We start from the raw sequence: 110597 nt of genomic DNA, 5'->3' as shown, positions 1-110597 counted from the left end.
AAGGTTTGGCAGGTGTTCCCCCGGGCGGCGCAACTGGCGGCCCAAACCGGGGCAATCCCCTACTACCCGCGGGGGGCCATGGCCGTGCTCGAGCGGGGCGACAGCCTGCTGGTGTTCCCCGGCGGCGGCCAAGACGCCTTCCGGCCGCATCGTCTGCGTCAGAGCATCCAGTTCAGGGGGCGCACGGGCTTCATCCGGCTGGCGCTCCGGCACAACGTGCCGATCGTGCCGCTGATCTCCTGGGGCAGCCACGACACCCTGATCGTTCTCGAAGACTGCTACGAACCGATGCAGCGCTGGCATGAGCGCGGCCTCCCCTGGCTGTTCGGCATCGACCCCGAGGTGTTTCCCCTCTACCTCGGCCTGCCCTGGGGCCTGGCCGTGGGTCCCCTGCCCAACCTGCCCCTGCCGGCGAAGATTCACACCCGCGTCTGCCGGCCGATCCAGTTCGAGCGCAGCGGCCATGCCGCCAGCCGCGATCGGTCCTATGTGCAGTCCTGCTACACGCGGGTGGTGGCAGAGATGCAGGAGCAGCTCGACGAGCTGGCGGGCACCAGCAGGAGCGGCATCAGCGGGCGGCCGGTTCGCCCTTGTAGGCCAGCCCGAGAGCCTGAACCAGGGGCTTGAGGGGCTTGAGGTAGCGGCTCTCGTGGGGTTGACCCTTGAGCATCCGGTTCCAGTAGATCCAGGGCAGGCCCTTGGTCTTCATCAGCCACATGCTCCAGCGCTCGCGGGTGGGGTCGATCTGGAAAGAGCTGACGGGCTGAAGGTCGTAGTCGAACTCGGCCATCACCACCTTGTTGTAGCCGGTGATCAGCGGGCAGACGCTGTAGCCGTCGTAGCGGGCCTGCAGGGGCTTGCCGTCGAGCTGGGCCAACAGATTGGCCACCAGAACCGGAGCCTCGCCCCGCACCGCACCGGCGGTCTTGGAGGTGGGCAGCGACGACGCATCCCCTAGCGAGAAGACGTTGGGGTAGCGGACGTGCTGGGTGCTGAACTTGTCGACCTCCACCCAGCCACCGGGAGCGCTGGTGGCCAGGGGGCTCTGGGCAATGACATCGGGGGCCGACATCGGCGGCACCGCATGGATCATCGAGAACGGGATCTCCTTGCTGGAGAGATGCCCCTCCGCGTCGCTGACCTCGAAGACCGCCAGCTGCTCATCAGCTCTGATCTCCTTGAGGTTGTGGCGCAGCAGCACCTGGATCCCCCGTTCCTCTACAACCTTCTTGAGCACCCGGGCATAGACGGGGACACCGAAGAGGCCGGGCCCGGCGGTGGCGAACACCACCTTGGTGTTCACCCCCACCCCGCTGGTGGCTTTGAAGACGTCGTCGGCCATGTACATGATCTTCTGGGGAGCCCCGGCGCACTTGATCGGGGTGTCCGGGAAGGTGAAGATCGCGGTGCCGCCTGGGAAGTTGCTGATGGTCTCCCAGGTGTAGGGAAGATGCTCCCGGGAGTAGTTGCTGGTGACCCCCTGGCGACCGAGTGCCCCTTCCAACCCCTTGATCCGTTCCCAGCGCAGTTGCAGGCCGGTGGCCACCACCAGGGCGTCGTAGCTGATGGCGTCACCGGCGGTGGTGATCACCCGGTTGGCCTCCGGCTCGAAGCTGGCGGCGGCGGCGCGGATCCAGCTGCAACCAGCGGGAATCAGATCGGCCTCATCGCGCCGGGTCTGTTCCTGGGTCATCACCCCACCGCCTACCAGGGTCCAGCCGGGTTGGTAGTAGTGATCCTTGCTGGGCTCAAGAATGGCCACATCGAGGCCTCTCCTGGCCAGAAGCAACTGGCTGGCCACCGTGATTCCAGCCGCTCCGCCGCCGACGATCAGGATCTGGTGGTGCTGCGACGGGCTGGATGGGCTCATGACATCTGATCTCACCTCTCCTGTCTAGGGCCCGCCGGGGTCCCTCGACAACGGCTGTGGGCGTCCTCCCACGGTCTCTGAACACCACCTCTGCTGATCGTGATGAGAACGGAGTGGGACGAAAAAGAGGGATCAGCTGATCGTGGAAACACCGAAATGTCGCTGATTGCGTCGCATCACTTCACGCAGCAGCGCAACCTCCCAATGGTGCGGATCCAGCGACTTCGCCATCGACTCGGCGTGGCGGCCGATGGCGCTGGCCTGCAGCCGAAGACGCAGCAGATCGTGCTCCAGCCGGGTCCGCAGCTGCGGGTTGGAGCAACTCCTCAGAGCCTGGAGGGCCTGGCGGCTACGCACCCCAAAGCACCAGCACTGGCGGGTCAGGGAGGCAAGATCCGTTGGCATGCTGACAGGGGCGCGGCAGTCCTCAGACATGCGATCGAACAGGATCACGGCCTGATGCCCTTGAGCCTACGGGGTCTGGATGCCGGCGCTGGAGGCGGGTGAGCGGCCGCTGGCGCCCTTGGCGGAAAACTCTTGTGCCTTTGTAGGCTGAGGCCAAAGAGATTCGACCCATGGTGATCAGCAATCCGGCCAGCGCCACCAGCCTGAATGCTGTACCGCTTCTGCCTCGGCGGCCAGTGGCCCAGGAGATGGAAGCTGAGTTACACCAAGGTCTCTGCAACCATCTGCAGATGGAGTTGATGGCCAGCTACACCTATTTCTCACTCGCCGTGTGGTTCACCCAGCGGGAACTGAATGGGTTTGCCGCCTTTGCCAGGGCTGAATCCGATGGCGAGCGGGCCCATGCCGGCCTCTTCGTCGATTACCTGGTGGCACGGTCTCAGCCGGTGGAGCTCTCCGCCCTTTCCCAGCCGAGGCAGACGTGGACGAATGTCGAAGACGTGCTGGTGTCTGTCTTCGAGATGGAGGCTGAAGTCACCACGTCGTTGCAACAGCTTTACAGCCTGGCGGAGCGCTGCGGCGACTACCGCAGTTCCATCTTTCTTGACCCGTTGATCAAGAGCCAGGTGGATGCCGAGAGTGAAGTGGCCCATTTGCTGGCTCAGGTGCGGCACTGCGGCACCGACTTCGGCGCTCTTTTGATCCTGGATCAATCCCTGAATGCCGCTGCGACTCCCGCAGCCGCCTGAGGCCCTAGCAGAAACGTCCCCAGCCGATCAGCAAGGGACACGACGGAGAAGGATCAGTCGCGGCCGCAGCGGCAGCGGCCCCCTTTCCAGTTGGAGCACTTCTTGGCTTTACAGCCCTTTCCTTTCGACTTGGCCATGGTCATCACCGGGCAGGCCACCCGCACGAGGCAGGGATCGATCCAGGGGCAACTCTCGTTCACAGGATTACGGGGGGAGAGAAAAATCCTGAGACCATCCAAGCGTCACCGGCCATGTCCCTGTGTGCAGGGGTGACCAGATCGTGTGATTAATGTTACTCAGGCCTTCTGCGTGACTCAGGCCTCCTTACGGCGGGTTTTCCGGTCCCAGCCCAGGGGGGGTGCCGCGCTGAGGGAACCTGCCGGATTGAGGGCCTCCCCCACAAGTCCAAGACGTCCTTTGCTGACAGCAAGCCCGGTGGCTGGATCCAGGGGTAGATCCAGGCAGTAGCCAGTGCCGTAGATCGTTTTGATGAAGGTCGGCCTGTGGCGGTCGATTTCCAGCTTCCCGCGCAGATGACGGATATGGGTGCGGATGCATTCCACGTTGTTGTCGGGCCCGTAGCCCCAGATCTCACGCAGGAGCACCGCCCAGGGCACCACCTGGCCGTGGCGTTGCAGCAGGCAATGGAGAAGTTCGAATTCCGTGCGGGTGAGGCGCACCGGCAGCTCATGCCAGAGAGCTTCATAGCGTTCCGGTACCAGCGTGAGGGGGCCATAACTGAGCACTTCCGCAGCACGCACCAGCTGGGGTGTGGTGGCACGCCCGCGCAGCAGAGTTTTGACCCGGGCCAGCAATTCCTCAGGGGCGTAAGGCTTGGTCAGGTAGTCGTCGGCGCCGGACGTAAAGCCCCGCACCTTGTCATCGAGGCTGCTCAGGCCCGTCAGCACCAGGATGGGTGTCCGGCTGGTTCGCTGATCGCGCCGCAATCGCTGCAGAACGGTGAGGCCATCGATCCCCGGCAGCAACAGATCCATCACGATCAGCTGGGGACTGACCTGTAGGGCCATGGCCTGGCCCCGGTGACCATCCTCGGCTTCCGCAACCAGGAAGCCTGCCTCCAGCAGCTGTGTGGCCAGGCGATCACGGCCGATCCGTTCATGGTCGATGAGCAGAACGAGAGCGGGCATCACAACGGAGTGTGCGTGATCTGGACAGCTCCCAGAACGTAGTCAATTTTGCCGCTGTCTCCATCCGCTGACAGCGTCTAGCCCTTGCCCATCTGGTCGTGGCCACCTCGGCTCATTCACTGGGGCATCGTCACGAACTCCTCCGCCACGGTGGGATGGAGGGCCATGGTGCGATCGAAGTCGGCCTTGGTGGCCCCCATGCCGATCGCGATCGCCGCCATCTGAATGATCTCGGCGGCGTGTTCGCCCACCATGTGGCAGCCCAGCACCCGGCCTGAGGCCACCTCCACCACCAGCTTCAGCAGGCAGCGGGGGCCTCGCTTGGGCAGGGCCTGGGCCATGGAGCGAAAGCGGGCCCGGTAGAGGCGTACCCCATCGGGACCGAAGCGGGCCAGGGCCTGCTCCTCGCTCAGTCCCACCGAGGCCAGCTCTGGTTGGCTGAACACGGCACTGGCCACCAGGTCGTGGTTCACCTGGCGGGCTTGTCCGCCGTAGACGCTGTCGGCGAAAGCACGGCCTTCATCCACCGCCACCGGGGTGAGGTTGATGCGGTCGGTGACATCCCCCACCGCGAAAATGTGGGGCACGTTGGTGCGTTGATCGGCATCCACCGTGATGCTGCCGCCATCCACACCCACGCCTGCCGCTGCCAGATCGAGACCGGCCAGGTAGGGCTGGCGCCCCGTGGCCAGAAGCACGCCGCCACAGCGCTCCTGGCGGCCCTGGCAGGTGGTGGCGATCAGCTCGCCGGGCTCTCCGGCGATGGCGCTCAGGGTCTGGGCCATGTGGATGGTGATGCCATCGGCTTCCATGCCCTCATGCACCGCCGCACTCAGTTCCCGGTCGAAGCCCCGCAGCAGGTGATCCCCGCGCACGAACTGATCCACCTCCACGCCCAGACCGCGCAGGATGCAGGCGAATTCGCAGGCAATGAAGCCGCCCCCCACGATCAGCACCCGCTGGGGCAGACGCTCGAGCAGAAACATGTCATCACTCACCCAGCCCAGCTCCGCCCCTGGAAACGAGGGGCGGTGCGGGCGACCGCCCACGGCGATCAGCACGCGCTCGCCGCGCAGAAGGCGCCGGCTGCGATCTGAGCTGCCCTTGCCCTCGGCAACACCCACTTCAATGTGATGAGCATCGAGAAAACGGCCCCAGCCCTTCACCAGCTCCACCCCGGCGCTCTCGAGGAAACCGATGTGCAGCCCATTGAGGCGATCCACCTCGGCGCGCACCGCCGCCAGCAGCTGGGAGGTATCGCAGTGGGTCTGCCCCACGCTCCAGCCGTAGCTGGCCGCATCGGCCAGCAGATGCCGGTAGGCCGATCCATAAACCAGCAGTTTTTTGGGTACGCAACCCCGGATCACACAGGTGCCCCCGACCCGGTGCCCCTCGATCACGGCGACCCTGGCCCCATGGCTGGCGGCGCGCTTGGCGGCAGCCAGGCCCCCGGATCCGGCCCCGATCACCACCAGGTCGAAGCGGTCGTGATCAGCGACAGAAATGGCTTCAGGGCTGGTTGCTGGATCAGCGATGGTGGTCACGGTCAGAGCTGGTGCACTGCTGACAGGATGATCGATCGGTCGCCACGCAGTCCTCCCAGCCGCTCAGATGGTGGCAAACTTGGGGCGAAGATACAGGCGGGACGTCCGTCACCATTCGCGATGTTCAACGCCACACGGTTGATGATCGCCGACGTGCAGCAACGTCTGATCGCCACCTACCGATCCTCCTACGGCACGCTGAAGCGTGACTACGAGGAGATCATCTCCTGGGCGGCTTCAATGGCCCTGGAGAACATCGCCACAGGTGATGCCCTCTACCACGATGTCGAGCACACGATCCTGGTCACCTTGGTGGGCCAGAACATTCTCTACGGCAAGCACCTGCGCGAGGGCGGTATCACTCCGGATGACTGGCTGCATTTCACGATTTCACACCTCTGCCACGACATCGGCTACATCAAGGGAGTCTGCCGTGACGACAAAGATGGCCACTATGCCACTGGTGTCAACGGTGAATCAGTGAGGCTCAAGGAAGGCGCGACCTGTGCCGCCCTGACGCCACACCATATTGATCGCGGCAAGCTGTTCATCGAAGAGCGCTTCGGGGGTCATGGGCTGATCGATGCCGACACGATCAAACGCAACATCGAACTCACCCGCTTCCCGGTGCCCGCTTCAACCGATCACCAGTGCACCACCCACATGCCAGGCTTGGTGAGGGCCTCCGATCTGATCGGCCAGCTGAGCGATCCCCGCTACCTCAACAAGATTCCGGCCCTGTTCTGGGAGTTCGAGGAAACGGGAGTGAACAAGGCCCTGGGTTGTGAAAACCCCGGCCAGCTGCTCAAAGCCTATCCCACCTTCTACTGGGGCCAGGTTTTCCCCTATATCAAAAATGCCATTCCCTACCTGGAGCTGACCCAGGCCGGCAAGGATATTCTTGCCAATCTCTATGGCAACATCTTCATGGTGGAGCACGACCTGCTGGAGAGTCCATGAGCGGCCCTCGGAGCCAGCCAACTGGAGCCACAACGCCTCAGGCCGCCATCAGGTCGTAGCTCACCCCCGGCACCGGATCAATCAGGCGAGAGCCGCCCGTCACCACCCTGGCCGCCTCATCCAGGCTCCCCTTCTGCCAGAGGATGCGGGTCAGGGCTCCCTCGTAGCGCACCTCGCCACCGCTGGTGCTGGCCAGCACGACCCTGGGCTGAAAGCGTTCCAGCAGCTCGGGCAGCACCTGCATCCCCCTGACGAAGGCCCCAACCAGGGGCAGGCCCAGATCAAGCACCGGAGTGATCACCGCATCAACCGGCTGGGACGGGAGGTCAGCCGAGAGGAAACCGTGGGGTTCCACGTAGAGACTGCCCGCGGGATGCTGCAGCAGGTAACCGTTCTCCACCTGGGGCACAGGAGCGCCCGCGCTGGCCGTGATCGTCAGTTCTCCGTGATGCAACCGTTCGCCTGGAGAGAGGCTGTTCACCGCCTGAAAGCCCAGTTGGCGGACCTTGGTGGCAGCAGCTGCCGAGCCCACCACCGCCAGGCTGGGATCCAGCAGCGCCAGGGTCGCTGGATGGCAGTGGTCAGGAAGCCCCTGGGTGAGCAGGAGCAGATCCAGCCCTTCGGGCACCGGCCAGGGCTGTTGGAGCTCGGCCCGGAAAAACCAGGGTCCGGGAGGAAACTCCAGGGGACCCGTCAGCCAGGGATCAAGCAGGACGCGGTAGCCATCGAAATCAAGCAACCAGCCGTTGGCGCCGAAATAGGTGACCTGCAATGCCATGACGCCAGTGCTCAGAGTCGGCTGTTGAGCACGACCTTAGGCAGCGTTGAGGAGCAGTCGTGGTGGGCTTTCGCGGGTGCAGAGTCGCCAGAGCAGCACCCCCATGGCGCCGCCCCGGACCAGGCTGACAATGGCCAGGCCAACGCAGAGCGGGCAGTGGGCAAGACCCATGGAAGACGGTCTCTCAGACAACGGATTCGTCACCCCAGCCTGACAGCCCTGAGGCGCCTGTGGGGGCTGGCTGCTGGAATACAAGGCCAAGCGACACTCCCACCCGGGACCAGGCAGGCATTGTGCTTCGGCTGAGCGAACTCAAGCTCCCCCTTGACCACACCGACGACGAGCTGCGCCAGGCGGTGCTGAAGCGACTTGGGCTCACGGCCCGCAGTCTGCTGGGCCTCAAGCTGGTCAGGCGCAGCGTCGATGCCCGCAACAAGGACGCCATCCGTTTCAGCTATAGCCTCGATCTGGAGGTGGCCGATCCCAAGGCTCTGCTGCAGCGCTGGCGCAAGGACCCCCATCTGCGGCCGGCCCCCGACACCACCTATCGGTTCGTGGCTCAGCTGGAGCCTGGGGCGGCACAACGGCCTGAACGCCCGATCGTGATCGGGGCCGGGCCCTGTGGCTATTTCGCCGCGCTCGTGCTCGCCCAGATGGGGCTGCGGCCCCTGCTTCTGGAGCGGGGCAAGCCCATCAAGGAGCGCACGGCCGACACCTTCGGCTTCTGGCGGGGCCAGAGGTCCTTCGATCCCGATTCCAACGTGCAATTCGGCGAGGGTGGGGCCGGCACCTTCTCCGACGGCAAGCTCTACAGCCAGGTGCGGGACCCCCGCCACCTGGGGCGAAAAGTGCTGGAGGAGCTGGTGGCCTGCGGGGCCAACCCCGAGATCCTCACGCTGCACCACCCCCACATCGGCACCTTCAAGCTGGCCACGGTGGTACGGGGACTACGCAGCCGTATCGAAGCCCTCGGAGGGGAGATCCGCTTCCGCAGCGAGGTCGTGCGCCTCGAGATCGAAGCGGCCCCTGAGGGGCAACGGGTCTGTGGCGTTGAGCTCGCCGATGGCTCCTGCCTCACGGCCCGCCATGTGGTGCTGGCGGTGGGCCATAGCGCCCGCGACACCTTCGCAAGCCTCCACCGCGACGGGGTGCTTCTGGAGCCCAAGCCCTTCTCGATCGGGGTACGCCTCGAGCATCCCCAGGCGTTAATCGATGCGGCCCGCTGGGGGCCCTGTGCCGGCCACCCACGGCTGGGGGCAGCGGAGTACAAGCTCGTGCATCACCTGGGCGATGGCCGCAGCGTCTACAGCTTCTGCATGTGCCCCGGCGGGCTGGTGGTGGCGGCCGCCTCCGAGCCCGGCCACCTGGTCACCAACGGCATGAGCCAGCACTCACGCAACGAGCGCAATGCCAACAGCGGCATCGTGGTGGGTCTGGAGCTGGAGGATCTGCTCCCCTACGGCAGGGGCCATGGCGACCCCCTCGCCGGAGTGGCCTTCCAACGCCACTGGGAAGCGAAGGCCTTCGCGCTCGGCGGCGGCACCTACCGGGCCCCCATCCAGCGGCTCGATGATTTCCTGGCGGGCCGAGGGGGGAGCCGGCCACCGGGCTCGATTCAGCCCTCCTACGCCCCCGGAACCACCCCCGCCGATCTGAGCGCCTGTCTGCCGGAGTTCGCGGTAGCCGCCCTGCGGGAAGCGATCCCGGCCTTCGAGCGCAGCATTCCCGGCTACGCCATGGGCGAAGCCCTGCTCACCGGGGTGGAAACACGCACCTCCTCGCCCGTTCGGATTCCTAGGGGGCCTGACCTTCAGAGCCTGAACACCCGCGGCCTCTACCCAGCCGGTGAGGGCGCCGGCTATGCCGGTGGGATCCTCTCCGCCGGCATCGATGGCATCCGGGTGGCGGAGGCGGTGGCCTCCAGCCTGCTCAGGCCTGGGCAACAATGCCGCTCCACTGCACCGCCTTGACCTGGTCGCGGCGCCAGGAGTGAAACAGGAGCGGCTCCGCCACTGTGCACAGGGGGCAGAGGCTCAGCTGCTCAGTCTCCAGACCGGCGTTGAGCAGCTGGGAACGGGCGGCCAGGCGGATGTCAAGGCGGTAGCGATCCCCCGGGGAGCCGGGCGAAGCATCGGGCTCCAGGGCTCCGGCCGCAGCCAGGCTGCCCACGGGGTCGTCACCAGGTGTGCAACAGGCATTACCCACCTGCAGGGCCACATCCAGCTCCACCTGATAGGCCTCACCACGCACGGCAGGGCCCAGGGCCACCAGCAGATCGGTGCGCTGGCTGCCTGAGCGCTCCAACACTTCGATCGCCGCCGGCAGGATGCCGGTGGCGACCCCGCGCCAGCCGGCATGGCACGCGGCCACAGAACCCCGTGCCCGATCGGCGATCAGCACCGGGGTGCAGTCGGCGCCGCAGACCCACAGCGACTGGCCACCGCCATCGCTGACCAGACCATCGCCCTCCGGCCAGGGATCAGCGGCCGCCCCGCTGGCGGCCAGCACCCGGGAACTGTGGATCTGGCGGGTGCGATGCACAGACACTCCGGCACTGATGGCGGCTGCCAGCTCCTGAGGACCGCGCCCACTCCACTGGCGGGTGAAGAACCCGTGCTCGAACTCCCCCAGCAGGTCGCACTGGAGGACATAGCCGCCATAGGTGCCCACCCAGGTCCAGCCGTCCAGGGCATTGAAGCCCCCATCAGGGCGATCGAAGGGCGGATCGACGGCTTCTGCCACGGGACTGGGGCCTCAGCAATCGGGCATGTCGCGCAGAAGCCAGAAGCCATCGAAGCGCTCGGATTGCGCCTCGCTCTGAACAGCAATGAACTGCAGACCAGCGGCGGCCTCGCGCGCGGCCGCAAAGGCTTCAGCAACCTCACTCGCCTCTTGCTCGGCCAGCGTCGCCAGCCGCCAGCGGTCTTCCAGGCCCGCTTCGAGCACCAGGCTGGTGCCCTCCATCTCCAGACGGGCAGGCTCGAGGCCGGCGATCCAGCCGGCGATCGCCAGAGAGCGGGTGCGGCTGAACAGGCGCAGGCCTGGCACCATCAGGTCGTCGGGAAGATCCGCAGGAAGGGGAAACAGGCCTTCGAACCCGATCTCCCACTCGGAGGCTTCGCGCAGAGCGCCGAGGGGCAACGAGACCCAGTCCCAGGAATCGCCCCGTGCCGCCTCCGGCAGGGGCAGGGGGAGGGAGCGCATCGGCTGAGGCGGCGGTGCCAGGGGACCGGCCATGTACCCCTCTTCGGCGGGGTAGACATCGCGTTCCCGTTCGCTCAGCCATTCGGCCAGGGCGTAACAGCGCCGGCTGGGGATGACCTCAAGGCCGATGGCCTCGGCGGCCCGCTGAACCATGGTGCGCATCGTGGCCCGCCAGCAGCGCAGCCGCCGCGGAGCTCCCAGGCCCTGATCCGCCGCCGCAGACAGGGCTTCGTTGAGGGCGCCCTGGAGCCAAACCGAGTTGACCGTGCTGGCGGGACAGTTCTTCACCCAGCGAAAGCGGGGCTGGCTTCCCTCACTGACGGGGGTGGCGGTGATCAGCAGATCCCAGCGCTTCTTACCGCCGGGATCGAGCACCGGACGGGAAAAGAAATCCAGTTCCCAGTCGAGGGAGAGCTGGGCGCCGGGGGCTGCTGGGGCGGCCTGACTCATCCCGCCTCCTGCTCCTGTTGACGCAGCAGCAGGCGGGCCCGGTTGGCCCGGTCCTCAGCCTCGGCCATCACCGTGTCCTTGGCCGTGAGCAGCTCGCCGGGCTGGGTCTCGAGCAGGGCGGTGTTGAGGGCGATCCGTCCCCGCGAGGGATCGATCTGGGTGACCAGGGCCTTGAGCCGCTCCCCCTGGCTGAAGGCTTCACGGATGTCGCGCAGGTGAACGCCCGTGATCGACGACTGGTGCAGCAGACCGCTCACCCCGCCGAGATCCACAAAGAAGCCATAGGGCTTGACCGACACCACCTGACCATCGACCAGCTGGCCGACCTCCAGCTCCGCCAGCAGGGAAGCACTGGCGGCCCGCTTCTCAGAGAGCACCAGCTTGCGGGTGTCGGCATTGACCTCCAGGAAAGCCACAGCAAAGGAGGTGCCCACCAGCTGCTCGTGGTTCTCGCCGTTCTGGAGCTGGGAGCGGGGAATGAATCCCCTCAGGCCCTCCAGGTCGCAGGTGACGCCGCCGCGGTTGAAACCGCTCACCTTCACCTGCACCACCTTGCCGGCGGCCTCGAGCTGCTTCACCTTCTCCCAGCTCTGGCGCAGGGCCAAGGCCCGGGCACTGATCGTGACCATGCCATCGGCGTTCTGCTCGCGGGTGACCAGCACCTCCACGGGCTGGCCCTTGGGGAAGCGTTCCTTGAGGTTGCCGATCACACCGAGGCCAGCTTCGGCCTTGGGCATGAAACCCGGCGCCTTGCCGCCGATGTCGATGTAAACCCCATCGCTCTCTGAGCTGATCACCGTGCCGGTGACCACATCGCCGGTGGCGCCCACAGGCTCGTTTTCATCGAGCGCGGCGAGGAAGGCGTCCTCATCGAAGTCGAAGTCGTCGACGGTGCGGGCTGGCCGGGAGGGGGTCGTCCCTGATGGGGCGCCGCCGGCGGAGCGGCTGGAGCGGCCCTGGCGGGAGGCGCCATCGGCGGCCCCCATCAGGTCGGCCATGGTCATGCCTTCAAGGCTGGCCGTCTCGAAGCGCTCGTCATCACTGGTGCCAGATCCTCTGGCCTGGGGAGGAGAGGCTGGCCGCGGTGCTGCAGGTGAAGTGGCACCCTCGGGCGCACTGACTCCGGCCTGATCAGTGGTGGGGGCCGGCTGATCCTGGTCCTCCTCCTCCTTTCGGCTCAGATACATCAGTTGGGGGGGCTTGCGCAACGGTGGCTCCGCCCGGGTCGGAGCCGCCGGCTTGGAGCGGGGGCCTGCAGGAGGAACGGGACGCTGCGATCCAGCCATGGCCCAGGGTGATCTGACAGCAGCACACTGTAAGGATCAACCCGTGGAGCGGATGGGAGCACCTGCCAAGCACGCCCTCGAAGGGCTCAGCTGGATCGCGGCCCAGGAGGCCGCGTCCCGGCCGGGCAGCACGGTCATCTGGCCGTTCGGGGCCGTGGAGCAGCACGGTCCGCACCTGCCCCTGGGCACCGATGCAATTTTTGCCGAACGGGTGCTGCAGGCTGTGCTGGAGCGGTTGCCCGCGGAGCTGCCGATCTGGCGGCTGCCCTTGTTCCAGCTGGGTTTTTCTCCCGAGCACGGCGCTTTCCCCGGCACCCTCAGCCTGCCGGCGGAGGTTCTGCTCCAGGTGGTGATGGCCGTGGGGGCCGACCTGGCCCGGGCCGGGTTCCAGCGCCTGGTGCTCTTCAACGCCCACGGCGGCCAGATCGCCCTGCTGCAGGTGGCGGCACGGCAGTTGCGGGCTGCCCATCCCCGCCTGGCGGTGATGCCCTGCTTCCTCTGGAGCGGTCCTCCAGGGGTGGCGGCGCTGTTGCCCGAGCCGGAACGCAGCGAGGGACTGCATGCGGCCCTGGCCGAAACGAGCCTGATGCTGCATCTGGCTCCGGAACTGGTGGGGCCGCAGCGGCCCCGGGAGGGTCAACCTGATCCGGCGCCCCCAGCGGGCTGGAGCCTGGAGGGGGCCGTCCCCACCGCCTGGCTGACCGCCGATCTCTCCGCCAGCGGGGTGGTCGGTGATGCCCGTGGCGCCGACGCAGCTCTGGGGAAAGCTCTCTGTACAGCCCTGGTGGACGGTTGGGTCACGCTTCTGGGGGATCTGCTCTCCAGTCCCTGGCCGCCGCGCCCCTGAACCAATTCCGGCAGGCCTGGTTACAGTCGCCAGCACTGATCACTTCGCCGGCAACGCCATGCCCAGCCTTGAGACCACCATCGCCGCAAGCGAAACCGCCTCTGCCTCCGCCAGCATGGCTGTTGGCGGCAGCGTTGAGCAGGATCTTGGATTGCCTGATTTCAGCAGCAGCACCTACAAAGACGCTTACAGCCGGATCAACGCGATCGTCATCGAGGGCGAGCAGGAAGCTCACGACAACTACATCTCCCTCGGCCACCTGATTCCCGATCAGGCAGAAGAACTGGAGAGACTGGCCCGCATGGAGCTCAAGCACAAGAAGGGATTCACAGCCTGCGCAAAAAATCTGTCGGTGATTGCCGACATGGACTTTGCCAAGGAGTTCTTCTCACCCTTGCATGGCAACTTTCAGGCGGCCCTGGCCGAAGGGAAAGTGGTGACCTGTCTACTGATTCAAGCCATCCTGATCGAAGCCTTCGCCATCTCGGCTTACCACATCTACATTCCTGTTGCTGATCCCTTTGCCCGCAAAATCACTGAGGGTGTGGTCAAGGATGAATACACCCATCTCAATTACGGCCAGGAATGGTTGAAGGCCAACCTGGAGTCCTCCCGTGGGGAACTGGAGCAAGCCAATCGGGTCAACCTGCCGCTGGTGCGCAAGATGCTGGAGCAGGTGGCTGGAGATGCCGCCGTGTTGCACATGGACCAGGAAGACCTGATGGCTGACTTCATGACCTCGTACCAGGAGGCCCTTACTGACATTGGCTTCACTACACGAGAGATCGCCAAGATGGCCACCGCTGCGCTGCTGGGCTGAGCTCTGCAGGCATGGCAGGATGTGTCGTCGGCCACAGCCGTCTCCATTCCGCCCCGCCACAGCTGCATGTTCGGTCTGATTGGTCACTCAACCAGCCTCGAGCAGGCTCGGAGCAAGGCCCTTGAGCTGGGCTTTCCCGAATACGCCGACGGTGACCTCGACCTCTGGTGCGTGGCTCCACCTCAGCTGGTGGAAAATGTCAGCATCACCAGCCCGACGGGCAAAACCATCGAGGGTGCCTACATCGATTCGGTGTTCGTGCCTGAAATGCTCAGCCGATTCAAGACAGCCCGGCGTAAAGTGCTCAACGCCATGGAGCTGGCCCAGAAGAGCGGGATCGACATCACCGCCCTGGGAGGGTTCACTTCGATCATCTTCGAAAATTTCAATCTGCTCAAGAATCAGCAGATCCGCAGCACCGCTCTGGAGTGGGAGCGGTTCACCACCGGCAACACCCACACCGCCTGGGTGATCGCCCAGCAGGTGGAAACCAATGCTCCGGCCCTCGGCATCGACCTGAGCCGGGCCAAGGTGGCCGTGGTTGGGGCCACCGGCGACATTGGCAGTGCCGTCTGCCGCTGGCTCAGCCAGAACACCGGGGTTGGTGAGCTGCTGCTGGTGGCCCGCCAGCCCCAGCCCCTGCTCGATCTGCAGGCCGAACTGGGTAGCGGCCGCATTCTCAGCCTTGAGGAGGCGCTGCCTGAAGCCGACGTGGTGGTCTGGGTGGCCAGCCTGCCCCAGGGCCTCAGCATCGATCCGGCCAGCCTCAAGTCACCCTGCCTGATGATCGATGGCGGCTACCCCAAGAATCTCGACAGCAAGGTGACTGGTGCCGGCGTCCACGTGATCAAGGGAGGCATCGTCGAGTTCTGGCAGGACATCGGCTGGCAGATGATGCAGGTGGCTGAGATGGAGAATCCCAGGCGCCAGCTCTTCGCCTGTTTCGCTGAAGCCATGCTGCTGGAGTTCGAGGGCCTGCACACCAACTTCAGCTGGGGCCGCAACAACATCACCCTGGCCAACATGGAGCTGATCGGGGCTGCCTCCCTGCGTCACGGCTTCCGCTCAATCGGCCTCAACCAGGTTCCGCGGCCTCAGCTGGCGGCCGTCTGATCGATCATCCCAGCATCCCGCGACAATCTCCACGACTCCAGCACTGATCCCACCCAGAGCCATCCCGCTCCCACACCATGGCCCGCCGCCCATTGCTCGATTTCGAAAAACCCCTGGTGGAACTGGAGGATCAGATCGATCAGATCCGCCAGCTGGCCAGAGATTCGGAGGTCGATGTCAGTCAGCAGCTGCTGCAACTGGAAACCCTGGCGGCCCGCCGGAGAGAAGAGATTTTTCAGTCTCTGAGCCCCGCTCAGAAGATCCAGGTGGCCCGCCACCCCCAAAGGCCGAGCACCCTGGATTACATCCAGGTGATCACCGATGAATGGTTCGAGCTGCACGGAGATCGCCGCGGCTCCGATGACCAGGCCCTGGTGGGCGGTGTCGGCCGTATCGGTGACCAGGGGGTCGTCCTGATCGGCCACCAGAAAGGCCGCGACACCAAGGAAAACGTGGCCCGGAATTTTGGAATGGCCTCCCCGGGTGGTTACCGCAAGGCTCTGCGCCTGATGGAGCATGCCGATCGCTTCCGTCTGCCGATCCTCAGCTTCATCGACACGCCTGGCGCCTATGCCGGCGTGCTCGCCGAAGAGCAGGGGCAAGGTGAAGCGATCGCCGTGAACCTGCGCGAGATGTTCCGCCTCCGGGTACCGGTGATCGCCACGGTGATCGGTGAAGGGGGCTCCGGCGGTGCCCTCGGAATCGGTGTCGCCGACCGCCTGCTGATGTTCGAGCACAGCGTCTACACCGTGGCCAGTCCAGAGGCCTGCGCCTCAATCCTCTGGCGGGATGCGGCCAAGGCCCCGGCTGCCGCCGCCGCCTTGCGCATCACTGCCAATGATCTGCTGCAGCTGGGGGTGATCGACACGGTGCTGAGTGAACCCTCCGGTGGGAACCATTGGGCCCCGCTCCAGGCGGCCGAGACCCTGCGCTCCGCCCTGGTGCAGCAGCTTCAGGACCTGGGCCAGCTCAGCGAGGCCGACCTGCTGGAGCAGCGTTATGCCAAGTTCCGGCGGATGGGGCGGATCCTGGATCCAGAGGCCACAGAATCTGTTGCAAACCCTTAACATTCGCATCGAGACGCGATCCTCTTGACTTCTGTATTGATCACCGGTGCCTCCAGGGGCATTGGAGCCGCCGCTGCCAGCCGTTTCGCGGCTGCTGGCTGGGATCTTCTTCTCTTGGCGCGCTCCGGCAGTGATCTCGAGACTGTCGCTTCTCCCCTGCGGACCACCGGAAGGCGAGTTGAATGGGTGGTCGCGGATCTCACAGATCCCCAGAGCCTTCCAGGCCACCTGAGCGATCTGCTGGGCCGCGGACTTCAGCCCACGGTGGTGATCAACAATGCCGGGGCCGCTTACACCGGCGAGCTCGCTACCATGGAACTGAGCTCATGGCAATGGTTGCTTCAACTCAACCTCACCAGTGTTTTCCAGGTCTGTCAGGCGGTCCTGCCTGGATTACGCCAACAGGCATCAAGCCTGATCATCAACGTGAGCAGCCATGCCGCCAGGAATGCATTCCCGGAATGGGGTGCTTACTGCACCACCAAAGCGGCGCTGGAGTCTTTCAGCCGCTGTCTTGCAGCCGAGGAACGCAGCCATGGCATTCGCGTCTCCACCCTCACCCTCGGCGCGGTCGACACCCCCCTTTGGGTGACGGAAACCGTCCACAGCTCCTTCGATCGCCGTGCCATGCTTGATGTCGATCAAGCCGCGGAAGCCTTGCTGTTCCTTGCCCAGCAGCCTCCGTCCCAGGTGGTGGAGGACCTGACCCTCATGCCCGCCTCTGGCGCTTTCTGAGTCTTTCATGACATCCACCATCCCCTCCACCCCTCGCTCCAGGTCGATCACACCCGACGCGGCCCCAGGTCCTGTCAGTGCGCGCATTCGCGAGCGCCTGATGCAGGCTGGTGTCCCCTACTTTGCCAACGACAACGTTGCTGATCACCTGCTCGAGGGAGAACTCGACCAGCTGGAGATCGAGGTGGCAGGGAAAGTGCGAGAGATGCTGCGCAGCCTCGTCATCGACATCGACAACGATCACAACACAGAGGAAACCGCCGAGCGCGTAGCTCGGATGTATCTTCACGAGGTATTTAAGGGTCGTTACCATAAACAACCCAAGATCGCCAGCTTCCCCAACGTCAAGCAGCTCGATGAGATCTACACGGTGGGACCGATCAGTATCCGTTCGGCCTGTTCCCATCACCTGGTGCCAATCCTGGGCAACTGCTGGATCGGGATCAAGCCCGGTGATCGGGTGATTGGGCTCTCCAAGTTCGCAAGAGTGGCGGATTGGGTCTTCTCACGCCCGCACATCCAGGAGGAAGCTGTGATGATCCTCGCTGATGAGATCGAGCGTTTGTGCAAGCCGCAGGGCCTGGCGATCCTGGTCAAAGCGCAGCACTACTGCATGAAGTGGCGTGGGGTCAAAGAACCTCAGACCAGCATGGTGAATTCAGTGGTGCGGGGCGATTTCCGCCACGACCCCAGCCTCAAGCATGAATTCTTCGAACTGGTGAAGCAGCAGCAGGCGCTGCTCAGCACCTGATCTCAGTGAATTCAGTTCGCTGCTGCGGCTGATCCCTTCACCACGTCCACCAGAGCGCGCACCAGATCGAGGTTTTTCTCGCCTGGTGCGCGCTCCACCGCACTGGACACATCGAGTCCATCGGGGTGAAAGGCCTCCACCAGCTCAGCGGCGTTGGCTGGTCCTACGCCACCGGCAAGCCACCAAGGCAGACCAGGCTTGAACCCCTCCAACCAAGCGGGAGGGATGCGCTGACCGCTGCCTCCTAGCTGATCTGGAACCCACGCATCCAGCAATACGGCCTCCACCACGCCGCCATAATCGTTGACTCGCTCGAGATCTTCGGGGCGGCCAATCCTCAGGGCTTTCCAGATCGTGCAGCCTGTCCTTTCGGCCAGCTCCCGGCAGCGGGCGGGGGATTCCCTCCCATGCAGCTGCAGCACCTGGTGGCCATGGGCTGGATCCAGTTGCGCGTCCAGCTCGTCGCCGGGATCCGCCAGCACCAGCACTCCCCGGCAGCCAGGGCGGCCGGCGGTCATCGCCTCAAACAGTTCCAGCCGCCGATCGGGGGCCAGCCAACGTGGGGAGGAGGGCACCGCAATCACCCCCACGGCATCCACCCCAAGCTCAGCAACCGCCTGGGCCTGGGCCGGCTGACGCAGACCACAGATCTTCAACAGGGTGGAGAGCACCACAGAAGGGTCATGACCACCCTTTCTAGGATCGGAGCAAGACCGCCCGGGATCTGCCTGGGCATCGGCAGGACAGGACCGCGTGGGTGAAGGTTGGCAGCTCCTCAAGATCAGCGGCATCCCGCTGCGCATCCACCCCAGTTGGTTCGTGATCCTGCTGCTCGCCACCCTGGGCTTCGAGCAGCAATACGGCATTCAGCTGGCGGGGCAGGCCTCCAGCGCCAGCCTCTGGCTGCTGGCGCTGGGAACGGCGCTGCTGCTGTTCGTTTCGGTGCTGCTGCATGAGCTGGGCCACTCACTGGTGGCCATCGCCCATGGGGTGAAGGTGCGGAGCATCACCCTGTTCCTGTTGGGCGGGGTGGCCAGTGTCGAAAAGGAATGCACCACAGCCATGGCGGCCCTGCAGGTGGCCGCCGCTGGCCCCCTGGTCAGCCTGCTGCTGGCCGCTCTGTTCCTGGGCAGCAGCCATTCGGTCGCCCATCTCTCACCGTTGCTGGGTGAAATGGTCAGCCAGTTGGGAGTCCTGAACCTGGTGTTGGCCCTGTTCAACCTTCTCCCCGGCCTGCCACTGGATGGAGGCCTGATCGTCAAGGCGCTGGTGTGGCAGTGGACCGGCAGTCAGCGGCGAGGCGTCCAGGTGGCCACCGCCATGGGCCGCTTCCTCTCGCTGATGGCCGTGGGCATGGGCACCCTGCTGCTGCTGCGGGGCGGTGGGCTGGGGGCCTTCTGGCTGATCATGCTGGGGTGGTTCGGGCTGGGGGCCTCCAGAAACCAGAACCAGCTCCTGGCGCTGCAGAAGGCCCTCAAGGACCTCAAGGTCAGTGAGGCCACCCGCCGCCGGTTCCGGGTGCTGGAGGGCGATGCGCCCTTGCGCGAGCTCTCTCGGATGCGCCGTGACGACAGCGACGGCAGTCCCGACTGGGTTCTCGTCTGCGAGCGGGGTCGCTGGAAAGGGGTGATCGGCGACGACCCCCTGCAGACCCTGCCGGTTCAGCGCTGGGATCAGGAACGGGTTCTCGACCACATCGAGCCCCTGAGCACCCTTCCCAGCATCCAGCACGATGCGCCGCTCTGGCAGGCCGCCCTGCAACTGGATGAGCCGGGCGTCGATCGCCTGCTGGTGCTGGGTTCCGCGGGCCTGCCGAGTGGCACCCTGGAGCGCCCGGAACTCTCGGAAGTGGTGCTGGCCCGCCTGGGACTGCGCCTGCCTCCACCATTGCTGGAGGCCGCCCGGCGCCAGGGAACCTACCCCCTCGGGCTGGCCCTGGCCCAGGTGGCCCGGGGAATCGCCGAGAGTGGTGAGGGCTGATCCACCCCATCTCCCGGCCGTCTCTCAGGACAGTCGAAACCGGTGGCGGCGGCGATCAATCGCCTCCCACTCCTGAGGCCTAAGTGGCTCAACCAGCAACGGGCCTCCCCCCAGGGAACTGATCACCGTGCGGTTGAGGTGGTGCTCCAGCGCAGCCACAGAGAGCCCTTGAGCCGAGGGAGGAGCCGCTGGGGTCGATCCAAACAGCTCCTGCCACAGAGCGGATGGTGGGTCGATCAGCACGCTGCCGTGCTGCAGGAGCTGGCGCCTGCGCCAGAGCTGGGCGCTGCCCACCCGCTTCTGGCGATCGCTGCCCACCAGATCAGCGGCGGTGCTGCAGGCGAAGCAGTTGGCGGACGGGGGCGTGGCCTCCTCCTGGCCAGGGCTCAGGGCCAGGCCCAGGGGGGCCAAGGACTGCGCCAGCCAGGTGCCTACCAGGCTGTAGGCCAGCTGGCGCTGGCGGGGAGGATCGGGCCAGAGCAGGGCATAGGTGAGGCTGCCGGCATGGAGCACGGCGCCACCGCCGCTGGGCCGGCGCACCAGGGCCACACGGCCCTGCCGGGCCGCGCTTCGCCAGGCCGAAGGGATGGCGCGCTGGTGGTAGCCGAGCGAGAGGGTCGGCGTGCTCCAGGTATAGAGGCGCACAACTCCCTGACCTGGCTTGAGCAACAGCTGATCCAGCAGCCAGTCGTCGATGGCCATCTGCCAGTCGCCGCGCAGGCATAGGGGGGGAATCCAGCGCCAGCTCGACGGAAAAGGGGGATCAGCAGGGGATGCTGGTGCCACCGTGCGACCGCCGTTCAACCCGATCATGCTGGGCGATCTGCTGGTGCTGGTGCCCCTCGGTGTGGTGGCCGGGCTGCTCTCGGGGCTGCTGGGCATCGGCGGCGGTCTGGTGTTCTCACCGATGCTGCTGCTGGTGGGCCTTCCCCCCCATCAGGCCCTGGCCACCAGCACCCTGGCGATCGTGCCCACCACCCTGGGGGGAACCTGGGTGCATCTGCGCCAGGGTCGGGTGCTGCCGGCGGCTGGCCTGGCCATCGGTCTCAGTGCAGCCCTGAGCGGGCTGCTGTTCAGCCGGCTGGGGGGACTGCTCAGCGGCTGGCAGCTGCTGGGACTGCAGGCCCTGATGTACGTGACCCTGACCCTGACGATCTCGTCTCGCCGCGACAAGGAGCCGGCACCGTCGCCAGGGCCTGCTCCGTTGCCGGCCCTGGCCCTGGTGGGCAGCCTGGCCGGCCTGGCCGGAGGTCTGTTGGGGGTGGGTGGGGGCCTGTTGATGGTCCCCCTGATGCTGGGAAGCCTGCGGCTGCCGGTGCGCGAAGCCATCCGCCTCAGCACCCTGGCGGTGCTCTGCTCTTCGTCTGCAGCGTCGGTGACCTTCCTGATCGGGGCAAAGGCCCAGGGGACCATCGCCCTCACCCTTGGGGGAACGGCCTCAGTGGCGGCCCACTGGTCGGCCGCACGGCTGGAGCGGGTTCCGGAGACCCTGCTGGTGCAACTGCTGCGCGGGCTCACCGGCCTGTTGGCCCTCGACAGCGGCCGGCGGGCCCTCAGCCTGCTGCTGGGCTGATCGGATCCCAGAAGCTGGGATCGAGCTCGAAACCCAGCACCGCGGCCATCTGAGCAAGCCCCTGGCGGCAGTTCAGACCCCGCTCCTGGCTCCAGTGATCCAGCAGGAAAAAGCGATGGGTGATCCAGAGCTCGAGGCTCTCCGGCGCGAAGCGGATCCCCTCGTGGCGGCTGAAACCATGGGGTAGAAGCATCGCCACGTGACGGCAGAGCTGGCCACTGCTGCGGTCGAGCACCAGGGGCAGCCAGGGGTGAAGCGCATCGGCCCGCAGACTCCAGAGGCGTAGTTCAGGCAGTTCGGAGAGCTCGCGGGGATCGTCTGACTGACGGGGCCAGTCGAAATCGAGGCCCAGGGCTCCGGCGGCGGCAAGCAGGTCAGCCGGAGCGCAGGCGCTCCAGGGTTGCAGCGGCGAGAGATCAAGAGTGCGGATACTCTCGGCGGATACAGAGAGGCTGGAGGGAGGTTGAGCCATCAAGAGCTGTGACAGCCCGATGCCATCACCTGGCTTCGGGCGGAACGGAGCCGAACAATGGTGGCGACATCTGTTTCCCATCGTTGGCCATGGTCACAACACTCAGCCAGGCAGAGGTTCTGATTGCCCTGGTGGTCGCCGCCCACGCCGGCATTCTGGCGATTCGCCTCTGCGTCAGCCTCTACCGGGCCTGAATCGAAGGCTCGCCCTTGGCAGGTCGCGCCTGAACTGCTAGAAGCGGGCCATCACTTCTCTTTCTCCCCCTTGTCCGCCGCGCAGCAGCTCAGGCCCGTAACCGCACCAAGGCGTTCGGCGGCATCCAGGCGACGGCCAGCCTCGCGCTCAGCCGCCGCACCACCCGTGAGTGCAGCGGCAGCGGTGGCCATCCACCAGGGATCGACCGACCGGCAGGAGTTGCTCTGCAGCGTGATTGGCCTCAGCGTCAAGCTGGGCATGACCCTGCTGGCGGGCCTCAGCCTGGTTCATCTGGCTGGTGCCTATCAGCAACGGCTGAACCAGCACGACGAACTTAGTGCCATTCTTCAGATCGAACAAGCCAAACTGCAGAAGGCACAGAAGCGCTTCGATCAACTCTTCGTCACCACCGGTGAGCAGCGGCTGATTCGCGAACAGGATCAGTGGATCGCCCCCAACCGTCTGCGGGTGGTGTGGAACGAACCCACCGAACCCAAGCCCGCCCCTGCCCCAGCCGGCAGGCCCTTGATCAGCACCCAACCGCTCCCGGCCCAGGTTCAGCGCTGACATCCTGCGGGGTTTTCCCTCCTGGTTGAGTTTCTGACCACACAGAACCGGTCAACCAGCACCTGTTCACGCTCCAGGTCGTTGACCGATGCCACAAGGATGACGTCGGTCGCCGCTGTTCAACGTGACCTTGTGTTGAACTTCGCTCCGCAGTCGGCACTGGTTGCTGGCCTTGTCCTTAGGTTGAGGCCCCCCGAACCGCCGCGCCCCGATGGCGTCTGCTTCCAGCGCTCCCACCCCGTCAAGCCCCTCCAGTCCCGGCATGGGCAGCGCTGGGCAGATTGGGACTGTGATGATCACCGGAGCTTCCTCCGGCGTTGGCCTGTACGCCGCCAAAGCCCTGGCCCAGCGCGGCTGGCATGTGGTGATGGCCTGCCGCGATCTGGCCAAGGCCAAGGCAGCAGCCAGTTCTCTGGCGATCCCTGAGAGCTCCCTCACCCACCTGCAGGTGGACCTGGGCGATCTCGAGAGTGTTCGCCGGCTGGTGAACGCCTTCCATGCCACCGGCCGCAGCCTTGACGCCCTGGTCTGCAATGCCGCCGTCTACAAACCGCGGCTCAAGCAACCGGAACGCTCGCCCCAGGGCTACGAGATCTCGATGGCCACCAACCATCTGGGGCATTTCCTGCTGATCCAGGCCCTGCTCGACGACATGAAGAAGTCGAGCCATCCCTCGCGCAGACTGGTGATCCTTGGAACGGTCACGGCCAACTCAAAGGAGCTGGGCGGCAAGATTCCGATCCCCGCCCCCGCAGACCTGGGAGACCTCTCGGGCTTCGAGGCCGGTTTCAAGGCGCCGATCAGCATGGCCAACAGCAAGGCCTTCAAGCCCGGCAAGGCCTACAAGGACAGCAAGCTCTGCAACATGATCACCACCCAGGAGCTGCACCGCCGGCTGCACGACTCCACGGGGATCATCTTCAGCTCGCTCTATCCCGGCTGCGTGGCCGACACGCCCTTGTTCCGCAACACCCCGAGGGCCTTTCAGACCATCTTCCCCTGGTTCCAGAAGAACATCACCGGCGGTTATGTGAGCCAGGAGCTGGCCGGTGAGCGGGTGGCCCAGGTTGTGGCCGACCCGGCCTTCGCCGTGTCGGGCGCGCACTGGAGCTGGGGCAACCGCCAGAAGGCCAATGGTCAACAGTTCATCCAGGAACTTTCAGACAAGGCCAGCGATCCCGAAACCGCTGCCAAGACCTGGGACCTGTCCATGAAACTCGTCGGACTCGCCTGAGGACACTGTGATGGTGATGCCCCGTCCGCTTCGCTGGTTTGTCGCTCTTGTGCTGGCCGCTGGCTTACTGGTGGGCGGAGTGCTTCTGCTCCCCTTCGCCGACTGGTTGCCCGGAGGAACGGTCGCCGATGTGCCGTTGCAGCAGGTGGTGAACGGCACCAGCTTCAACCGGCTGTTCCCACCCTCGGATCCAGAATTCCGGGTGACGATGTCGCAGGAGAAGCGGGGGTTCAGCGAGGCGCGCCTGAAAAAGGGCGATCAGGTGATTGCCCTGCTGGCCATCTCCGACACGATCACCGCACCGGAAGCCCGAGCCAAGTTCGAGCAGGCTCAGGAGCGCCTCGAGGGCTGGCCGTTGGTGGAGCAGGGGCCCCATGCGAGTGCGCTGCTGGTGGCCGATCGCTTCCAGGTGAAGGTGATCGAGCAGGGCAGTGCCCTTGACGCCGATCATCGCCACAGCGTTCTTGAACACTTTAATCTCCAGGGACTCGCCGCCCTCGGAACCCCATCCCTCCCCCGCGCCTGAGGCCATGGGCACACCTGTTCTCACCCGTCTGGAGCGCCTGCCGCGGCGGGGACTCACCGTGCTCTCACTCCAGGGGCTGAGCCTGCTGGTCCCGGGTGGCTGGAGCAACATCACCAGCGCCGAAGCCTTAATCGAATCGGTGATCGGCAGCAACGATGCGGCCCTCATCGCTCAGGTGCGGGCCCGGGCCGATCAACTCAGTCGGGCACGCCATGAGGGTTATGGCAGGGCCCTGAGCGTCTACGACGCCGTCAACCGCTCGCAGCACGCCACGGCTGGCCTGCGGGTGTTGGCTGGGTTGAGCGCCGGAGTGCCCCTGCTCAAACGCATCGCCGATCTCACGCCACCTGGCGACACGCTGCAGGCCGTGGATCTGGGCCTGAAGGTGTCGGCCGAGCTGCTGGCCTTCACCCAGGTCAATGGTCTACCCGGCGACAGCTTCGCTGACTTCGCCGCCGCCCTGGCCGACTATGGCTCGGAAGCACGGCTGCGCATGGCCGCCCTGGTCACCTTCGATGGTCTGCTGCCGCTGGGAGATCAGGCCCTGCAGCGACTGGATGGACTGCTCGGGCAGGCGAGCGCGACCCAGTTGCGTCAGCTCCCCGCCTACCGGCGCATGGCCGGCTTGATGCCGGGCCGCAATGATCAGGCTCACCTTGGATTCCTACGCCGGGGAGTGGAGCTATGGGTGGGCTGGGCCGATGGACTCGTCTCCCAGCTGGGGCTCAGTGGCCAGCGGGCCGTCCAGGCCCTGGAAACCACCCTGGGCCCCTGGCAAGGACGCATGGATCAGCTGGCGGTGTTCCTGGATGCCTTCACCGACACCTATTCCCACACGGGGGTCCAGGCCGTGGCCCGCCGCCTGGTGGAGCGGGCCGCCGCCGAGATCTGAATCAGAACCTGAGACTCCCTGGTGAGGATCAGTCGAAACCGAGCAGGTCAAAGATCTCACGATCCTTGAGTGATTCGGCCTCGAGGGGCTCCACATCACTGAGCATCTTCTGCGCAAGGCTCAGATACTCCTGCTGAACGGCTTCCACCTCGGGGCTTGGCTCCATCTCGAAGATGGTGCACTTCTTGAGGCGGGAGCGGCGGATTGCATCCACCGTTTTGAAATGCGCCATGGTACGCAGACCGGTGCGCTCATTGAAGCGGTCGATCTGATCGGTCTCCTCTGAGCGATTGGCAATCACTCCGCCCAGGCGCACCTTGTAGTTCTTGGCCTTGGCGTTGATGGCCTGCATGATCCGATTCATCGCAAAGATCGAATCAAAATCATTGGCGGTGACGATGAGGCAGTAATTGGCATGCTGCAGTGGCGCCGCGAAACCACCACAGACCACGTCACCGAGCACATCGAAGATCACGACATCCGTATCTTCAAGCAGATGGTGCTCTTTCAGCAACTTCACCGTCTGGCCGGTGACATAGCCACCACATCCGGTACCAGCCGGTGGACCACCGGATTCCACGCACATCACGCCATTGAAGCCCTCGAACACGAAGTCTTCGGGACGAAGTTCCTCGGTATGGAAGTCAACGGTTTCGAGGATATCGATCACCGTGGGCACCATCTTCTTGGTGAGGGTGAAGGTGCTGTCGTGCTTCGGATCGCAACCGATCTGAAGCACCCGTTTTCCCAGCTTTGAGAACGCTGCGGAAAGGTTGGAGGAGGTGGTGGACTTGCCGATCCCCCCCTTGCCATAGACGGCAATCACCAAGGCACCTTCCTCGATGTTCATCGAGGCATCCTGGTGGACCTGGAGGCTGCCCTCACCGTCCTCATGGCCGCTGGTGCCAGCCTTGGCGGGAGCTGTTGTCTGCTTGGGTGGCAGAGTTGTGGTCATAACACGTCCTTGGCCGAGTCGACATCGGCAGTGCCTACATCAAAGTGCAGCCGAGCAGGCAGATGCTGGGTCTGGCTCAAACCGAAACATCACGACAATCGGAATCTTGAAATGCTCACCCAAGCCGAGCGATTGCTGATGAGCAGAGCCTTGACAATCACTCTCATGGCTCAGGGGCCCGCCTCCCGATCTAAGTAGAAATGCCTAACACCTTGACAGATGGAGAGGCCGCCTGGTTCAGGGAGTGACTGCGCTGGCTTGTGCGATCCGGGAATGATCGAGCTGGCCTGGGCCTGGCCAGCTGTGCAACGTCACGCAGCCCCGCGGCTCAACGGCTGAAGTGGGCCTTGGCTTCGTAGAGCGTTTCCTCGGTGATCTCCGCTACGCCACGTTCGTTGGCATACGCTTCGGTGTTGCGCCGGACTTTGCCCCGAACGAAGAAAGGAATTCGGGAAAGTTCAGCTTCACCGGAAGGGGTCCAGCGCAAGGCTCCCCCTTCAGGAGTGGCCGAAAGTGGTGTCACGTCCGGCGCCCCGCTGGCAGGGCCAGCGACCGGCTGGGCCGCCGGGGCGGAAGCACCCTCGAGATGGCTGAGGTGACCGTCCACGAATTCGAAATCATGGCGGAACATGCCGATCAGGTGTTCCTCCAGACCCATCATCAGGGGGTGCACCCAGGAATCGAAGATCACATTGGCCCCCTCCCAACCCATCTGGGGGGCATAACGGGCGGGTACATCCTGCACATGCAGCGGGGCGCTGATCACAGCGCAGGGAATCCCCAGCCGCTTGGCGCTGTGGCGCTCCATCTGGGTGCCGAGCACAAGCTCTGGAGCCGCCTGGGCCATGGCCTGCTCCACCTCCAGATAATCGTCGGAGATCAGGGCCTCGAGGCCCAGCTCCTTGGCGGCGGCACGCACCTCACGGGCCTGCTCGCGGCTGTAGCTGCCCAGCCCCACCACCGTGAAACCGAGCTCCCGCGAGGCGATCCGGGCCGCCGCGATCGCATGGGTGGCGTCGGCGAAAATGAACACCCGCTTGCCGGTGAGGTAAGTGGAATCCACCGATTTCGAGTACCAGGGCAATCTGGAGCGCTGGTCGGCCTCACGCAGTTCCGGCGGCTCCAGGCCCAGCAGGGCGCAGAGCTCACGCAGGAACTGGGCCGTGGCTCCGATTCCGATCGGTACGGTGCGCACCACAGGGGTGCCGAAATTGCGCTCCAGCCAGCTGCAGAGAGGGCCGGCCACCTCCGGATAGAGGCAGAGGTTGGCATCGGCCTGGGGGAGACGCATCAGGTCGGCCGGCCTGGCTCCCAGGGGTGCCACCACATTCACGTCGATGCCGTGGTCGGCCAGGAGGCCGCGCAATTCGCGCACGTCATCTCGGCAGCGGAAGCCCAGCAGGCTCGGGCCCAGCAGGTTCACGCGCGGTCGCCGCCCCTCGGAGCGCCAGCGCTCGGGCCCAGGCTTGGCCGCTCCGGGGGCAGGCATCTGGTTCCTGAGCAGCCCGCGGCAGAGTTGGTAGAAGGTTTCCGCCGCCCCCCAGTTTTCCTTTTTGGAGTAAGCAGGCAAGTCCAGGCTCACCACCGGAACACCCAGGCCCATGCCGCCGGCGAGGGATCCCGGTTGATCCTGGATCAGCTCGGCTGTGCAGCTCTCGCCCACCAGCAGGGCCTCCGGCTGGAAGCGATCCACCGCCTGCTGGATCGAGCGCTTCACCAGCTCAGCGGTGTCGCCGCCCAGATCGCGGGCCTGAAAGGTGGTGTAGGTGACAGGGGGCCGGCGGTCACGCCGCTCAATCATCGTGAACAGCAGATCGGCATAGGTGTCGCCCTGTGGGGCATGCAGCACGTAGTGAACTCCCTCCATCGAGGCGGCGATGCGCATGGCTCCCACATGGGGAGGGCCTTCGTAGGTCCAGAGGGTCAGTTCCATTGCAGTAACTCCCGGCGGTTGAGGGGACGGGCGAACAGTTCAGCCAGGTCAGCGGCCTGATCACAACCATGGATCGGGCTGAAGACGAGCTCGATCGACCACTTGGTGGCGAAGCCTTCCGCTTCGAGCGGGTTGGCCAGACCCATGCCGCAGACGACCAGATCGGGGCGGCTGGCACGAACACGCTCCAGCTGCTTCTCCACATCCTGCCCTTCGCTGAGCTGGGTGCCCTCCGGCAGCAGGGGCAGTTCCTCGGCCATCAGCTGGCGGTCGAGGTAGGGGGTGCCCACCTCCACCAGTTCCATGCCGCATTCGCGGTGCAGAAAACGGGCCAGGGGAATTTCCAGCTGGGAATCGGGTAACAGAAACAGGCGCTTGCCTTCGAGTCTGCGGCGCAGGGGTTCCAGGGCGCGCCTGCCCCGCTCCGCCAGAGGGTCGAGCACCTCGGCCACGCGTTTGGGGTCAATGCCGAAGGCCGCCGCCGCCGCCGTCATCCAGGCGCAACTGCCCTCCACCCCGAGCGGGTAGGGGGCGGAGATGCGCTGGGCGCCTCGGCGCTCCAGGGCCCGCACGGTATCGGCCACGAAGGGCTGGGCCAGCAGCAGGCGGGTGCCGGGGCCGACCGGCGGCAGGTCGGTCGACTGGCGGGGCGGCAGAGTGCGCACCGTCTCGAGGCCCATGCGCGCGAACAGGGAGAGGAAACGCTCCTCCACCCCATCGGCCAGGGTGCCCACGATCAGCAGCTGGGGTTCAGGACTGCTGGGCAACAGGGGAACCAGGGAGGTCAGGGCACCGTCCTCCCCCTGGGTGAAGGTGGTTTCAATGCCACTGCCGGAGTAATTCACAACCCTCACCCGCCCCTGCATGCGGGTGTTGATGCGCTCGGCGGCCTTGGCCAGATCGAGCTTGATGACCTCCGAAGGGCAGGAGCCCACCAGGAACAGGGTGCGGATCTCGGGCCGCCGCGCCAACAGATCGCCCACCACCCGATCTAGTTCCTCGTTGGCATCCGCCAGGCCCGCCAGGTCGCGCTCGCCCAGGATGGCTGTGCCGAAGCGGGGTTCGGCAAAGATCATCACACCGGCCGCCGACTGGATCAGGTGGGCGCAGGTGCGGGAGCCCACCACCAGAAAAAAGGCATCGGGCATCCGGCGATGCAGCCAGACGATCGAGGTGAGGCCGCAAAACACCTCCCGCTGTCCGCTTTCACGCAGCACGGGCGGCAGGGTGGACGTCAGGGCCATGGGCGGGAACCGGTGATCCATTACGGGTTAGCCAACTAGGCGGCGGAAACCAGTGGCTGTTGACAAGTCTTCGGGATCAGGGTCGATAGGGGGTGGAACGGGATACAGGAACCAAGTCGTTACGCCGATTAACACATTTCGGAACCGATGAGCAGGGCTTATGGGGGTCCCTGCACACCGTGATCGATCAAACCACCCAAATCGCTTGACGGGGGGGTATGCCGCCGAGCATGGTCCTTAACGAACCTCCCCAACCTTTTCCGGAGCAGGCAATGGCGAATGAAACCATGGGCATCGCCCTCGGCATGATCGAGACGCGCGGCCTCGTGCCGGCCATCGAAGCAGCCGACGCCATGACCAAGGCCGCCGAAGTGCGTCTGATCGGCCGTGAGTTCGTGGGGGGCGGCTACGTGACCGTCCTGGTGCGCGGCGAAACCGGTGCTGTGAACGCCGCAGTGCGTGCCGGCGCTGATGCCTGTGAGCGCGTGGGCGACGGCCTCGTGGCCGCCCACATCATCGCCCGCCCCCACCGTGAAGTGGAGCCGGCCCTCAACAGCAGCTTCGGTCTGGGTTCCAAGGACTGATGTCTGACGCGCCCCCGAGGGAGCGCAGCACCTTCATCTTTCCCACCCGACCAACAAGGAGATTTTCCCCATGAGCAAGAAGTACGACGCTGGGGTCAAGGAGTACAGGGACACGTACTGGACTCCCGACTACGTTCCCCTGGACACCGACCTGCTGGCCTGCTTCAAGGTCACCGGTCAGGAAGGCGTTCCCAAGGAAGAAGTGGCCGCTGCCGTGGCTGCCGAATCCTCGACCGGCACCTGGTCCACCGTCTGGTCCGAGCTCCTCACCGACCTCGACTTCTACAAAGGCCGCTGCTACCGGATCGAAGACGTTCCCGGTGACAAGGAGTCGTTCTACGCCTTCATCGCCTACCCGCTCGATCTGTTCGAGGAAGGTTCGATCACCAACGTGCTCACCTCCCTGGTGGGCAACGTGTTCGGCTTCAAGGCCCTGCGCCACCTCCGTCTGGAAGACATCCGCTTCCCGATGGCCTTCATCAAGACCTGCCCAGGCCCGCCGAACGGCATCTGCGTCGAGCGCGACCGGATGGACAAGTATGGCCGTCCGCTGCTGGGCTGCACGATCAAGCCGAAGCTGGGCCTCTCCGGCAAGAACTACGGCCGGGTGGTTTATGAGTGCCTGCGCGGCGGTCTCGACTTCACTAAAGACGACGAGAACATCAACTCCCAGCCCTTCCAGCGCTGGCAGAATCGCTTCGAGTTCGTCGCCGAAGCTGTTCAGCTGGCGCAAGAGGAAACCGGCGAGAAGAAGGGGCACTACCTCAACTGCACCGCCGCCACTCCCGAAGACATGTACGAGCGGGCCGAGTTCGCCAAAGAACTCGGGCAGCCGATCATCATGCACGACTACATCACCGGCGGCTTCACGGCCAACACCGGTCTGTCGAAGTGGTGCCGCAAGAACGGCATGCTGCTGCACATTCACCGCGCCATGCACGCGGTGATCGACCGTCACCCCAAGCACGGCATCCACTTCCGCGTTCTCGCCAAGTGCCTGCGCCTCTCCGGTGGTGACCAGCTGCACACCGGCACCGTGGTGGGCAAGCTCGAAGGCGATCGTCAGACCACCCTCGGCTTCATCGACCAGCTGCGCGAATCCTTCGTCCCCGAAGACCGCAGCCGCGGCAATTTCTTCGATCAGGACTGGGGTTCGATGCCCGGCGTCTTCGCTGTGGCCTCCGGCGGCATCCACGTGTGGCACATGCCTGCACTGGTGGCGATCTTCGGCGACGATTCCGTGCTGCAGTTCGGTGGTGGCACCCACGGCCATCCCTGGGGCTCCGCCGCCGGTGCCGCCGCCAACCGGGTGGCCCTCGAAGCCTGCGTCAAGGCCCGCAACGCCGGTCGCGAGATCGAGAAGGAAAGCCGCGACATCCTCATGGAAGCCGCGAAGCACAGCCCCGAGCTCGCCATCGCGCTCGAGACCTGGAAGGAGATCAAGTTCGAGTTCGACACCGTCGACAAACTCGACGTCAACTGATCGGGGCTGATGACCAGTGGGAAAGGGTTTTCTCTTTCCCCCGGTCACATCCGGTTTGCCTGCATTCACCTGATTCCCCACAAGGATCCCCATGCCCTTCAAGAGCACCGTGGGTGACTACCAAACAGTCGCCACCCTGGAGACCTTCGGCTTCCTCCCGCCGATGACCCAGGACGAGATTTACGACCAGATTGCCTACATCATTGCCCAGGGGTGGAGCCCGCTGGTCGAGCACGTCCACCCCAGCCGTTCGATGGCGACCTACTGGTCGTACTGGAAACTGCCCTTCTTCGGTGAGAAGGATCTGGGCGTGATCGTCAGTGAACTCGAGGCCTGCCACCGCGCCTACCCCGACCATCACGTTCGTCTGGTCGGCTACGACGCCTACACCCAGAGCCAGGGTTCCTGCTTCGTGGTTTTCGAAGCACGCTGATCACCTCAGCAGGTTCCGGCCCAGTCCGGGACCTGCTGTCGTCCATCTTCAATTCTTCCGACGGCGCGTGGAGGATTCGTGAATCGGCAGGCTGAGGGCCTTCCCATCACCAGTTCTCTCCAGCCGTCTCCTTCAAGGTTGTTTCTTCATAGGGCGGACATGGCATCTCAATCCAGTCGCGAAGCGGCCCTTGCGCGCCGGATGGCGCTCTCCACGGCCGGGAAAACGGCGGAGAAGAGGTATGCCAACAGTGCCAACCGCACCCGCAGCGCCGCTGAGGCCCGTCCCACCCGCTCGGTCGTGCCGGTAGCCCCTGCTGTCAGCCGCGAAGCTGATGCTCCGGCCCGACCGCTGTTCAGCAGCAGCAACGGGCCCACCAGCGCACCCCGTCAGCTCAACCGTGCCGCCATCAGCAACCCCAGCCGGGATCTGGTTCTGGCCCGACGTGAAGCCCTGAGCAAGCGCGGCAAGCGGGCTGACACCAGCAAGGACCGCAGCCGTGATGGCAGCTCCCTGCGTACCGTCGCCACCCCAACCCCCGCGGCCGTGAGCCCTGAGCCGCCCGCTGCCAGCCGGCCAACCCTCTCCCTGAGCGCCCCCCCGTCCACTTCCCTCAGCGATCGCCGCAGCAACGGCAACCGGCCCACAGCCAAGCGCTCCGCCCAGTTCAACCCCAGCCGCGCCATCGTCATGGCCCGCCGCGAAGCCCTCTCCAAACGCGGCAAGTCGGCCTCCACCAACAGCTCCGGCGGCACCGCCGCCGTGGTGCGTCAATCGAACCCCGACATCAGCAGCCGGGAACTGGCCCACCGCATCCGTGATCTCAAGAGCAAGAACGGCGCCGGAGCCGTCAGCCGCGGCAACGGTGTCACCCGACCCACGGGTCCGAGGCGCGGCCCCAACAAGGTGGCCGGCGCCCAGGACGCCAGCTGGAAGGTGGGCGCCAGTGAAACGGTGCGCGGTCAGGTGGTGACCGGCACCCAGGCCAACCGCTCCGAGAAGACGACCGGCAACGAGGCCAGCACCTGCCGCCCGATCACCGGCACCGAATACATGGGAGCGGACATTTTCCGCACGTTCTGCCAGAGCGAGCCCGAACCGCTTCAGCCCGCCAAGGTCCGCGTCACGGCCACCAGCCACGGCAACCGCGTCACCGGCAACGAAGTGGGCCGCTCGGAGAAGGTCACCGGCGATGAACCCGGCACCTGCAAGTCCATCACCGGCACCGAGTACATCTCGGCGAACCAGGCGGCGGCCTACTGCGGCACCACGTCCGTCAGCCCCCGCAAGGTGGGCCACAGCCAGACCCTGGCCGGCAGACCGGTGTCGGGTGTGATGGTGGGCCGCTCCGAGCGGGTCACCGGTGACGAGCACGGCGCCGGCATCCAGCCCACAGGCACTCAGTACGTGGGCTCCGATTCGATCAGCACGCCTGGTCAGGCCCCCCCCAAGGTGGCCAGCGTCCAGACCCTGAGGGGCACCGGCATCACTGGCACCCTGGTGGGCCGCAGCGACAAGGTCACCGGCGATGAGCCCGGCTCCTGCCGCCGGGTCACCGGCGATGAGTACATCGGCAGCCAGCAGTACCAGAACTTCTGCGGCGGACGCCCTGAGCCCGAAGCAGCGAAGGTCGGCTTCAGCCTTACCAATCGGCAGCTGATCGTCTCAGGCACCAACACCGGCCGTTCCTCCAAGGTCACCGGTGATGAGCCCGGCACCTGCAAAGCCGTCACTGGAACGCCCTACGCCGGCCTTGAGCAGGCCAGCGCCTGGTGCGACAGCGATTCGGTACGCAACATCCGCCAGCGGACTCCCGCCCGCGCCAGTACCCCAGGGCCGCGCATGAGCGGTCTGCAACCCGGCATCGGCGGGGTGATGACCGGCGCCTCCAAGGGGGCCTGTGAGCCGATCTCAGGCACCCCCTACGTGGGCGTCGATCAGTACAACGAAGCCTGCAGCGCAGCACAGGGCCACGAAGCCGATTTCCCCCAGCCGCTGGAAACCCAGCCCTGGCAGGAATTCAGCGTGCAATCCCCTGCTCGGGCTGCCCATCAGCAGCGCGAGCGCAGCTCCGCCGTCACCGGCACCCGCTACGAAACCAGCGCCAGGATCACCGGCCCTTTTGATCTGGCCGGTGGCAAGGTCACCGGCACCGAGCATGCACGCTTCGACCATCGCGGCCCGGAGCCCCAGCCGCTCCCCCCGGTCCGGCGTCAGACCTCCGTCCTGCCCCCCCGGCCCCAGGCCGTGGCACCCATGCCCAGTGCTCCAGTCAGCGTCGATGAAGATGCGCGGCCCACCAGCCGCGTCACCGGTGAAGGCATCTCCGCCGGCCTGAACATCACCGGCGACGACTGGGACCGGGGCAAGCGCGTCACCGGCACGGAGGGTGCCTCGGCCCGACGCCGCAATCCCACCCGCACGGGACCGATGTCGGCGATGGCGACCATCCCCCTCAAGCGCAATGAAGAGGTGATGCAACCGGTCAGCCGCGTGACCGGCTCCAGCGGCAACACCGACAAGGGCTCACTGATCACCGTCTCCGGCGGTGCCCGAGGCTGATTTTCTCCACCCGTCCCGCCCTGTCGCAGCACTGAACCTTGCCCCGCCCCCGCCGCTACGGCTCCGCCGAGAGGCCCCTGGCTCCCACGGCCCCAGCACGCCGTCCTGCTTCCAGCTCCCCTCTGTCCAGCTCATCGCTGGGGAGAACCTGCCGCTTCACGACGGTCCTGGAGCAGCACCCGCTCAGCGATGCAGCGGCCAACGAACGCCTGCAGACCTACGACAGCCAGGTGAAGCGGTCGTTCGATCGAATCGTGCCGGTGCTCAAGCGGCTCTCGGCCCTGCAGCACGACGACGACTTCGTGGAGCAGGCCCAGCGCCATGCCCTCAGGGAGCTCGGCCATGGGTTGCCCCCCATGATCCTGGAGTCGGCCTGGGTCAGCCAGCTCGACATGCGCAGCCTGTTCGCCTGGTGCCTGTTCGAGGCCTATGAGCAGGTCAGCGCCAGCTTCTTCCGTGACGACCCGCTCCAGGGTCAGGAGGGAAGCGAGAGCGCTGAGGCCTTCAATGCCTTCCTGCTCTCCTGTGGCTTTCATCTGCTGGATGTGAGCCCCTGCGCGGATGGCCGTCTTGCCCATGCCATTGCCTTCGCTCTGCGCCTCCCATTCGGATCCGTGCGCCGGAGGCCCCACGCTGGCGCGATGTTTGATGTGGAGAACACCGTCGACCGCTGGGTGCGCACCGAGCATCTGCGCTACAGAGAGGCCCGGCCCAACAGCGCCCATGAGCCCACCCGCTACCTGAAGGTGGTGGTGTATCACTTCAGTTCCCGGGATCCTGGGCACGAGGGCTGTGCCGCCCATGGCTCCAACGATGCCGCTGCCGCTGCCGGGGGACTGCTCCGCCTTCAGGAGTTCCGGCAGGCGGTGGAGAACAGTTTCTGCTGCGGGGCCTCGGTCGACCTGTTGCTGATCGGGCTTGACACCGACACCGACGCCATTCGGGTGCACGTTCCTGATGTCAATGGCCACACCGATCTTGAGCGCTGGCTCGATGCCTTGGACGTGTACACCGCCACTCAGGATCTGACAGCAGAAGCCGCCCGGGACCGGGTGCTGGCCCTGGTGCTGGCCGCCCGCTCAGGCAACGGGGACACGGTCGCCGACGGGGCCGTCGATCCTGGGATGGCGCGGCTGATCGCCCGCCTGATCGAGCACAACATGTCCCAGATCGATTTTGTGCGCGCGTATCACGATGGCGCCTATGCCGATGCGGGCCATGCCGAGCGCTTCATCGGTGTCGGCATCGGTTTCAAGGAGATTCATCTGCGCAATCTCACGTACTTCGCCCACATGGACACGGTCGAAGAAGGGGCCGCCGATCTCGATGTGGGTGTCAAGATCTTCAAGGGTCTGAACGTCTCTCGCGGACTTCCAATCCCTGTGGTGATCCGTTTCGATTATCACGGCAGTGTGCCGGGGGCGCGGGAACGGGCCGTGCTCTATTGCCAGAGGACAGATGACGCCATCCGCAACCGTTATCCCGATCTGGTGGGCAGCGGCCTGTTGCACACGTTGCTGAGCGTTCGTGATCGTGACCGGCACGTTCCCGCCGAAACGGTCGGTTCGTCGATCAAGCTGGAATCAGACGGAGGCCATTGAGATGCTGATCTGCAAAGTTCTCAAGCCCCTGGTGTCCACGAACCGGATCCCCGAATTCGAGCACAAGCATCTGCAGGTGGTGCTGGATGGCAGTTCCCAGAAAGTGGCTGTCGACGCCGTGGGTTGCATCCCCGGCGACTGGGTGATCTGTGTGGGCAGCTCCGCTGCCCGCGAAGCCGCCGGCAGCAAGTCGTACCCCAGCGACCTCACGATCGTGGGGATCATCGACCACTGGGATCCTGATGCCGGCAAACCCAATCCGCCGCCAAATGCTGGTGCAGCCTGATGGAAATCATGCAAGTCACCGGCTCTCTGGTCTGCAGCCAACGGGTGGAAGGACTGCTCCACTGGCAGCTGCGCATCCTGCGCTCCACCAAAGGCAAGTTGATGGTGGCTGTCGACCCGGTGGGCGCCTCACCCGGTAATTGGGTGTTCACCGCCAGCGGCTCCGCCGCCCGCTTTGCCACCGGCATTCCCGACACCCAGACCGACCTGACGATTGCTGGGATCATTGATCTCTGGGATCCAGACGGTTGATCTCCTCTCCCTCACCCTCCTCTCCCCCGTCCGCCCAGCTCGATCCATGGCCACACCCTCCTCCCGCCAACCTTCCTCGCGGCGCAGCAGCGCCAGCAGTGGTGTGAGCCGAGCTGCTGCCGCCAAGGCACTCCCAGCTTCGAGCGCCACCCCAACCCCCTCCCCTGCGGACAAACCCGTGGACCCGCCTCCAGCCCCAGGTCCATCCGCATCCAGCGGCAGCACCCACAGCAGCTCTGCCGCCACCACCGCCCCGGCGGCCGCAAGCCCTCCGGCCAAGGCCAGCAGCACCACCTCAGCAGCAGCCACCCGTGGCCGCTCCGGTGGGCTCACCCCTCCCTCCAAATCCTCCTCCTCCTCCAAAGCCATGGCTTCGACCCCGCACGGCATTGCTCTCGGCATGATCGAAACCCGCGGCCTCGTCCCCGCCATTGAGGCGGCTGACGCCATGACCAAGGCCGCTGAAGTCACGATGATCTCCCGTGAATTCGTGGGCGGCGGCTACGTGACCGTGATGGTCCGCGGCGAAACCGGTGCCGTCAACGCCGCGGTGCGCGCCGGGGCCGATGCCTGCGAGCGCGTCGGCGACGGACTGGTGGCTGCCCACATCATTGCCCGCCCCCACAGCGAGCTGGAACCGATCCTCGCGTTCAGTGGCGCTGAGCGCAGGAGCTGATGACCATGGAGACCGTTCACCCTCGGGTGCTGGGCTACCTGGGACGGGCACTGAGCCTGGAACTCTCCGCGGTTCAGCAGTACATGACCCAGGCCTCCCTGCTCGCCCTCTGGGGCGATGACGGCTCCGCCGACCGGTTCCGCCAGGAAACGGTCGAGGAGATGCAACATGCCGAGCGCCTGGTGCAGCAGATGCTCCGCCTCGGCGTGGCTCCAGCCGCGTCCCAGCTGAAGCCGGTGAGCACCGCCCGCGATCTGATCGGGTTGCTGCGCCTGAATATCCACCTGGAGGACGAACTGATCCGGCTCTACGCCGAGGCCAACCGCTTCTGCCTGCTGGTGAGTGACCAGGCCAATGCCCACTTCTTCCACGCCCTGTGGCAGGAGGAAGCCCGGCACGGAGAGGATCTGGAGGCCTGGGTGCAGGATCTGACCGGACTGGAGCGGTCTCTGGCCTCCCAGCGCGTCACCTTCTGAGCGTGATCGGAACCCCGGCATTCCGGCGGTCAGTCAGGCCTGGCTGGGTCCTGCCTGGGTGATCTGCACGACGAAGCGTGCCGGAGTTGGATTCCGCCCGCGTCCTGACTTTGAATTGACCGCCACCTGAGCCCTGCTTTCCTTGCCCACGGCCCTTCCCCTGCCGATCCAGCTGGTCTGGCTGATCCCGCTCTATGGGTTCAGCGGCATGGTGCTGTCGCTGCCATGGGCAGCGGGCTGGATCAAACGCAACGGGCCACGACCGGCGGCTTACCTGAACCTGCTCGTCACCTTGGCAGCCGTGGCTCACGGCAGCTGGATCCTTCAGCAGGTGTGGCAGCTCGGCCCCCAGCATCTGGACTTCGCCTGGTTTCGCGCCGCTGATCTGAACCTGCGCATCGGCTTCGACCTCTCGCTCACCAACCTGGCGGCGCTCGAACTGGTCACCGGCCTGAGCCTGCTCGGTCAGGTGTATGCGCTTGGGTACCTCGACAAGGAATGGTCGCTGGCACGCTTCTACGCCTTGGTGGGCTTCTTCGAAGGGGCCCTGGCGGGGGTGGTGCTCAGCAGCAGCCTGTTCATGAGCTATTTCCTGCTGGAGATGCTCACCCTCTCCACCTACCTGCTGGTGGGCTTCTGGTATGCCCAGCCCCTGGTGGTCACCGCCGCCCGCGATGCCTTCCTCACCAAGCGGGTGGGCGACGTGCTGCTGCTGATGGGCATGGTGGCCCTTTCGGCCTGGGCGGGCTCGATGGAGTTCGACGACCTGTACGCCTGGGCCGCCGAAGCCCACGCCGGTGGTGCCCTTTCGCCCCTGGCCGGCACCCTGCTGGGGCTTGGGCTGATCGCCGGACCGATGGGCAAGTGCGCCCAGTTCCCGATGCACCTCTGGCTCGATGAGGCAATGGAGGGGCCGAACCCTGCCTCGATTCTGCGCAACTCGGTGGTGGTCACCGCCGGCGCCCTGGTGCTGCTGAAGGTGATGCCGCTGCTGCGCTTCTCGCCCCTGGCGGTGACCGTGCTGCTGGTGGTGGGCACGATCAGCGCCGTGGCCGGAGCCCTGGTAGCCATCGCCCAGGTGGACATCAAACGGGCCTTCTCTTACTCCACGACCTCCTACCTGGGTCTGGTGTTCATTGCCATCGCCCTTCAGCAGCCGGCGATCGCCCTGCTGCTGCTGTTCGCCCACGGCCTGGCCAAGGCGCTCCTGTTCATGAGCGTGGGCAGCATCATCGCCACCACCAACTGCCAGGACCTCACCGAACTGGGCGGCCTCGGCTCACGCATGCCTGCCACCACCACCGCCTACCTGGTGGCCGGTGCCGGGCTGGTGGGTCTGCTGCCCCTGGGCTGCTTCTGGTGCTTCGGGCTGATGGTCGACACCTTCGCCCGTGAGCAACCCTTTTTCGCTGCCGTCTGCCTGTTCACCAACGTCCTGACGGCTTTCAACCTCACCCGCGTGTACCGCCAGGTGTTCCTCGGCCCGCCGAAGCCGAAAACGAAGCGTGCCCCCGAAGTGAACTGGCTGATGGCCCTGCCGATGGTGAGCCTCACGGTACTGGTGGCCTTGATGCCTGCATTGATGGCACGGATTGACACCGTGCCCGGCCTGGCGTCCTTCTCCCTGCCCACCGCAATCGCCGTTGGCGCAAGCGGCCTGGGGGGGGTGACCGCCGGCGCCCTTGTGGGCCTGAACACCTTCAGGTCGCGATCGATGATCCAGCCGTTAAGGGCTCTGCAGGACCTGCTCGCCTTCGACTTCTACACCGAGCGGATCTACCGGGTGACGATCGTGGCAGCGGTGGCGGGCCTCGCTCGCCTCACCGACTGGATGGACCGCACCGTGGTCAACGGCCTGGTGAACGGCATTGGCCGGCTCTCCCTCGACAGTGCAGAAGGCCTGAAACTGGGGGTTTCCGGCCAGCTTCAGGCCTACGTCCTCACAGTGATGGTGGCCATCGTGCTGCTGCTCACCTCGCTGCTGTGGCTGCACGGATGAGAACCCCACAATGCTGAGCCTGCTGCTGCTGATCCCCTTCATGGGCGCCCTGGTGCTCGTGCTCTGGCCGGGCCAGCCCACTCCCGGGCGACTGAGGACGATCGCCCTGGTGGTGCTGGCTCTGCAGCTTGGCTGGAGCCTGGTGGTGCTCAGCCGCTTCGATCCCAGCAACAGCGCCATGCAGCTGCAGGAGGCGCACCAGTGGGTGGGAAACATCGGGCTTGATTACAAACTCGGTGTCGATGGCCTTTCCCTGCCGTTGGTCCTGATCAATGGCGCGTTGACCCTGGTGTCGGCGATCTGCACACGCGACATCAGCCAGCGGCCGCGCATCTATTTCGCCCTGCTGTTGGTGATCAGCGGAGCCGTGAACGGGGCCTTCCTGGCCGAAAACCTGTTGCTCTTCTTCCTCTTCTATGAGCTCGAGCTGATCCCGCTCTGGTTGCTGATCAGCATCTGGGGCGGTGCCAACCGGGCCTACGCGGCCACCAAGTTCCTGATCTTCACAGCGGTGTCAGGCATGCTGATCCTGGGCGCCTTCCTCGGTCTGGCCCTGTTCACCGGCAGCGTCGATTTCAGCCTCACGCCGATCACCAGCGAACGGCTGGCGCTCGGAAGCCAGTTGCTGCTGCTCGGGTCGCTGCTGGTGGGTTTCGGGATCAAAGTGCCCCTGTTCCCCTTCCACAACTGGTTGCCCGATGCCCACACCCAGGCCTCCACGCCGGTGTCGGTGCTGCTGGCCGGGGTGCTGCTCAAGCTGGGAACCTACGGCATCTTGCGCTTCTGTCTGGGGCTATTTCCAGAAGCCTGGGCCGTACTGGCGCCGGGGCTGGCGATCTGGGCGGCGGTGTCGGTGCTGTTCGGCTCGCTGGCGGCGATCGCCCAGCAGGACATGAAACGGATGGTGGCCTACAGCTCGGTGGGCCACATGGGCTACATCCTGCTGGCGGCGGCGGCGGCCACGCCGGTGGCGATCCTGGGGGCCACGTTCCAGATGGTGAGCCACGGCCTGATCTCGGCGCTGCTGTTCCTGCTCGTGGGGACCGTCTACCGCAAGACCGGAACCCGCGATCTGACGGTGCTGCACGGCCTGCTCAATCCGGAGCGGGGCCTGCCTTTCACCGGCACTCTGATGATCCTGGGGGTGATGGCCAGCGCCGGCATGCCCGGGATGTCAGGCTTCATTTCCGAATTCCTGGTGTTCCGCGGAAGCATCGTCGCCTACCCACTGGCCACTCTGCTGGGAATCGTGGGCTCGGGCCTGACGGCGGTGTACTTCCTGCTGCTGGTGAACCGTGCCTTCTTCGGAAGGCTGGCGATCACGCCGGCCGCCGATCCGGTGGCCGATCAGCGCCTGGATGTGCGCCTGGCGGAGGTGGCGCCACGGGAAACCATCCCGGCCACGGCCCTGGCCATCGCGGTGGTGATGATCGGTCTGCTGCCCGCAGGCCTCGGCCGGCTGAGTGAGAGCACCAGCACGGCGATTGCCCAGCTGCCGGCCCTGGTGTCGGCCCTGCAGGCAGGGGGGCTGGGCTGATGCCGATCATTCCAGCCGAGCTGGTTTACAGCGGTGGCATGCCCAGCGCCGCTGAACTGGACGCGAAACTTCTTGCCGGCGAGACCCTTCTGGCGAACACGCCCGACCACCTGATCGAGGTGGTGGATGTGCTCAAGAGCTACGGCGAGGTGCTCGATGCCTACAGCACCAACCTGATCTATCAGGCCGAGAAGCAGTTCCTGCTGCCCTTCCCGCTGTTCAAGTACCTCGATGGCCACAACAGCCCGGCCAGAATCTGGCGCCACCTGAACCACGATCGGATCAACTTCGAGTACGCCGAGTACTGCATGAAGACGATGCTCTGGCATGGCACCGGCGGCCTCGATGCCTACCTGGATTCGGAGGCCTTTGCCGAGAACTGCGCCGCGATCATCCGCCGCAAGACCCGCCGCGATCCACTGCTGGCGGTGCTCCATCCCCTGTTTCCGGGTTTCCTGATCGAGCTGATCCGCACGGCGGCCACCACCCACGCCCTCGGTCAGTTCTGGCGGGTGATGAGCGATCTGTTCCTCGATCTGGCACGTGCCGAAGCCGATGGACGCGTGGACTCGATCGATGCCGTGGTGGAGTTCATCAAGGATGGCCTGGTGGCCGCCGCCGCCAACCCGATCACCTACGGGGTGGAGGTGATTGGCGAGCACCTCTGGGTGCTTCCACCGAAGGCGGGTCTCACCTTCCTGATGGATGTGGCCGTGCCCTACGTGGAAGCGGTGTTCCTGCGGGGCACGCCGTTCCTGGGCACGGTGAGCTTCAACGCCCAGGCCCACCAGATCTCGCCTGATCAGGCCCAGTTCGCCTACGGCGCCCTCTACGCCGACCCGCTGCCGAGCATGGGGGCGGGCATTCCGCCCAGCCTGCTCATGCAGGACATGTACCGCCACCTGCCGGAGCGGCTGCACAGCTGGTACCACCAGCGCACCCGGGGTGAGGGCGATGTGCGCGTGAAGATCTGCATGAGCTTCCAGAAGTCGATGTTCTGTGTGACCAATGCCGCCATTCGTGGCACCTTCCCCCATCCGCTCAGCAGCACCGATCCGGCCGAGCAGGCGGCCAACCGGGCCTACGCCGCCGCCTGGTCCGGCCGGCTGGCGGTGGCCCGCACCGATTGCCTGGATCCCAGCAGCTGAGCCAGGGGCCGTACCCATCGTCTGACCTAGCCTCAACACCATGGACCAGCCCTGGACGCCGCGCCCCAAACCCGAGCAGGCCGACCGGCTCGAGCGGCGCATCGAGTTCGAGGATTACGCCAGCAACCGCGCGTTCCTCGATCGCCTCAATGACTTCTGTGAACAGCAGGGGCGCTTCCCCGATCTGAGCTTCGGGAGCACCTACGTGAACATCACTGTTCGGCCCGTCGACGACGACACCCCGATCGCCGCCGCCGATCACGACTTCGCCGCGGGCATCGATGACCTCCTCGCCTGATCCCATCGCCACCGCGGCGGAAGCCGAAGGCTCCGTAACGGAGAACCTCGATGCCCCAGTGAACTTAGAGGCCGCCTATGAAGCCGCCAATGTTCAGGAGGTGCTCAACCAGCTTGATACCGAGTTGATCGGCCTGCGCCCGGTGAAGACCAGAATCCGTGAGATCGCCGCGCTGCTGGTGGTGGAGCGGGCCCGCAAGCAGGTGGGCCTCACCACGGCAGCCCCGAGCCTGCACATGTCGTTCACGGGCCGGCCGGGCACCGGCAAGACCACCGTGGCCGAACGCATGTCCGAGATCCTGCACCGGCTGGGATACGTGCGCAAGGGCCATCTCGTGACCGCCACCCGGGATGATCTTGTGGGTCAGTACATCGGCCACACCGCTCCCAAAACCCGCGAAATGCTCAAGAAGGCGATGGGCGGCGTGCTGTTCATCGATGAGGCCTACTATCTCTACCGGCCCGAGAATGAACGCGATTACGGATCTGAAGCCATCGAGATTCTACTGCAGGTTATGGAGAATAACCGCGACGATCTGGTGGTGATCTTTGCTGGCTACAAGGATAAAATGGATATTTTCTACCAATCGAATCCTGGTCTCTCCTCACGGGTGGCCAATCACATCGATTTTCCTGATTATACCGCCGTCGAACTGCTGGCCATCGCCCAGCTGATCCTGGCCACCGAGAGCTACCGTTTCGGCGAGGACGCCAAGGCCGCCTTCTACGAATACATCCAGCGGCGCATGCAGCTGCCCTTCTTCGCCAATGCCCGCTCGATCCGCAATGCCATCGACCGGGCGCGCATGCGTCAGGCCAATCGGCTCTTCAACCACATGGGGCGTGGCCTGACCAAGCTGGATCTGATCACGATCCAGGCCGAGGACATCACCGCCAGCCGGGTGTTCAAGGGGGAAGTGGAAGGGCTCGACCCCAGCCTGCCGCTCACCTGAAGGTCAGCGCCGGCGGCGGCTGTCGATCTGGAGCAGATCCCGCACCTGCTGCAACTGGCGGGCCAGAGAGGGATCAATCGCCAGCTTTTTCTCAATCTGCTCCACCGCATACATCACGGTGCTGTGGTCCTTGCCGCCGAAGACATCACCGATGCGGGGGAGGCTCAGGTCGGTGCTCTGGCGCAGCAGGTACATCCCCACCTGGCGGGCCTGGCTGACCGCCCGTTTGCGGCTGCTGCTGCGCATCTCCTCTCCGCTCACCCCGAACACCTCCGCCACCTTCTCGACCACCTGCTGTGGGGTGACCTGCACCTCGTTGCCCACCGGATCGAGCATCGGCGCCACCGATTCCACCGTCATCGGCAGACCGGTGATCGAGGCAAAGGCCACTGCCCGCGTCAGGGCGCCCTCCAGTTCTCGGATATTTGAAGTGAAGCGGCCGGCCAGGTACTGGATCAGATCACGGGGCAGGGCCATGCGCTCCTGCTCCGCTTTCTTGTGCAGGATCGCCATGCGCGTTTCCAGATCAGGCGCCTGGATGTCGGCGATCAGGCCCATGGAGAAGCGGGAGATCAGCCGCTCCTGCAGCCGCGGGATCTGGCTGGGGGGCCGGTCGCTGGCGATCACAATCTGGCGGCCGGCCTCATGCAGGGCATTGAAGGTGTGGAAGAACTCTTCCTGGGTGTATTCCTTGCCCTCGATGAACTGGATGTCGTCCACCAGAATCAGATCGGCGGCGCGGTAGCGGTCGCGGAACTTCTGCATCCCGTCCTTACGGATGGCCTGGATCAGGTCGTTGGTGAAGGTTTCGGTTGACACGTAGAAAACCCGGGCTTCCGGATCGATCTCCAGGCGGTAGTGGCCGATCGCCTGCATCAGGTGGGTCTTACCCAGGCCGACGCCTCCGCAGAGGAAAAGCGGATTGAACTCCCGCCCGGGCGCCTCGGCCACCGCAAGGGCCGCCGCGTGGGCCATGCGGCTGTTCGGCCCCACCACGAAGCGGTTGAAGACATAACGAGGGTTGAGCCCCGGAGCCGGGCGACGGGGCGTCTCGCCGCTGGCGGTGGGACCGGCGGGCCCTGCAGTGGCCCGCAGCACCTCCCCCGGTGAGGCCCCGGCGACGGTCTTCTGGGCTGCTCCGGGACGCTCGGCCGGGGTGGAGCCATTCAGGGACCCATCCAGCTCCTGCACGGCGGCTGTGCCCACCTCCACCTGAATGGCGTGGCCGGCGAGATCGGTGGCCACTGCGGCGATCATGACCAGATAGTTTTTGCGCAGCCAGCCACTGGCGAAGCTGTTGGGGGCCTCCAGTTGCAGCTGGCCGTCGGCATAACCAGTGCAGCGGGCCGGCCGGATCCAAGTCTCGAAGGTGGGCTTGCTGAGGTTGGCCTGCAGTGCCTCCTGGACCCGGTGCCACAGCTCCTGACCCTGCTGCACCGTCCACTCCTCGCTCGGCAAGTGGCCGAATATAGGCAGCTTCCCCGACCCGCACGGTCTTTAATGAATCGCTTCGCGGCTCCGCTCCGCTCCACAGCCATGACTTCCCATTGCGCCCCTGGCCTCCCGTCGCCCCGCCGACGGGCCCTGGCCGCCGCCGGCCTCTGTGGACTCCTGCTGGGCAGTTGCGCGATCCCCCTGCCGAACATGCCGGGATTCCCCAAGCGCGGCGCCCCCGCTCCGGGGCCCCGGGTCAGTGACGCCCCCCCCGCAGCACCCATGCAGGCGGGCAACAATTTCATTGTGAATGCGGTTGAGAAGGTCGGTCCCGCCGTGGTGCGCATCGATACGGTCAAACGGGTGATCAATCCCCTCGGGGGCCTCTTCGGCGGAGGTCCTTCGATCCAGCAGCAGCAAGGCCAGGGGTCGGGTTTCATCACCCGCTCCGACGGGGTGATTCTCACCAACGCCCACGTGGTGGAGGGCACCGCCGAGGTGACGGTGACCCTGCCGGATGGACGCAGCTTCAACGGCAAGGTGCTTGGCGCCGATCCCCTCACCGACATCGCCGTGGTTCGGGTGGTGGCCCAGAAGCTTCCAGTGGCTCCCCTGGGGGACTCCAGCAAGGTGCGGCCCGGTGAGTGGGCGATTGCCATCGGCAACCCCCTCGGCCTCGACAACACGGTGACCGTGGGCATCATCAGTGCCATCCAGCGCACCAACGCCATCGGTGAAGGCCAGCGTGTGCCTTACATCCAGACGGATGCGGCGGTGAACCCGGGCAACAGCGGCGGCCCACTGATCAACGACCGCGGTCAGGTGATCGGCGTGAACACCGCTATCCGCCAGGCGCCGGGAGCGGGCCTGAGCTTCGCGATCCCGATCAACCTGGGCAAGCAGATCGCCGCCCAGATCCTGGAGAAGGGACGAGCCTCCCACCCCTACATCGGTGTGCGCCTGCAGGCGCTCACGCCCCAGCTGGCGCGGGAGATCAATGCCACCTCCAGCGAATGCCGCCTTCCGGAAATCGATGGAGTCGTGGTGGTGGAGGTGCTCAAGGGCAGCCCGGCAGCCAAGGCGGGCCTGCAGCCCTGCGACCTGATCGAGACCGTGGGTGGCAAGGCGGTGAAGAACCCCTCCGAGGTTCAGGTGGCCGTCGATCAGGGCAAGGTCGGCCAGCCGCTGATGATCAGCATCAAGCGGGGCAGCAGCAGCCGCGACGTCACCCTCGAGCCGGCGGAGCTGCGCTCCAGCGAGTGAGCCTGCTGACGCTGAGCCATCCCAGACGGCAGCTGGTGGTGATGGCCCGCTGGCCGGCGGCCGGCCGTTGCAAGAGCCGCCTGGGGGTCGGCCTCGGCCGGGCGGCCGCCGCCCGGATCCAGCGGCGGCTGAGCGAGCACACCCTGGCGACAGCTCGGCAGGTGGACGGCGCTGAGCTCGTCCTGGCCGTGAGCGGTCTGGGGCCCCGGGGGGCGCGGCGCTGGGGCCACAGCCTCGGAGTCCACCGGTCCGTTCTGCAGGGGGACGGCGGCCTGGGAAGCCGGATGGCCAGGCAGCTGGCGCGGGCCTTCGGCGAGGGGGCCCAGCAGGTTCTGCTGATCGGCACCGACCTGCCCCTGCTGGCCAGCAATGATCTGGAGGCGGCGTTTGCGGCTTTCGCCAGCAGCTCCCTGGTGCTCGGGCCAGCCAGCGATGGGGGTTACTGGCTGATCGGGCTGAAGGGGTGCCGGCTCAGCCTGCTCAGCGGAATCCCCTGGGGCAGCGCTGATGTTCTCCGCCTGACCCTGGAGCGAGCCGCTGCGGAGGGCCTGGAGCCGGCCCTGCTGGCGCAGCGCAGCGATCTCGACCGTCCCGGGGACCTGGAGCCCTGGCTGGGGTGAGGGCAATTGCTGCGCCATCTGCAGCCGGTGCCCCCCTGGCGGTGGTGATCCCGGCATTGAACGAGGCGGAACACCTGCCGGCTCTGCTGGCGGATCTGGCCACGGCCCCCACCGAACTGGTCGAGAGCTGCCTGGTGGTGGATGGGGGCAGCCACGACGGCAGTCCCCGCCTCTCGGCCCTGGCGGGCGCGCGGGTGCTGCAGGTGACGGGGGGGAGGGGCTGTCAGCTGGCCGCGGGGGTGGCCAGCAGCGGTGCCCCCTGGCTGCTGTTGCTGCATGCCGACCTGCGCCTGGCGGCGGGATGGTGGGTGGCGGTGCAACGGGCCATGGCCGCCCCTGAGGCCCCCTGGTGCTTCCGTCTTGGAATCGAGGGGGCAGACCCTGGCCTGCGCCTGGTGGAGTGGGGAGTGCGGCTGCGCAGTGGCCCCGGTCAGCTGCCCTACGGCGATCAGGGGCTGCTGCTGCCGCGGCGTCTGCTGGAGCGGGCCGGCGGTCTTCGGGCCCTGCCCCTGATGGAGGACCTCGATCTGGTGCTGCGCCTGCGCCAGCTGGGCCCCATCCGCGACCTGGGGCTGCCGGTACGGGTGGATGGACGGCGCTGGCGGCAGCTGGGGATCTGGGGCACGGCCTGGCGCAATGCCCGGCTGCGGCGCGCCTGGCGCCGAGGCGCCGATCCAGCGGACCTGGCGGCGCGGTACTACGAGGCCTGAGCAGACTGGTGGCCCCTGTGGGGTGTCAGGGGGAATACCAGAAGGCGCAGCGCCGCTCGTGGGGTTCCAGCTCCCACCCCTGCGACTGATAAAACCCCACCACTTCAGGATCGGCGAAGAGGCTGACCCGGTCCACCTCCATCAGCCTGAGCTGCTCAAGCACGTAGTCCATCAGTTGCCGTCCCAGCCCGGCACCTTGATAGAGCGGATGCACGGCCACATCCCAGACCGTGGCCTCCATCACCCCATCCCCGGTGCAGCGGGCGAAGCCGACCAGGCGCGGCACCCGCGGATCATGGCGCCAGAGGCCCACCCGCAGCAGGCTGTGCTGCAGGGCCTTGCGCACCCTGCGGATCGGACGGCGGCTCCAGCCGACGGCATCGCAGAGCTGCTCCAGTTCCACCAGATCGATCTCCCGCTCCAGACTGAGCACCAGCTCCAGCTGGGGGTTCGGACTGGGGCAACGGCGCCAACCGGAGCCGTAGAAGCTGGAGAGGAGCGGGTCAGTGTCCAAACCAGACGGCCGAGGCAACGCATTGGCACGATCCTGCCCGATCGAGGGCATTCCAGGGCAGGCTGGTGGAAGACCCCCTGAAGGGATTGGTTGCACGCCCCCAGGCCTTGGAACCCGACCAGACCGGGGTTCTGCTGGTGGGCCTGCACGGCTGGATGCTCTCCGGCAGGCTCTGGGGCCCGCTGAGCGCTGAACTGCAGAACCGCTGGCGTCTGTGGTGCCCTGATCTGCCGGGCTTCGGAGCGGAACCGCGCCCGGCAGGCCTGCAACCGAGCCTGGCCAGCTACGGTCGCTGGGTGAGCGAGGCCTGCCGCCGGATCGATCCCGACTCACCCGTGGTGCTGATGGGCCATTCCCTGGGGGGAAGCATCGCCCTGCATGCAGCCGGGTCCCTGGGGTCGCGGCTGCGGGGGGTGATCCAGATCGCCGCCGGCGGCGGTGTGTATCAACCCAGGGCCTTTGCTCGGGTGCGGCGGGGGGGCTCCCTGTTCCTGCGCTTCCGCCCAGGCTGGCTGGCTGGGCTGCCGGGCACCGAGGCGATCCGCAGCCCACTGGTGGCGGAAGCGCGTGCGGCCCAGGGCCTGCTGGCCTGTAGCACGAACCGCGGCGCCGTCAGCCAGCTGCCTTCACTCACCGCCGCCCTGCGTGTACCGAGCCTCTGGATCGTGGGCAGCCAGGATCAGGTGATGGCTCCCCGCTATGTGCGACATCTGGCCGGCTATGCCCCAGACCACGAGCTGGCTGTGATCCCCGACTGCGGTCACCTGCCGATGAGGGAGTGTCCCCGCCAGCTGGCTGCCCTGATCGACGCCTGGCTGGAGAGGCTGCCCTGATCCCCAAGAGGTCGCTGAAAAACCCGCCCACCTCTGCGAAAATGGGGTAATTGCCCCAGTCGCGTTTCGAGGTCAGCTGGTGCGCAGCGGCTCCCTGTTCTCCTACGTGTCGATCGAGAAGCGGATCCTGACTCTCGATCGCCTCAACCCCAGCTGCTGTGAGCTGTACGCCTCAGAAGGGCCCCATCGGTGCCGCCGGAGCGACTGCTGCTGGTAGTAGTAGGAACGGGAATGCAGGCTAAAAACGATTGCAGCACAGGGGATCTGGAACAGGAACCAGTTCATATGGCCCGCCCAGGGTTAACGACGTGAGGGGCCGAATCTGTCCAATAAAAGGCATCCATCTCACAGGTTCAGGTCACCCTCCCGATCGCTTCGGCCACGGTCTGCGGGATCTGCCCCACGTTGCTGCCGATTCGCAACCGGCTCTGCAGATAGCGACGGGTTTTCTTGCCATCGGGGGCCTCGGCCCTCTCCGTCACCGTTCAGTTCGATCCGCGTCCACCACGCCGCCAAGGCCATAAGGGCCTACCCGCCAACGTTGAGCAAACGATCGAGCCGTAGTTGATGGTCGGCGCTGGTGAGCCGCCTGTAGGCCAGGCCAACGACTCCGAACACCCCCAGCGCCGTCGCCGAAGCGATCATGAACAGGATCACAATCTGGTAGCGAACGGCCGCCTCCGGCGTCGCCCCCTGGAGGATCTGGCCAGTCATCATCCCCGGCAGGCTTACCAGCCCCATCACCATCATCGAATTGATCGTGGGGATCATCGCCACGCGGATGGCGTCGCGCACCACCTCCTGGCAGGCCTCCCAACGGGTCGCCCCCAGGGCCAGGGCCGTCTCCACCCGATCGCGCCCGTTGCGCAACCCCTCCATGAAGCGATCGAGTCCCAGGGAGATGCCGTTGAGCGTGTTGCCCAACACCATCCCCAGCAGGGGGATCAGATATTGGGGGTCGTACCAGGGCTGGGGCTGGATCAGCCCCGTCACCGCCAGGCCAGTCACCAGCGCCGAGGAGGCCATCACCGACAGCAGGCTGTTGAGGTAGATGCCAGCGAAGCGGCGCCGGGTGCGCTGAACGGCCGAAACCCCCGCGATCATGGCCATCGCCGCCCCCACCAGCACGATCAGCGGCGCATTGTCCTGGCGGAACAGCCACTCGAGCACGAAGCCCACCAGCAGCAGCTGCACCACCATGCGCAGGGAGGCCACCAGCAGGCTGCGAACCAGGCCCAGGCGCAGCGCCGCCGAAAGCCCCACGTTCACCAGGATCAGCAGGGCGGAAAGCGCCAGGCGGCCATCGCTGATCGTCAGGGCTCCGGAACTCAAGGGGGTCACAGGCGGAGCTCCAGTGTCCGGGTGGCGAAGCGTTGGATCTGCTCGCTGTCGTGGCTGGTGAACACGGCGGCGCGCGGGCCTGCGGCGAGCCACTCGATCAGCAGGGCCTCGAGCGCGGCGGTGGTGGCCCCATCGAGGGAGGCGGTGGGTTCATCCAGCAGCAGCACGGTGGGATCGAATTGCAAGGCCCGCAGCAGCGCCATCAGCTGCAGCTCGCCGCCAGAGAGCCGCTCGGCGTCGTAGGCCAGGAACGATGGATCGCGCCCCAGGGCTGCCAACCATCCCTTGATCCGCTCGCGCCGCCAGCCCCCACGCCCGCGCAACTCCTGGAAATTCCAAGGTGAGCGCAGGTTCGCCTCCACCGTGCCCCCATGGGCGACGGGCCGCTGGGTGAGATACAGCACCATCGAGCGCCAGCGGGGTAACCCCCAGGATGTCGGCGTGCGCCCCTGCAGGCTGATCGTGCCGTCCTGCAGAGGGTCGAGCATGGCCAGGGCGCGCAGCAACAAGGTCTTGCCCGCCCCCGAGGGCGCCACCAGCCCCAGGCGCTCACCGGCGGCCAGCTCCAGATCGAGTTGGCTCCAGAGGAGTCGATCCCCTAACTGACGCTTGAGCTCCTCGGCGCGCAGGAGCAGGGGGCGGTCCAAGGCGCGATGACAAGACAGAACTCACTTTGATCGAAGCCGCCGAGGTGAACGCCAACAGGGCCAATCACGACTGCGTTGGTGTTCAGGCCTGGCTCGGATCCCATCGGTGTCAAGGCGTCGCGTGTTGGCGTACAGCACGATTTGTTGGTTCGTCAGCGGTGCCGGCATCTGGCTCAATGCCTGCCCCACCACGCTTTTCCGGCCATTCCGTTCCAGCGGTTGCCTGAGTCCCGTAGCGAGCGCCTCACGGCGGTGCTGAAACGGCATGGCTTGGAGCCTCGGCCCCGCTTCCGTCCCTTCGGGCAGCGGCACTGTCAGGGAGGCCTGGAGATTCAGACGACGCTCGCTCCAAACTCCCCTGCTATGCGTCCGGCCCTAAAACAGTTCTAGGAACGATCGCCATCGGCCGCTCTTGGGCTGGCTAAGTGTGGAGTTCTCCAGCTTGTGCCACCGCCATGGGATACCAACCAATCGATAGGACTGGATGGCGCTTGTTCAACAAGCCACGTTGCTGAACAACGACTGCTCGATCAGAAGTTGCTTACTTTGACGCTGCCGAAAGCAGGGCATCCTTTAGCCTGTCAGAATCGGCAACAGCATCAGTGCCAGGACCTTCACCAGTATTCCCCAGAAGCTCAGGTTTTTCAGCAAAAGACTCGATCAGAGCAGAGAAGAAGCTTTCTTGCTCATTGAGCATCCTCGTCTCCATGGTGCCTAACCTTCCACCGATGCACCAACGAACAGATCCATCAATACCTGTGATGACCACCCCTGGACGCTGAGAAAGTGCACTATGAATCGCTAAGGGATCGTCAGAGGAAAAGAATTGATCGGCTTCTTCTGGGGTGCAGCGGATCAAGGTTGCCTCTTGGGCCAATGGATGGAAGCGTCTCAAAACTTCGGGCGTCGGCTTAGAGCCTGGCTCTAGGCCCCAGGACTCAGGGTGCCAGGCCACGTCAAGGGCGATGGCAACTCCATGTGGAATCGCACGCTCAAGAACCATCGTCAGCGTTGTGCTCTCTGTTGCCCCAACAAGGGAGTTGCTGGTGATCAGTAGCCAAGATGTTTTTGAGACATCTGGCATCAAGGTTTCAACCAGGCCCGCAGGTGTTTGATGGGAAGCGTAGGCTTCGCCAAAAACGGCGGAAAAATCAATAACAGCTGGCATGTGTGGATCGCTCATTGCAGTTGATAACTTGATGGAAGAAGCTAAAGGGCTGAAAGTCCTATTGTAAATTCGACATTGCAAGCAAGGGCGAAAGCAAGATCACCCCCTACCCCCAGGCCTGAATTGGGCTTGAGTTTCAGTTACCCTGTTCCACAAACTCGTGGAATCGAGTGGCCAAATCTTGGAGCAGATGATCTGTCTGGATCAGCAGAGTTTCCCAGTTCTCTTGGGTCGCTCGTCGCAAGCTCTCCACCTGAGCAAAGGCTTGATCTCGGGCTTCGGTCAGCTCAATCACTCGTTTTTCGGTTTCGACGCGGAGCTCCGACGACACGCTTTGCAGTGCCTGCTGGAGTTTCTCGATCTGTTGTGACCAAGCCTCAATCTGTGCCTGCTTCTTGTCGAGGATGGCTTGCCTGAGACGCTCATCCACCTGGCTTTGACCTTCAACTTGGTTGCCGAAGGGCCGCTGAGTTGTGTTGGTCATTGTGTTACCTCTTTGTATTTGGCAATGGACACGCTTAATTGCGGGTGACTAGAAAGGGTCAGCAAATCTCTTGGCCATCTAGAATTGCCTGCAATGCATAAAAAGAACATAGTCAGATCTGAATCGGAGAGCTTGAACCGATTGTGTGGCTCACCACAAAACTGATTGAAGAACCGATCCAATGGAGCGACTTTTAGTTGGTGGCGTCGTGCACTGCATCTTTCAGGTCTTCCAGGGCATGTTCACCGCTGGCCTGGGCTTGCTTGGCCTTGCCCGCCAGCTGATCCTTCTTGTCACCGGTGATGTTGCCAATGGTCTCCTGAGCCTTGCCTTCGATGTTCTTGGCGGTGGCTTTCATGTCTTTCCCCAAACCCATGACTGACTCCTTTGTGAGTGCTCACATCCATGGGATACGGATGTGTCCTCCAAGTCTGCTCAGGAACACGATCATTGATTCACTAACGACCTTTCGTCTTCCTTAAGTTCTCCTGCATTAAATCCGAAGCATTAAAGATTTTACTCAGACATCCTCTGATCTGGCCGAATTGATGCGCATCTTCAGCAGTTCTGCTTCATTTCAGTGGATCCGTGCAGAGCACTCCCCATGAAGGATCGAAACGCCGGGCGCAACGTTGCATGGAAGCGGTACAGGACGCGGGCAGGCTGGTGAACGCCCGGGGCAGGCCGGCAGGCCGTCGGCAGCTCCGCCCCCACAACACACGATTCAAGCCCAGTGGCCTGGTCGCCGGGCTTCGTTGTGTCTTCGGGTGCTGGACACGGCCCCGGAGGCACCAGAATGGTTCACACTTCCCTAAGCAAGGAGAGGCCATGACCACCACCCTGGAGAAACCAACCGCGCTCCAGTGCGCCTGTCCGGGTTGTCACTGCACGGTGAAAACGGACACGGCATTCCGCAGCGGCACCTTGCTCTTCTGCAGCGACGCCTGCGCCACGGGGCACCCCAACGGCGAACCCTGCCATGCCGGCTGCGGCTGCGAATGCCATGGCTGAACCTTGCTCCACCTCCCGCAGGACCGATCCCCCTGGAGCTGCAGGCCGGCGTGCACCTCGGCACTAGCAGGGTGTTGCCCTTAGAGGGTGTCAGGCAACAGCGACAACCGGCCCGGATGCAGCGGCGTGTCCATGGTGCCGGCGCCAATCAGATCACACGACCTGATGCACGCCACCACCCTGCCGACCCATGAACGACCTGCCCGCCTGGAATCATCTCCTCCAACACTACGTGGACCGGGCGGGCCGGGTGGATTACGAAGCCTGGAGAACCCATCACCCCGAGACCCTCAGCCGCTGGCTGGCCAGGCAATCTGCTGATACCCACGGCCGACAGGATCACATCGCCCACTGGATCAACCTCTACAACGCTTTCACAATCCAGTCGGTGCTCTCGGCCTATCCAATCGCGTCGATCCGCCCCACCCTGATCGGGCTGCCGAACTGGATCGCGTTCCTGCGATTCTTCCAGCGGCGCGTGCATCGCCTTGGCAATGAGTTCTTCAGCCTGGCGCAGATCGAAAACAGGATGCTGCGCCAGCGCACTGGTGATCCCCGCATCCACTTCGCGATCGTCTGCGCCTCGGTGGGTTGTCCGCTGCTGCGCCATGAGGCCTACACGCCGGAGCGGGTGGACGAGCAACTGGAGCAGGATGTGACCCGCTTCATCAACAACCCTGCCAAGGTGCGATTCGATGCTGAGAGGGGCGTTCTGTACTGCAGCAAGATCTTCCGGTGGTACAAGGCTGATTTCCTGGCGGTGGCGCCTTCCCTGCCCGACTACATCCTTCCTCGCCTGGGCGGCGTTTCGGTACAGGATCATCAACCCCGGGTCGCGTTTTTGCCCTACGACTGGAGCCTGAATCAGCGGATGTCCTCGTAGAGGCGCTTCAGGGGCGCTGGTGGCATGCCCAGACCCCAGAGCACGCCGATGGAGAGATAGATCGCAGCGGCCTTGGTGGCGCCCCAGCGCTGCACCCGCCGGTCGGAACTGATCACCACCCGGTTGATCAGCCGGATGCGTCCCTGCTTCAGCAGCCGCAGGCAGAGATCGCCGTCCTCCAGGATCGGCAGAGCTTCGTTGAAGCCACCGACCGCCCAGAAGGTTTGCCGGCGACAGATCATCACCTGATCGCCGAACAGCAGACGCAGTCCGCGCCAGTACAGGTGTGGGCGAAACAGCAAAGGCGCCAGATGGGTCTTGAGCAGGTTCAGGGCCGAAATCCCCCAACGGGTGGTGTCATCGCCACTCATCAGCGACACGAAGCCCGCCCCAGCGATGGCCCGGTCCTCCAGCACCCGCTCCGCGATCGCCACCAGATCGGTGGGAACGAGGGTGTCGGCATGCAAAAAGCAGAGCAAGCTGCCGCGGGCCTGCCGTGCGCCTGTATTCATCTGGATCGCCCGGCCCGCTGATTCGCAGGGGAAGACGGCCACACCCGCCGCGGTGGCGATCGCCCGGGTGGCGTCGCAGCTGCCGCCATCCACCACCAGCACTTCGAGGGCCGGTGGATCGAGGGCACGCACATTCGCCAGCGTGCGTCCCAGGCTGGCGGCCTCGTTCAGGGTAGGAATGATGATCGACAGTGGCGCCATGCCAGTGCCTCTCATCGCTGGGGCTTCAGGAGCAGACCCCAGAAGCGATTGAACGGATGCACAAGCGTGGTGGGTTGGCCCTCATGCACCAGCTGATGCCCTTGATTCACCCATTCAAACAGCCCTCCCTCCAGATTCACGGCCTTCCGGAAGCCCTGCTCCCGCAGCCGGTTCACCACGGCCGCACTGCGCACCCCCACTGCACAGCACACCAGGATCGGCCGCTCCATCGAGGCTTTGCCCAGCGAGCCTGAGAGCGGAATCTCCTCCCCATCCCCGAGAAGCACCGCGCCTGGGAGGCAACTCACGTTGAATTCGGCGGTCGTGCGGGCATCGAGAATCAACCAGTCGCCAGCCTGCTGCATCGCCAGGATCTTTTGCAGGCGATCACAACGAATGGAGGGAACCGATGAATAGTGCAACCGGATCCACAGCTTCAGCCAGAACCACACGAAGCGTTGCATCGAGTACCAGCCAACAGCTGATCACCATGACCCGGTGCTGAACAGCAGTTGCAGCACCGTGAATCCCGCCAGACAGGTAGCGGCCAGCAACGGGATTGTGTGCAGCATGAATGAGAGTCCCTGGTTCTCCGGTCTACTCACGCCGCCTTCCCCATCCGTGCCGATGGGAGGCCGGGTGTGGAGAACAACAGACACATTTACAGATGAAGTTGTGTTGCCGATTGCGTGATGATCGCTTCTCGTTACCTTCAGGACAGGAACCACCGCTAGAGCCCGCGCACGAAAACCCCCACCACGGAGCCGCAGCAGGCCAGCGGCACGGAAGTGCTGATTCGGATCAGCGCGATGGATTGCGCCACGGAGGAAGCCGAGATTCGCCAAGCCCTCTCAGGCCTCGACGGAATCCACGGCCTGAAGTTCCTGCTCGCCGAGCGCGTTCTGGCAATCGATGCCGAAGCGGCCGCACTGAGTTCCGCCCTTGCTGCGATCCGCCGGCTTGGATTCAGCCCGGAGCCGATCAGCCCCGATCACCGGCCGTCTGCAGCCCAGACCTGCGCTGAACGGCGACGCGAACGAGTCCGCCTGGGGAGCACCCTGGCGCTGGCGATCACGGCGGAGCTCCTGCATCTGATCGTTCCAGTCTTCCCGGGCCACGAACTGCTGGAGATCGTGATCGCCATCGCCGCGATTGCTCTGGCGGGCTTCTCCGTGTTTCGCAAGGGCCTGGCCGCTCTGCGTCAAGGCCGGCTCAACATCAACGCGCTGATGAGTGTGGCGGTGACAGGCGCCTTCCTGATCGGTCGCTGGCCGGAAGCCGCCATGGTGATGGCGCTGTATTCCGTGGCTGAGGCGATCGAAGCGCGGGCGGTGGATCGGGCTCGCCAGGCGATTACCAGCCTGATGGCGATGGCTCCCGACGAGGCGGAGATCCTCCAGCAGGAGGACCGATGGCGAAGAGTCAGCGCCAGTGCCGCGGTGATCGGCGATGTGGTGCGCGTCCGCCCGGGCGAACGGCTGCCGCTCGATGGCACCGTGCTCAGCGGCGAGAGCGCGATCGATCAGGCCCCGATCACCGGCGAAAGCCTGCCGGTGGATAAGAGCCCTGGTGATGAAGTCTTCGCGGGCACGATCAATCAGAGCGGCGAGCTCCAGATCTGCGTGACGGCGCCCGCCTCACTGAGCACCCTGGCGCGGATCATTCAGGCCGTGGAAGAAGCCCAGGCTTCCCGCGCGCCGATCCAGCGCTTCGTCGATCGCTTTGCAGCGCGCTACACACCCGCAGTTTTCGCGGTCGCCCTGGCTGTTGCTCTGCTGGCGCCACCCTGGCTGGGGTTCACACCTCTGCAGGCGATCTACAAGGCCTTGGTGCTGCTGGTGATTGCCTGCCCCTGTGCACTGGTGATCGCCACCCCGGTCACGCTGGTGAGCGGCCTGGCCACCGCCGCACGGCGCGGCATCGTCATCAAGGGTGGTCTGTACCTCGAGGAGGCTCGCAAGATCAAGGTGCTGGCGCTCGACAAGACCGGCACGATCACCCTGGGCAAGCCGAAACTTGTGGCCTTCCTCCCCCTGCAGGAAAGCGGCGATGCCGCTGGGCTGCAACAACTGGCCAGCAGCCTGGCGGAGCGCTCCGACCATCCCGTCTCGCGGGCCGTTGCTGCAGGTCTTGATGGCGAGCGTCTGAACGTGGAGGCCTTCGAGGCCCTGCCGGGGAGGGGTGTACGTGGCCTGATCTCGGGACGGCCTCTGATGCTGGCGAATCACCGCTGGATCGAAGAGCTGGGGCTCTGCTCGAGCGAGCTGGAAGCCACGATGGAAGCTCAGGAGCACATGGGCCGCTCGCTCAGCCTGCTGGCCGATGACAACGGCGTGCTCGCCCTGATCGCCGTCGCCGACACCGTGCGACCCAGCTCATTGGCCGCGGTGGAAGCCCTTCGGGCCCTGGGCGTCACCCCGGTGATGCTCACGGGTGACAACGCAGCGACCGCCTCTGTGATTGCGACCCAGGCAGGGATCCAGCAGGTGAAGAGCAACCTGCTCCCCCAGGAGAAGCTCGAGGTGATGTCCAACCTGCAGGCCCGCTATGGATCCACGGCCATGGCCGGCGATGGGATCAACGATGCGCCGGCTCTGGCCCAGGCGAACATCGGTTTTGCGATGGGGGCAGCCGGCACCCACATCGCCATGGAAGCGGCTGATGTGGTGATCATGAACGACGATCTGATGCGCGTGCCTGAAACCATCGCCCTTTCTCAACGCACTTTTCGAATCCTGCGCCAGAACATCGCGCTGGCGCTGGGAATCAAAGCCCTCTTCCTGCTACTCACCCTGGCTGGAAACGCCACGATGTGGATGGCAGTCTTCGCGGACATGGGCACCAGCCTGATCGTGATCGCCAATGGTCTGCGACTGCTGCGCATGTCCATGGCTATCAAGCTGGAGGGCTGAAGCTGTGGGGGCTGATGAAGCGGGTGGTTAGCGTCGGTGCGTTGAGACACCAGCAGTCACCCCATCCGTTTCGCCCCCAGGCAGGGCCCAGGGGTTTGCAGTGATCCGCACTTGGACCTGAGGATCAGAAACAAAACGGCAGATACTGGGTGCGGCAGGCTGCGTAGCCATCCACGAGGGCGCCAAGGCCGATCTGGTGGGCAATCCCAAAGCCCGTCAGGCCTTCGACGACAATGCCGATCACAAGGCCAAGCATGGCGGCGCGGCCATTGAAGAGCTCAGCGCGTTTGAGCTGATCCATGTGGATCTGCTGTTCAGTGGGCTCCTGGGAGCTGGGCAGGTTGACTGGAGTGTTGGTCATCGATTCCTGAGGTGAGTGGACGTGGGCTGGTCGTCAGTCCGCGAGATCTGGTTGCAGCAGCGAAGCCGCAAGCCAGGTGCTGAACAGAACGATGGTGAGGGTGGCGGTCATCGGGTTTTCTGGGCCAGATCGCTGGGACGGCTGAGCAGGAAGGTCACCATGCCGGTCAGAACAACCACAAGGGCGATCACGGCGGCAGTAGCTGCGGTGTAGTCGGTACTCATGGCGATCAACCCAGACCGATCTGGGAAAGGATGCCCTGACCGGTGAGCAGCTCGGTGCCCAGGCCGATCACGAAGCCGAGCATGGCGAGGCGGCCATTCCAGGTTTCGGCAAAGGCGACAAACCCAAAGCGGGAAGCGGAATCAGTCATGTGTGTAACGGTGTTCTTGAACAAATGTAACAGCTTGTGAAGCTCCTTGGCGATGCAGCGCGCTTGACGTGGATCCCAAAACCTGAACCCGTCCTCAGGGGAGCTGCCCTGCCAGCCGGGGTTGGCCCCCGGAGAAATCTCATGAACGCAAGCGCCACACCCCTGAACAGATCGCCCTGAAGCTGACGGCCGCCAGCCTCCAGACTCAAGGGACTGCAGCGGACGCCGCACCCCCCCCCCACCCATGCTCACCATCGAATCGGTTGAGCTGCTGCTGCTGGTGGCGGCGGTGGTGGCCATGGTGGCCCGCAGGCTGCGGCTGCCCTACAGCGTGGGCCTGGTGCTGGGGGGCATCGTGCTGGCCTGGCTGCCCTTCGCCCCCGACATCGCCCTGACGCGGGAGCTGATCTTCAACGCCTTTCTGCCGCCGTTGATCTTCGAGGCGGCGTTTTACATCGCCTGGCCGTCGCTGCGCAAGGACCTGCCGGTGGTGCTCACCCTGGCCACGGTGGGGGTGGTGCTCTCCGCCGGCATCACCACGGTGGGGATGCACGTCCTGGCCCACTGGAGCTGGCCGGCGTCGCTGCTGTTCGGCGTGCTGATCTCGGCCACCGATCCGGTGTCGGTGATCGCCACCTTCAAGGAGGCGGGCGTGCATGGCCGGCTGCGGGAGCTGGTCGAAGCGGAGAGCCTCCTCAACGACAGCACCGCCGCCGTGGGCTTCGGCATCGCGATCGCCTTCGCCACCGGCGCCGCCATCACACCGCTGGGCACCACACAGTTTCTGGCGGTCACGATCGTGGGGGGCGTGGCCTGTGGCGCGGCGGTGGCAGCAGCCTTGCTCGCCCTGGCCGGCCGCACCGAAGATCCCCTGGTGGAGATCACCTTCACCACGATTGCGGCCTACGGTTCCTTCCTGCTGGCGGAGCACCTGGAGGTGTCGGGGGTGCTGGCCACCCTCACGGCTGGAATCATGCTGGGCAACCTCGGGCCCCTGGGTGCCATCTCCCCCAAGGGGCGCGAGGCGGTTCAGTCGTTCTGGGATTACGCCGCCTTCGTGGTGAATTCGCTGATCTTCCTGCTGATGGGGATGTTGGAGGCCCACCAGAATTTCACCAGGGTGCTGCTGCCGATCGGCATCGCCATCGCCCTGGTGACCGTGGGGCGGGCCCTGTCCACCTATCTCTGCTGCAGCCTGTTTCAGGGCTCACCCCTGCGGGTGAAGGCCAGCCACCAGCACGTGCTTTTCTGGGGCGGCCTGCGCGGCGCCCTGGCCCTGGCCCTGTCGCTGGGCCTGCCCACCAGCCTCCCTTACCGCGACACCGTCGTGACGGTGGCCTTCGCCGTGGTGGCCTTTTCGGTGATCGTGCAGGGGCTGTCGATCACACCGCTGATGCGCTCCCTCGGCGAGATCGGACCGGCCAGCGCCGACATCGCTGGAGACATCGCTCTGGAGGCCAGCCGCTGAGAGTTTGCGGAACAACGGCCTCAGGGGGTGTGTTTTTTCATCTGCCACATGGGCATCTGCTGATGACCACCCTGGGCGATGGCGGCAGCGGGGTGGCCTGCTCCGGCTGCCAGGGACGGAAGGACTTGAGCTTCTGCATGCCCCATTGTCTCGCCCAGATCCGTTGCGCTCACAGGGATCTGGGCAGATTTAGGGGCGTATGTGGAGAGCGCGCTGGCGATCGATGCACGACAGGCTCCAAGGCACATCTGAACATACAGAGAATAGCTTGTTTGATATTTTCTCAATGGTGCCTTTAAAGTATCAGTATTTCGAGACTCCATTCATCTCGCAAATTAATGTCAATACCTGCATCAATGTGAAGTAAGTCTGTGCCAAAATTCGAACTTGCTCTGGATTGAGCGGGACCAATGGCCGAACTCCTCGCCTGGCTGCCCAAAGGGCTGACTGCCCTGGTCATTCTTGTCGTGTCGTGGCTGGTGTGGCGCATGACACGGCAGGCCGTGGGACTGACGAACGAGCGGGCGGGGCTAGATCCTACCGCCAGTAATTTTCTACTGACGATCCTGAAATATGTGATTCTCACGATCGGGGTCGTGACCGCCCTCGGACGGGTCGGCGTCAACACCACCTCCATTCTCACCAGCCTCGGCGTTGTCGGATTGAGCCTTGGCTTTGCGGCCAAAGATGCCCTCTCGAACATGATTTCGGGGCTGTTCATCTTCTGGGATCGCCCCTTCGTCCTCGGTGATCTGATCGAGGTGGGCGGACACTATGGCCGGGTGGATCGGATCACCATGCGTTCAACCCGGGTGGTGACACCCGATGGGCGAATGCTTGCTGTTCCCAATACGATGGTGGTGAATTCGATCGTAGCCTCTTACACGAACTTTCCTCATCTTCGCCTTGATATTCCCTTTACCGTGGGCGTGGAGGAAAACCTTGCCAGGGTCCGGAAGATCGCCCTTTCCCAGTGTCCCAGCGATGACCTACTGGTGGAGGAGCCGCCGGCCAGGGTGGTTGTCACAGCCCTGAATGATTACAACGTTGCCATGGAACTTCAGGTGTGGCTGGCCGACGAGAAGCAACACATTCCCATCCGCCATCTTCTGCGGGAGCGGCTGTTCGAGGCCCTGCGCGAGGCAGGAATCGACATGCCTTTCCAGACGCTGGCCCTGCGAACTCTTCCGGACCGGCCCATGGGCGCCACCGCCGGATCCCCCGCTGCTTCGGCTCTCCCATCCTCCCCCGATCCTCCGCGGGGATGAAGCCGGTTCGCTTTCGATCTGGGGACGATCGGCCCCCCACGCGCCCGGGCAGCATCCACTAACTTTGGCGGGATAAGACTTCCTTTTCTCTCGGGTTTCTGCACCATGAAAAGCATTGGGCTGGCCCTGGGCAGCGGTGGAGCCAGAGGCTGGGCCCATATCGGCGTGGTGCGTGCCCTGCAGGAAGCCGGGATCAGAATCGATTACATCTCCGGGGCCAGCATCGGAGCTCTGGTGGGGGCCATCTACTGCGCCGAGGAACTGGATGAACTGGAAGACTTCATCAGGGACCTGAGCTGGAGAGACATGCTCTTGTACTTCGACATGGTCTTCCCCACCAGTGGTCTGCTGGATGGCAACAAGGTCTATGAGCTGCTCTCGGAGCACATGCAGGGGATGAAGATTGAGGAGTCCCCGATTCCCTTCTGCTGTGTGGCCACTGATCTCATCAAGGGCGAGGAAGTGCACCTCAGCTCCGGGTCCATGGTGGACGCCGTGCGGGCCAGCATCTCCGTGCCTGGAATCTTTACGCCCTTCTGCCATGGGGATCTCTTCCTCGGAGATGGCGGCATCGTCAATCCCGTTCCGGTGGATGTGGTCAGGGCGATGGGAGCGGACGTCGTGATCGCGGTGAACCTCAACCGCAACCACGTCACCGGTGGCCTGGCGGACTCCGCCCCGCCCGATTTCCAGAGCCGGAGGAGCCCGATTCCCGGTTCCGGGGATTCGGCCGGCCCCGGCGACGACCTGGAGGAAGGGCAGGACGACCCGCCCCCCAGGACACCCAGTGAATCCTCGAAGCGCCGCAGGGAGTCGTTTCTGAAGAGCCTCAGGGATCGGTATCAGAGTCTGCAGGGCACCCTGCAGGACAAGGTGGATCAGTGGTTCCCCGAGACGGACCCCGGTCCGAACATCTTCGACGTGATCGGCACCTCCCTGAACGTGATGGAGCAGCAGGTCACCCGCAGCCGACTGGAAACCCACGCTCCCGACCTGCTGGTGGAGCCGCCCCTGAACGACTTCGCCATCTTCGATTTCCACAAGGCCGGCAGGATCATTCGCATGGGCCACACCGCCATGACGCAGCAGCTGCCGGCCCTGAGGGAGTTGCTCTGATGGCGCCCCCCCTGTTCGATCCCGTGCGTGCCCGGCTGGACTCCTGGTTCGCGCGCCGCAAGTCCCAGCTGGTCGACGATCCCCTGGAACCCCTGCCCAGAGAACGGAGCCTCGCCCTGCAGCGGCGGGTCGCCGCCCTGGACGTGCCGACGCCGCTGCGGACCTTCGTGGGGGAGAGGCTGACCGAGGCGCTGGCGGCCTGGCGTTCCGATCGCGAGGCCGCCAACGTGATGATCGTGCTCAGCCGGCCGGTAGAGCCCATGGCGCCGGTGATCGAGGCGGTCCTGACCGACTGGGACGGCCGCTCCACCCCCTGCCGGGCCCTCCTGCCCTGCCGCCATCGTCCCCAGGATCCGGCGGCCATCCCCCGGATGCTCACCGCGGCTCTGGAGGAACCCCTCCCACCGGCCGGATCCGAGGGGAAAGCGGCGCTGCTGAGTCTGGCGAATCTCGACCAGTGCTTCCTCCGCTGCATCGATGGCTGGAGCGGGATCGAGCGTCTGCGGCAGGTGGCCCTAGAGCACCGCGACCGCTTCTGGCTGCTGGGTTGCAACAGCTGGGCCTGGAAGTTCCTCGACCATGTGAGCCAGATCAGCTCCTACTTTCCCGACGCCACGACCCTGCCGCCCCTCGATGGCCCCGCCCTGGCGGAATGGCTGGCCCCGGTGGCCGCTGACCTGGGGCTGAGCCGGCCGGGGGCTCCCGCCGCCGGTGGTCCAGGGTCCGGCGATCCCGCCGTCACTGACGCCGAGGCGGACCAGTGGAGCCAGCTGGCGGAGCTGGCCGCGGGCAGCAGCCGGATCGCCGCGGAACTCTGGCTGGAAGCCCTGCGGCTGGCACCGGACAGCGACGCCGGGGCGGTGTGCCTGCAGCGGCCCGCGTTGCCGGATCTGCCCACCCTGACCGATGAGGACCGCTATCTGCTGCACAGCCTGCTCATCCACGGAACGATGCGCAGGGACCATCTCGCCTTCGGTCTGGGACTGCCCAGCCATCGCCTTCAGCCCCGCATCCACTGGCTTCTCGGGGAGGGGCTGATCGAGACAGCGGCGGGGGAACTGTCGGTGCGGCCGTCGCACTTCCCGTGCCTGGTGAAGGAGCTCGCGGACAACAATTTCTTCACCGGGGAGGCCTGAGCCATGGGGGCCTTCCCCTTCCGTCGCGGGTCCTGGTTCGGGCTGGCGGCGTCGACGGCGGCCTTCCTGCCCGCCGCAGCCCGGGCAGAGACGACCAGGCAGCGCATCCTCGCCGAGGTCACGCTGATGAAGTCGATCGGCGCGGTCTTCGCCGTTCTGCTGGCCTACGCCGGCATCTTCCTGATCGAACGGCTGACCGGCTGGCTGTCCGAAAAGGTGGCGCGTCGCTACCGGTTGCTGATCAAGCAGTCGGTGCCGTTCCTGAAGGGCCTCATCCTGATCATGACGGTCTCCTATCTGCTCGATCAGTTCCTCAACCTCACCCAGAACAATCTTCTGGCCTTGACGGGGACCCTGGCGGTGGCGCTGGGCTTTGCCTTCAAGGATTACGTGAGTTCGATCATCGCCGGGGTCGTTTCCCTCTTCGAAGCCTCCTACCGGGTCGGTGATCGGGTCAGGATCGGCGACCATTACGGCGAAGTGGTGGGCTATGGCCTGCGAAGTCTTCAGCTGGTGACCCCCGACGACAACACCATCACCATCCCCCACAATCTCCTGTGGACCGATCCGATCTCCAATGCCAACAGCGGCAAGCTGGAGGCCCAGGTGGCCACGGAAGTCTATTTCGACCACAGGGTCGATGTCGATCTGGTGGTGGACATTCTCTACCAGGCAGCCTGCAGCAGTCAGTACACCCAGCTGCGCCTGCCGATCGTCGTGGTGATGCAGGAGCACCTCTGGGGCACCCAGTTCAAGTTGCGTTCCTATCCCATGGATGCCCGCGATGAATTCGCCTACCGCACCGATCTTCTGATGCGGGCGAAACGGGCCTTTGCCCAGCATGATCTGCCCTATCCCGTCCGCTCGCTGGCGCTGCTCCAGCAGGCTGAGCCGCTAGATGGCCAGGGCTGATGGCGGAGGCAAAGACCTGATGCCCAATGGCAATGAGTGATTAGGGACTCCTGAACAATGACGGATACAGGAATCCTTGTCGAGTCCCTCTGGAGCCTGTCAACTCCGCGCGCAGGCCATTCCAAGAGGACCACCTTAAAAATCAGCCTATGTGCCCCATAGAGACTCCAGGAGGCTGTTGCTGGGGAACAAAGCCTCTGCAAGCTATAGAACTAGGCCAAAAGGAAGACAAATAAGAGGTTGAGAAGCCTCAGAGACTTCTCAGCACATAACACCAAGAAGGCCATGAAGATAGAGGTTTCAGCGACGCTGGCGAGCCTTACCACATCAGCTTGAGCGAATACTTGCGCCCGCTTGTACCAAATGGTCTCTCAACCTCATTTCTGCGGCGTTGATCAGCACTGAGTTGCACCTTGCGCCCAGCATTCAGCTCAGCGCTTTAGTGGACTGAGCCGCTCCGCGGCAGATTCAGACCCACTACAGCCCACTCTACGCAATGTGCCCAAAGGCTGATGGGTTGATTGCCGGGCAGCCTGGACTGCGGCAGCAGGCCCGATCGCCAGTCGATTGCTCAATTCTACAGTGAAGGATGTGCACCTTCAAGTGTTTGTGATCCGTTCATCTCGCTCAGGCGAAACCTCCCCATGGAACAACGCTTACAGGAGAGATTCCACCAGCTCTATGCCCAGCCCGAGGCCTCTTCAGCCGGAAGGTAGAGGGGGCCAGCAGGATGGTACCCTCTCAATGAAGCCTCCGGAGGCACATCGATGAAGGTGATCGTCGATCTCTGCGTTGTTCCGATTGGGGTCGGCGTCAACCTGGCGACTTACATCGCTGCGTGTGAGCGGGTGCTGCTGCACGCCGGCCTCAAGATCCAGCTGCACCCCAACGGGACCGCGATCGAGGGCGAGTGGGGACCGGTGTTTGCTGCGATCGAGGCCTGTCATCAGGCGGTGCATGCCATGGGCTGTCCCCGCATCTACACCACCGTGAAGGTCAACACCCGCACCGATCGGGACCAGACGCTGGAGGAGAAGGTGGCCAGCGTTGAGGCATTGCTCCAACAACCGCAGGAACCGGGCCAATGAGAAGGGCGCCCCGAGTCGAGCGCCCTTGGGCCGGTTGCAGGGAACTGGTTGGAACCGCCCTGGTCGTGGCCTCTGATTCATTAATAGATCCGTCGGCCCGCCTTGTCAGTACGGCAAGCCGATCACAGCCACAGGGCATCAACTCCAAAGAGGCTCTGCTCATCACTGGCGGCCGCTCAACCCAAGAAGGGCACACCGCACCTCGTCTACCGAAAACCCTTCCACGGCGATCCATCTGCGCCGGCTGCTCTGGCCAGGCACCAGTGCCACCCTGCTGGCAGCGACGCCAGTCATTCATCCCATCTCGCTGACTGCTTTGGATTCCATCGACATGCCGCGACGTTGAGGGCATGGGGATGATCGGCAGCGGTTGAGGCTGCCGCTCCATCTCGCCTTGCGACCGCAAAAAAGCCGGCGCCATCGGTGCAGGGCCGGCCAGGGAAAAGGGCGATCGTGGTGGCCTCAACCCTGCGCCAGAAGGGCGAGATCGGCGATCTGCTGGAGGATGGCATCTCCGCTGAACGCCTCCACGATCAGACCGATCGTGAACCCCAGCATCGCGATGCGTCCGTTGAGACGCTCTGCACGTCTGAGCTCATCGTCTCGGATCTGCTTGGCGGCCGTGTTCTGGAACCAAGTGTCGCTGGCTTGAGTGGCTCGCGCCATGGGAAACCCTTGTGAGTGCAACGAAGCATTACGAATGTCGCCGACTAGTTGACGTAAGAAGCGATACCCAGCCCTGATCTGGGCACAAACTCTGGCCTCGTGCAGGTGGGCGGTCTGCCTGTCAGAGGTCACCTCCGCTCCGGCTTTCGATGCGTTCCTCCACCGCTTCCCACACCACCCGGTAGGCCAGGCTCTGGGCGTCGCTGATGGCCTCAGCAGCAGGGTGCATCCAGGCCACCTGGCAGGCCAACGCCTCGAAATCATCCGGGACCACCGTCAGACCCAGAAGCTCCAGCGCCGTCGCCACATCTGGTGGATCGGGAACCATCGACCATCTCCTCATAGGTCCGCTCAGCAAGTCCGCCGCTGCTGATCCTTGCGGCGATGGTCGTTCCTCAGGCCGCCACTGGGACATCAGCCGCGCCGCCGCTCTCCAGTTCTTCCCACACCCGCCGGTAGGCCGCAGTCTGCACGGCGCTCCATGGCTGGGAGGCCGGGTGGCAGCGCGCCACAAGCCGCGCCAGGTCCTGCCGGCTTCTGGGTTTGGTGTTCAGGCCCAGGGCAGCCAGGGCTGCCCGGTGTTCCGTTGACGATCCCATGGCTGTCATCAATCGACCGGTGATCCCTGATGGTCGCGACTGCCGCCACCTCTGCAAGAGGGGACGCGGTTGGCGGTGGGGATGCTCATGGACGGCGTTCCCCACTGTCAAGTGGGTCAACGATCAGCGGCACTCCTTCTCCTGACGGGACACTTCAGATGACCAGGGGCCGCAGTTGACCCAGCGCACCATCCCCACCTCCACGTCGGTGAACAGCACAAGACCGCCGAGGAAGAGAAGCGCGACCGCCGTGCCTGAGAGGAGGTTTCCAACTGTCATGTGACCAGCGTTCAGCTCGAACCATTGTGCTGCTGCAGCGTTCCGTCACCCAAGCTCCCCCTGCTGAGGCAGCAGGAGAGCGCCTTTCTCATGCCATGGGGCCAAGTCTGCGACTCACGAACCAGCATGGTGTATTTAGCTACGGACAGATCAACGCCGAACCATTACCGATGAAGCCTATGGTGGAGTTGCGGATCAATTTTGCCGCTTCTCCCAATCCCTCCGAATGTCCAGAGCCACCACCAACCCTGCCCGCGAACAAGCCCTTCGGGACTCCCTGCTCGTCCGTTTTGCCTCCGCTGCCGCAGCTGGCAACATCGACATGAAAAAGGCCCTCAACCGCGAAGCCACCTACCTGGGCATTCAGCTCAACAAGATCGACGGCTCGACGCCTGCCATCCACTGAGGCTGGAAACAGGCTGAAGACAACCTTTGCAGACGCCGGCTGGAGACTTGTGTTCCATGCCATCCACCACTTGAACAAGTTCGGTCGGGAGTGAATCCTCAAGCCTTGTGGACTGGCCTACAACACCGCCGATGCCGTAGCAATCCAACCAATACAGGGAGGAGAAGGTCAGATTGATAAGTAGGTAGGGTGCCCTGACTCCCACCTGCTCAGGACTCTCCCCTTGTGGGCAGCCATCGCGGAAAACAAGCCAGTCAGGGACATCGCGGTGAATTTCATCAGACCTCAAGCCTTCATAGGCACCGTAGTCCCACTCTCGCAAATCCGGCTCGATTGACATATCCCTGGCCAGGCCGGCCAGATCGCAGGTGCGTTGGGCCCGCTTCAGAGGGCTGACGAGCACGAGGTCGAACTGCCGATTTGCCAGGAGAGGGGCAAGCGCACTCGCTTCCAACTCGGCCCTAGCTGTCAATGGGAGGTCAGTGTTGCCTGTGTGACGTCCGGTGAGGCTCCAGTCCGTTTCACCATGCCGGATCAGCAGCACCTCTCCATCAGAACGTGAACGCGTTGACATGCCTGGGGTCCTCGTTGTTTGGGGGTGGCAACTGAGCGGATAAGGCGCCTGCTTCCGTATACCTTAAGAGTTATCATTGATTCTGTACTGATCGGCTTAATCAGCTTCCGGGTCAGTTAGGTAAAATTGCGGCAACCGCCTGGGCTGGATCTCGAGTTTTGGCACTTACTGGAAGACCTATTGCAAAGAATAAGCCATAACGATCTAGCAAGTGATGAGCATCAATGTTGCTTTGATTGCCGCTTCCAGCTCCACTAAGAACAAGGAATGGGTACGGGATCTGGAGAGGCTCAAGACCAAGAAGGAGAGCCCGTTGAAGTTCGGTCTTCGAGTTAAATTCGGTGCAGGTAAAAACATTGGTTAGATTCGCTCAGTGGTCACTATCGCTGTCAACGAGCATGATCATGCTCCGCTAAATAAGCCCCATGGCCTGATTGGTCGGACTTGAGGCAATCAGCCGATGTGGCTATCGGTGCTGCTGCCGAGAGTAACTGCTCGGCGAGAGCATCGGGATCGGCAATCGCATCAATCCCTGGCCCTGCGTTACCGAGCAAAGTTGGATGGGAGCATAGATTGTCGAGAAGTCTGACCAGAAAGGTGTCATGGTCTTCCACCAACATGGGCGCCATCCTGCCCTTTCGGCCACCAATACTCCACAGTAGGCCGCCGGTCCGGTCCGTGATCAGCACCGCCGGCCGCTGCGGCAGACGTTCCTGAATCATTGCAGGATCGGCACTGGAAAAGAAGGCTTCCGCTTCATCGACCCCGCACCGGATGAATTGAGCGGACTGGGCCAAGGGGCGGAAGCGACGGAGTACCTCCGACGTCGGCGCTGCGTTGCCAGCGAGCCCCCAGCGATCAGGTCTCCAATCCACATCAAGGGCGATGGATACACCCCCGGGGAGTGCGCGCTCAAAGATCATCCTCAGAACCTGAGTTTCTGTGGTGTTGATAAGTGCATTAGTGGACACCAGCAACCAAAACGAATCGGTGATCTCTGGAAGCAGTGCTTCTGTCAACGCTGCAGGGGTCTCGGAAACCGTGGTTTCGCTTAGGGATTGAGAGAAGTCAAAGACACTGGTGACATCATGAAGCTGAGGTGTAGTGCTTGGCATCATAAAAGAGGTTCTGGAGGGCTGAATCGTAAAGTACTGAGATTGATTGCATGCACATGAGCATATGTCCGTCAAGGCATTGGCTTATGCATGCTCAACTGGTTTGAAGTCTCTATGTTTGATAGGGTATTCTGGAGAGACAAGTTCTGGGATTAACTCTGATCTTGAGCCATGGCATGAAGGCGCTCGGCCACATCCTGGAAAACCTTGTCGCTCTGCTGAAGGATAGAGGCCCAGGTCTCTTGGCTGGATTGTTGAAGTTGATCCAGATGTTTTACGGCCTGATCACGTGCCTCGGTGAGATCCGAAAGACGTTCATCGGTTTGGCTGCGCAAACTTGCGGTTACATTCTGAAGCCCCTCCTGCAACTGCTCGATCTGCCTCGACCAAGCCTCAATCTGGGCCTTCTTTTTGTCCAGGATTGCTTTCCGGAGCCGTTCGTCAACCTGGCTTTGGCCTACGTGATTCTTGGTGGTCGTCTGACTCATCATGTTAATCTCCTGCGTTTAAGTCACGGATGCGCTCGGCCACAAGGCTCGAACAGATTTCCTACAAACTGCAGAGGGATTGTGAACTGGCAGTGCCAGATCAGTAAAATCCTGAACAAGAATTCGGGAAGACAGAACAGCACAAAGCATGATGCACTGAAGGCTCGCTTCAAGCCTTTTGCTGTGCACTGACTTGGCGCATGACTCGCCTGAGCGAACCGCATCCGATACATTCAATATATCACAAGTTCCACGTTTGTCAACATCATGGCTCTGCATCTCTAGCGATCCAGGCAGCCGGAAACGCCCACATCCGTTGATCTCACTCGTTTCAGAGGGCATTCCGAGCTGATTCAAGACTGCTCTCTGGCACGCAGACAGTCCCGAGAGGCCTGTCGTTGCCCTGGAATCCTGCCTATGATTCTTCACAGCTCTTGCCAGCCTGTGCCGCTATGTCTGCAGAGCATTTCAGTTACATTCTTTTCATTGTTCGGTCTCAGACGAGCGGTTCCTATCGTCTCCAAAGCCAGGGCACTCTCCGCAACGGCCAAAGGGTATAGGGCCCAGCGGACAACTTCATTGTTTGCGAATTTGCAACCCTCCAGTCTTCTACCAGCCCTACCAGAGACATGCTGGCGCATGTGGAACATCTGAATAACTACTGCACTGGCAGGGCCGATCACCTGGTTCGACAGCATGGCTGGTCACCGGAGTGGGCCTGAGACTTCAGGCCACTGGGCCATTTCACTCGGTATGGAAGGCATGATGAACCATGATCGCACTGGGCGGCCCGAGCCCGCGCAGCTTCTGAAGCCGCAGTATGAAGGGATAATCCGAAGCCAACAACCAGACCCAGTGCCGATGCATAACAGTTTCTTCGCCGATTCTCTTGACCAGGCCACCGTCAGAAGCAGGATCCTTGGCCTTGAGCAGGGCTTCGTGGGCTTTTACAGCATCGGTCTCTACCCTGCTTCCCTGGCCTACAACAGCGCCATGCATGGTGGCGGAGACCGCTTGCTGCTGGCGCCTCGGCCGGGTCGTTCGCTGTTCGGGGCCTTTTCATCGTCGGACCTGTCTGGTATGGACCCGGCCCACATGGCCACCATGGAACGTATGTCGCGGCACAAGCGTGATGGCTGCCTGCAGGAGTACACCCTGCGCGACCTCATCGAGCTCTGCGATCTGGTGGTGCTGACCGCGAACAGCAACCACATGGAGCAGGACCTTCTTGAAGCCTGTGAGCTCCGCCAAGACCTGAATCGTGAGCAGGTGGTGCTGGCCTGCTTGGCGGGATCCTTCAGCCACGACGCTTTACGCAACGAGTCCTACGTGCTTTGCGAGCGCCAGCCCAACCTGGGGTTCTTCTCCGGTTTTCATCGCCATGGCGCCCTACGGGATCCTGTGGACAGTTTCACGGCCAACTTCTGCCATCCCAATGCGATCACGGCCTTGCTTGGCGCTCGACTGCTTGACCAGCTATCGCCAAACATCCAGGTTTCCCCGGGAGTTCACAATGTGGAAGCTCAGTACATCAAATCTGCCAAGAATATTTCTTCGATATTTGCAGGCTTTGGCTATGACTACCACGCTGAAAACACTGGCATCTTGCCCACTCTACTGACCCTTTTGCTGGACCAATGTCTAGACCAGGCCTCTTCGGTGTCAATGCGTCGGAAAGACCGCCAACGGCTCTACGGTCGCCAACCATTTCCTCTTACCGAGCTGGGCTATGGAGTCCAACGGATCGAAGCCACCTTGAGCCGCGGCGGCGATATGGAGAAGGTACGCGACCACACCTTCACCCAGCTCACGGCCATAGTGGCCGATGTGCGTGGCAGCATGATGCTGCCGGTTTGTGGCAGACCCACCCGCAACTTCCAGGCTGGCCAGATCCTGGCGGAGGGCATGCGCAGGCTGGGACGTTGCCCTCATGATGTCGATGATTTCGAGCAGTGGTGTGAACAAGCCGGTGTCAAGAAGGGTGGCCTTGAAGGCCTCAAGGCCCTGCGTTACTGGCCTCAGATTCTGACCAATTACAATATCCAGGCTCATGACGCCTCAATGGTAAATCTCCTCTACATGGCGATCTTCGGGAAGAGCAACACTAAGGCAGTCGCTTTCAAGGTGATGACCGAGAGTCGCCAGCTTTCAAACTACTGCCAGGAATCAGTCCGCCCTTCCCACAGTCGTCGCTACTCAGAAGCTCTACAGAACCTGGATCGGCCAGAGGCCCTGAAGCTCCTGGCTAATGCCGTGATAGCCGACAACGCCAGGCAGGCTGTTCCCGATGACAGCAACCAGGACGATGCTGGCGCCAACAAGGATTCTCCTGCCTATTTAAGAGTCATGAATATGATTGAGAATGTCTGGTAGGCTTTCTATTGGCTCTTGCATTCTTCACGATATTTATGCAAAAGCAGGCCCCGTCGATCTTCGACAGAACTTAGTCAGCCAACCCAAATCATCAACTCGATGCTTGCCTCAGCAGCACGGATCAGCACACACTGGCAAATAGGGCATCTGTGATGTTGGACAGCACCCACCTCCACCCGGCCTGCCGCCACCTGACTCAGCCGTTCATAGGCTCGCGCTCCTGCTCCTCGATCTGGGCCTGGCTGAGCAGAGAGCGATGGGCACCCTGTTCGGGCCATTGCACCATCACGGCTTCAATACCGCGGCCCTTGAGGACCTTGCGTACCGAAGCTGTCTTCACCGGCAGGGAATAGGTGAATCGCATGCGGTGATCACTCAAGAAGCAGCGGACAGGTGCAGGCAGGGTTCCGTTCCAGGCACGGACACCAATGGCAGCTGGATCACAGTCGCCGCTTACTTGGCACGGTTTTGTCAATGGCATTGCATTGAAGGTGTGACCAGGCTTTTCAGAGGAGATCACCTGTTGCCCTGGAGTTCCCTCCCGATCGACGCTGCTAATCAGTCCGATCACGGAGCGATCAGCTCAGTGATGGAAAGCACGGCTTCTGAGACAGTTTTTCCGCAAACTCCTAAAGACGGGCCAGACCCCGCTCCTGCAGTTCCGCCAGCTCGGCGTAGAGGCCACCGGCCGCCCGCAGCTCCCGGTGGGTGCCCTGCTCGATCAGCCGGCCCCGGCGCAGCACCAGGATGCGATCGGCCGCTTCCACGGTGGCCAGGCGGTGGGCAATGACGATGGCGGTGCGGCCACTGAGCAGCCGCTCCAGATCGCGTTGAAGTGTGGCCTCTGTTGAGGGGTCCATGAAGGCCGTGGCCTCATCCATCACCAGCACCGAGGGATCCCGCATCGCCACACGAGCCACCGACAGCAGCTGGCGCTCGCCCGAGGAGAGATTTCCGCCACGCTCACGCAGTTCTGTGGCTAGCCCGTCGGGCAGGCGACGCAGCAGAGGATCGAGACCCAGCTCGGAGCAGATCCGCTCCAGATCGTCCTGGGTGATGGGAGCATCCAGGCGCAGGTTGTCGGCCACGTTGCCGCTGAACAGGAACGTGTCCTGAAGGACCACTCCCAAGCGCTGGCGCAGGGTGGCGCTGGGCAGCTCGCGGATGTCGATGCCATCGAGCAAGATCCTGCCGCTCTGGGGTTCGTAGAGCCTGCAGAGCAGGCGGATGATCGTGGTCTTGCCGGAGCCGGTGGGACCCACCAGGGCCACTTGCTCCCCCGGGGCGATGCGGAAGCTCAGCTCGCTGAGGATCGGATCACCGGGACGGTAGGCAAAGCTCACCCGCTCGAAGATCACTTCGCCGGCACTGGCGCGTAGCAGTCCCGAGCGTTGGGCCGCGCTGCTGCGCAGGGTGTCGTCGAGGTCAGAGATCTCGATCGGCTGCTCCATCAGCTCCCCGATGCGCTCCACCGCCGTGAGCCCGCCCTGGATCTGGGTGAAGCGCTCCGCCAACTGGCGCAGGGGATCGAACAGACGCTGGGAAAAGAGGATGAAGGTGGTGAGGGTGCCGAGGCCGATGCTGCCGGCGATCACCATCCAGCCCCCCAGGGCCAGCACCACGGCCACGGCGGTGAGGGCTACCCATTCGATAAACGCCGACACGGCGCTTTCATAGAAGATCGTGCCGGTGACCGCTCGGCGGTAGGCGTTGGTGGTGACGGCGAAGCGGGAACTATTGGTGGCCTCTCGCCGGAACATCTGCACCACCTCCAGCCCCTGGAGGTTCTCCTGCAGATCGGCGTTGAGCTGACTCAGCTCCTCACGCACTCGGTAGTTGGCCTTGCGGTAGCGGCCCTGCAGCCAGAGGATCACCAGTGTGGCCGGCACCTGGCTGGCCAGTAGCAGGGCACCGAGACGCGGCTCAATGCTGATCATCGTCACGCCGATCACCAGAAGGGTGACCAGATCGGCCAGCACCCCCACGGCGCCGCTGCCGAACACTTCGGCCAGGGCATCCACATCGCTGGTGAGGCGGGTGAGCAGCTTGCCCACCGGGGTGCGGTCGTGGAAGCGCAGGGATAGGGCGAGGGCGTGGCGAAAGAGGTCGTCGCGGATGCGGGCCGTGAGCCGCTGCCCCACCGCCTGAACGCTGTAGGACTGAGCACCCTGCAGGGCCAGCCGCAGCAGCACCGCGCCGAAGAGGATCAGCACCAGCGTGCGCATCGCCTGCGACACGCTCTGCCCCGCCAGCCAGGCGGCGGTGGGCTCGCCGCGCAGCACAGCAATCGCCTGGCCGATCAACAGCGGCTGGATCGCGGCGGCCAGGGCCACCGGGATCAGCAGCAGCACCACCAGGATCAGGCGGCGGCGGTCATGGCGGAGGTAAGGCAGCAGCCGACTGAGCCGCTGGCGGTCGAGGGCAGCCATCAGCGCTGGGAGGAGGCACTGGCAGACGGGGCGGCTGCGGCGATGGAGGTGGCGACCCTGTCGATGATTCCTTGAAGCTCGCCGAGATCGAAACGTAGGGCCAGGGGATTGCCGATCAGGCGGGCCGTGCTGTGGAACAACTCATCAAGGGCCACCAGGCCGTTTTCGCGCAGGGTGCGGCCGGTGGCCACCAGGTCAACGATCGCCTCCGACATGCCGGTGATCGGACCGAGCTCCACCGAGCCGGTGAGATGGATCAGTTCCACAGGCAGATCGAGCCCAGCGAAGAAGGTTTCTGCGCAGCGAACGAACTTGCTGGCCACCCGGCAATGGGCGGGCAGCTCCGCCGCCCGGGTGTAGCCACTGTTCTCTTTCACGGCCACAGCCATGCGGCAGCCGCCGAAGCCCAGATCCAGAAGCGGCGCCACCGGCAACTGGTGCTCGCGCAGCACGTCGTCGCCCACCACCCCCAGCTGGGCCTGACCATAGGCCACATAGACGGGCACATCGCCATTGCGCACCAGCAGAGCCCGGGCCCTGCCGCAGGGACTGGGCACCATCAGCTGGCGATTGTCGGCATCGAGCAGGGCGCTGAAATCAAGCCCGGCGGCGGCAAAGCAGCGCACCGAATCCTTCAGCAGGGCCCCTTTGGCCAGAGCGACGGTGATCATGGACTTGCACCGCAACCTGGACTTTACCGATGGGCGAGAGCCACAGCGAAGTGGAGCTGATCCCGGTGCTGCGCGACAACTATGTGATGGTGCTCCACGACGGGGCGCAGGCGGTGGTGGTGGATCCGGCCGTTGCCGAACCAGTGGTCCAGTGGCTGGAGCAGCGGGGGCTGGAGCTGGTGGCGGTGCTGCAGACCCACCACCATTCCGACCACATCGGCGGAACCCCGGGGCTGCTGCGGCGCTGGCCGGCCGCAGCGGTGCTGGCCTCAGGCGCCGACCGGGCCCGCATCCCCTTCCAGACCGTGGCCCTGCGGGACGGCGACCGGCTGGAGCTGCTGGGGCGTTGCGTGAACGTGCTGGCGGTGCCCGGGCACACCCGCTGGCACCTGGCCTTCTATCTGCCGCCGCTGCTCGGCGGCCAGGGAGAGCTGTTCTGCGGCGACACCCTGTTTGCCGGAGGCTGCGGTCGCCTGTTCGAAGGCAGTCCCACGGAGATGCACCAGTCGCTGCAACGGCTGGGGGCCCTGCCCGGAGACACCCGCGTCTGGTGCGCCCACGAGTACACCCTCTCCAACCTGCGCTGGGCGGCGGCCAACTGCCAGGCACCGGGGGAGGAGCGGCAGGCGATTCAGGAGCGGCTGGCGGCGGTGGAAGAGCTGCGGCGAGTGAATCAGCCCACCATCCCCAGCACCATCGCTCTGGAGTGGGCCACGAACCTGATGCTCAGGGCCAGCGATGCAGAAGCGTTCGCCAGCCGTCGCCGCAGCAAGGACCACTGGCAAGGCTGATCAGGCCGCTCCGGTGCGGTGGGCCTCCGACGGCCTCAGGCTCTGGCCTGTGGGGAAGAGCCGCGCGGGCTCGCCGGGCCGCAACCAGGGTCGGCAGCGCAGACCGAGGGGATAGTCGCGTTCCAGGGGCAGGCGAAAGCGGAGGTCAACCGGGGCAGCGGAGCCCTGGGCATCGAGACGCACCTGGTAGAGCCACTCACGGCCGAGGAACTCCCGCGCCACCACCTCGGCGGGGCCGCCCTGGTCGACGCTCAGATCAAAAGCCGACGGACTCAGCAGCACCTGCCAGGGGCCCGCTCCATCACCGCTGGGGATAGATCCACCCGGCTCAAGGTGAAGGGCACCGAGGGGCGTGAGCAGCTGGTCGCCGCTCCAGTGGGCCTCGACGAGGTTTCCCTGCAGCACGAAGCGGCCCACGAAGGCGGAGGCGGGGGCCCTCACCATTTCGCGCGGACTGCTGCACTGGTGCAGGTGCCCCCCCTGCAGCACCGCCACCCGGTCGCAGATGGCCAGGGCCTCCTCCGGGTCGTGGGTGACGATCAGGCCACTGGCCTGGCAGCGGCTGAGCACCCCAGGCAGCTCGGCCCGCAGCCTCAGCCGCACCTCCACATCCAGGTTGGAGAACGGCTCATCGAGCAGGAGCAGCGTTGGCCCCGGGGCGAGGGCCCGCGCCAGCGCCAGACGCTGGCGCTGGCCACCCGAGAGTTCATGGGGGTAGCGGCGCTCCAGCCCATTGAGCCCCAGCAGCTCCAGCAGCCAGGCGGCCCGGCTGCGGTCCTGGCGGGGCTTGAGGCCGAAACAGACGTTGCTCCAGGCATCGAGATGGGGAAAGAGGGCGTAGTCCTGGAAGACCATGCCCACCCCACGACGCTCCGGCGCCAGCCAGCCGTGGGGGCCGGCCACTTCCTGGCCATGGATCAGCACCCGTCCGCGGGCCGGACGCTCGAAACCTGCGATCAGGCGCAGCAAGGTGGTCTTGCCGCAGCCGGAGGGTCCCAGCAGCCCCACCAGTTCCCCCTGATGCAGTTCCAGGTTCACCCCCTGCAGGGTCCAGTTCTGTGATTCGTCGCCGTCTCTGGACCCGCGGGCACTGGGGTAGCGGTGCCAGACGTTCTCCAGCCGGACCGGATCGGGCCGCTCATCCGGCCGAGGCGCGACGGTCACAGGCAGCGGGGCTGGGGTAGGTGGGGCGATGGAGCCTGGTTCGTACACTCGATTCTCCATTTTCACCTGCCATGGGCATGGGCACTCCCGCCGAGGCGATCACCACGGCCGCTGCACCGGCACCGGTGGGTCCCTACAACCAGGCGGTCAAGGCGGGGGGTCTGCTCTTCTGCTCCGGCCAGATCGCCCTGGATCCAGCCACTGGCGCCCTGGTGGGTGCCGGGGATGTGGAGGCCGAAACCAGGCAGGTGCTCGCGAACCTGCAGGCGGTGCTGGCGGCGGCGGGCTGCACCGCCCAGCACGTGGTGCGCACCACGGTCTTCCTCACCGACCTGGCCGACTTCGCCCGGGTCAATGCCCTCTACGCGGAGGTGTTCTCGGCAGGGGTCTCGCCGGCCAGGGCCTGCGTTCAGGTGGCGGCGCTGCCGAAGGGGGCCCTCGTCGAGATCGACTGCATCGCCCTTCTTGGCTGAGGGCTGGTGGCCAGCGGCCCAGCCGTCCCCCTTGCCTCCTGGAGAACAGCACGCACGCTTTGAGATGCGTGACTTGTGATGAAGGTGACAGTCAACAGCTGTCACAGCCGTCACCATGAGGAGGTTGTCGATGTGCGGGCCATGGCGTTCTCTTCCTTCCGTACCGTCTCTGCTGGCAAGCAGGCCAATGGGGTGCGGCTGTACCGCCTGGTCGACCAGCGTTGCTGCCCTCATCCCGTTCTCGACGACCACTTCGATTCGATGGATGCCGCCTGGGACGCCGCCCAGGAGTGGTGGCAACAGCACAGCAACGGCCGCGAAGACCCGATCGGTATCGGCGTGGAAGTGAGCACTCCCGGTGGTGACTGGCGCACCCTGCGCTACCCCGGCAACCACTGCGGCATGACGCCCTGAGTCCCCTCAGATCGAGCTGAGCAGACAGGCAGCTCAGGGGTCGCCTCGAGCCAATGACGTCGGCCGGGAGCCGCTAGCCACTTAGCCTCAGGTCAGGAAGGCCCTGAGAGCGAGCTGCCGTCGATGCGCCTGCTTCACACCTCCGACTGGCACCTGGGCCGCAGTTTCCACGGGGCCTCTCTGCTCCAGGAGCAGGCGGAGGTGCTAGCTCGGATCGTGGCGCTGGCCAGGGACGGGGTTGTCGATGCTGTCCTGATCGCCGGTGACCTTTACGACCGGGCGATCCCGCCGGCAGAGGCGGTGCTGTTGTTCAACGACACCCTGGCCCAGCTGCGCCAGAGCGGTGCCGCGGTGGTGGCGATCGCGGGCAACCACGATTCCCATGTGCGGGTGTCGGTGTACGACCCGCTGCTGGCCTCCTTCGGGGTGACGATCCGGGGCGACGTGCGCCGGGCCCATGAGCCGGTGCTGGTGAGCCCGCGGCTGGGGGGTGCGCCGGTGGCGATCTACCCCCTGCCCTACCTTGAGCCGGCCGTGGATGGCCCAGGCCTGGCCTGGGCCCTGGAGCAGGAAGCGGCCGTGGTGCCGCCGACCCGCCTGCGACACGACGAGGTGACCCGACTGGCACTGGAGCGGATCCGGCGGGATCTTCAGCAGCGGCCGCATCACCGCTCGGTGCTGGTGGCCCACACTTTCGTCGCAGGTGGGGAGAGCTCCGAGTCGGAGCGGGAGCTCACCGTCGGCAATGTCGATCGGGTGAGCGTTGAGGCCTTTACCGGCTTCGACTATGTGGCCCTGGGCCATCTGCACGGCTCCCAGCAGCTGGATGGCCCCCGGCTGGCCTACTCCGGCACCCCCCTGCCCTACTCCTTCTCCGAGCAGCACCACACCAAATCAGTGCGGATCGTGGAGCTCAACGCCGCAGGTCAGCCAACAGTGGAGATCGTGCCGCTGCAGGTGGGGCGTTCGCTGGCCACGATCGAAGGCTGCATTGAGCAGCTGTGCCGTGATCCGCAGTTCGAGGCCGCCGTTGAAGCGCGGGTGCGGGTGATCCTCACCGACGAGGTGCTGCCTCTGCAGGCCATGGCCCGCCTGCGAGAGCGCTTTCCCCATGTGGCCGAGCTGCGCCATCGCCCGCCGGAGCTGCTGCGCTCCACGGCCAGCGAGCGCCACCAGCAGGTGCAACAGGCCGCCTCGCCTTTCGAGCTCACCTCGGCCTTCTTCGCGGACCAGCAGGGGCGCAGCGCCAACTCGGCCGAGGCCGAGCTGCTGCGGCAGGCGCTTGAGGCGGCCGCCAGGGGAGGGGAGCGGTGAAGCCCCACCTGCTCAGAATCGAGGCCTTCGGGCCGTATGCCGAGCCGGTTGAGATCGGCTTCGACGTCCTCAGCCAGGAGGGACTGTTCCTGATCCACGGCAGCACCGGTGCCGGCAAGACCTTCCTGCTCGATGCCCTCTGCTTCGCGCTTTATGGCGAGGTGTCGGGAGATCGAAGCGTGAAGGCGTTGAAATCCGATCACGCCGAACCTGCGGCGGTGCCGCGGGTGAGTCTGGAGTTCTCCAGTGGCGGGGCCCGCTACCGGGTGGAGCGATCCCCCGCCTACACCGCCCCCAAGACCCGGGGTGAGGGAACCACCGAGAAGGCACCGCAGGCGGTCCTGTTCCGACTGGTCAGCGCTGGGTGGGAGCCGATCGCGAGCCGCACCACGGAGGTCAGCCGCGAGGTTCAGGGGCTGGTGGGCCTCGATGCCGCCCAGTTCCGGCAGGTGATCCTGCTGCCCCAGGGCAAGTTCGCCGAGGTGCTGCGGGCCAGGGCCGAGGAGCGGGAGGCACTGCTGAAAACCCTTTTCGACACGGTGATCTACGAGCAGGCGGGCAGCTGGCTGGAGGAGCGCGCCAAGTTCTCCCGCATCGAGGTGGCCGAGCAGAACCGGTCCCTGGAGGTGATGCGCCAGCAGGCCGCCCATGAGTGGACCCCCTTCGCCCCGGAGCCCGTGGTGGCGCCCAACGATCAGGAGGGCCTCGAGCGGCTGGTGGAGCAGATCGCTGCGGTGGTGGCGGGCACCCAGAGCAGCTTGAAGCAGGCCGTCGCAACCCTTGAATCCGCTCAGACAGCCAAGGCAGCGGTCGAGAAACTTGCCGACCGCTGGGATCGGCGCAGGGCAGCTCTCACACGGCTCACGGAACTGGAGGCGAAACAGGAGGCGGTAGCCGACTTCCGCCAGCGGCTGAGCAGGGCGGAGCGGGCCGAGGCCCTGCGCCCCAGCGTGGACGCCGAGCAGGCGGCCCGTGTCGCCCTGAGCACCCTTGAGGCCGGGATCAAGGCCGAGCTGCAGAGCGCAATCCGGGCCCGGGACACCGCCGATGCCCTGCCGGTTTCGCTGGTCCTCCTCGATCTGACGGCGCTGCCCAGCCCCGAGGAGCTGGGCAGCGCACGCAACGATCTGGCGGCCCGTCGAGCGGAGCTCACCGCCCTGGCCAGCCAAGCCCTGGAGGCGGGCCAGGCACAGGCCAGGGCGGCCGCCGCCGCTGCACGGGCCAGGGCAGCGGACCTACGGTTGAGCAGCAGCAGCGCCGCCAGGGAGAGCCGGCAGCAGGCGCGGCAGGCAGCAGGCGCGGCCTTCACCAAAGCCTGCTCGGCCCGTGACCAGCTCGACGGGTTGCAACGGGCGGCGCAGGACGCCCACGATTGCGCCCGGGCCGTTGCGGCCATCACCCCTGCCCTGCACCAGGAAAAGATCGCCATCGCGACGAAGGCCAAGGCCGATGGACGGCTCAACCAGGCGCAGGCGGCCCTGAACGATCAGCGGCGGCGTCAGATCGCCGGAATGGCAGCCCGGCTTGCCGGGGGCCTGGTGCCAGAAGCCCCCTGCCCGGTCTGCGGTTCGGCGCACCATCCAGCACCCGCCCAGCCCTCGCAGGATGCCATCAGCGAGGAGGCGATCACAGCGGCGGAGAGCGAGCTGAGCGCGGCCACCACGGCGGCTCAGCAGGCTGCGGTGGCTGTGGAGAAAGCGCAGGGAGAGCGGAAGGCAGTGCTGGAGAGAGCCGGCACTGCCGCCAGTGATCCTGTGGCGGCGGACACAGCTGCCCGGCAGGCCAGCCAAGCCCTGACCGCGGCGCAGGCCCTGGCTGAGACGGTGGCCAGCCTGGAGCAGGAGATCAGCAATCACGAGCGGGAGCTCGAGGCTCTCCAGGCCAGCATTCAGTCGGCCAGCACGGAGCTGGCGATGCAGGCCAGGGCGGCCACGGACGAAACCAACCGGGCGCAGGCGCTCTCCACCGCCATCACCAGGGAACTTGGGGAGGGTGTCGATCCCAAGCAGGCGCTGAAGAGCATCGAACCCCTGGAGGCGGCGCTGAAAGCTCTGGCGGCACGCTGCCACGCCAGCGCCAGTGCCTCGACCCGGTTGGAGCAGGCCTCAAGCCGCCTGGCGAGGGACCTGGCCGGATCGGAGTTTGCCGATGGCCAGGCCGTAGTGGCCGCCCTCAAGCCGGAGACCATGCGCCAGCTCTGGGCGCAACGGATCAAGGCCTTCGAGACGGAGGTGATTGAGCTGAGGGGACTCCTGGCTTCGGCGGACCTGGCCGACCTGCCCCAGGAGCGACCCGACACCGCAGCTGCCCTTGAGGCGGTGCTCGCCGCCGATGCCGCCCGAACGGCAGCCGTGGAGCGCCACAGCGAAGCCCGCGGAGCACAGACGGAGATCCAGCGACTCACCTCTGAGCACAGCAGCGGGGCCGGCGAGCTGGCGTCCCGGCGGGAGCAGGCGCAGTTGTTCAGTGCCGTGGCCGATCGCTGCTCGGGCAGGACCGCTCCCTTCATCTCCCTCCAGCGCTGGGTGCTCTCGGCCTACCTGGGCGACATCTGCCGCTACGCCAACCAGCGGCTGGAGCTGATGACCTCTGGCCGCTACCAACTGCGGCTCACCGATGAGGGGGGCCGCGGCGGCCGACAGGCGGGCCTGGGACTGCGGGTGCTTGATGCCTACACCGGCGAGGAGCGGGAGGTGAGCAGCCTCTCGGGCGGTGAAACCTTCCAGGCCTCCCTGGCTCTGGCCCTTGGCGTGGCCGACACGGTCGAGGCACACTCAGGCGGTGTGCATCTCGAGGCCCTTTTCGTCGACGAGGGCTTCGGTACCCTCGATCCCGACAACCTCCAACTGGCGATGGACGAACTCGACCGGCTGCGGGCGGGCGGCCGCATGGTCGGCATCATCAGCCACGTGGGGGGGCTCAAGGAGCGCATCCGCTACGGCATCGAGGTGCTCTCCAGCGATCAGGGCTCGCGAGTGCAGATGGGGACGCCCACCCTGACCTGACCCAGGCCAACCGAGCTTCGCAGAAGTCTCGCGATCACTGGGAGATCGACAGGTAGATTCTCCCCAGCGGGGCGTGGCGCAGCTTGGTAGCGCGGGTGCTTTGGGAGCACTAGGTCGCAGGTTCGAATCCTGTCGCCCCGACTTACCTTTCAGGGATTGGCTCGATTTGCTTGTCCCCAAAGCCGTCCCCAAAACAGCTGGGACGTGCGTGGGTCAGATCACATTGAAAATTCCGGTGTAATCAAGACCCCCCCTGAGGGCCAGGATTTCAGTGGAGAGTTCGGCGCTGATCTCCATCCGCTCAGCTGCAGCATGCACCGACAGGCCCTGCAGGACGGTGAGCCGCAGGGCAGTGGTATTGGATGCCGGCAGCTGATCCAACAGCTGCTCCAGCGCCAGCCACTCGCTGGCAGGGCCACAAGCAGACTCGTGCTGAGAAGCAGTCAGCTTGGTCAAGTAGGCAGGGCTCAGCGCAGCGGCAGCGGGGAGCGGAGCCCACTGAAGCCTCATGCGCATGCCCCTTCAGGGATTCAGGCGCTCTTCCTGCCAGGCTCTTTCACGGTGCCAGCGACGGCGCTGGTGTGGATGATCTCTCAGCTCCAGCAACTCCACCTGCTCGAGACCGATATGCAGCACCTGTAAATGCTCAGGCGGCGGGGTGTTGTCCGCGAGCTCAGCCGGGAAAGACGCTGCGGCATCCAATGATGCTCCGGGTTCGGGCCAGCCCCAGAGCGCGCGGGCTGCCGGGGTGAGGCGTCGCCAATGGCGTTGCCGCTCGTCGAGCTCCACATCTGCGGGCAACGTCAGAACCGCACCGCGCAGGCGGAACTGACAGCGGGCTTTGGGCAGCAGCCAGCACAGCTCGACGGCGGGCTGCTGCAGGAGCTCGGCAGGTTTGGCGCTACGTCCGTCGGTGAGCAGATCCAACGCAGCGACATCAGCCCAGCCCCGGAACACCAGGGTTCGCACCCGTGGGGTGCCATCAGCGGCGACGGTGGCGAGCTGCAACCAGCGGGCTGCTGGTGAGCGGCCTTCTCGTTCGCGGGCAGCCCGCAAAAGGGGCCGCCATGGCGGCAGCGTCGTCACGCCGTCTGCGATTGGCGGCGGTTTAGGGCAAAGGCCAGAGCGGCGATAGCCGCCAGGCCCAGGGCGCCAGCGGCGGCCAGAAACACCAGCGTTTGCAGGGCCAGCAGGAACAATCCCAGCGCGGAAGCCGCCTTGATCTGGATCCGAGCTTTGATCAGCATGGTGAGCAGCAGCAGCACCGTGGCTTGCAGGCCGGCGATCTTGGCGGCCGTGAGAGGACAGAGCGGGCTGAGTAGCAACATCGAAGACAAGCAGTGGACCGATCCTGGCGAGGGTGCCGCCCCGTCGCTCCGGCCGCCGGTAGGAAAGGGAGCCCTGCGGCAAGTCATGTCAGGTGACAGCGCCTGTGGAGCCGAGGGAACAGAGCTGCTGCCGAATCGGTCCTGGGAGGCTGGCCCTGTCCGGCGGTTTCCTGGTGCTCGGGCCGATTGGTCTGCTGGTGCGCTGAATACTCAAGGGCGAGAGTCGTGGAAGCCGAGTACTTGACCTGCAGCCTTCTCCAGGCTCTCTGAGCGGAGTGGCCCCGCCTTCCTCCCCTGAGTTCGCTCAGAATGCGTCACAGGGGCCGATCAGCCGCAAGCCCAAGCCAGCCAGCCCCAACCTGCCCTCAAGCCTCAGCCGTGGCATTCACAGCCGCAGCTCGCATGGCAGGGCTCCCCGTTGGGGTGCCCCTTGGCGCAGACGACACTGCAGAACAGCAAGGCGCCGACGCGGAAGGGGCTGTCCGGTTTCACCGTGCAGTGACAGCCCGGGCAGGCGCATTGCAGCGTTGCTGGCTTTTCCAGGGTTGTGGTCATGACCTCTCCCTGCCCACGTCGTCTGCATCCACCCTGATGCCCCCTGCCCCAAGGGGGATCAGGTTCGCAGCAGAATCAAACAATGCGCTGCGAGGGGCCAGCCATGAAAAGGATCGTGCTGCTGGCCGGCTTCGAGGCGTTTAACGCCGGCCTCTACCGCCAGGCGGCCAAACGGGCGATGGCCCAGTGCCCGCAGCTCTCGATCACGGTGTTCAGCGACCGTGACCTGAGCGATCGGCCGGCTGAGGTGGCGGCCGCGCTGGAGAGCGCCGATGCCTTTTTCGCCAGCCTGATCTTCGATTTCGACCAGGTGGAGTGGCTGCGCCAGCACGCCGCGGCGATTCCGATCCGGCTGGTGTTCGAGTCAGCGATCGAGCTGATGGAGCTCACACGGTTCGGACGGTTCACGATCGGTGGCAGCAGCGCCGGCATGCCCAAGCCGATCCAGGCGCTGCTGGCCAAATTCGGCAGCGGACGGGAGGAGGACAAGCTGGCCGGCTACATCGGCTTCCTCAAGGTGGGGCCGAAGCTGCTGCGCTTCCTGCCCTTCCGCAAGGCCCAGGACCTGCGCCACTGGCTCATCCTCTACGGCTACTGGAACGCCGGTGGCAGCGAGAACGTGGCTGCCCTGTTCCTCTACCTGGCCCGCCACGGCCTCGGCCTCAGGCCCGGGGCGATCCCGGCTCCAAGGGAATCGCCCAATCTCGGCCTGCTCCATCCCGATCACGCCGGCTTCTTCCTCTCACCACGGGAGTACCTGGCCTGGTTCCAACAAACGCGGCCCCAGAGCGCCGCGGGGCAGGGCAACTGGCCGGTGGTGGGGTTGCTGCTCTACCGCAAGCACGTGATCACGGACCAGGCATACATCCCCCAACTGATCCGGGCCTTCGAGGCCGCTGAACTGGTACCTCTGCCGGTGTTCATCAACGGCGTGGAGGGGCACATGGCCGTACGCGACTGGATGACCAGCGCCACGGAACTGGCCGCCGACCAGGCGGAGCCGGCCAGCGGCGCCCGCCGGGAAGCGGTGGCCGTGGATGCCATCGTCTCCACGATCGGTTTCCCCCTGGTGGGCGGCCCGGCCGGTTCGATGGAGGCGGGCCGCCGCGAGGAGGTGGCGCAGCGCATCCTGCGAGCCAAAAACGTTCCGTATCTGGTCTCTGCGCCGCTCCTCATTCAGGACCTGCACTCCTGGACCCGCCAGGGTATCGGCGGACTGCAGAGCGTGGTGCTGTTTGCTCTGCCCGAAATGGACGGCGCCATTGATCCCGTGCCCCTGGGGGGGCTGGTGGGCGATCGGATCTATCTGATACCCGATCGACTGCGGCGGCTCACCGGGCGCCTGAAGGCCTGGATCGTCCTGCGCCGCAAACCTGAATCCGAGCGTCGGCTGGCGATCGTGCTCTACGGCTTCCCGCCAGGCTATGGCGCCACCGGCACCGCCGCCCTGCTCAACGTGCCTGACTCCCTGATGGCCGTTTTGAAGGCGCTGGAGGCTGAGGGCTACGACGTGGGCTCCCTGCCGGCAAGTGGCGAAGGACTAATCCGCCAAGTCAAGGACGCCGACGACGCCTGGATCGCCCGCATTCCCGAAGGGCAGCGCTTTGAAGACACCGAGAGCGTGACCGTGACGGCCGACACGCTGCGCCAGTGGCTGGGACCGCTGCACACCGCTCGTATCGAAAAGCAGTGGGGGCCATTGACGTCCACCGGTATCCGCACCCTCGGGGATCGCTTCCTCCTGGGCGGTGTGCGGCTCGGGAACGTGTGGATCGGGGTTCAGCCGCCCTTGGGGGTGGCGGGCGATCCGATGCGCCTGATGTACGAGCGGGATCTCACCCCCCACCCCCAGTACGCCGCCTTCTACGGCTGGCTGCGGCACGGATTCAAGGCCGACGCGGTGCTGCACTTCGGCATGCACGGCACGGTGGAGTGGCTGCCCGGCTCGCCCCTGGGAAACACGGGCTACTCCTGGCCCGACCTGCTGGTGGGTCACCTGCCGCATTTGTACGTCTATGCGGCGAACAACCCGTCCGAGTCGATGCTGGCCAAACGGCGCGGCTACGGCGTGATCGTCTCCCACAACGTGCCGCCCTACGGCCGCGCAGGCCTCTACCGGGATCTGATCGCCCTGCGGGATCTGATCGCCGAATACCGGGAGGATCCCGAACGCAACGAAGCCCTGCGGGAGGGCATCCTCAAGCAGGTGAGTGACAGTGGCCTCGATGCCGATTGCCCCGCACCCGACAACGCCCCCACCGACCAAGGTGCCTTCAACGCCTGGGTCGTGCGGCTCAGCGGCTATCTGCAGCTGCTGGAGAGCCGCCTGTTCTCCAGCGGCCTTCACACGCTCGGCCGGCCGCCGGATCAGGAGCAGCGGCTCGGCTATCTCAAGGCCTACATGGGCGAGGCCCTCGAACCGGAGCTGCTGGAAGCGATCAGCCGGCTGACCCCGGCCGCTGATGAGCCGACGTTGCGCGCCCAGGCGGCGGAGCTCGAGCACCTCCATCCCGGCTTGTCAGCTGAGCAATCCCAGCGCCTGATCGATGCCCTGAGGGTCTGCCAGCTGCTGGAGCGCAGCACCGAGGAGATCGACCATCTGCTCGATGGCCTGGGGGGCGAATACATCCCCCCTGCCCCCGGCGGTGACCTGCTGCGCGACGGTCCCGGCGTGCTGCCCACCGGCCGCAACATTCACGCCCTGGACCCCTACCGCATGCCCTCACCTGGGGCGATGGCCCGGGGCCGGGCCATCGCCCTGCGCATCCTCGAGAAGCACCGGGCCGAGAATGACGGCGCCTGGCCCGAAACCGTGGCGGTGATGCTCTGGGGCCTCGATGCGATCAAGACCCGCGGCGAATCGCTGGCGATCCTGCTGGAGCTGGTGGGGGCCGAACCGGTGAAGGAGGGCACTGGCCGGATCGTGCGCTACGACCTCAAGCCACTCGACACCCTCGACCACCCGCGCATCGATGTGCTGGTCAACCTGTCGGGGATCTTCCGCGACAGCTTCGTGAATATCGTCGAGTTGCTGGATGACCTGTTCCGCCGCGCCGCCACAGCAGACGAACCGGAGGAGGGCAACGCCATCCGCCGCCATGCCCGGGCGCTGGAAGCCCATGGGATCGAAAACCCCACGGCCCGCCTGTTCTCCAACCCCGCCGGTGACTTCGGCTCGCTGGTGAACGATCGGGTCACCGATGCCAACTGGGAGAGCGGTGAAGAGCTCGCGGGCACCTGGCAGGACCGCAACGTGTTCAGCTACGGCCGCGCCGACAAGGGTCAGGCCCGCCCCCAGGTGCTGGCCGCTCTGCTGCGCAGCACTGACCGGGTGGTGCAGCAGATCGACTCGGTGGAGTACGGCCTCACCGACATCCAGGAGTATTACGCCAACACCGGCGGCCTCAAGCGCGCCGCCGAGGTGGCCCGGCGGGACTCCAATCCGGACGGCCGTGTGGCGGCCAGCTTCGTGGAATCCTTCTCGCGCGACACCACCCCTCGTGACCTGGAGGAACTGCTGCGCCTGGAGTACCGCACCAAGCTGCTCAATCCCCGGTGGGCTCAGTCGATGGCGGCGATGGGATCAGGCGGGGCCTACGAGATCTCCCAGCGGATGACGGCCCTGATCGGCTGGGGAGGGACCTCCGGCTTCCGTGACCCCTGGGTCTACGACCAGGCCGCCGACACTTACGCCCTCGATGCGGCTATGGCGCAGCGGCTGCGGGAAGCCAACCCAGAAGCCTTCCGCAACGTCGTGGGCCGCATGCTGGAGGCGAGCAGCCGCGGTCTGTGGAACGCCCCGGCCGAGAAGCTCGACAAGCTTCGCAATCTCTACGACCTCACCGACGCCGAGCTGGAGGGGGTGCCCGTGGCGGCCGGTCCCTAGTGGCGGTGTTCCCGCAGGCTGGCCCCTGTTCTGCCGCTTCGCCCTGCGCCGTTCCCCGTCATGCCTTTCCGCTCAATGCCGTCGTGGGGCAGGCCTCGATCCGCACGGCCCTGAAGCTGCTGGCGGTGGATCCGGGCCTGGGCGGGATCGTGATCGCCGGACGGCGGGGCACCGCCAAATCGGTGCTGGCCCGCGCCCTGCACGCCCTGTTGCCACCGATCCGGGTGATCCGGCGCTCCTGCTGCAATGCCGACCCGTCCGCCCCCGGGAACTGGGACGACGCCACCATCGCCCACCGCGCCACGATCAGCCGCACACCCGTGAGCGCGCTGGTTCCCGCGCCATTTGTGCAGGTGCCGCTGGGCGTCACCGAAGACCGTCTGCTGGGCTCCGTCGACGTGAGCGCCTCGATCCGGCGGGGACGGGCCGTATTCCAGCCGGGGCTGCTGGCCGAGGCGCACCGGGGCGTGCTTTACGTCGATGAGCTCAACCTGCTGGATCCCGGTATCGCCAACCTGCTGTTCACGGTGGTGGATGGTGGCTTCAACCAGGTGGAGCGGGAGGGAATCAGCTTCCGCCATCCCTGCCGTCCCCTGCTGATCGCCACCTACAACCCCGCTGAGGGGGAACTGCGGGCCCACCTGATCGATCGTCTGGCCATGGTGCTCTCCGCCGACACCCCGCTGGAGCTGGACGAGCGGGTGGAGGCGGTGGCGAGGGTGCTCCAGCATGCCGCCGATCCGCAGGCCTTCTGGCGGCATTTCGGACCGGGGCTCGAGGAACTGCAGCGACGGATCGCCGCCGGGCGGCGTCTGCTTCCACGGGTGTGCCTGGCGCAGCAGCAGCTGCGCTACCTAGTGGAGGAAGCGATCCGCGCCGGCGTGGAGGGGCATCGCGCCGATCTGTTCGCCGCGCGGGTGGCCCGGGCCCACGCCTCCCTGCAGGGGCGACGACTCGTCGATGCCGGTGATCTCCGCCTGGCCGTGGAACTGGTGATCCTGCCCCGCTCGGCCGCGGTCGCTGCAACGCCGGAGGCCGCGCCGGAACCGCCACCGCCCGCAGCGCCGCCCGGCGATTCCGGAAGCGAGACACCACCGGAGCAGGAGGTGCCACCGCCCGAGCCCGCCACGGGAGAACCCAGCAGCGAGGCCATTCCCGACACGTATCTGTTTTCCCCGGAGGGGGTGCTGCTGGATCCGCACCTGCTGGCCCAGGCCGCCCGCGGCAAGCGGCGCCACGGCAAGGCCGGCGGTGGAGGACTGGTGCGCTCGCTGGACCGGGGCCGTTACGTGAAGCCGTTAATTCCCCACGGGCCGATCCATCACGTGGCCATCGACGCCACCCTGCGGGCCGCGGCGCCGCATCAGCGGGCGCGCCGCCGGGCCATCCTCGGGAGCTCGCGCCGCGGTGGGCGGGAGTGGCATGGACCGAAGCTGCTGCTGCGCGAGGATGATCTGCGCGTCAAGCAGCTGGCCCGCAAGGCCGGAGCACTGGTGATCTTCGTGGTGGATGCGTCAGGCTCGATGGCCCTGAATCGCATGCAGGCCGCCAAGGGCGCCGCCCTGCAGCTGCTGAGCGAGGCGTACCGCAGCCGCGACCAGGTGGCCCTGATCACGTTCCGTGGCCGGCGGGCCGAGGTGCAGCTGCCCCCCACCCGCTCGATCACTGCGGCCTCACGCCGGCTCGAACGCCTCCCCTGTGGCGGCGGATCGCCGCTGGCCCATGGCCTGGCACAGGCGGTGCGGCTGGGAGAGAACGCCCGCCGGTCCAAGGATGTGGGCGAGATTCTGATCGTGCTGATCAGCGACGGCAACGCCAATGTGTCGCTCAGCCGCTCGCTGGCCTCCGCCGCGGACCACGGCCCGGGGGGGGAAGGCCCGGAACCCATGGGTCTTGAGGGCATGCGCCAGGAAGTGCTGGGTATTGCGGCAGCGATCCGCCGCCTGGGCATGGAGCTGCTGGTGATCGACACTGGCACCCGACATCGGGACTCCAGCCTGGGGGCTGATCTGGCGCGGCATGGGGGCGGGCGCCATCAACGGCTGCCCAGGGCGAGCCAGAGGGAGATCGCGGCGACCACCCGCGGGCTGATGGGCCATCGGGCTGTGGCGGCGAATGCCGCCGCTGTCGCTTGAAGATTTGTTGGGGCTGGGTCACTGGATGCAGACCAGCGGCCAACCGTGGGGCCTTGACTCAGCCTCAACCCCTCCAACAATCGGATCAGCTCTGTTGCGGGGCGCCCGCCGGATCGGGACGCAAGAGCATGGACATTCCCGCTGGCTGCAGCTGATGCTGGTCACGAATACGGCTTGTGCGCTCGTTCTTGTCGCCCTGCTTGGCGCTGCCCCCGCCGCGGACGCAGCCGAACGATTGACCCAGATCCCCGCACCCTTCCGGGGACTCTGGATGGCGCAGTTGCGGCATTGCCAGGCGGGGCCGACCGACGAGTCGTGGCTTCGGATCGAGGCCGGCCGGCTCAGCTTCTACGAGAGCAGCGGACCCGTGCTCGCGGTGGTGGCCGGTGGCACAGATGAGATCGCCGTGATCACGGAACTCTCCGGGGAGGGCAGTACCTGGCTCCATCCGCTCCGCCTGCGGCTGGATGGCACGGGTCAGCGGCTGACGTTGGAGACAGTGGGCGTGGACGGGAGCATCGGCCGTGTGCGCTGTCCCGGCACCTGAAGCTCCGCCTGGGAGCATCGCCCCTCCCCGTCCTGCAGGCTGGCGGTGATGGCGTCGATCAGGGCTCCGCCCTGCTCGCGCCAGTCCTGCCGAATCTTGAAGCCCAGCGCCACCGAGTCGCCGTCACGGCGGCGCAGGGCAAAGACCTCCCCATGGGATGGAGTGGGAATCGACGTGGTGAAGGACTCACCCTCCACCCACTCCCCCAGCAGACGGCGGCGCAATGGCTGGCCGTCGCCGCGCGCCCCCGCCAGGAACACCACCTTCACATAGTCACGCAGCTCGGCAGGAGTCATGCCGGCCTTGGTGTCGGTGACCTCGGGCGGAAACCGCACGACCGTCAGAGTGAAGAGCTCCTCACCCGGCTTCGCCTGCGGCGGATGGGCTACCAGCAAGGCATCCAGCCCCACCTCCTGCGGCACGGAGAGGGGCAGGGGTGAGCGGAAGCAGAATCCATGCATCGACACCAGAGTCTGCGCTCCAGCGGATGTCGCAGCCGTGAGAACCAGCGCCAGATAAACGAGCGGCATCGCGGTGAAGGGAAGCAGGGGGCTTGATAGACCGCTGATCAGCAACAAAACACCCCCGTCTGTCACGCGGGTTCACCTGAGCTGTGAGGTCGCTACGCGCGGGCTTCCTCATGGTCGCTCCACGGGCAAGGGCTGACGCTGCGGATCGGCGACAGGCGCCGTCGCCGGCATGCTCCTTCACGGCATCAGGATCCAGCTGCTGCTGGGCGGTGGAGCCCACTGACGAGACAGGTGACCTTCCTATTCAGGCAGCACTGTGACCAGCAGGAGATTGCGGAGGCGCTCAAGAGGCTGAACCAGTGCTCCACGCCTTGGGGTCGATCCTGGCAAGGTCATCCCCTTCCTTTGGTGGAGCATCGCCTCGGCCGGGGCTGGAGCATTGAGGGCTGGCACTGGATCAGTGTCACCCAGCTCCATGAGGACGCAATCGCTACCGGGACAGCGCGCCAAAGCGATCGAGTCGCTGCGGACGGCAGCCCTCAACCTGCTCCGACTGGCTGGATTTCAGTCGATCCGAGCAGGCATGCAGGCTGTACTCACGACATCACGGAGCTACCGGCGACGGCGCGGCGACAGCCGGAGCCAAGCCTGCCCTTGCTGAAACTTTGAATCAGCCCTGCTGGAGGAGCTGCTGGCGGTGCTTGACCGCACCAGCCCCGATGGGGTGTCTGGCCCACCACTCCTACTCCGTGCGCCTTCAGCCTGCCTTGAGGAGCTTCTGCCAGTGCTCTCTCGCCGCAACTTTTGGCGGCTAGCCGCATCATCAGGTGAGGAGGTGTGGATTCCTACTCCGGCACGCCACAGCCACGCGCTAACCCCCCGCGTTGATCTGGGCGACCACCTCACGGACGGCGTCAACGACCAGTTGGGGTTGAGCGAGCTGGATGTCGTGGCCGCTGTGGGTATGGGTGAGGTGCACCGCGTTGGGGACCAACGCCGCCAGCCGGACCTGGGACTGGGCCATCGCGGCGTCAATGACGTACCCGAAGTCGGGCGGGACATCCGCCGGGACGGCGCCGGAAGCGATCATGGAGGGGAACGAGGGACCGAGTAGCTCATCGGCGGAGAGCACGACGAGGGGCATCGGGCGCAGGCTCGGGGCGGCGCGCAGCGCGGCGAACGTGGCATCGATGTCGAACGTCTCGATGTCGGGGTACTCGGCCACCGACTCGGGGATCTCGGCCGCATCTACCCGCATCAGCACGCGCTGGATCTTCCATTGGGCGGGCGTCTCGGCGTCCTGGAGGAACTCCGAGGGGGCGTCCACGAGGACCATGCCGACGACCTCGTCGGGATAGGTCGTGGCGTAAAGGCGGACGATCATTCCCCCGATGGAGTGCCCCACCAGGACGAACGGCCCCGTTTCGCCGGCCGCGGCGAGCAGTGCCCGGAGGTCGGCGGCATCCAACGCGGCATCAGTCGGTTGGGGGAGCGGGTCGCTGCGGCTGGCCCCCTCCCCCACCACCGTCCCGGGTCGGTCGTAGGCGCACACCCGGTTGGATCGGGCGACCTCCTGGAACACCGGAGGGGCGGGGGGCGTGGCTTGGGATCGGGTGGTGTGCCACTCGGCAGCCGACGACCGCAGGCCGGACACGAGCACCACCGTCGGCGATCCGCTCCCCGAGCACTCGAGGTACATCGAACGACCGCCACCGATGGGGAAGGTGCCGGCGATACTTCCGGGCGTTGCTGCGACGGTGGTCGAGGCCGCTGCGCCCCAGCCCGCTGCTGCCGACGAGCCGCAGCCAGGTATCAGGACGGCCAGGAACCCGGCCACGATCGCGACGCCTGGGTGTCGGATGGGCAGGGGCGACCGGCCATCTCCCCGAGATCCGGGAACAGCTCCGGGCTGAGAGACGGATCGCCGCGTGCGCATCGCTAAGAGGTCGCCTGGAAGTCGATGATGTTGTTGTTGAGTGGCATCTGCATCTTGCGTGCACCGGCGTCGGGCCCTGCAACGAGTCGGGAGGTGGCGCTGAGCGAGCCGACGAACGAGAACCGGTCGATCACATAGGGCACGTTGTCTCCGGAGAGCGGCAGCGGAGCCCGCGACACGTGGAAGTGCAGGTGGGGCTCGGTGGTGTTGCCCGAGTTCCCGAGTTTCCCGATCACCTGCCCCCGGGTGACGTGGTCACCGACCCGCACCTTCGGCGAACCCGGGATCAGGTGGGCGTAGAACGCGTGGTTTCCGGAACCGATGTCGAGGATGATGTGGTTGCCGCCCAATTCGTCGATCTCCAACTCCGGCGCCTGCTTGGGAGGTTCGTCCGCCATGTCGGACACGACGGAAACCACAGTGCCGTCAGCGACAGCGAGGATGTCGGCGTCGTAGGCGAGGTAGTCCTGGTTCTTGGAGCTGTCGCCGTGGAATGTCCTCAACGGGTCATCGGCGAGATCGAAGCGCACCCAGTCGATGGCAAACCGCTCGCTGCCGTTGAGGCGACCACCGACGGCCGCCATCGCCCCGCGGTGTGAGGTGAGCCCGCAGCAGCCGTTGCCGGCATCCCAACCCCTGCCCGAGAGTGGCGGCCCGATGATGACCGGCGTCTGATCGCTGACCTGGACCGCGCCGCCGATCTGAGAAACGGTGTCCGGATACCGGGCGGCCAGCGCGTCGAGCTTCGCGGATTCCGCGGCACCGAAGCTGGCGTCGATGCGGTGGGTCAACCCTGTAGGGACGTCGGACCGGTTGGGAAAAACGTCGTCGAGCAGAACCACCCCGGTACGCCCGACGGGGATCTCGGTGGTCGGCGTCGATTCGAAGTTGGCGATGAGCAACGAACGAGCCTGGGTCTCCTCCCTGCCCAGTGTGGCCACCACTGCCCCATCGGGCCCATCGGCCAGTGTGTCGATCTTGGTGATGGTGGCCGGGCGAGGCGAGTCGTTGAGCACCTTGAGCTCGTAGACCACGTGGACCCTCCCGTCGGTGCCGGTCACTGGGATCGGGTCCGGGACCACGGTGGTGATGATCAGTGGCGCCACCACATCGAGATTCAGCGGATAGCCCGGAGGTACTCCACCGCGATCATCGGAAGCCGAGGTCGTCGACGCGGATCCCGTGAGGGCGCCAGAGGAGAGGGCCGCCAGCAGCAGCAATGAGGCCACCGCAAGAGCGGTCCGTGACAGTCGCCTTCCGATCATCAGCTGGTCGATGAGAGGTTGATGGGCTCGTCGCTCACGATGCTGGCGATGCGCTGGCTGATGATCTGCGAGGCATTGGACTCCTCGGTGTTGGAGGGGCCGCCGGTTGACCACACCACGATGGTCAATGACGGATCCCGATGTTGCGCCGTGAATCCCTGATAGCCGTTCAGGCTCGGGTTGCCGAGAATCCAGCCACCCGACACCAGCGATCCATAGGCGAAGTACCGCTGATCAGTCATTTTGGCGAACCCGGCCGTCACCGGGGCCAGGGATTCCTTGGCATCCACGGCGTTCAGCAACTCACCGCTGTTCAGCGCCCGCAGCCAGCGGCCGAGGTCGGAGATCGAGGCGTTCATACCGCCGTTGAAGCCCCAGGTGGGGTCCCAGTAGGTTGAGTCCTCAAAGACGCCGCGCTGGCTTGTGAAGGCGTGAAACGCAGGTTGTTCGATGGCGTTGTTCTGATGGGCCGCGCTGGCAGTCATCCCGAGCGGCCCGAAGATTCGGGCAGCCATCAGATCCTCCAACGACTGCCCTGACGCCGCCTCAAGCACCTGCACCAGCGCCGCCATCTCGGTGTGGGAGTACGCGAAGTCGGTCCCCGGTGGGAACAGGGGCGGGTTGGCCTGGGCATAGAGGAGCAACTCGTCGAAGGTGTAGCCAGCGAACGGGTTGGCCGAGACCCTCGCCACGAAGGCGGGATCGGGTACGTAGTCAGGGGTGCCGGCGGTGCTGTTGGCCAGCATCCGAGGCGTGATGCGAGCGCCGTTCACCAGTTTGGGCAGGTATTTCGCAACCGGCTCGTTGAGGTGGAGCACGCCCTCGGACCCCAGTTGGAGCATCACAGTGCTGAGCATGGCCTCCATGGGCTGGCCCACCCGCACCCGGGCGTCGACGGCGGTGGGCGGCTGCACCGAAGGGGCGTCGATCGCTCCCCGAACGATCTCCTGATCACCGTCCCACACCCCGAAGACCACCGACTGCAGGTCAAGTTCGGGTAGGGACTTGCTCACGATGTCGGAGATCTGCTGTGCGCGCGGATCGTTACTGCTGATAACGCCGGTGGTCACCGTGCCGTCGGTGGTGGCAGTGGATGCTGGCGAGGCAGACCCGTTGCCACCACTCCCAAAAGCGGACATGACGGCCCCGATGACCACGCAGAGGACGAAAGCAATTGCCAGACGCTTCATGCAGGGACGTAGCTCATGGACAGTAGGCAGGAAACGTGTCCGCGCCTGGACGCATTCGCTCCCGCGTTGGACCGCTGGTCGAACGGTTGAAGCCCACCCCCGCCAGTACACGCTCCACCAGGCCTGCCTCGAAGCGGACCACCACCACGATCAGCAGCGCCGTGATGATCTGGGGCAGGCTTACCAGCATCTGGGCCAGCATGGCCGTGGCCGTGGCCGGACCGGAGTGGGCCGGGATCGCCAGCTCGTCGAGGGTAACGGTGGCAATCAGCACCAGCACGTACACCAGCGTGCCGGTGATCCAGGACAGCCTCTGGCTGCCCTGCTCCGTGTCGAGTCCGAAATCGGCGCCGCCCTTGCCTGCGCGGGGCACCACTCGGGCGTCCCGCGATTTACCGGCCATGGCCGCGTCCCAGTCCCGTTCACACAAATCCTTCCATGGCCCCACGGCAGAAGAAAAGATCGTCGCCTCCTTGATCGAGCTGATGGAGACCGGATCAGCCCCCTGGCGGCGGCCCTGGGATGGCAACGGTGGCGGCCATCACGTCATCTGCTCTCGGGCCATCGCTACCGCGGCGCCAACCCGATCCTGCTCACCCTCGGCCTGGAAATCCGGGCATCGGCCCTGCCGTTCTGGTGCGGCTTTGCCGAGGCCAGGAAGCTCGGCATCTTCCCCTGCAAGGGCAGCAAGGCGGTTCACATCCTGCGGCCCCAGCTGCATATCCGCGAAGAGCCAGGCGCTGGCGGGGAAGTCACCCTGCGCAGCTGGGCCAGCTACCGGCCGGTGGCGGCGTTCAATGCCACCGATCTCGAGGGCCCGGCCCTTTCCGGCCTGATCGAAGCCCGCAAAGCAGCGGAAGGCGTGGAGCCCAAGCCTGAGCCCGAGCGCCAGGAAGCGGCAGAAGCCGTGCTGGGTGCCTGGCCGGTGCCGGTGAGCTTCAGGGGGATCGGGCCTGCTATCTGCCCGCCATCGATCGGATCCAGCTGTCCGATCGCGCCAGCTTCCACTCGCCCGCTGCGTTCTGCGCCGCCTCGGCCCATGAGCAGATCCACTCCACCGGCCACGAATCCCGCCTCAAGCGGGATCTGGGCGGTGCCTTCTGGAAGGCGCGCTATGCCCGTGTGGAGCTGGTCGCCGAATTAGGGGCGGTGCTGCTGGGTGATCGGCTGGAGATCGGCAGCGAGATCAAGAGCCATGCCGCCTATCTCGGCCACTGGATCGAGCTGCTCAAGGAGTCGCCCAAGGTGCTGTTTCAGGTGCTCAGCGAGGCCCGGCAGCCGGCGGATCTGATCTGTCCGGAGCCCGCCCTCCACCTGCCGGCTGACGCGATCAGCGCCTGACGACGGAGAACTGGGAAGGTCTCGCCCGTGGCCCGCCACTGTCGAATGGACGACCGACACTGCTGCTGGTCAGGGATGAAATTTCATTCCACTGCAGACGAGCCGCCTGGCCCGCATCACCCCCAGCTGCCCAGCCCCCCGATGACCCTCCACCGCCGCCAGTTCCTGGTACTGCTCGGTTTGAGCGGTGGAGCCCTGGCGGCTCCAGGACTGGCCACATCCGCATCGGCCGCTGCGCCCCGCGCCGCCGCCATGCTTTTCGAGCCGGTGCTGGCCCCCCTGCCCCTGGCCACCGATGGCCTGACGGCCGAACAGCAGCGGCGTCACTACGGCCGCTACGTCCTGGAGGACCGGCTCGTGGTGCCGGAGGGCTTCCGCTCTGACCTGCTGCTGGCCTGGGGGGATCCCCTCGGCGATAGCCGGGTGGGCTACAACAACGACTTCCTGGCCCTCACCCCCCGGGGGCCAGGCCAGGCCTTGCTCACCATCAACTTCGAGTACATCAGCGAACGCCCCTGGCTGGAGGGGTTCGCCGAAGTGGTGGGCCAGCCCCTGCCGTTTTCCGAGCTGGTCGACGCCCTCCAGCCCCTAGGGGGGCGGATCGACTGCACGGCCCTGGCGGCGGCGGACCCTCTCTGGCCCCTGCTGCGCGGCGTGGCGGACCAAGCGATGACCGACCTTGGCATCGGAGTGGCCAGCCTGGCTGAGGCTCCAGGCGGCGGATGGGTGCGCTCCCCCGGCCCACTCGATCGTCGGATCACCGGTCTGAGCGGCCTCAGCCGGCCGGAGCAACGCCTCAAGGTGAGTGGACCCGCCGCCGCCGTTTTCCGCCGCCGTCAGCGGCTCGGCTACGACGACGGCCTCGCGGACCGGGTGATCGGCACCTTCGCCAACTGTGCAGGCGGTACCACCCCCTGGGGCACGGTGCTGAGCGCCGAGGAGAACTTCCAGAGTTACGTCTGTGAGCCGGTGTATGCCGATGGCAGCTCCCAGCACCCCCGCGAGCGCCCCCTGGTCTGCCGGCCGGGGGAACTGGACGGACTGGGCAACGTCTATGGGCTGGCCGGCAACAAGTACGGCTGGATGGTGGAGATCGATCCGGCCGATCCCGCCGACCCCGGCACCAAACACACCGCCCTCGGCCGTTTCCGCCATGAGGCTGTGGCCGTGCGGGCCGTGGCGGACCAGCCGCTGGTGGTGTACTCCGGCTGCGATCGCCGCGGCGGCCACCTCTACCGCTTCGTGAGTGCTGGGCTGGTGAAGGATCCGCGCGACACGCGCAATTCCGCCCTGTTCGGCCAGGGGCGGCTGGAGGTGGCCCGACTCTCTGCCGATGGGAGCGGCCGCTGGATTCCGCTGCTGCCCTCCACGCCGCTCGATCCCTTCCTGCCCTCGAGTTTCGGTGCCGCCGGCCTGTCGGTGCCTGTGATGCTGCCCAACCCCGACCGGCTCCAGGCCGGCGGTGTCACCTTCATGGCCGACGCGGAGGTGGAGGCCTACGCAAAGCGCTTCCCCAGCCTGGCCGCCCTGTACCCCGGCGGAGGTGAGGAGCAACTCGGTGCCATCTTGATCGACGCCCACCTGGCCGCCAACGCGGTGGGCGCCACCCCGACGGCCCGGCCGGAGGACACCGATCTCGATCCGCTCACGGACGACCTGTTGATCGCTTTCACCTCCGGCAGCCCCGACGCAGAAGGCGGCGCCGACCCGGCGATCTTCCAGGGACCCGGCGGCGAGGCGACCTGGCCCCATGGCTTTGTGATGCGGCTGAGTGAAACCGGGCCAGTCGGTGAAGGGCGGCTCCGCTGGCGGATGGTGGCTACCGGTGGCGAACCCTGGGCCGGCGGCCTGGGCTTCACCAATCCCGACAACCTCGCCCTCGATCGGGCCGGCAACCTCTGGATGGTGACCGACCGCAGCAGTAGTTCTTCAGCCACCGATCTGTTCGGCAACAACGGCTGCTGGCTGCTCCCCCGTCAGGGCGTCGCCGAAGGTGAAGCCCTCTGCTTCGCCATCGGGCCGAACGAATGTGAGCTGTGCGGCCTCGCCCTCGATCCGGCCGAGCGCAGCCTGCTGCTCGCCGTCCAGCACCCGGGAGAAGCCAACGGCACCCACCAGGACGGCATGGAGGAGTTCCAGGCCTTCGAGCTCGTGGATCGCGCTGGCGGCCGCTTCTCCCAGCTGCGCCAGGTGTCGCTCGGCTCGAACTGGCCCAGCAGGGCCCCGGGCCGCCCACCCCGGCCAGGGGTGGTGGTGATCCGCCGGCTGGATGGATCGGCGCTGCTGAAAACCTGAGCCAGGAGCTCAGAGGCGATGAGGGGCTGACTGAGACCCATCGATGGGCACGCTCAGCAGAACACCAGAGCCACAACACCGATGCAGTGGTTCACTCAGCGCAGGATTCGCCATGGCCAGTGGCTCGCTGCTTTATTGGCAACAAACTCCTCGGGCGCCTGTGCTGGCGGTTGTCCAGGATGCTCTCCGCTAGTGATCCAGCTGCCCTGGTGTCCGTGGTTGAAACGGCCACCTGCCAGCGGTTTTTCCTTGGTTCATCAGTGATCACCCATGCGATTCAACTTCTCCCTGCCGTTCAACACCGCTTCGGTGTGCAAGGTCCTGAAGGCCCGCGGCATCGAAGCCGCCATCGTGCAGTGGCCTGAGCTGGAAGCCCATCGCTCCCTGCTCAGCCAGGTCCAGATCGAGGAGCAAGAACGAGAGGCCTACGACCGCCTCAGTCAGGTGGCGGCAGGCCGGGTGGAGCGGTTGCTCGAGCTTCTCAAGCACGAGGTGGCGCAATAAACTATCAGGACTGCTGCTCCAGTCCCTCCAGGGAAGTGTGCAGCTCTCCGATGAACTCTTCATCCACTCCGGTGGCGCTGAGTTTCTCACCCATCAGATCCTGGATCAGGGGGTAGAGGCGCACCTCGAACCACTTGCGGAACACCGGGTAAGTGCGCTCTGCTGGCCAGGTGCCGCTTCCGCGATGCCAGAAGTCGAGCTCCGCCTCGAAGATGTCTTCGTAGACCTCCTCCAGGATCTCCTCGGCCTCCTCTTGCGTGTCGTAGTCAGGGATGAGGTAGAGACAGGGCTCCCGGGCCCCGGCAACCCGAAACCAATCCGTATGAGAACAAGATGATAAAAATACGGCTAGCGCTGCACTGGTCGAGGTCACTGTGTGTGCAATAAAGACTGCCAAAGGCGCTATCAGTGCATTCAACAGCATGGTCTCGCCAGGGGCAAGAGAAGCAGAGCAGATTTACATATTCTGAGTGGCCGTGGCAGCTGACCCTCGTGGTTGACACTCAAGTGTTTCTGATGGCTTACAGGGAAGGCTGTGAAGGTGATCGAGGAGTGGAGACGATCAGATTTCGCAGTCCATGAAGGATCGCTTTCGTGTCATTGATACCAGCATGGATACATCCTGTGTTGGCCTGTCTCTCGGCATCTCCATTAAGGGCACCTCGAAATATTGCCACTACCCAGGCTGCCTTGAGAAGCAAAATGCTCATCCTCTGCACGTGCAGATCCGCCTGATGACTGACATTCATGACTTAAATGCGGGATAATTATCCCGTTGCCGAATGATCAGACAGCCAGCATTGCCTTTGAGTTGCAATGCAGGTATCGAAGAAAGTTGTAAGTCAGATTACGCAGTCCCCACCAAGCTTTCGTTCTGGCCAGTCCAATCCGCCTTGTCAGCTTGCCGCGCATGCAGGTTGTGATTGCACCAAAGACATGCTCAACCCTGGCCCGTACAGTTGATCGGACCTTGTTCCGTTCCTTGGCCTCCTCGCTCAAGGGATGGCAGCGTGAGCCCTTTTCATGAATTCGGCTCTCAAAACCACCCAGGTCCAGGAGATCCTCAAACTGAGCACCTGCATAGCCAGAATCAGCCCAGACAAAGTCATCCCTATTTTCAGGGTCTAGCACCTGCGTAAGCATCTGGCTGTCGTGAATATTAGCTGGGGTAATGGCAAATCTGCGAATGAAGCCGTGAGTGGCATCAATGCAGATGCTGTTCTTGTAGCCGTAGTGGTTGACGCCATTCTTCTTGACCCAGCGAGCGTCAGTGTCCTTCTGGCGCAAGCGGTTTGGCTTGTCCAACCACTTCTCTGGAATGGCTCCATCCTTGATGGTCTTGTTCTCCTCCCTTGAGTTTCGCTGTTTGGGAACTGGGACAAGTGTTGCATCGATGATCTGCCCACCACGGGCCTCCAGCCCATGGGTCCGCAGGTGCTCCTCAAAACGTTCAAAAAGCTCATCGACAACACCCGCCTTGCGGAGCCGCTCGCGGAAGAAGGCAATAGTGGTGGCATCGGGAATGGTGTTCATCACTCCCAGTCCGACAAACTCCTCGAATGAGCGTCTGTCGTTGACCTGAAATTCCAGCTCCTCATCACTGAGGTTGAACAGCTGCTGCAGCACCAGCATCTTGAAGAGGATGATCGGATCAATCCGCTTACGGCCAGCATTGCTCTTGCGTTCATGGCTGTAACCCTGCTCCAGCAGTGGCCTGAAGGCATCCCAGGGAATCGTCTCGGACAGGGTCGCTAACGTGGGCTTCTTCTGCTGAAGCCTGTGGATGCGCTTCTCCTCATCCCAGAATCCACGCTGTCCCATTCAGCTGTGTTGAACTGAACCAATTCTATTGCATATTTCATAGGCTGTCAGGGAGCGACGTAGATTTTTCGAGGTGCCCTTAAGCTGATTGTGCTCGTATCGGTGCTGATCTGCAGATGGGCGAAGGCTGGAACATGACACGTGCGCAGGCCTCTGGGTGTCATGCTCATATCAATCCAAGCAAGTCATGCAGCGCAGGAGCCACAGCGAACCGGCTGCCGCATCCACTTAACGGAATTCTGGCCGTTTTTGCTGATCAAAGCTGCGCCGCAGGGCCTCACCGATCGTCAGCCCCACCGGGAGGTCGCCACCGAAGGAGGTTCCCAGCACATGCCGGTAGAGCTTCGATTCCACCAGCCTGTAAGTATCGGCCGGCAGGGGGATGTACCCCGCCTCCTCCACAAAACGCAGCCCATTTCCAACCGTGTACCCCACAAAGCTGCGGATCACGTCGTTGGCGAGCATCTGTTGGTCGTTCACGTAGATGAACAGCGGCCGCGACAGCGGCCTGTAGGTGCCGTCCTGGGCTGACGTCACCGATGGCGCCACGGCGATGCCATTGGCGGGTGCGATCGGGAGTGCCTTGAGCCGGTCGGCATTGACACGGAAATAGGCGAAGCCTAGGTAGGGCTTCCTGAAGATCTCCAGACCGCTTGCAGTGCAGTGGATCTGGGCACTTCTATGGCGGTATAATGTGCGCAAATCGGCTGGATTGAGCCGAAAAGCTGCACCAAGTTTTCCACATGTACCGCCGCAAGGAAGGCAATCAGCTCTCCTTTGATGATTTCTTCCTCCCATTCGGCGGGAAGCTCTCGGGGGATAACCGCTGGGTGAAGTTGGCGGATCTGATCCCTTGGGATGAGCTGGAGCATCACTACGCCTCGCAGTTTTCAAAGGGGTTCGGAGCGCCTGCCAAGCCTTTTCGCATGGCCCTTGGTGCCTTGATCATCAAGGAGCGCTTGCAGGTCACCGACGAAGAGCTCGTTGAGCAGATCAAGGAAAATCCCTATCTTCAGTTCTTTCTTGGCTTGGAAGGCTTCCAGTTCGAGGCACCGTTTGATCCCTCGATGATGGTGTATTTCCGTCGTCGGCTGCCAGAGAAGACCATCAATGACTGCAACGAGCGGATCGTCCGGCATGGCAAACAACAAATTGCACAGAATAAACAAGGCGACAATGATGATCCTGATGATGGTGACGGATCAGTGCCTGCCGCTCTTGAACGCCCCAGCCAAGATGCGAAGGCGCCCAAGAGGCATCAAGGAATCCTTCTGATTGACGCCACATGCGTGCCCAGCGATATTCGCTATCCCACTGATCTCTCTCTTCTCAATGAAGCCCGCGAAACGACAGAGAAGCTGATTGATGAGATGCACAAGCAAGTGCGTGATGTGTTTGGCCACAAACCAAGAACCAACCGGCGTCAGGCCCGTCGTCAATTCCTGGCGGTGGCCAAGAAGAAGCGTCCGCGCCTCAGCAAGATTCGCAAGGCCATTGGTCAGCAGCTCCGGCATCTGGCTCGAAACCTGTCCAGTATCGATGCTCTGATCGCCTGCGGTGCAAGAGTTTTGGCGGCTGGTCGCCATTGGTATCGCAAGCTGTTGGTGATCAGTGAGCTGGTGAGGCAGCAAAAGATCCTGTATCACTCAGACACCAGAAGTATTCAGGATCGAATCGTCAGTTTGACACAACCCCACATCAGGCCAATCGTTCGTGGCAAGACTAGAAATAATGTTGAATTTGGTGCCAAGATCTCGATCTCGGTCAGTGGCGATGGATTTGCATTCCTGGATCGTCTCAGCTGGGATCCCTACAACGAAGGAGAAGACCTAAAATCCCAGGTACGCACTTTTCACCGTCGCCATGGCTTTTATCCAAAGGTTGTCTGTGCTGATCAGATCTATCGCACACGATCCAACCGCGCCTTTTGCATGAGGCATGGAATTCGCTTGAGCGGGCCGCGTCTTGGCAGGCCAAAAAATGATCCTGATCTCGTCGCTGCAGAGAAGAAGATCGCTCTAGATGATCAGAGGCGGCGCAACGGTGTAGAGGGGAAGTTCGGCCAAGGGAAGCGCCGTTTCGGGCTTGGGCTCGTTCGTGAGAAGCTGGCCGAGACCTCAGGTTGCACCATCGCCATAAATCTGTTGGTCATGAACCTCGAGAAGCTCCTGGAGCTTCTTGTTGTATTGATTGCCATACTCCAAGGCTTGCTAATGGCATGTATCGCCTCTGAGAGGCGTCCCACGCTGCTCATTTCATCGGGACTGAGTTTGGCTACATGCTGAGATGATCACGGCGCAGGCATCTCTGGATCAGAGGCTGGCCCGAGCAATAGCTTTTTCAGGAGGCCCTAGGTAGCCCATCGCATTGGGGTCGTCGTCCACACACGCCACGATCACGTTGTCATCTTCACTGGTTTTAACATCGGTGCGGGCATTGCTCTTGTTACCGTTTATCGCCTCATTGAAGTAGTCAAAGGTCCCAGAATCACTGCCAGGGCCGCAGAGACGCAGAGGGCGATCGGGCCAGTCGATGTTGATCTGGTTCCAGGCCTTCACCGTGCCTTCGGCCTGCTTTGACCAGGTGCGGGCCAGCTCCTTGGTGGTGATCTGCGAAGCCCAGTTATTATCGCCATTCACTATAACGGTGATGGCATCGAAGGCCAGCGGCAGCTCAATGAAGGTGATGTCCCTGTCGGCACAGGCCTTGAGCTCGGCACTGCTGATCGGTCGCGAGGCATTGGCGATCGGAATGGTCCCCTGGCAGAACTCCCGCAGGCCACCGGTGGTGCCCACCGCGTTGAGGGTCACGGTGACGTTGCGGCCCCGCTCGGTGCCGCCATAGGCCTTGATTGCACGCTCGATAATCGGAAACACTGTGCTCGAGCCGTTGATGGCGATCGTGCCATCGCCGCTCGCGTCACGGCCTCCACAGGCGCCTAGCAGGGCCGCCAGGACAGCCACCAGGGCCAGGCTGGAGCTGGGGATGGCGATACGGCACAGGCGCCGCTTGCGATCAGAGCCGGATAGCAGGCCAGCCATGGCAGCTGAACAAGACAAGATCCAGCCTCGACCATCAACGAGATTTGTTGGTTAAGGGATGATGGAGGACTGGCTGGCTGAAACAGTTCATCGCAATAGTCCGATCGATCGAGCGGTTGGATCAGGAGTTGGCAAACAGGAGCATGTTGCGGTTGGCGATCGCCACCAGGGAGAGCATCACCAGGACGCCCACACCGCGGGCCAGTCGGCCGCCTAATAGGCGCGGATCTGCAGCGGCGTGGTGGGCGCGGTCAGCGGCGAGGGGGATCGGGGGGATGGTGATCCTCTTCCCCCCATCGGGCAAAGCATCTCCGCTTCCGGCTCAGCGCATCAGTAACCCGATTGGCCCCAGGGCTGCCACGCCGCCGCAGAGAGCCAGCAGCACGCACACGCCACGGGTCCAGGCCAAGGGCAGACGCCGCAGCGCCAGGAAGCTGCCGCCGCTCACCAGCACTGAGCCACTGAAGGCCCCCAGCCACCAGAGCAGGGCGGAGCCGTCGGCCGGAGCTTCCAGGCCGTGCAGCATGGCGTGTACCGCCACCGCTGCGGTCACCAGGGCGGCGCAGGCACCCAACTGGGGGCTCTGCTGCGAGTGGAGGCATCGCAGCACCAGCACCGCCACGGCGCTGATCGCCATGGCTGCGAGAAATTCTTGGGCCGGCAACGTGCCGCCCATCGCCCCGAACATGCCGCCGCCAACAGCACCAGCCAGGGCCCAGAGCAGCAGTTGGCCGGAGATGCAGGAGGCAGCAGTCCCCACACCGATCAGCAGCAACAGGTGATCGGTGCCGCTGATGGGGTGCAGGAAGCCCGCCCCGATGCCGCCGTGGGCGATGCCATGGGCCTGAGCGGGTTGATCGAGCAGCAGCGCCAGGGCTGCCGCACCGCCGAACAGGGCCAGGGTTCTGGCCGAGAAGGTCTGGGTCATCGAGAGGTCCGGTCCGCGCCGGGGATGAAGGGATTGTGCACGGCGAGCGTTCTGACTGAAGGGGCCAGGGCCCCCATCACAGCTGCGGGACAGCGCCGGATTCGGCTCAGGACGAACCTGCACCCCACCGGACTTTCCTCGTTGCCTCCAGGGAGTGACCCGCTGGAACCGTTGCCTCCATTGTGTGGCGCCGTGGCCGCGTGGGTATTACTGGGGGTGGCGGACCAGCCAGCCCAGCATCAGCAGGGATGCAGCGGTGATCCAGCTGCCGCCCACCCTCAGGCCGAGAGCCAGCCAACGGCGATGCGAAGGGGCCAGGGCCAGGGGAAGCAGGGTGCTCAGCGCCGCAATGGCCACGGTCTCCCCCAACAGGGCCACCAGAGCACCCGCATGGCCGGCCAGTGCCGAGCCCGCCACCAGGGCGAACAGCGAGGTCAGAACGGCAGCCAGAGGCAACAGCACCACAGGCCGCAGCCGCACCTCCAGGGCTACGAGCAACCCAAGCCCAGCCACCAAGGCGGTGCACAACAGCGCCAGCAGCAGTTCCGAAGGCATGGTCAGACCGATCAGGCCCCCCAGCAGCCAGGCGAGCGGCAGCAGCAAGGGCAGGCGATCGCCGTAGGGTCTGCCGGCCTGCACACTCAGCAGCACCAGGCCGATCACGAGCAGCAGATCCGTGGGCTCCAGGAACAGCCGGGCCATCCCATCCCCCCAGGGGCCCAGGCCGGTGGGCGCCAGATGGGCCAGCGGCAGATTCATGTGAGGGCCTGCTCCAGAAACCACAGCCCCACCAACGACACGCAACCGCCGGCCCCCTGCACGAAGCGTCGTCCTCCAGGCCAGCGACGCGTCTCGCCCAGCAGGATCCCAACCAGGTGCAGCAGGCCAGTCGCCATCACAAAGGCCAGGCTGTAGAGGAGGGCGTTGCTGCCGTCGGGCAGTTCAGCGCCATGGGCATGGCCGTGAAACACCGCAAAGGAGGCCACGATCAGTGCCGCCAACCACAGCGGAGGCTTCAGCTCGAACAGCACCATCAGACCCATCACCAGGCCGGAGACGGCGATGCCGATCTCCACCCCAGGGATGGGTACCCCCAGAAGGCCGAGCAGACCCCCGAAGGCCATCACCATCGGGAAGGCCACCGGCAGCACCCACAGGGCCGGTGGTCCGAGTACCGCACCCCACAAGCCGACGGCCACCATCGCCACCACGTGATCGAGGCCCGAGATGGGGTGAAGCAAACCGGCAACGAAACCCCCACCGGGGTGTACATCGGCATGGGCCCAGGCAGACGTCGGCACCAGGGCCCAGGCAGACGTCGGCACCAGGGCCAGGGCGACACTGGCCGGTAAGGTCCATCGCCAGTGGATTCGCTTCATCAGCCGCAGGCCGTTGCGTTGCATCCTGAATCTGCTGCCCGGCTCCAAGGAATACCCCTATGGAGGGTGCTCGGAGCAGGGCATCCAGAGGGAGCCCATGGCATGGGCGCCGCTGCAGCCCAGCTGCCGGGCCCGATCCAGAGCCTGCTGGCGGGTTGGGTAGGCCATCAGGTTCGGCGGCGTCTGGCCGGGGGAGCTGTGGTGGTGCTGATGCAGGGCACTGGGAGGAGCCCCCAGGCGCCGCGGGCCCATGCCCTCGACACCGGCCCACCAGACCCCCATCACATTCACGCCCGCCACCAGCACGCCCATTCCCACGACGCAGGCATTGAGGACGCCCATCCCCACCACGCCGATGCTGATGACCCCCATCGGCACCACGCCGATACTCACCACCCCCATCGGCACGATGCCGATCGAAATGATGCCCAGGGGCGCCACACCGAAGGCGATCCGCTTGGGCTTGTCTCCACATTGCGCCATGGGAGTGCTCGGCCTCAGTGGGAGGGACCGGCGGAGCCCTGGCCGTCACCGTGCTGGGCACAGGGCATCCACTGGTTCCCCATCTTGTGAGCACCTCTGCAGTTGAAGTGCTGCTTGGCGGCTTTCTCCGCTTCTGCCTGGGTTGAGTAGAGGGCTGGCACGCCGCCGGAACCGGCTGCTGGAGCGGCCAGGCCAGCGGCTGAGAGCAGGAGGTTGGCGCCCATCGCGGCTGCCGCCCGGGCTGCCCATGGACTGGAAAGGCTCGACATGGAACAGGGAGGGGCGGAGCGAGCGCAGGGATCCCTGCTGAACACCAAGCCTACCAAAAGCCTCCAGCAGAGCACTCTTGGTGGAGAGCGGTGGCCGGGACGCCTCTCCGCCTGCTGATGCCTAAACTTGCAAGGCTCCATGGAAAGGAGGGTTTCCGCCGTGGCCCGCCAGGGATCACTGTCATCGTCGCCTGCTCCCAGCCTGCGCATCGGCGAAGTGGCCAGGCGTACAGGCCTCCCGGTGAAGACGATTCGCTACTACTGCGACGAGGGACTGCTCCAGCCCAAGGCTCGCTCCGCAGCGGGATACAGGTTGTTTGATCAGGAGAATCTCGCTGAACTGTCGATCATTCGGGCGCTGCGAGCGATGGATGTGTCGATTCCCGAGTTGGCGAAGATTCTGGAGGTCCGGCGAGCTGGTGTCTGCAACTGCTCTGTCCTGAAAGACAGCATTGCAGGCAGGATGGAATCGATAGACCTGCGCGTCTCAGAGCTCGTTGCCATGAAGAATGAACTGGCTCGCCTGCTGGACAGCTGGCAAGACTGCGGTGGCTTCAAGGCTGATCGGTGACCGCCATGGACTTCCGTTTCCGCCGCAGTGCCCGACTGGGCCCCCTGTACTTCAACTTTGGCAAGAGCGGCCTCAGCTCGATTTCCTTGGGCGGACGTCGGGCATCGTTCAACATCCCAGTAGGCCATTCCGGCGGCACCCGCGCCATGGTGGGGCTGCCCGGCAAGGGGTGAGCTGGAGTGTCGAACACAGCCCTGAGGGGAATCAACCTGCACCGGCGAGTCTCCTCACTGGCCCGGCAGAGGGACTGTCCGACAGCCGCCGCTTCCGGCCAGGCCCGCTCGAGGCCTTCAAGCAAGGGTACCTGGGGTGCTGCCTGAGCAGCTGTTCGCGCCCAGGCTCCCAAGGCCAGCTGCTCTGGGAGCTGAACCTGAGTTTTTATTACCCTACGGTCATAGCGGCAAGCTGGTGCAGTTTTCCCTTCGCCCCTTTCCCTGCCTCCATCCCGGCCTGCTCTGCGACTCCCCCGCCTGCTTCGGCATCGCGTCCGTTCGCCTTCGCACGCTTCTGTCATTCCCACCACCGATGCTTGCCACCTTCGATGTCGTGACCCTGTCACGGCTGCAGTTCGCCCTGACGGCGATTTTCCACATGCTCTGGCCCGTGCTCTCCACCGGCCTGGCCATCTTTCTGGTGGTGCTCGAAGCCATCTGGCTGCGCACCAGCAATCCCCTCTACTACCGCCAGGCCCGTTTCTGGGCGAAGCTCTACGTGCTCAATTTCGGCATCGGTGTGGCCTCAGGGCTGCCTATGGAGTTCCAGTTCGGCACCAACTGGGCACCGCTATCGGAGTTCGCTGGCGATTTCTTCGGCTCGGTGCTCGGTTTCGAGGGTGCGATGGCCTTCATGCTCGAGGCCGGCTTCCTCGGGATCATGTTGTTCGGCTGGCAGAAGGTGCCACCAGTGATCCACTTCCTCTCCACCGTGATGGTGGCCTTTGGCGCCAACCTCTCGGTGTTCTGGATCCTCAGCGCCAACTCCTGGCTGCAGACTCCCGCCGGCGGCACCTTCTCGGATGGTCACTTCCATGTACAGAACTATTTCACGGCCATCAACAACCCCTTCATGGTCAAGAGTGTGGTCCACATGGCCCTGGCCACAGTTGAAACCTCGATGCTGGTGGTGGCGGCGATCAGCGCCTGGTCCTTGCTGCGCCACAAGGCGCCGGAGTTCTTCCTGTTCTCCTTCAAGCTGGCGTTGGTGATCCTGCTGGCGGTGGCGCCGCTGCAGATCCTGGCGGGCCACGAAAGCGCTGTGCAAGTGGCCGAGCACCAGCCCACCAAATTGGCAGCCATCGAGGCCCTCTGGGACGACCAGGCCGCCGGCACCTCCCCCGCCTGGACCGTGCTGGCCGCTCCCGATGAGGCTAGCGGCAGCAACCGCTGGAGCCTGCAGGTTCCGCGGGCCTTCAGCTGGATCCTGGAGACGCGGCCACGGCTCAGCCAGACCGTGCGTGGCCTCAACAGCTGGTCCGCTGATCAGAGGCCCCACATGGTTGGCCTGCTCTTCTATGCCTTCCGGGTGATGGTGGCAATCGGCCTGGCGGCGGCGGCCCTGATGGCCCTCAGCCTGCTGCTCTGGTGGCGCGGTGGCCTCAGCGCCGAGAGCTTTGCCCGCTGGCCCTGGTTCAGCTGGGCCTGGATCCTTTCAGCACCGGCCGGCTACCTGGCGATCGAATCGGGCTGGGTGGTGCGCTGCGTGGGCCGCCAGCCCTGGACGGTGTATGGCCAGCTGCGGACCGCCGATGCCGCCTCGGTGCTGCCGGTGGGAGAGGTGCTCACCAGCCTGAGCATCTTCGCTGTTCTTTACACCGTCCTGCTGATCTTCGCGCTCTATTTCGGCTCGCGGATCATCGCCAAGGGGCCGAATCTCAGCCTCGAGCCGCCTAAGGAACCTCTGATCAAGACGCCTTAATCCGAATAATCTAGTCTCATTCTCATCAATGAGACGATACTGAGCAGATTTAGCCCACTTTTCGCTCAGAGAAGCCCTTGAAAAGACTTCACGCAGTTCCCACCATTCGTTTTGGCTTGATTTCTGGATGATTATCGGT

At 64.9% G+C, this 110597-nt stretch carries 119 protein-coding genes, 1 tRNA gene, 1 pseudogene and 1 riboswitch (1 of these 122 only partly in view); of the genes and pseudogenes, 65 read left to right on the top strand and 56 right to left on the bottom strand.

Translation table 11 applies throughout. The features are described 5' to 3' along the window. A protein-coding gene (locus tag WH5701_RS05725; RefSeq protein ID WP_006171098.1) for a lysophospholipid acyltransferase family protein crosses the window boundary here: on the top strand, window positions 1-627 show its 3' portion. Its footprint begins 267 nt before the window's first position; only the last 627 of its 894 coding nucleotides appear in the window; its start codon lies off the left edge, out of view; the stop codon is at window positions 625-627. Here the strand turns inward: WH5701_RS05725 and WH5701_RS05720 are convergent. After that, window positions 569-1870, bottom strand: a complete 1302-nt coding sequence (locus WH5701_RS05720) for an FAD/NAD(P)-binding oxidoreductase (RefSeq protein ID WP_006171097.1) — start codon at window positions 1868-1870, stop codon at window positions 569-571. The genes WH5701_RS05725 and WH5701_RS05720 overlap by 59 nt on opposite strands. A 132-nt stretch (window positions 1871-2002) precedes the next feature. Further along, entirely contained in the window at window positions 2003-2275 is a 273-nt protein-coding gene (locus WH5701_RS05715) for a hypothetical protein (RefSeq protein WP_156776568.1), read from the bottom strand. Window positions 2276-2445: 170 nt separating this feature from the next. Here WH5701_RS05715 and WH5701_RS05710 point away from each other — a divergent pair, with 170 nt between their 5' ends. Then, window positions 2446-3024: a ferritin gene (locus tag WH5701_RS05710; RefSeq protein ID WP_006171095.1), complete on the top strand. Its 579-nt coding sequence runs from the start codon at window positions 2446-2448 to the stop codon at window positions 3022-3024. Between the two features lie 314 nt (window positions 3025-3338). On the opposite strand, the gene WH5701_RS05705 is transcribed toward WH5701_RS05710, so the two are convergent. Both WH5701_RS05705 and gorA read right to left on the bottom strand, forming a co-directional pair. Further along, complete coding sequence (locus tag WH5701_RS05705; RefSeq protein WP_006171094.1) at window positions 3339-4172, bottom strand: response regulator transcription factor; 834 nt, start codon at window positions 4170-4172, stop codon at window positions 3339-3341. A 116-nt stretch (window positions 4173-4288) separates the two neighbouring features. Then, window positions 4289-5707: a glutathione-disulfide reductase gene (gene gorA / locus WH5701_RS05700; RefSeq protein ID WP_232201849.1), complete on the bottom strand. Its 1419-nt coding sequence runs from the start codon at window positions 5705-5707 to the stop codon at window positions 4289-4291. 129 nt (window positions 5708-5836) lie between these two features. On the opposite strand from gorA, the gene WH5701_RS05695 reads away from it, so the two are divergent. Then, window positions 5837-6676: an Npun_R2479 family HD domain-containing metalloprotein gene (locus WH5701_RS05695; RefSeq protein WP_037979673.1), complete on the top strand. Its 840-nt coding sequence runs from the start codon at window positions 5837-5839 to the stop codon at window positions 6674-6676. A 37-nt stretch (window positions 6677-6713) separates the two neighbouring features. Here the strand turns inward: WH5701_RS05695 and WH5701_RS05690 are convergent, their stop codons facing one another. Together WH5701_RS05690 and WH5701_RS18585 are read right to left on the bottom strand one after the other, a co-directional pair. Continuing rightward, entirely contained in the window at window positions 6714-7454 is a 741-nt protein-coding gene (locus tag WH5701_RS05690) for an MBL fold metallo-hydrolase (RefSeq protein ID WP_037979670.1), read from the bottom strand. Window positions 7455-7490: 36 nt separating this feature from the next. Beyond that, window positions 7491-7625 carry a hypothetical protein gene (locus tag WH5701_RS18585; RefSeq protein WP_006171090.1) on the bottom strand — a complete coding sequence of 45 codons (135 nt, stop codon included), beginning with the start codon at window positions 7623-7625 and terminating at the stop codon, window positions 7491-7493. A 122-nt stretch (window positions 7626-7747) separates the two neighbouring features. On the opposite strand from WH5701_RS18585, the gene WH5701_RS05685 reads away from it, so the two are divergent. Beyond that, window positions 7748-9424 (top strand): NAD(P)/FAD-dependent oxidoreductase, encoded by a 1677-nt coding sequence (locus WH5701_RS05685; protein WP_006171089.1) that lies wholly within the window; start codon window positions 7748-7750, stop codon window positions 9422-9424. Here the strand turns inward: WH5701_RS05685 and pgeF are convergent. The 3 genes from pgeF to WH5701_RS05670 are packed head-to-tail and all read right to left on the bottom strand — an operon-like array spanning window position 9384 to window position 12394. Continuing rightward, window positions 9384-10196: a peptidoglycan editing factor PgeF gene (gene pgeF / locus WH5701_RS05680; RefSeq protein WP_006171088.1), complete on the bottom strand. Its 813-nt coding sequence runs from the start codon at window positions 10194-10196 to the stop codon at window positions 9384-9386. The two genes, WH5701_RS05685 and pgeF, sit on opposite strands and share 41 nt — an antisense overlap. 12 nt (window positions 10197-10208) lie before the next feature. Continuing rightward, window positions 10209-11108, bottom strand: a complete 900-nt coding sequence (locus WH5701_RS05675; RefSeq protein WP_006171087.1) for a Tab2/Atab2 family RNA-binding protein — start codon at window positions 11106-11108, stop codon at window positions 10209-10211. Then, a complete protein-coding gene (locus WH5701_RS05670) occupies window positions 11105-12394 on the bottom strand; it encodes a S1 RNA-binding domain-containing protein (protein ID WP_037979667.1) in 1290 nt (429 codons plus the stop codon). The genes WH5701_RS05675 and WH5701_RS05670 overlap by 4 nt, the downstream gene beginning before the upstream one ends. 52 nt (window positions 12395-12446) lie before the next feature. Between WH5701_RS05670 and WH5701_RS05665 the strand changes: the two genes are divergently transcribed. The 6 genes from WH5701_RS05665 (at window position 12447) to folE (ending at window position 17727) form a co-directional block, all read left to right on the top strand. After that, complete coding sequence (locus WH5701_RS05665; protein ID WP_006171085.1) at window positions 12447-13241, top strand: creatininase family protein; 795 nt, start codon at window positions 12447-12449, stop codon at window positions 13239-13241. A gap of 115 nt (window positions 13242-13356) precedes the next feature. Then, the gene (locus WH5701_RS05660; protein ID WP_037980450.1) at window positions 13357-14061 is read left to right on the top strand and encodes an aldehyde oxygenase (deformylating); all 705 of its coding nucleotides are present in this window, start codon (window positions 13357-13359) and stop codon (window positions 14059-14061) included. 66 nt (window positions 14062-14127) lie between these two features. Continuing rightward, window positions 14128-15174, top strand: coding sequence for a long-chain acyl-[acyl-carrier-protein] reductase (locus WH5701_RS05655; protein ID WP_006171083.1), 1047 nt, complete (start codon window positions 14128-14130; stop codon window positions 15172-15174). A 77-nt stretch (window positions 15175-15251) separates the two neighbouring features. Then, complete coding sequence (locus WH5701_RS05650; RefSeq protein ID WP_006171082.1) at window positions 15252-16241, top strand: acetyl-CoA carboxylase carboxyltransferase subunit alpha; 990 nt, start codon at window positions 15252-15254, stop codon at window positions 16239-16241. Window positions 16242-16265: 24 nt separating this feature from the next. Beyond that, window positions 16266-16976, top strand: a complete 711-nt coding sequence (locus WH5701_RS05645; protein ID WP_037979664.1) for an SDR family oxidoreductase — start codon at window positions 16266-16268, stop codon at window positions 16974-16976. Window positions 16977-16983: 7 nt separating this feature from the next. Beyond that, entirely contained in the window at window positions 16984-17727 is a 744-nt protein-coding gene (folE, locus tag WH5701_RS05640; RefSeq protein ID WP_037979660.1) for a GTP cyclohydrolase I, read from the top strand. 11 nt (window positions 17728-17738) lie between these two features. On the opposite strand, the gene WH5701_RS05635 is transcribed toward folE, so the two are convergent. Next, the gene (locus tag WH5701_RS05635) at window positions 17739-18398 is read right to left on the bottom strand and encodes a phosphoribosylanthranilate isomerase (protein WP_232201794.1); all 660 of its coding nucleotides are present in this window, start codon (window positions 18396-18398) and stop codon (window positions 17739-17741) included. An 82-nt stretch (window positions 18399-18480) separates the two neighbouring features. Here WH5701_RS05635 and WH5701_RS05630 point away from each other — a divergent pair, with 82 nt between their 5' ends. Next, window positions 18481-19707: a site-2 protease family protein gene (locus WH5701_RS05630; protein WP_006171078.1), complete on the top strand. Its 1227-nt coding sequence runs from the start codon at window positions 18481-18483 to the stop codon at window positions 19705-19707. Window positions 19708-19731: 24 nt separating this feature from the next. Here the strand turns inward: WH5701_RS05630 and WH5701_RS05625 are convergent, their stop codons facing one another. Continuing rightward, complete coding sequence (locus WH5701_RS05625; RefSeq protein ID WP_232201793.1) at window positions 19732-20493, bottom strand: lipoate--protein ligase family protein; 762 nt, start codon at window positions 20491-20493, stop codon at window positions 19732-19734. Between the two features lie 25 nt (window positions 20494-20518). Here WH5701_RS05625 and WH5701_RS05620 point away from each other — a divergent pair, with 25 nt between their 5' ends. Continuing rightward, window positions 20519-21280: a sulfite exporter TauE/SafE family protein gene (locus tag WH5701_RS05620; protein ID WP_006171076.1), complete on the top strand. Its 762-nt coding sequence runs from the start codon at window positions 20519-20521 to the stop codon at window positions 21278-21280. Here WH5701_RS05620 and WH5701_RS05615 read toward each other — a convergent pair. Further along, on the bottom strand, window positions 21261-21752 hold the full coding sequence (locus tag WH5701_RS05615) for a CRR6 family NdhI maturation factor (protein WP_006171075.1): 492 nt from the start codon (window positions 21750-21752) through the stop codon (window positions 21261-21263). The genes WH5701_RS05620 and WH5701_RS05615 overlap by 20 nt on opposite strands. An 89-nt stretch (window positions 21753-21841) precedes the next feature. Here WH5701_RS05615 and psaM point away from each other — a divergent pair, with 89 nt between their 5' ends. The 5 genes from psaM (at window position 21842) to WH5701_RS05590 (ending at window position 25166) form a co-directional block, all read left to right on the top strand. After that, window positions 21842-21946 carry a photosystem I reaction center subunit XII gene (gene psaM / locus WH5701_RS05610; protein WP_037979659.1) on the top strand — a complete coding sequence of 35 codons (105 nt, stop codon included), beginning with the start codon at window positions 21842-21844 and terminating at the stop codon, window positions 21944-21946. 166 nt (window positions 21947-22112) lie between these two features. Continuing rightward, entirely contained in the window at window positions 22113-22514 is a 402-nt protein-coding gene (locus WH5701_RS05605) for a hypothetical protein (protein WP_006171073.1), read from the top strand. Between the two features lie 262 nt (window positions 22515-22776). Continuing rightward, window positions 22777-23748, top strand: a complete 972-nt coding sequence (locus WH5701_RS05600; RefSeq protein WP_006171072.1) for a protochlorophyllide reductase — start codon at window positions 22777-22779, stop codon at window positions 23746-23748. Between the two features lie 16 nt (window positions 23749-23764). Further along, window positions 23765-24274 carry a hypothetical protein gene (locus WH5701_RS05595; protein ID WP_156776566.1) on the top strand — a complete coding sequence of 170 codons (510 nt, stop codon included), beginning with the start codon at window positions 23765-23767 and terminating at the stop codon, window positions 24272-24274. 4 nt (window positions 24275-24278) lie between these two features. Beyond that, on the top strand, window positions 24279-25166 hold the full coding sequence (locus tag WH5701_RS05590) for a hypothetical protein (RefSeq protein WP_006171070.1): 888 nt from the start codon (window positions 24279-24281) through the stop codon (window positions 25164-25166). Between the two features lie 28 nt (window positions 25167-25194). On the opposite strand, the gene bchL is transcribed toward WH5701_RS05590, so the two are convergent. The 3 genes from bchL to WH5701_RS05575 all read right to left on the bottom strand — a co-directional run bounded on the left by bchL (window position 25195) and on the right by WH5701_RS05575 (window position 29298). Continuing rightward, complete coding sequence (gene bchL / locus WH5701_RS05585; RefSeq protein ID WP_006171069.1) at window positions 25195-26121, bottom strand: ferredoxin:protochlorophyllide reductase (ATP-dependent) iron-sulfur ATP-binding protein; 927 nt, start codon at window positions 26119-26121, stop codon at window positions 25195-25197. A gap of 328 nt (window positions 26122-26449) precedes the next feature. Next, window positions 26450-28054, bottom strand: coding sequence for a ferredoxin:protochlorophyllide reductase (ATP-dependent) subunit B (locus WH5701_RS05580; RefSeq protein WP_006171068.1), 1605 nt, complete (start codon window positions 28052-28054; stop codon window positions 26450-26452). Then, window positions 28045-29298, bottom strand: coding sequence for a ferredoxin:protochlorophyllide reductase (ATP-dependent) subunit N (locus tag WH5701_RS05575; protein ID WP_006171067.1), 1254 nt, complete (start codon window positions 29296-29298; stop codon window positions 28045-28047). The genes WH5701_RS05580 and WH5701_RS05575 overlap by 10 nt, the downstream gene beginning before the upstream one ends. A gap of 272 nt (window positions 29299-29570) precedes the next feature. Between WH5701_RS05575 and WH5701_RS05570 the strand changes: the two genes are divergently transcribed. The 14 genes from WH5701_RS05570 (at window position 29571) to cbbX (ending at window position 43584) form a co-directional block, all read left to right on the top strand. Continuing rightward, window positions 29571-29882: a BMC domain-containing protein gene (locus WH5701_RS05570; RefSeq protein ID WP_015107695.1), complete on the top strand. Its 312-nt coding sequence runs from the start codon at window positions 29571-29573 to the stop codon at window positions 29880-29882. Window positions 29883-29952: 70 nt separating this feature from the next. Then, window positions 29953-31365, top strand: a complete 1413-nt coding sequence (locus tag WH5701_RS05565; RefSeq protein ID WP_006171065.1) for a form I ribulose bisphosphate carboxylase large subunit — start codon at window positions 29953-29955, stop codon at window positions 31363-31365. A 91-nt stretch (window positions 31366-31456) separates the two neighbouring features. Beyond that, window positions 31457-31798: a ribulose bisphosphate carboxylase small subunit gene (locus WH5701_RS05560; protein ID WP_006171064.1), complete on the top strand. Its 342-nt coding sequence runs from the start codon at window positions 31457-31459 to the stop codon at window positions 31796-31798. A gap of 159 nt (window positions 31799-31957) precedes the next feature. Continuing rightward, window positions 31958-34360, top strand: a complete 2403-nt coding sequence (locus WH5701_RS05555) for a CsoS2 family carboxysome shell protein (RefSeq protein WP_037979656.1) — start codon at window positions 31958-31960, stop codon at window positions 34358-34360. Window positions 34361-34398: 38 nt separating this feature from the next. Then, window positions 34399-35961, top strand: coding sequence for a carboxysome shell carbonic anhydrase (locus tag WH5701_RS05550; protein ID WP_006171062.1), 1563 nt, complete (start codon window positions 34399-34401; stop codon window positions 35959-35961). Window position 35962: 1 nt separating this feature from the next. Further along, window positions 35963-36247 (top strand): carboxysome peptide A, encoded by a 285-nt coding sequence (locus WH5701_RS05545; protein ID WP_006171061.1) that lies wholly within the window; start codon window positions 35963-35965, stop codon window positions 36245-36247. Next, entirely contained in the window at window positions 36247-36498 is a 252-nt protein-coding gene (locus WH5701_RS05540; RefSeq protein WP_006171060.1) for a carboxysome peptide B, read from the top strand. Before WH5701_RS05545 ends, WH5701_RS05540 begins: the two co-directional genes overlap by 1 nt. 46 nt (window positions 36499-36544) lie before the next feature. Further along, window positions 36545-37174 (top strand): BMC domain-containing protein, encoded by a 630-nt coding sequence (locus WH5701_RS18680; protein ID WP_006171059.1) that lies wholly within the window; start codon window positions 36545-36547, stop codon window positions 37172-37174. Window positions 37175-37179: 5 nt separating this feature from the next. After that, window positions 37180-37650, top strand: coding sequence for a ferritin-like domain-containing protein (locus tag WH5701_RS05530; protein WP_156776565.1), 471 nt, complete (start codon window positions 37180-37182; stop codon window positions 37648-37650). Window positions 37651-37792: 142 nt separating this feature from the next. Continuing rightward, on the top strand, window positions 37793-39649 hold the full coding sequence (locus WH5701_RS05525) for an NAD(P)H-quinone oxidoreductase subunit F (RefSeq protein ID WP_006171057.1): 1857 nt from the start codon (window positions 37793-37795) through the stop codon (window positions 39647-39649). A gap of 10 nt (window positions 39650-39659) precedes the next feature. Next, entirely contained in the window at window positions 39660-41186 is a 1527-nt protein-coding gene (locus tag WH5701_RS05520) for an NADH-quinone oxidoreductase subunit M (protein WP_006171056.1), read from the top strand. After that, window positions 41186-42334: a CO2 hydration protein gene (locus WH5701_RS05515; RefSeq protein ID WP_006171055.1), complete on the top strand. Its 1149-nt coding sequence runs from the start codon at window positions 41186-41188 to the stop codon at window positions 42332-42334. Before WH5701_RS05520 ends, WH5701_RS05515 begins: the two co-directional genes overlap by 1 nt. A 40-nt stretch (window positions 42335-42374) precedes the next feature. After that, on the top strand, window positions 42375-42632 hold the full coding sequence (locus WH5701_RS05510) for a 4a-hydroxytetrahydrobiopterin dehydratase (RefSeq protein ID WP_006171054.1): 258 nt from the start codon (window positions 42375-42377) through the stop codon (window positions 42630-42632). Then, window positions 42616-43584, top strand: a complete 969-nt coding sequence (gene cbbX, locus WH5701_RS05505) for a CbbX protein (protein ID WP_006171053.1) — start codon at window positions 42616-42618, stop codon at window positions 43582-43584. The genes WH5701_RS05510 and cbbX overlap by 17 nt, the downstream gene beginning before the upstream one ends. A gap of 3 nt (window positions 43585-43587) precedes the next feature. On the opposite strand, the gene dnaA is transcribed toward cbbX, so the two are convergent. Next, the gene (gene dnaA, locus WH5701_RS05500) at window positions 43588-45042 is read right to left on the bottom strand and encodes a chromosomal replication initiator protein DnaA (protein ID WP_006171052.1); all 1455 of its coding nucleotides are present in this window, start codon (window positions 45040-45042) and stop codon (window positions 43588-43590) included. Between the two features lie 78 nt (window positions 45043-45120). On the opposite strand from dnaA, the gene WH5701_RS05495 reads away from it, so the two are divergent. Genes WH5701_RS05495 through WH5701_RS05485 form a run of 3 tightly spaced genes read left to right on the top strand, consistent with a single transcriptional unit; the run spans window position 45121 to window position 47611 of the window. Further along, complete coding sequence (locus WH5701_RS05495; RefSeq protein WP_037980436.1) at window positions 45121-46281, top strand: trypsin-like peptidase domain-containing protein; 1161 nt, start codon at window positions 45121-45123, stop codon at window positions 46279-46281. Further along, entirely contained in the window at window positions 46278-46901 is a 624-nt protein-coding gene (locus WH5701_RS05490) for a TIGR04282 family arsenosugar biosynthesis glycosyltransferase (RefSeq protein WP_006171050.1), read from the top strand. Before WH5701_RS05495 ends, WH5701_RS05490 begins: the two co-directional genes overlap by 4 nt. After that, the gene (locus tag WH5701_RS05485; protein ID WP_232201792.1) at window positions 46898-47611 is read left to right on the top strand and encodes a TIGR04283 family arsenosugar biosynthesis glycosyltransferase; all 714 of its coding nucleotides are present in this window, start codon (window positions 46898-46900) and stop codon (window positions 47609-47611) included. Before WH5701_RS05490 ends, WH5701_RS05485 begins: the two co-directional genes overlap by 4 nt. Window positions 47612-47636: 25 nt before the next feature. Here the strand turns inward: WH5701_RS05485 and WH5701_RS05480 are convergent, their stop codons facing one another. Beyond that, entirely contained in the window at window positions 47637-48125 is a 489-nt protein-coding gene (locus WH5701_RS05480; RefSeq protein ID WP_006171048.1) for a GNAT family N-acetyltransferase, read from the bottom strand. 86 nt (window positions 48126-48211) lie between these two features. On the opposite strand from WH5701_RS05480, the gene WH5701_RS05475 reads away from it, so the two are divergent. Then, window positions 48212-48958: an alpha/beta fold hydrolase gene (locus tag WH5701_RS05475; protein ID WP_232201791.1), complete on the top strand. Its 747-nt coding sequence runs from the start codon at window positions 48212-48214 to the stop codon at window positions 48956-48958. Window positions 48959-49037: 79 nt separating this feature from the next. Continuing rightward, window positions 49038-49175 (top strand): hypothetical protein, encoded by a 138-nt coding sequence (locus WH5701_RS18370; protein WP_232201863.1) that lies wholly within the window; start codon window positions 49038-49040, stop codon window positions 49173-49175. A 136-nt stretch (window positions 49176-49311) separates the two neighbouring features. On the opposite strand, the gene WH5701_RS18580 is transcribed toward WH5701_RS18370, so the two are convergent. From WH5701_RS18580 to WH5701_RS05450, 6 genes are all read right to left on the bottom strand, one after another. After that, window positions 49312-49440, bottom strand: a complete 129-nt coding sequence (locus tag WH5701_RS18580; protein WP_006171045.1) for a hypothetical protein — start codon at window positions 49438-49440, stop codon at window positions 49312-49314. 46 nt (window positions 49441-49486) lie between these two features. Further along, entirely contained in the window at window positions 49487-50299 is an 813-nt protein-coding gene (gene fetB / locus WH5701_RS05465; protein ID WP_006171044.1) for an iron export ABC transporter permease subunit FetB, read from the bottom strand. After that, a complete protein-coding gene (locus WH5701_RS05460; RefSeq protein ID WP_006171043.1) occupies window positions 50296-50946 on the bottom strand; it encodes an ATP-binding cassette domain-containing protein in 651 nt (216 codons plus the stop codon). Before WH5701_RS05460 ends, fetB begins: the two co-directional genes overlap by 4 nt. Window positions 50947-51487: 541 nt before the next feature. Further along, entirely contained in the window at window positions 51488-52129 is a 642-nt protein-coding gene (locus WH5701_RS17560) for a hypothetical protein (protein WP_071934214.1), read from the bottom strand. A gap of 121 nt (window positions 52130-52250) precedes the next feature. After that, entirely contained in the window at window positions 52251-52598 is a 348-nt protein-coding gene (locus WH5701_RS05455; protein WP_006171041.1) for a hypothetical protein, read from the bottom strand. 193 nt (window positions 52599-52791) lie between these two features. Next, entirely contained in the window at window positions 52792-52956 is a 165-nt protein-coding gene (locus tag WH5701_RS05450; RefSeq protein ID WP_006171040.1) for a CsbD family protein, read from the bottom strand. 470 nt (window positions 52957-53426) lie between these two features. Here WH5701_RS05450 and WH5701_RS05445 point away from each other — a divergent pair, with 470 nt between their 5' ends. Beyond that, window positions 53427-53609 (top strand): conjugation transfer protein TrbI, encoded by a 183-nt coding sequence (locus WH5701_RS05445; RefSeq protein WP_006171039.1) that lies wholly within the window; start codon window positions 53427-53429, stop codon window positions 53607-53609. A gap of 190 nt (window positions 53610-53799) precedes the next feature. After that, window positions 53800-54492 carry a DUF547 domain-containing protein gene (locus WH5701_RS05440; RefSeq protein ID WP_006171038.1) on the top strand — a complete coding sequence of 231 codons (693 nt, stop codon included), beginning with the start codon at window positions 53800-53802 and terminating at the stop codon, window positions 54490-54492. Here the strand turns inward: WH5701_RS05440 and WH5701_RS05435 are convergent. Next, the gene (locus WH5701_RS05435; protein ID WP_006171037.1) at window positions 54474-55205 is read right to left on the bottom strand and encodes a TIGR04283 family arsenosugar biosynthesis glycosyltransferase; all 732 of its coding nucleotides are present in this window, start codon (window positions 55203-55205) and stop codon (window positions 54474-54476) included. The genes WH5701_RS05440 and WH5701_RS05435 overlap by 19 nt on opposite strands. An 11-nt stretch (window positions 55206-55216) precedes the next feature. Next, complete coding sequence (locus WH5701_RS05430) at window positions 55217-55669, bottom strand: rhodanese-like domain-containing protein (RefSeq protein ID WP_006171036.1); 453 nt, start codon at window positions 55667-55669, stop codon at window positions 55217-55219. Between the two features lie 324 nt (window positions 55670-55993). Here WH5701_RS05430 and WH5701_RS05425 point away from each other — a divergent pair, with 324 nt between their 5' ends. Next, window positions 55994-58117 carry a cation-translocating P-type ATPase gene (locus WH5701_RS05425; RefSeq protein ID WP_255346380.1) on the top strand — a complete coding sequence of 708 codons (2124 nt, stop codon included), beginning with the start codon at window positions 55994-55996 and terminating at the stop codon, window positions 58115-58117. 124 nt (window positions 58118-58241) lie between these two features. On the opposite strand, the gene WH5701_RS05420 is transcribed toward WH5701_RS05425, so the two are convergent. Together WH5701_RS05420 and WH5701_RS05415 are read right to left on the bottom strand one after the other, a co-directional pair. Next, window positions 58242-58478: a chlorophyll a/b-binding protein gene (locus tag WH5701_RS05420; protein WP_006171034.1), complete on the bottom strand. Its 237-nt coding sequence runs from the start codon at window positions 58476-58478 to the stop codon at window positions 58242-58244. A 229-nt stretch (window positions 58479-58707) separates the two neighbouring features. Beyond that, the gene (locus tag WH5701_RS05415; RefSeq protein ID WP_006171031.1) at window positions 58708-58851 is read right to left on the bottom strand and encodes a chlorophyll a/b-binding protein; all 144 of its coding nucleotides are present in this window, start codon (window positions 58849-58851) and stop codon (window positions 58708-58710) included. Window positions 58852-59095: 244 nt separating this feature from the next. On the opposite strand from WH5701_RS05415, the gene WH5701_RS05410 reads away from it, so the two are divergent. The 6 genes from WH5701_RS05410 (at window position 59096) to WH5701_RS05385 (ending at window position 65839) form a co-directional block, all read left to right on the top strand. Then, window positions 59096-60319, top strand: coding sequence for a sodium:proton antiporter (locus WH5701_RS05410; RefSeq protein WP_006171030.1), 1224 nt, complete (start codon window positions 59096-59098; stop codon window positions 60317-60319). A 410-nt stretch (window positions 60320-60729) separates the two neighbouring features. After that, window positions 60730-61587, top strand: coding sequence for a mechanosensitive ion channel family protein (locus WH5701_RS05405; RefSeq protein ID WP_006171029.1), 858 nt, complete (start codon window positions 60730-60732; stop codon window positions 61585-61587). A 105-nt stretch (window positions 61588-61692) separates the two neighbouring features. After that, window positions 61693-62703 (top strand): patatin family protein, encoded by a 1011-nt coding sequence (locus WH5701_RS05400; protein ID WP_006171028.1) that lies wholly within the window; start codon window positions 61693-61695, stop codon window positions 62701-62703. Next, the gene (locus tag WH5701_RS05395; protein ID WP_006171027.1) at window positions 62703-63839 is read left to right on the top strand and encodes a hypothetical protein; all 1137 of its coding nucleotides are present in this window, start codon (window positions 62703-62705) and stop codon (window positions 63837-63839) included. The genes WH5701_RS05400 and WH5701_RS05395 overlap by 1 nt, the downstream gene beginning before the upstream one ends. A gap of 3 nt (window positions 63840-63842) precedes the next feature. Further along, window positions 63843-64751, top strand: a complete 909-nt coding sequence (locus WH5701_RS05390; protein ID WP_006171026.1) for a mechanosensitive ion channel family protein — start codon at window positions 63843-63845, stop codon at window positions 64749-64751. A 767-nt stretch (window positions 64752-65518) separates the two neighbouring features. Further along, window positions 65519-65839: an MTH1187 family thiamine-binding protein gene (locus WH5701_RS05385; RefSeq protein ID WP_006171024.1), complete on the top strand. Its 321-nt coding sequence runs from the start codon at window positions 65519-65521 to the stop codon at window positions 65837-65839. Between the two features lie 462 nt (window positions 65840-66301). Here the strand turns inward: WH5701_RS05385 and WH5701_RS05380 are convergent, their stop codons facing one another. The 4 genes from WH5701_RS05380 to WH5701_RS17990 all read right to left on the bottom strand — a co-directional run bounded on the left by WH5701_RS05380 (window position 66302) and on the right by WH5701_RS17990 (window position 67383). Next, window positions 66302-66505, bottom strand: coding sequence for a chlorophyll a/b-binding protein (locus WH5701_RS05380; RefSeq protein WP_006171023.1), 204 nt, complete (start codon window positions 66503-66505; stop codon window positions 66302-66304). 121 nt (window positions 66506-66626) lie between these two features. Next, complete coding sequence (locus WH5701_RS05375; RefSeq protein WP_006171022.1) at window positions 66627-66833, bottom strand: hypothetical protein; 207 nt, start codon at window positions 66831-66833, stop codon at window positions 66627-66629. Window positions 66834-66900: 67 nt separating this feature from the next. After that, the gene (locus WH5701_RS05370; protein ID WP_006171021.1) at window positions 66901-67104 is read right to left on the bottom strand and encodes a hypothetical protein; all 204 of its coding nucleotides are present in this window, start codon (window positions 67102-67104) and stop codon (window positions 66901-66903) included. 123 nt (window positions 67105-67227) lie between these two features. After that, on the bottom strand, window positions 67228-67383 hold the full coding sequence (locus WH5701_RS17990; protein WP_006171020.1) for a hypothetical protein: 156 nt from the start codon (window positions 67381-67383) through the stop codon (window positions 67228-67230). 226 nt (window positions 67384-67609) lie between these two features. Between WH5701_RS17990 and WH5701_RS05365 the strand changes: the two genes are divergently transcribed. Beyond that, window positions 67610-67789 (top strand): hypothetical protein, encoded by a 180-nt coding sequence (locus tag WH5701_RS05365; RefSeq protein WP_006171019.1) that lies wholly within the window; start codon window positions 67610-67612, stop codon window positions 67787-67789. Here the strand turns inward: WH5701_RS05365 and WH5701_RS16730 are convergent. Beyond that, the gene (locus WH5701_RS16730) at window positions 67752-68363 is read right to left on the bottom strand and encodes a histidine phosphatase family protein (protein ID WP_006171018.1); all 612 of its coding nucleotides are present in this window, start codon (window positions 68361-68363) and stop codon (window positions 67752-67754) included. The genes WH5701_RS05365 and WH5701_RS16730 overlap by 38 nt on opposite strands. Before the next feature lie 389 nt (window positions 68364-68752). After that, a complete protein-coding gene (locus WH5701_RS05360) occupies window positions 68753-69478 on the bottom strand; it encodes a fructokinase (protein WP_156776564.1) in 726 nt (241 codons plus the stop codon). Window positions 69479-69654: 176 nt separating this feature from the next. On the opposite strand from WH5701_RS05360, the gene WH5701_RS17555 reads away from it, so the two are divergent. Next, a complete protein-coding gene (locus tag WH5701_RS17555; protein WP_156776563.1) occupies window positions 69655-70158 on the top strand; it encodes a hypothetical protein in 504 nt (167 codons plus the stop codon). Between the two features lie 669 nt (window positions 70159-70827). Beyond that, entirely contained in the window at window positions 70828-72339 is a 1512-nt protein-coding gene (locus tag WH5701_RS05350; RefSeq protein ID WP_037980415.1) for a hypothetical protein, read from the top strand. A gap of 196 nt (window positions 72340-72535) precedes the next feature. Here the strand turns inward: WH5701_RS05350 and WH5701_RS17550 are convergent, their stop codons facing one another. From WH5701_RS17550 to hisG, 3 genes are read right to left on the bottom strand one after another with little or no spacing between them, the layout of a single operon-like run. Beyond that, window positions 72536-72910: a hypothetical protein gene (locus tag WH5701_RS17550; protein ID WP_156776562.1), complete on the bottom strand. Its 375-nt coding sequence runs from the start codon at window positions 72908-72910 to the stop codon at window positions 72536-72538. Window positions 72911-72968: 58 nt separating this feature from the next. Then, the gene (locus WH5701_RS05345; protein WP_006171013.1) at window positions 72969-74768 is read right to left on the bottom strand and encodes an ABC transporter ATP-binding protein; all 1800 of its coding nucleotides are present in this window, start codon (window positions 74766-74768) and stop codon (window positions 72969-72971) included. Beyond that, window positions 74768-75439, bottom strand: coding sequence for an ATP phosphoribosyltransferase (gene hisG, locus WH5701_RS05340; RefSeq protein WP_006171012.1), 672 nt, complete (start codon window positions 75437-75439; stop codon window positions 74768-74770). Before hisG ends, WH5701_RS05345 begins: the two co-directional genes overlap by 1 nt. A 29-nt stretch (window positions 75440-75468) precedes the next feature. Here hisG and gloB point away from each other — a divergent pair, with 29 nt between their 5' ends. Beyond that, window positions 75469-76230: a hydroxyacylglutathione hydrolase gene (gene gloB / locus WH5701_RS05335; protein ID WP_006171011.1), complete on the top strand. Its 762-nt coding sequence runs from the start codon at window positions 75469-75471 to the stop codon at window positions 76228-76230. Here the strand turns inward: gloB and WH5701_RS05330 are convergent, their stop codons facing one another. Continuing rightward, complete coding sequence (locus WH5701_RS05330) at window positions 76231-77394, bottom strand: ABC transporter ATP-binding protein (RefSeq protein ID WP_006171010.1); 1164 nt, start codon at window positions 77392-77394, stop codon at window positions 76231-76233. Window positions 77395-77465: 71 nt separating this feature from the next. On the opposite strand from WH5701_RS05330, the gene WH5701_RS05325 reads away from it, so the two are divergent. From WH5701_RS05325 to WH5701_RS05305, 5 genes are all read left to right on the top strand, one after another. Beyond that, window positions 77466-77867: a Rid family detoxifying hydrolase gene (locus WH5701_RS05325; protein WP_006171009.1), complete on the top strand. Its 402-nt coding sequence runs from the start codon at window positions 77466-77468 to the stop codon at window positions 77865-77867. Between the two features lie 141 nt (window positions 77868-78008). Then, window positions 78009-78281 carry a hypothetical protein gene (locus WH5701_RS05320; RefSeq protein ID WP_050751454.1) on the top strand — a complete coding sequence of 91 codons (273 nt, stop codon included), beginning with the start codon at window positions 78009-78011 and terminating at the stop codon, window positions 78279-78281. Between the two features lie 123 nt (window positions 78282-78404). Beyond that, window positions 78405-79595, top strand: a complete 1191-nt coding sequence (locus WH5701_RS05315) for an exonuclease SbcCD subunit D (protein WP_006171007.1) — start codon at window positions 78405-78407, stop codon at window positions 79593-79595. Beyond that, window positions 79592-82600 carry an AAA family ATPase gene (locus tag WH5701_RS05310; RefSeq protein WP_006171006.1) on the top strand — a complete coding sequence of 1003 codons (3009 nt, stop codon included), beginning with the start codon at window positions 79592-79594 and terminating at the stop codon, window positions 82598-82600. Before WH5701_RS05315 ends, WH5701_RS05310 begins: the two co-directional genes overlap by 4 nt. Before the next feature lie 67 nt (window positions 82601-82667). Continuing rightward, window positions 82668-82741 (top strand) — tRNA-Pro (locus WH5701_RS05305). A gap of 72 nt (window positions 82742-82813) precedes the next feature. On the opposite strand, the gene WH5701_RS17985 is transcribed toward WH5701_RS05305, so the two are convergent. The 4 genes from WH5701_RS17985 to WH5701_RS16725 form a co-directional block, all read right to left on the bottom strand. Next, window positions 82814-83056, bottom strand: a complete 243-nt coding sequence (locus WH5701_RS17985) for a hypothetical protein (protein ID WP_198005136.1) — start codon at window positions 83054-83056, stop codon at window positions 82814-82816. 66 nt (window positions 83057-83122) lie between these two features. Next, a complete protein-coding gene (locus tag WH5701_RS05295) occupies window positions 83123-83686 on the bottom strand; it encodes a pyridoxamine 5'-phosphate oxidase family protein (protein WP_037979647.1) in 564 nt (187 codons plus the stop codon). Next, on the bottom strand, window positions 83683-83928 hold the full coding sequence (locus WH5701_RS05290; protein ID WP_006171003.1) for a hypothetical protein: 246 nt from the start codon (window positions 83926-83928) through the stop codon (window positions 83683-83685). The genes WH5701_RS05295 and WH5701_RS05290 overlap by 4 nt, the downstream gene beginning before the upstream one ends. A 372-nt stretch (window positions 83929-84300) precedes the next feature. After that, window positions 84301-84483, bottom strand: a complete 183-nt coding sequence (locus WH5701_RS16725) for a conjugal transfer protein TrbI (protein WP_071934211.1) — start codon at window positions 84481-84483, stop codon at window positions 84301-84303. Between the two features lie 103 nt (window positions 84484-84586). On the opposite strand from WH5701_RS16725, the gene WH5701_RS05285 reads away from it, so the two are divergent. The 3 genes from WH5701_RS05285 (at window position 84587) to WH5701_RS15685 (ending at window position 91051) form a co-directional block, all read left to right on the top strand. After that, the gene (locus WH5701_RS05285; protein WP_006171001.1) at window positions 84587-88369 is read left to right on the top strand and encodes a cobaltochelatase subunit CobN; all 3783 of its coding nucleotides are present in this window, start codon (window positions 84587-84589) and stop codon (window positions 88367-88369) included. A gap of 5 nt (window positions 88370-88374) precedes the next feature. After that, window positions 88375-90504: a magnesium chelatase ATPase subunit D gene (gene bchD, locus WH5701_RS05280; protein ID WP_050751452.1), complete on the top strand. Its 2130-nt coding sequence runs from the start codon at window positions 88375-88377 to the stop codon at window positions 90502-90504. Between the two features lie 235 nt (window positions 90505-90739). Next, the gene (locus WH5701_RS15685) at window positions 90740-91051 is read left to right on the top strand and encodes a hypothetical protein (RefSeq protein WP_156776560.1); all 312 of its coding nucleotides are present in this window, start codon (window positions 90740-90742) and stop codon (window positions 91049-91051) included. On the opposite strand, the gene WH5701_RS05270 is transcribed toward WH5701_RS15685, so the two are convergent. From WH5701_RS05270 to WH5701_RS05250, 5 genes are all read right to left on the bottom strand, one after another. Then, entirely contained in the window at window positions 90982-91581 is a 600-nt protein-coding gene (locus WH5701_RS05270; protein ID WP_156776559.1) for a hypothetical protein, read from the bottom strand. The two genes, WH5701_RS15685 and WH5701_RS05270, sit on opposite strands and share 70 nt — an antisense overlap. An 811-nt stretch (window positions 91582-92392) precedes the next feature. Beyond that, window positions 92393-93220, bottom strand: coding sequence for an alpha/beta fold hydrolase (locus WH5701_RS05265; RefSeq protein ID WP_006170993.1), 828 nt, complete (start codon window positions 93218-93220; stop codon window positions 92393-92395). Window positions 93221-93459: 239 nt separating this feature from the next. Next, the gene (locus WH5701_RS05260) at window positions 93460-94686 is read right to left on the bottom strand and encodes a M23 family metallopeptidase (RefSeq protein WP_198005134.1); all 1227 of its coding nucleotides are present in this window, start codon (window positions 94684-94686) and stop codon (window positions 93460-93462) included. Window positions 94687-94721: 35 nt separating this feature from the next. Beyond that, a complete protein-coding gene (locus WH5701_RS05255) occupies window positions 94722-95912 on the bottom strand; it encodes a serine hydrolase (protein WP_083781826.1) in 1191 nt (396 codons plus the stop codon). Window positions 95913-95925: 13 nt separating this feature from the next. Next, window positions 95926-96441 (bottom strand): hypothetical protein, encoded by a 516-nt coding sequence (locus tag WH5701_RS05250; protein WP_006170984.1) that lies wholly within the window; start codon window positions 96439-96441, stop codon window positions 95926-95928. Between WH5701_RS05250 and WH5701_RS18365 the strand changes: the two are divergent. The 4 genes and pseudogenes from WH5701_RS18365 to WH5701_RS05235 form a co-directional block, all read left to right on the top strand. Further along, window positions 96343-96558 (top strand): annotated as a pseudogene (locus WH5701_RS18365) (hypothetical protein); the annotation flags it as partial. The gene WH5701_RS05250 and the pseudogene WH5701_RS18365 overlap by 99 nt on opposite strands. 272 nt (window positions 96559-96830) lie before the next feature. After that, complete coding sequence (locus tag WH5701_RS18360) at window positions 96831-97253, top strand: zincin-like metallopeptidase domain-containing protein (RefSeq protein WP_367279714.1); 423 nt, start codon at window positions 96831-96833, stop codon at window positions 97251-97253. A 141-nt stretch (window positions 97254-97394) separates the two neighbouring features. Continuing rightward, window positions 97395-99548: a PhoX family phosphatase gene (locus WH5701_RS05240; protein ID WP_006170980.1), complete on the top strand. Its 2154-nt coding sequence runs from the start codon at window positions 97395-97397 to the stop codon at window positions 99546-99548. Between the two features lie 270 nt (window positions 99549-99818). Continuing rightward, complete coding sequence (locus WH5701_RS05235; protein WP_006170979.1) at window positions 99819-100052, top strand: hypothetical protein; 234 nt, start codon at window positions 99819-99821, stop codon at window positions 100050-100052. A 4-nt stretch (window positions 100053-100056) separates the two neighbouring features. On the opposite strand, the gene WH5701_RS05230 is transcribed toward WH5701_RS05235, so the two are convergent. From WH5701_RS05230 to WH5701_RS05220, 3 genes are all read right to left on the bottom strand, one after another. Continuing rightward, window positions 100057-100425, bottom strand: coding sequence for a hypothetical protein (locus WH5701_RS05230; RefSeq protein WP_156776557.1), 369 nt, complete (start codon window positions 100423-100425; stop codon window positions 100057-100059). 413 nt (window positions 100426-100838) lie between these two features. Continuing rightward, window positions 100839-101873, bottom strand: coding sequence for an IS5 family transposase (locus WH5701_RS05225; RefSeq protein WP_006170455.1), 1035 nt, complete (start codon window positions 101871-101873; stop codon window positions 100839-100841). A gap of 228 nt (window positions 101874-102101) precedes the next feature. Next, window positions 102102-102575, bottom strand: a complete 474-nt coding sequence (locus WH5701_RS05220) for a PstS family phosphate ABC transporter substrate-binding protein (RefSeq protein ID WP_156776556.1) — start codon at window positions 102573-102575, stop codon at window positions 102102-102104. A gap of 41 nt (window positions 102576-102616) precedes the next feature. Between WH5701_RS05220 and WH5701_RS05215 the strand changes: the two genes are divergently transcribed. Continuing rightward, window positions 102617-104158 (top strand): IS5-like element ISSysp4 family transposase, encoded by a 1542-nt coding sequence (locus WH5701_RS05215; RefSeq protein ID WP_006170113.1) that lies wholly within the window; start codon window positions 102617-102619, stop codon window positions 104156-104158. A gap of 27 nt (window positions 104159-104185) precedes the next feature. Here WH5701_RS05215 and WH5701_RS05210 read toward each other — a convergent pair whose 3' ends face one another. The 7 genes from WH5701_RS05210 to WH5701_RS05180 form a co-directional block, all read right to left on the bottom strand. After that, window positions 104186-104914 carry a substrate-binding domain-containing protein gene (locus WH5701_RS05210; protein WP_006170976.1) on the bottom strand — a complete coding sequence of 243 codons (729 nt, stop codon included), beginning with the start codon at window positions 104912-104914 and terminating at the stop codon, window positions 104186-104188. Window positions 104915-105035: 121 nt separating this feature from the next. After that, window positions 105036-105218 (bottom strand): hypothetical protein, encoded by a 183-nt coding sequence (locus WH5701_RS05205; RefSeq protein ID WP_037979642.1) that lies wholly within the window; start codon window positions 105216-105218, stop codon window positions 105036-105038. A gap of 18 nt (window positions 105219-105236) precedes the next feature. Next, the gene (locus tag WH5701_RS05200) at window positions 105237-105842 is read right to left on the bottom strand and encodes a HupE/UreJ family protein (RefSeq protein ID WP_006170974.1); all 606 of its coding nucleotides are present in this window, start codon (window positions 105840-105842) and stop codon (window positions 105237-105239) included. A gap of 23 nt (window positions 105843-105865) precedes the next feature. Then, window positions 105866-106030: riboswitch (cobalamin riboswitch) on the bottom strand. Between the two features lie 19 nt (window positions 106031-106049). Next, window positions 106050-106601 (bottom strand): hypothetical protein, encoded by a 552-nt coding sequence (locus tag WH5701_RS05195; RefSeq protein WP_006170973.1) that lies wholly within the window; start codon window positions 106599-106601, stop codon window positions 106050-106052. Then, entirely contained in the window at window positions 106598-107245 is a 648-nt protein-coding gene (locus WH5701_RS05190) for a HupE/UreJ family protein (RefSeq protein ID WP_006170972.1), read from the bottom strand. The genes WH5701_RS05195 and WH5701_RS05190 overlap by 4 nt, the downstream gene beginning before the upstream one ends. A gap of 33 nt (window positions 107246-107278) precedes the next feature. Next, on the bottom strand, window positions 107279-107704 hold the full coding sequence (locus WH5701_RS05185; protein WP_006170971.1) for a hypothetical protein: 426 nt from the start codon (window positions 107702-107704) through the stop codon (window positions 107279-107281). A gap of 14 nt (window positions 107705-107718) precedes the next feature. Beyond that, window positions 107719-107973: a DUF3721 domain-containing protein gene (locus WH5701_RS05180; protein ID WP_232201790.1), complete on the bottom strand. Its 255-nt coding sequence runs from the start codon at window positions 107971-107973 to the stop codon at window positions 107719-107721. A 160-nt stretch (window positions 107974-108133) separates the two neighbouring features. Between WH5701_RS05180 and WH5701_RS05175 the strand changes: the two genes are divergently transcribed. The 3 genes from WH5701_RS05175 to WH5701_RS05165 all read left to right on the top strand — a co-directional run bounded on the left by WH5701_RS05175 (window position 108134) and on the right by WH5701_RS05165 (window position 110458). Beyond that, window positions 108134-108544, top strand: coding sequence for a MerR family transcriptional regulator (locus WH5701_RS05175; protein ID WP_232201789.1), 411 nt, complete (start codon window positions 108134-108136; stop codon window positions 108542-108544). A gap of 5 nt (window positions 108545-108549) precedes the next feature. Continuing rightward, window positions 108550-108717 (top strand): DUF4236 domain-containing protein, encoded by a 168-nt coding sequence (locus tag WH5701_RS18355; RefSeq protein WP_232201788.1) that lies wholly within the window; start codon window positions 108550-108552, stop codon window positions 108715-108717. 352 nt (window positions 108718-109069) lie between these two features. Further along, the gene (locus tag WH5701_RS05165; RefSeq protein WP_006170967.1) at window positions 109070-110458 is read left to right on the top strand and encodes a cytochrome ubiquinol oxidase subunit I; all 1389 of its coding nucleotides are present in this window, start codon (window positions 109070-109072) and stop codon (window positions 110456-110458) included. Window positions 110459-110597: the final 139 nt, after the last annotated feature.

Origin of the sequence: Synechococcus sp. WH 5701, assembly GCF_000153045.1 — a bacterium.
GTDB classification, from domain to species: Bacteria; Cyanobacteriota; Cyanobacteriia; order PCC-6307; family Cyanobiaceae; genus Regnicoccus_A; species Regnicoccus_A antarcticus.
This window is presented reverse-complemented; position numbering and strand designations above follow the sequence as displayed.

Coding starts and splice junctions, on each gene's coding strand:
- WH5701_RS05720 (WP_006171097.1), bottom strand. CDS start 1,870: ATGAGCCCATCCAGCCCGTCGCAGCACCACCAGATCCTGATCGTCGGC.
- WH5701_RS05715 (WP_156776568.1), bottom strand. CDS start 2,275: ATGCCAACGGATCTTGCCTCCCTGACCCGCCAGTGCTGGTGCTTTGGG.
- WH5701_RS05710 (WP_006171095.1), top strand. CDS start 2,446: ATGGTGATCAGCAATCCGGCCAGCGCCACCAGCCTGAATGCTGTACCG.
- WH5701_RS05705 (WP_006171094.1), bottom strand. CDS start 4,172: ATGCCCGCTCTCGTTCTGCTCATCGACCATGAACGGATCGGCCGTGAT.
- WH5701_RS05695 (WP_037979673.1), top strand. CDS start 5,837: ATGTTCAACGCCACACGGTTGATGATCGCCGACGTGCAGCAACGTCTG.
- WH5701_RS05690 (WP_037979670.1), bottom strand. CDS start 7,454: ATGGCATTGCAGGTCACCTATTTCGGCGCCAACGGCTGGTTGCTTGAT.
- WH5701_RS18585 (WP_006171090.1), bottom strand. CDS start 7,625: ATGGGTCTTGCCCACTGCCCGCTCTGCGTTGGCCTGGCCATTGTCAGC.
- WH5701_RS05675 (WP_006171087.1), bottom strand. CDS start 11,108: ATGAGTCAGGCCGCCCCAGCAGCCCCCGGCGCCCAGCTCTCCCTCGAC.
- WH5701_RS05670 (WP_037979667.1), bottom strand. CDS start 12,394: ATGGCTGGATCGCAGCGTCCCGTTCCTCCTGCAGGCCCCCGCTCCAAG.
- WH5701_RS05665 (WP_006171085.1), top strand. CDS start 12,447: ATGGGAGCACCTGCCAAGCACGCCCTCGAAGGGCTCAGCTGGATCGCG.
- WH5701_RS05660 (WP_037980450.1), top strand. CDS start 13,357: ATGGCTGTTGGCGGCAGCGTTGAGCAGGATCTTGGATTGCCTGATTTC.
- WH5701_RS05655 (WP_006171083.1), top strand. CDS start 14,128: ATGTTCGGTCTGATTGGTCACTCAACCAGCCTCGAGCAGGCTCGGAGC.
- WH5701_RS05650 (WP_006171082.1), top strand. CDS start 15,252: ATGGCCCGCCGCCCATTGCTCGATTTCGAAAAACCCCTGGTGGAACTG.
- folE (WP_037979660.1), top strand. CDS start 16,984: ATGACATCCACCATCCCCTCCACCCCTCGCTCCAGGTCGATCACACCC.
- WH5701_RS05620 (WP_006171076.1), top strand. CDS start 20,519: ATGCTGGGCGATCTGCTGGTGCTGGTGCCCCTCGGTGTGGTGGCCGGG.
- WH5701_RS05615 (WP_006171075.1), bottom strand. CDS start 21,752: ATGGCTCAACCTCCCTCCAGCCTCTCTGTATCCGCCGAGAGTATCCGC.
- psaM (WP_037979659.1), top strand. CDS start 21,842: ATGGTCACAACACTCAGCCAGGCAGAGGTTCTGATTGCCCTGGTGGTC.
- WH5701_RS05600 (WP_006171072.1), top strand. CDS start 22,777: ATGGGCAGCGCTGGGCAGATTGGGACTGTGATGATCACCGGAGCTTCC.
- WH5701_RS05595 (WP_156776566.1), top strand. CDS start 23,765: ATGCCCCGTCCGCTTCGCTGGTTTGTCGCTCTTGTGCTGGCCGCTGGC.
- WH5701_RS05590 (WP_006171070.1), top strand. CDS start 24,279: ATGGGCACACCTGTTCTCACCCGTCTGGAGCGCCTGCCGCGGCGGGGA.
- bchL (WP_006171069.1), bottom strand. CDS start 26,121: ATGACCACAACTCTGCCACCCAAGCAGACAACAGCTCCCGCCAAGGCT.
- WH5701_RS05580 (WP_006171068.1), bottom strand. CDS start 28,054: ATGGAACTGACCCTCTGGACCTACGAAGGCCCTCCCCATGTGGGAGCC.
- WH5701_RS05575 (WP_006171067.1), bottom strand. CDS start 29,298: ATGGCCCTGACGTCCACCCTGCCGCCCGTGCTGCGTGAAAGCGGACAG.
- WH5701_RS05570 (WP_015107695.1), top strand. CDS start 29,571: ATGGCGAATGAAACCATGGGCATCGCCCTCGGCATGATCGAGACGCGC.
- WH5701_RS05565 (WP_006171065.1), top strand. CDS start 29,953: ATGAGCAAGAAGTACGACGCTGGGGTCAAGGAGTACAGGGACACGTAC.
- WH5701_RS05560 (WP_006171064.1), top strand. CDS start 31,457: ATGCCCTTCAAGAGCACCGTGGGTGACTACCAAACAGTCGCCACCCTG.
- WH5701_RS05555 (WP_037979656.1), top strand. CDS start 31,958: ATGGCATCTCAATCCAGTCGCGAAGCGGCCCTTGCGCGCCGGATGGCG.
- WH5701_RS05545 (WP_006171061.1), top strand. CDS start 35,963: ATGCTGATCTGCAAAGTTCTCAAGCCCCTGGTGTCCACGAACCGGATC.
- WH5701_RS05540 (WP_006171060.1), top strand. CDS start 36,247: ATGGAAATCATGCAAGTCACCGGCTCTCTGGTCTGCAGCCAACGGGTG.
- WH5701_RS18680 (WP_006171059.1), top strand. CDS start 36,545: ATGGCCACACCCTCCTCCCGCCAACCTTCCTCGCGGCGCAGCAGCGCC.
- WH5701_RS05530 (WP_156776565.1), top strand. CDS start 37,180: ATGGAGACCGTTCACCCTCGGGTGCTGGGCTACCTGGGACGGGCACTG.
- WH5701_RS05520 (WP_006171056.1), top strand. CDS start 39,660: ATGCTGAGCCTGCTGCTGCTGATCCCCTTCATGGGCGCCCTGGTGCTC.
- WH5701_RS05515 (WP_006171055.1), top strand. CDS start 41,186: ATGCCGATCATTCCAGCCGAGCTGGTTTACAGCGGTGGCATGCCCAGC.
- WH5701_RS05510 (WP_006171054.1), top strand. CDS start 42,375: ATGGACCAGCCCTGGACGCCGCGCCCCAAACCCGAGCAGGCCGACCGG.
- cbbX (WP_006171053.1), top strand. CDS start 42,616: ATGACCTCCTCGCCTGATCCCATCGCCACCGCGGCGGAAGCCGAAGGC.
- WH5701_RS05495 (WP_037980436.1), top strand. CDS start 45,121: ATGACTTCCCATTGCGCCCCTGGCCTCCCGTCGCCCCGCCGACGGGCC.
- WH5701_RS17560 (WP_071934214.1), bottom strand. CDS start 52,129: ATGAGCGATCCACACATGCCAGCTGTTATTGATTTTTCCGCCGTTTTT.
- WH5701_RS05455 (WP_006171041.1), bottom strand. CDS start 52,598: ATGACCAACACAACTCAGCGGCCCTTCGGCAACCAAGTTGAAGGTCAA.
- WH5701_RS05450 (WP_006171040.1), bottom strand. CDS start 52,956: ATGAAAGCCACCGCCAAGAACATCGAAGGCAAGGCTCAGGAGACCATT.
- WH5701_RS05445 (WP_006171039.1), top strand. CDS start 53,427: ATGACCACCACCCTGGAGAAACCAACCGCGCTCCAGTGCGCCTGTCCG.
- WH5701_RS05440 (WP_006171038.1), top strand. CDS start 53,800: ATGAACGACCTGCCCGCCTGGAATCATCTCCTCCAACACTACGTGGAC.
- WH5701_RS05435 (WP_006171037.1), bottom strand. CDS start 55,205: ATGGCGCCACTGTCGATCATCATTCCTACCCTGAACGAGGCCGCCAGC.
- WH5701_RS05430 (WP_006171036.1), bottom strand. CDS start 55,669: ATGCAACGCTTCGTGTGGTTCTGGCTGAAGCTGTGGATCCGGTTGCAC.
- WH5701_RS05420 (WP_006171034.1), bottom strand. CDS start 58,478: ATGACCAACACTCCAGTCAACCTGCCCAGCTCCCAGGAGCCCACTGAA.
- WH5701_RS05415 (WP_006171031.1), bottom strand. CDS start 58,851: ATGACTGATTCCGCTTCCCGCTTTGGGTTTGTCGCCTTTGCCGAAACC.
- WH5701_RS05410 (WP_006171030.1), top strand. CDS start 59,096: ATGCTCACCATCGAATCGGTTGAGCTGCTGCTGCTGGTGGCGGCGGTG.
- WH5701_RS05405 (WP_006171029.1), top strand. CDS start 60,730: ATGGCCGAACTCCTCGCCTGGCTGCCCAAAGGGCTGACTGCCCTGGTC.
- WH5701_RS05400 (WP_006171028.1), top strand. CDS start 61,693: ATGAAAAGCATTGGGCTGGCCCTGGGCAGCGGTGGAGCCAGAGGCTGG.
- WH5701_RS05395 (WP_006171027.1), top strand. CDS start 62,703: ATGGCGCCCCCCCTGTTCGATCCCGTGCGTGCCCGGCTGGACTCCTGG.
- WH5701_RS05390 (WP_006171026.1), top strand. CDS start 63,843: ATGGGGGCCTTCCCCTTCCGTCGCGGGTCCTGGTTCGGGCTGGCGGCG.
- WH5701_RS05385 (WP_006171024.1), top strand. CDS start 65,519: ATGAAGGTGATCGTCGATCTCTGCGTTGTTCCGATTGGGGTCGGCGTC.
- WH5701_RS05380 (WP_006171023.1), bottom strand. CDS start 66,505: ATGGCGCGAGCCACTCAAGCCAGCGACACTTGGTTCCAGAACACGGCC.
- WH5701_RS05375 (WP_006171022.1), bottom strand. CDS start 66,833: ATGGTTCCCGATCCACCAGATGTGGCGACGGCGCTGGAGCTTCTGGGT.
- WH5701_RS05370 (WP_006171021.1), bottom strand. CDS start 67,104: ATGGGATCGTCAACGGAACACCGGGCAGCCCTGGCTGCCCTGGGCCTG.
- WH5701_RS17990 (WP_006171020.1), bottom strand. CDS start 67,383: ATGACAGTTGGAAACCTCCTCTCAGGCACGGCGGTCGCGCTTCTCTTC.
- WH5701_RS05365 (WP_006171019.1), top strand. CDS start 67,610: ATGTCCAGAGCCACCACCAACCCTGCCCGCGAACAAGCCCTTCGGGAC.
- WH5701_RS16730 (WP_006171018.1), bottom strand. CDS start 68,363: ATGTCAACGCGTTCACGTTCTGATGGAGAGGTGCTGCTGATCCGGCAT.
- WH5701_RS05360 (WP_156776564.1), bottom strand. CDS start 69,478: ATGCCAAGCACTACACCTCAGCTTCATGATGTCACCAGTGTCTTTGAC.
- WH5701_RS17555 (WP_156776563.1), top strand. CDS start 69,655: ATGAAGGCGCTCGGCCACATCCTGGAAAACCTTGTCGCTCTGCTGAAG.
- WH5701_RS05350 (WP_037980415.1), top strand. CDS start 70,828: ATGCATAACAGTTTCTTCGCCGATTCTCTTGACCAGGCCACCGTCAGA.
- WH5701_RS05345 (WP_006171013.1), bottom strand. CDS start 74,768: ATGGCTGCCCTCGACCGCCAGCGGCTCAGTCGGCTGCTGCCTTACCTC.
- hisG (WP_006171012.1), bottom strand. CDS start 75,439: ATGATCACCGTCGCTCTGGCCAAAGGGGCCCTGCTGAAGGATTCGGTG.
- gloB (WP_006171011.1), top strand. CDS start 75,469: ATGGGCGAGAGCCACAGCGAAGTGGAGCTGATCCCGGTGCTGCGCGAC.
- WH5701_RS05325 (WP_006171009.1), top strand. CDS start 77,466: ATGGGCATGGGCACTCCCGCCGAGGCGATCACCACGGCCGCTGCACCG.
- WH5701_RS05320 (WP_050751454.1), top strand. CDS start 78,009: ATGGCGTTCTCTTCCTTCCGTACCGTCTCTGCTGGCAAGCAGGCCAAT.
- WH5701_RS05315 (WP_006171007.1), top strand. CDS start 78,405: ATGCGCCTGCTTCACACCTCCGACTGGCACCTGGGCCGCAGTTTCCAC.
- WH5701_RS05290 (WP_006171003.1), bottom strand. CDS start 83,928: ATGTTGCTACTCAGCCCGCTCTGTCCTCTCACGGCCGCCAAGATCGCC.
- WH5701_RS16725 (WP_071934211.1), bottom strand. CDS start 84,483: ATGACCACAACCCTGGAAAAGCCAGCAACGCTGCAATGCGCCTGCCCG.
- WH5701_RS05285 (WP_006171001.1), top strand. CDS start 84,587: ATGAAAAGGATCGTGCTGCTGGCCGGCTTCGAGGCGTTTAACGCCGGC.
- WH5701_RS05270 (WP_156776559.1), bottom strand. CDS start 91,581: ATGCCGCTCGTTTATCTGGCGCTGGTTCTCACGGCTGCGACATCCGCT.
- WH5701_RS05265 (WP_006170993.1), bottom strand. CDS start 93,220: ATGTACCTCGAGTGCTCGGGGAGCGGATCGCCGACGGTGGTGCTCGTG.
- WH5701_RS05255 (WP_083781826.1), bottom strand. CDS start 95,912: ATGAAGCGTCTGGCAATTGCTTTCGTCCTCTGCGTGGTCATCGGGGCC.
- WH5701_RS05240 (WP_006170980.1), top strand. CDS start 97,395: ATGACCCTCCACCGCCGCCAGTTCCTGGTACTGCTCGGTTTGAGCGGT.
- WH5701_RS05235 (WP_006170979.1), top strand. CDS start 99,819: ATGCGATTCAACTTCTCCCTGCCGTTCAACACCGCTTCGGTGTGCAAG.
- WH5701_RS05225 (WP_006170455.1), bottom strand. CDS start 101,873: ATGGGACAGCGTGGATTCTGGGATGAGGAGAAGCGCATCCACAGGCTT.
- WH5701_RS05215 (WP_006170113.1), top strand. CDS start 102,617: ATGTACCGCCGCAAGGAAGGCAATCAGCTCTCCTTTGATGATTTCTTC.
- WH5701_RS05210 (WP_006170976.1), bottom strand. CDS start 104,914: ATGGCTGGCCTGCTATCCGGCTCTGATCGCAAGCGGCGCCTGTGCCGT.
- WH5701_RS05200 (WP_006170974.1), bottom strand. CDS start 105,842: ATGACCCAGACCTTCTCGGCCAGAACCCTGGCCCTGTTCGGCGGTGCG.
- WH5701_RS05195 (WP_006170973.1), bottom strand. CDS start 106,601: ATGAATCTGCCGCTGGCCCATCTGGCGCCCACCGGCCTGGGCCCCTGG.
- WH5701_RS05190 (WP_006170972.1), bottom strand. CDS start 107,245: ATGCAACGCAACGGCCTGCGGCTGATGAAGCGAATCCACTGGCGATGG.
- WH5701_RS05185 (WP_006170971.1), bottom strand. CDS start 107,704: ATGGCGCAATGTGGAGACAAGCCCAAGCGGATCGCCTTCGGTGTGGCG.
- WH5701_RS05180 (WP_232201790.1), bottom strand. CDS start 107,973: ATGTCGAGCCTTTCCAGTCCATGGGCAGCCCGGGCGGCAGCCGCGATG.
- WH5701_RS18355 (WP_232201788.1), top strand. CDS start 108,550: ATGGACTTCCGTTTCCGCCGCAGTGCCCGACTGGGCCCCCTGTACTTC.
- WH5701_RS05165 (WP_006170967.1), top strand. CDS start 109,070: ATGCTTGCCACCTTCGATGTCGTGACCCTGTCACGGCTGCAGTTCGCC.